100 protein-coding genes and 12 tRNA genes (1 of these 112 running past the window's edge) are annotated in these 115,343 nt (G+C 45.5%); 54 read left to right on the top strand and 58 right to left on the bottom strand.

The annotated features are described in order from the left end of the window. Nucleotides 1-568 carry the 5' portion of an NAD(+) kinase gene (gene nadK / locus AACR11_RS02595; protein ID WP_005447653.1) on the bottom strand. Its footprint begins 317 nt before the window's first position, so 568 of the gene's 885 nt are visible here — the first part of the coding sequence; its start codon is at nucleotides 566-568; its stop codon lies beyond the left edge, outside the window. 145 nt (nucleotides 569-713) lie between these two features. Here nadK and grpE point away from each other — a divergent pair, with 145 nt between their 5' ends. The 4 genes from grpE to dnaJ all read left to right on the top strand — a co-directional run bounded on the left by grpE (nucleotide 714) and on the right by dnaJ (nucleotide 6,575). Beyond that, a complete protein-coding gene (gene grpE / locus AACR11_RS02590; protein WP_005447652.1) occupies nucleotides 714-1,310 on the top strand; it encodes a nucleotide exchange factor GrpE in 597 nt (198 codons plus the stop codon). 421 nt (nucleotides 1,311-1,731) lie between these two features. Then, the gene (locus AACR11_RS02585) at nucleotides 1,732-3,006 is read left to right on the top strand and encodes a dicarboxylate/amino acid:cation symporter (protein ID WP_005447650.1); all 1,275 of its coding nucleotides are present in this window, start codon (nucleotides 1,732-1,734) and stop codon (nucleotides 3,004-3,006) included. A gap of 301 nt (nucleotides 3,007-3,307) precedes the next feature. Beyond that, nucleotides 3,308-5,224: a molecular chaperone DnaK gene (dnaK, locus tag AACR11_RS02580; protein ID WP_005447648.1), complete on the top strand. Its 1,917-nt coding sequence runs from the start codon at nucleotides 3,308-3,310 to the stop codon at nucleotides 5,222-5,224. Between the two features lie 202 nt (nucleotides 5,225-5,426). Then, nucleotides 5,427-6,575 (top strand): molecular chaperone DnaJ, encoded by a 1,149-nt coding sequence (gene dnaJ, locus AACR11_RS02575; RefSeq protein ID WP_005447647.1) that lies wholly within the window; start codon nucleotides 5,427-5,429, stop codon nucleotides 6,573-6,575. A gap of 132 nt (nucleotides 6,576-6,707) precedes the next feature. On the opposite strand, the gene AACR11_RS02570 is transcribed toward dnaJ, so the two are convergent. Continuing rightward, the gene (locus tag AACR11_RS02570; RefSeq protein ID WP_029789193.1) at nucleotides 6,708-7,142 is read right to left on the bottom strand and encodes a type IV pilin protein; all 435 of its coding nucleotides are present in this window, start codon (nucleotides 7,140-7,142) and stop codon (nucleotides 6,708-6,710) included. A gap of 103 nt (nucleotides 7,143-7,245) precedes the next feature. Here AACR11_RS02570 and AACR11_RS02565 point away from each other — a divergent pair, with 103 nt between their 5' ends. From AACR11_RS02565 to tadA, 6 genes are all read left to right on the top strand, one after another. After that, entirely contained in the window at nucleotides 7,246-7,761 is a 516-nt protein-coding gene (locus tag AACR11_RS02565) for a GspH/FimT family pseudopilin (RefSeq protein ID WP_026138335.1), read from the top strand. A gap of 9 nt (nucleotides 7,762-7,770) precedes the next feature. Beyond that, entirely contained in the window at nucleotides 7,771-8,397 is a 627-nt protein-coding gene (locus AACR11_RS02560) for a PilW family protein (protein WP_005447638.1), read from the top strand. Then, the gene (locus AACR11_RS02555; RefSeq protein ID WP_005447637.1) at nucleotides 8,397-9,704 is read left to right on the top strand and encodes a hypothetical protein; all 1,308 of its coding nucleotides are present in this window, start codon (nucleotides 8,397-8,399) and stop codon (nucleotides 9,702-9,704) included. The genes AACR11_RS02560 and AACR11_RS02555 overlap by 1 nt, the downstream gene beginning before the upstream one ends. Continuing rightward, nucleotides 9,694-10,104, top strand: coding sequence for a type IV pilus modification PilV family protein (locus AACR11_RS02550; protein ID WP_005447635.1), 411 nt, complete (start codon nucleotides 9,694-9,696; stop codon nucleotides 10,102-10,104). The genes AACR11_RS02555 and AACR11_RS02550 overlap by 11 nt, the downstream gene beginning before the upstream one ends. A 289-nt stretch (nucleotides 10,105-10,393) precedes the next feature. Then, nucleotides 10,394-11,953 carry an AbgT family transporter gene (locus AACR11_RS02545; protein WP_005447634.1) on the top strand — a complete coding sequence of 520 codons (1,560 nt, stop codon included), beginning with the start codon at nucleotides 10,394-10,396 and terminating at the stop codon, nucleotides 11,951-11,953. 377 nt (nucleotides 11,954-12,330) lie between these two features. Next, on the top strand, nucleotides 12,331-12,864 hold the full coding sequence (tadA, locus tag AACR11_RS02540; protein WP_005447631.1) for a tRNA adenosine(34) deaminase TadA: 534 nt from the start codon (nucleotides 12,331-12,333) through the stop codon (nucleotides 12,862-12,864). A 504-nt stretch (nucleotides 12,865-13,368) separates the two neighbouring features. Here the strand turns inward: tadA and mltF are convergent. Next, the gene (gene mltF, locus AACR11_RS02535; protein WP_029789192.1) at nucleotides 13,369-14,973 is read right to left on the bottom strand and encodes a membrane-bound lytic murein transglycosylase MltF; all 1,605 of its coding nucleotides are present in this window, start codon (nucleotides 14,971-14,973) and stop codon (nucleotides 13,369-13,371) included. A gap of 323 nt (nucleotides 14,974-15,296) precedes the next feature. Here mltF and purL point away from each other — a divergent pair, with 323 nt between their 5' ends. Continuing rightward, nucleotides 15,297-19,208: a phosphoribosylformylglycinamidine synthase gene (gene purL, locus AACR11_RS02530; RefSeq protein ID WP_029789191.1), complete on the top strand. Its 3,912-nt coding sequence runs from the start codon at nucleotides 15,297-15,299 to the stop codon at nucleotides 19,206-19,208. Between the two features lie 232 nt (nucleotides 19,209-19,440). After that, entirely contained in the window at nucleotides 19,441-19,743 is a 303-nt protein-coding gene (locus AACR11_RS02525; RefSeq protein WP_005447624.1) for a DUF3622 domain-containing protein, read from the top strand. A gap of 89 nt (nucleotides 19,744-19,832) precedes the next feature. On the opposite strand, the gene AACR11_RS02520 is transcribed toward AACR11_RS02525, so the two are convergent. The 3 genes from AACR11_RS02520 to AACR11_RS02510 form a co-directional block, all read right to left on the bottom strand. Further along, complete coding sequence (locus AACR11_RS02520) at nucleotides 19,833-20,255, bottom strand: hypothetical protein (RefSeq protein ID WP_029789190.1); 423 nt, start codon at nucleotides 20,253-20,255, stop codon at nucleotides 19,833-19,835. A 179-nt stretch (nucleotides 20,256-20,434) separates the two neighbouring features. Next, nucleotides 20,435-22,621, bottom strand: a complete 2,187-nt coding sequence (locus AACR11_RS02515) for a TonB-dependent receptor domain-containing protein (RefSeq protein ID WP_005447620.1) — start codon at nucleotides 22,619-22,621, stop codon at nucleotides 20,435-20,437. Between the two features lie 240 nt (nucleotides 22,622-22,861). Next, nucleotides 22,862-23,932: a succinylglutamate desuccinylase/aspartoacylase family protein gene (locus AACR11_RS02510; RefSeq protein ID WP_005447618.1), complete on the bottom strand. Its 1,071-nt coding sequence runs from the start codon at nucleotides 23,930-23,932 to the stop codon at nucleotides 22,862-22,864. A gap of 330 nt (nucleotides 23,933-24,262) precedes the next feature. Here AACR11_RS02510 and AACR11_RS02505 point away from each other — a divergent pair, with 330 nt between their 5' ends. Further along, nucleotides 24,263-24,802 carry a DUF3332 domain-containing protein gene (locus AACR11_RS02505; protein WP_005447616.1) on the top strand — a complete coding sequence of 180 codons (540 nt, stop codon included), beginning with the start codon at nucleotides 24,263-24,265 and terminating at the stop codon, nucleotides 24,800-24,802. Between the two features lie 98 nt (nucleotides 24,803-24,900). Here the strand turns inward: AACR11_RS02505 and AACR11_RS02500 are convergent, their stop codons facing one another. Beyond that, nucleotides 24,901-26,373, bottom strand: coding sequence for an aminoacyl-histidine dipeptidase (locus tag AACR11_RS02500; RefSeq protein WP_009697714.1), 1,473 nt, complete (start codon nucleotides 26,371-26,373; stop codon nucleotides 24,901-24,903). 1,033 nt (nucleotides 26,374-27,406) lie between these two features. On the opposite strand from AACR11_RS02500, the gene AACR11_RS02495 reads away from it, so the two are divergent. The 14 genes from AACR11_RS02495 (at nucleotide 27,407) to pgpA (ending at nucleotide 40,227) form a co-directional block, all read left to right on the top strand. After that, nucleotides 27,407-28,696, top strand: coding sequence for an NCS2 family permease (locus tag AACR11_RS02495; RefSeq protein WP_005447607.1), 1,290 nt, complete (start codon nucleotides 27,407-27,409; stop codon nucleotides 28,694-28,696). A 342-nt stretch (nucleotides 28,697-29,038) separates the two neighbouring features. Continuing rightward, complete coding sequence (tet(34), locus tag AACR11_RS02490; protein WP_005447605.1) at nucleotides 29,039-29,503, top strand: oxytetracycline resistance phosphoribosyltransferase domain-containing protein Tet(34); 465 nt, start codon at nucleotides 29,039-29,041, stop codon at nucleotides 29,501-29,503. Between the two features lie 90 nt (nucleotides 29,504-29,593). Further along, the gene (gene frsA / locus AACR11_RS02485; RefSeq protein WP_009697716.1) at nucleotides 29,594-30,841 is read left to right on the top strand and encodes an esterase FrsA; all 1,248 of its coding nucleotides are present in this window, start codon (nucleotides 29,594-29,596) and stop codon (nucleotides 30,839-30,841) included. A 118-nt stretch (nucleotides 30,842-30,959) separates the two neighbouring features. Further along, nucleotides 30,960-31,349, top strand: a complete 390-nt coding sequence (gene crl, locus AACR11_RS02480; protein ID WP_009697717.1) for a sigma factor-binding protein Crl — start codon at nucleotides 30,960-30,962, stop codon at nucleotides 31,347-31,349. A 122-nt stretch (nucleotides 31,350-31,471) separates the two neighbouring features. Beyond that, entirely contained in the window at nucleotides 31,472-32,611 is a 1,140-nt protein-coding gene (gene proB, locus AACR11_RS02475; protein WP_005447599.1) for a glutamate 5-kinase, read from the top strand. 17 nt (nucleotides 32,612-32,628) lie between these two features. Further along, nucleotides 32,629-33,879, top strand: coding sequence for a glutamate-5-semialdehyde dehydrogenase (locus tag AACR11_RS02470; RefSeq protein ID WP_029789189.1), 1,251 nt, complete (start codon nucleotides 32,629-32,631; stop codon nucleotides 33,877-33,879). Between the two features lie 127 nt (nucleotides 33,880-34,006). Next, the gene (nrdR, locus tag AACR11_RS02465; protein WP_005424846.1) at nucleotides 34,007-34,456 is read left to right on the top strand and encodes a transcriptional regulator NrdR; all 450 of its coding nucleotides are present in this window, start codon (nucleotides 34,007-34,009) and stop codon (nucleotides 34,454-34,456) included. 7 nt (nucleotides 34,457-34,463) lie between these two features. Continuing rightward, on the top strand, nucleotides 34,464-35,588 hold the full coding sequence (gene ribD / locus AACR11_RS02460; protein WP_029789188.1) for a bifunctional diaminohydroxyphosphoribosylaminopyrimidine deaminase/5-amino-6-(5-phosphoribosylamino)uracil reductase RibD: 1,125 nt from the start codon (nucleotides 34,464-34,466) through the stop codon (nucleotides 35,586-35,588). A gap of 11 nt (nucleotides 35,589-35,599) precedes the next feature. Next, nucleotides 35,600-36,253: a riboflavin synthase gene (locus AACR11_RS02455; RefSeq protein WP_029789187.1), complete on the top strand. Its 654-nt coding sequence runs from the start codon at nucleotides 35,600-35,602 to the stop codon at nucleotides 36,251-36,253. A gap of 152 nt (nucleotides 36,254-36,405) precedes the next feature. Beyond that, complete coding sequence (gene ribBA / locus AACR11_RS02450; RefSeq protein ID WP_005447594.1) at nucleotides 36,406-37,515, top strand: bifunctional 3,4-dihydroxy-2-butanone-4-phosphate synthase/GTP cyclohydrolase II; 1,110 nt, start codon at nucleotides 36,406-36,408, stop codon at nucleotides 37,513-37,515. A 169-nt stretch (nucleotides 37,516-37,684) separates the two neighbouring features. Beyond that, nucleotides 37,685-38,155 carry a 6,7-dimethyl-8-ribityllumazine synthase gene (gene ribH / locus AACR11_RS02445; protein WP_005440184.1) on the top strand — a complete coding sequence of 157 codons (471 nt, stop codon included), beginning with the start codon at nucleotides 37,685-37,687 and terminating at the stop codon, nucleotides 38,153-38,155. Next, a complete protein-coding gene (gene nusB / locus AACR11_RS02440) occupies nucleotides 38,155-38,622 on the top strand; it encodes a transcription antitermination factor NusB (RefSeq protein WP_005440182.1) in 468 nt (155 codons plus the stop codon). The genes ribH and nusB overlap by 1 nt, the downstream gene beginning before the upstream one ends. Before the next feature lie 78 nt (nucleotides 38,623-38,700). Next, nucleotides 38,701-39,666 carry a thiamine-phosphate kinase gene (thiL, locus tag AACR11_RS02435; protein ID WP_005447592.1) on the top strand — a complete coding sequence of 322 codons (966 nt, stop codon included), beginning with the start codon at nucleotides 38,701-38,703 and terminating at the stop codon, nucleotides 39,664-39,666. Between the two features lie 57 nt (nucleotides 39,667-39,723). Continuing rightward, nucleotides 39,724-40,227, top strand: coding sequence for a phosphatidylglycerophosphatase A (gene pgpA, locus AACR11_RS02430; protein ID WP_009697721.1), 504 nt, complete (start codon nucleotides 39,724-39,726; stop codon nucleotides 40,225-40,227). A gap of 82 nt (nucleotides 40,228-40,309) precedes the next feature. Here the strand turns inward: pgpA and dxs are convergent, their stop codons facing one another. From dxs to xseB, 3 genes are read right to left on the bottom strand one after another with little or no spacing between them, the layout of a single operon-like run. After that, complete coding sequence (gene dxs, locus AACR11_RS02425; protein WP_029789186.1) at nucleotides 40,310-42,175, bottom strand: 1-deoxy-D-xylulose-5-phosphate synthase; 1,866 nt, start codon at nucleotides 42,173-42,175, stop codon at nucleotides 40,310-40,312. A 19-nt stretch (nucleotides 42,176-42,194) separates the two neighbouring features. Beyond that, a complete protein-coding gene (gene ispA / locus AACR11_RS02420) occupies nucleotides 42,195-43,079 on the bottom strand; it encodes a (2E,6E)-farnesyl diphosphate synthase (protein ID WP_005447589.1) in 885 nt (294 codons plus the stop codon). Nucleotides 43,080-43,100: 21 nt separating this feature from the next. Further along, nucleotides 43,101-43,343, bottom strand: coding sequence for an exodeoxyribonuclease VII small subunit (gene xseB / locus AACR11_RS02415; RefSeq protein WP_005427560.1), 243 nt, complete (start codon nucleotides 43,341-43,343; stop codon nucleotides 43,101-43,103). A gap of 265 nt (nucleotides 43,344-43,608) precedes the next feature. Between xseB and pomA the strand changes: the two genes are divergently transcribed. The 7 genes from pomA to rlmM all read left to right on the top strand — a co-directional run bounded on the left by pomA (nucleotide 43,609) and on the right by rlmM (nucleotide 50,499). Continuing rightward, a complete protein-coding gene (gene pomA / locus AACR11_RS02410; RefSeq protein ID WP_079325522.1) occupies nucleotides 43,609-44,370 on the top strand; it encodes a flagellar motor protein PomA in 762 nt (253 codons plus the stop codon). A gap of 15 nt (nucleotides 44,371-44,385) precedes the next feature. Beyond that, complete coding sequence (locus AACR11_RS02405) at nucleotides 44,386-45,330, top strand: flagellar motor protein MotB (RefSeq protein ID WP_005447588.1); 945 nt, start codon at nucleotides 44,386-44,388, stop codon at nucleotides 45,328-45,330. Between the two features lie 198 nt (nucleotides 45,331-45,528). Next, on the top strand, nucleotides 45,529-46,977 hold the full coding sequence (gene thiI, locus AACR11_RS02400; protein ID WP_029789185.1) for a tRNA uracil 4-sulfurtransferase ThiI: 1,449 nt from the start codon (nucleotides 45,529-45,531) through the stop codon (nucleotides 46,975-46,977). 521 nt (nucleotides 46,978-47,498) lie between these two features. Then, on the top strand, nucleotides 47,499-48,419 hold the full coding sequence (locus AACR11_RS02395) for a transcriptional regulator GcvA (protein ID WP_009697724.1): 921 nt from the start codon (nucleotides 47,499-47,501) through the stop codon (nucleotides 48,417-48,419). Then, nucleotides 48,400-49,023, top strand: coding sequence for an alpha/beta fold hydrolase (locus tag AACR11_RS02390; protein ID WP_029789184.1), 624 nt, complete (start codon nucleotides 48,400-48,402; stop codon nucleotides 49,021-49,023). The genes AACR11_RS02395 and AACR11_RS02390 overlap by 20 nt, the downstream gene beginning before the upstream one ends. Beyond that, complete coding sequence (locus AACR11_RS02385) at nucleotides 49,013-49,411, top strand: DUF423 domain-containing protein (protein WP_005447577.1); 399 nt, start codon at nucleotides 49,013-49,015, stop codon at nucleotides 49,409-49,411. The genes AACR11_RS02390 and AACR11_RS02385 overlap by 11 nt, the downstream gene beginning before the upstream one ends. After that, nucleotides 49,408-50,499: a 23S rRNA (cytidine(2498)-2'-O)-methyltransferase RlmM gene (gene rlmM, locus AACR11_RS02380; RefSeq protein ID WP_005447575.1), complete on the top strand. Its 1,092-nt coding sequence runs from the start codon at nucleotides 49,408-49,410 to the stop codon at nucleotides 50,497-50,499. Before AACR11_RS02385 ends, rlmM begins: the two co-directional genes overlap by 4 nt. An 87-nt stretch (nucleotides 50,500-50,586) precedes the next feature. Here rlmM and AACR11_RS02375 read toward each other — a convergent pair whose 3' ends face one another. From AACR11_RS02375 to queF, 6 genes are all read right to left on the bottom strand, one after another. Beyond that, complete coding sequence (locus AACR11_RS02375) at nucleotides 50,587-51,339, bottom strand: DNA/RNA non-specific endonuclease (RefSeq protein WP_009697728.1); 753 nt, start codon at nucleotides 51,337-51,339, stop codon at nucleotides 50,587-50,589. Nucleotides 51,340-51,532: 193 nt separating this feature from the next. Then, entirely contained in the window at nucleotides 51,533-52,315 is a 783-nt protein-coding gene (gene xni, locus AACR11_RS02370) for a flap endonuclease Xni (RefSeq protein ID WP_005447572.1), read from the bottom strand. A 58-nt stretch (nucleotides 52,316-52,373) separates the two neighbouring features. Continuing rightward, nucleotides 52,374-53,750, bottom strand: a complete 1,377-nt coding sequence (gene ppnN, locus AACR11_RS02365; protein ID WP_005447570.1) for a nucleotide 5'-monophosphate nucleosidase PpnN — start codon at nucleotides 53,748-53,750, stop codon at nucleotides 52,374-52,376. Nucleotides 53,751-53,967: 217 nt separating this feature from the next. Beyond that, on the bottom strand, nucleotides 53,968-55,533 hold the full coding sequence (locus AACR11_RS02360; protein WP_005447568.1) for a GGDEF domain-containing protein: 1,566 nt from the start codon (nucleotides 55,531-55,533) through the stop codon (nucleotides 53,968-53,970). A 98-nt stretch (nucleotides 55,534-55,631) separates the two neighbouring features. After that, nucleotides 55,632-57,914 carry a tetratricopeptide repeat protein gene (locus AACR11_RS02355; protein ID WP_017188442.1) on the bottom strand — a complete coding sequence of 761 codons (2,283 nt, stop codon included), beginning with the start codon at nucleotides 57,912-57,914 and terminating at the stop codon, nucleotides 55,632-55,634. A gap of 148 nt (nucleotides 57,915-58,062) precedes the next feature. Continuing rightward, complete coding sequence (gene queF, locus AACR11_RS02350; RefSeq protein ID WP_029789183.1) at nucleotides 58,063-58,908, bottom strand: NADPH-dependent 7-cyano-7-deazaguanine reductase QueF; 846 nt, start codon at nucleotides 58,906-58,908, stop codon at nucleotides 58,063-58,065. 107 nt (nucleotides 58,909-59,015) lie between these two features. Between queF and syd the strand changes: the two genes are divergently transcribed. The 4 genes from syd to AACR11_RS02330 all read left to right on the top strand — a co-directional run bounded on the left by syd (nucleotide 59,016) and on the right by AACR11_RS02330 (nucleotide 64,135). Further along, nucleotides 59,016-59,561, top strand: a complete 546-nt coding sequence (gene syd, locus AACR11_RS02345; RefSeq protein WP_005447560.1) for a SecY-interacting protein — start codon at nucleotides 59,016-59,018, stop codon at nucleotides 59,559-59,561. Nucleotides 59,562-59,563: 2 nt separating this feature from the next. Next, nucleotides 59,564-60,340 carry a Zn-ribbon-containing protein gene (locus tag AACR11_RS02340; RefSeq protein ID WP_005447555.1) on the top strand — a complete coding sequence of 259 codons (777 nt, stop codon included), beginning with the start codon at nucleotides 59,564-59,566 and terminating at the stop codon, nucleotides 60,338-60,340. Nucleotides 60,341-60,658: 318 nt separating this feature from the next. Further along, the gene (locus tag AACR11_RS02335) at nucleotides 60,659-62,854 is read left to right on the top strand and encodes a bifunctional metallophosphatase/5'-nucleotidase (RefSeq protein WP_079325520.1); all 2,196 of its coding nucleotides are present in this window, start codon (nucleotides 60,659-60,661) and stop codon (nucleotides 62,852-62,854) included. 90 nt (nucleotides 62,855-62,944) lie between these two features. Then, nucleotides 62,945-64,135, top strand: a complete 1,191-nt coding sequence (locus AACR11_RS02330; protein ID WP_029789181.1) for a YibE/F family protein — start codon at nucleotides 62,945-62,947, stop codon at nucleotides 64,133-64,135. Nucleotides 64,136-64,222: 87 nt separating this feature from the next. On the opposite strand, the gene AACR11_RS02325 is transcribed toward AACR11_RS02330, so the two are convergent. The 3 genes from AACR11_RS02325 to metN are packed head-to-tail and all read right to left on the bottom strand — an operon-like array spanning nucleotide 64,223 to nucleotide 66,766. Next, nucleotides 64,223-65,032, bottom strand: coding sequence for a MetQ/NlpA family lipoprotein (locus AACR11_RS02325; protein ID WP_005447551.1), 810 nt, complete (start codon nucleotides 65,030-65,032; stop codon nucleotides 64,223-64,225). 32 nt (nucleotides 65,033-65,064) lie between these two features. Further along, a complete protein-coding gene (locus tag AACR11_RS02320) occupies nucleotides 65,065-65,742 on the bottom strand; it encodes a methionine ABC transporter permease (RefSeq protein WP_005432672.1) in 678 nt (225 codons plus the stop codon). Continuing rightward, complete coding sequence (gene metN / locus AACR11_RS02315) at nucleotides 65,732-66,766, bottom strand: methionine ABC transporter ATP-binding protein MetN (protein WP_029789180.1); 1,035 nt, start codon at nucleotides 66,764-66,766, stop codon at nucleotides 65,732-65,734. The genes AACR11_RS02320 and metN overlap by 11 nt, the downstream gene beginning before the upstream one ends. A gap of 343 nt (nucleotides 66,767-67,109) precedes the next feature. Here metN and gmhB point away from each other — a divergent pair, with 343 nt between their 5' ends. From gmhB to treC, 4 genes are all read left to right on the top strand, one after another. Continuing rightward, nucleotides 67,110-67,661 carry a D-glycero-beta-D-manno-heptose 1,7-bisphosphate 7-phosphatase gene (gene gmhB / locus AACR11_RS02310; RefSeq protein ID WP_029789179.1) on the top strand — a complete coding sequence of 184 codons (552 nt, stop codon included), beginning with the start codon at nucleotides 67,110-67,112 and terminating at the stop codon, nucleotides 67,659-67,661. Nucleotides 67,662-67,735: 74 nt separating this feature from the next. Beyond that, entirely contained in the window at nucleotides 67,736-68,683 is a 948-nt protein-coding gene (gene treR / locus AACR11_RS02305) for a trehalose operon repressor TreR (protein ID WP_029789177.1), read from the top strand. 175 nt (nucleotides 68,684-68,858) lie between these two features. Continuing rightward, nucleotides 68,859-70,283, top strand: a complete 1,425-nt coding sequence (gene treB / locus AACR11_RS02300) for a PTS trehalose transporter subunit IIBC (protein ID WP_005440120.1) — start codon at nucleotides 68,859-68,861, stop codon at nucleotides 70,281-70,283. Between the two features lie 93 nt (nucleotides 70,284-70,376). Further along, nucleotides 70,377-72,062 carry an alpha,alpha-phosphotrehalase gene (gene treC, locus AACR11_RS02295; protein ID WP_005447545.1) on the top strand — a complete coding sequence of 562 codons (1,686 nt, stop codon included), beginning with the start codon at nucleotides 70,377-70,379 and terminating at the stop codon, nucleotides 72,060-72,062. Between the two features lie 98 nt (nucleotides 72,063-72,160). Here the strand turns inward: treC and AACR11_RS02290 are convergent, their stop codons facing one another. The 3 genes from AACR11_RS02290 to AACR11_RS02280 form a co-directional block, all read right to left on the bottom strand. After that, a complete protein-coding gene (locus AACR11_RS02290; RefSeq protein WP_029789176.1) occupies nucleotides 72,161-73,060 on the bottom strand; it encodes a hypothetical protein in 900 nt (299 codons plus the stop codon). A 131-nt stretch (nucleotides 73,061-73,191) separates the two neighbouring features. Continuing rightward, nucleotides 73,192-74,718 (bottom strand): winged helix-turn-helix domain-containing protein, encoded by a 1,527-nt coding sequence (locus AACR11_RS02285; protein WP_029789175.1) that lies wholly within the window; start codon nucleotides 74,716-74,718, stop codon nucleotides 73,192-73,194. Between the two features lie 90 nt (nucleotides 74,719-74,808). Then, nucleotides 74,809-75,411 carry a YitT family protein gene (locus AACR11_RS02280; protein WP_005447540.1) on the bottom strand — a complete coding sequence of 201 codons (603 nt, stop codon included), beginning with the start codon at nucleotides 75,409-75,411 and terminating at the stop codon, nucleotides 74,809-74,811. A gap of 347 nt (nucleotides 75,412-75,758) precedes the next feature. Here AACR11_RS02280 and glyA point away from each other — a divergent pair, with 347 nt between their 5' ends. Further along, nucleotides 75,759-77,009: a serine hydroxymethyltransferase gene (gene glyA, locus AACR11_RS02275; protein ID WP_005440106.1), complete on the top strand. Its 1,251-nt coding sequence runs from the start codon at nucleotides 75,759-75,761 to the stop codon at nucleotides 77,007-77,009. Nucleotides 77,010-77,771: 762 nt separating this feature from the next. Here glyA and lipA read toward each other — a convergent pair. From lipA to leuS, 12 genes are all read right to left on the bottom strand, one after another. After that, the gene (gene lipA / locus AACR11_RS02270) at nucleotides 77,772-78,737 is read right to left on the bottom strand and encodes a lipoyl synthase (RefSeq protein WP_005447535.1); all 966 of its coding nucleotides are present in this window, start codon (nucleotides 78,735-78,737) and stop codon (nucleotides 77,772-77,774) included. Beyond that, complete coding sequence (gene lipB / locus AACR11_RS02265) at nucleotides 78,734-79,396, bottom strand: lipoyl(octanoyl) transferase LipB (protein ID WP_029789173.1); 663 nt, start codon at nucleotides 79,394-79,396, stop codon at nucleotides 78,734-78,736. The genes lipA and lipB overlap by 4 nt, the downstream gene beginning before the upstream one ends. A 176-nt stretch (nucleotides 79,397-79,572) precedes the next feature. Then, nucleotides 79,573-79,851, bottom strand: coding sequence for a DUF493 family protein YbeD (ybeD, locus tag AACR11_RS02260; protein ID WP_005384135.1), 279 nt, complete (start codon nucleotides 79,849-79,851; stop codon nucleotides 79,573-79,575). 126 nt (nucleotides 79,852-79,977) lie between these two features. Further along, on the bottom strand, nucleotides 79,978-81,156 hold the full coding sequence (locus AACR11_RS02255) for a serine hydrolase (protein WP_005447533.1): 1,179 nt from the start codon (nucleotides 81,154-81,156) through the stop codon (nucleotides 79,978-79,980). Nucleotides 81,157-81,248: 92 nt separating this feature from the next. After that, on the bottom strand, nucleotides 81,249-82,052 hold the full coding sequence (locus AACR11_RS02250; protein ID WP_009697737.1) for a septal ring lytic transglycosylase RlpA family protein: 804 nt from the start codon (nucleotides 82,050-82,052) through the stop codon (nucleotides 81,249-81,251). Between the two features lie 3 nt (nucleotides 82,053-82,055). After that, complete coding sequence (gene rodA / locus AACR11_RS02245; protein ID WP_005447521.1) at nucleotides 82,056-83,177, bottom strand: rod shape-determining protein RodA; 1,122 nt, start codon at nucleotides 83,175-83,177, stop codon at nucleotides 82,056-82,058. Continuing rightward, a complete protein-coding gene (gene mrdA, locus AACR11_RS02240; RefSeq protein ID WP_005447519.1) occupies nucleotides 83,177-85,102 on the bottom strand; it encodes a penicillin-binding protein 2 in 1,926 nt (641 codons plus the stop codon). Before mrdA ends, rodA begins: the two co-directional genes overlap by 1 nt. 29 nt (nucleotides 85,103-85,131) lie before the next feature. Continuing rightward, nucleotides 85,132-85,602 carry a 23S rRNA (pseudouridine(1915)-N(3))-methyltransferase RlmH gene (gene rlmH / locus AACR11_RS02235; RefSeq protein WP_029789172.1) on the bottom strand — a complete coding sequence of 157 codons (471 nt, stop codon included), beginning with the start codon at nucleotides 85,600-85,602 and terminating at the stop codon, nucleotides 85,132-85,134. A gap of 4 nt (nucleotides 85,603-85,606) precedes the next feature. Next, nucleotides 85,607-85,924, bottom strand: a complete 318-nt coding sequence (rsfS, locus tag AACR11_RS02230) for a ribosome silencing factor (RefSeq protein WP_009697738.1) — start codon at nucleotides 85,922-85,924, stop codon at nucleotides 85,607-85,609. A gap of 90 nt (nucleotides 85,925-86,014) precedes the next feature. Beyond that, a complete protein-coding gene (gene holA / locus AACR11_RS02225) occupies nucleotides 86,015-87,034 on the bottom strand; it encodes a DNA polymerase III subunit delta (protein WP_005447513.1) in 1,020 nt (339 codons plus the stop codon). Nucleotides 87,035-87,039: 5 nt separating this feature from the next. Beyond that, nucleotides 87,040-87,597 (bottom strand): LPS-assembly lipoprotein LptE, encoded by a 558-nt coding sequence (locus AACR11_RS02220; protein ID WP_009697740.1) that lies wholly within the window; start codon nucleotides 87,595-87,597, stop codon nucleotides 87,040-87,042. A gap of 171 nt (nucleotides 87,598-87,768) precedes the next feature. Continuing rightward, nucleotides 87,769-90,342 carry a leucine--tRNA ligase gene (leuS, locus tag AACR11_RS02215; protein WP_029789171.1) on the bottom strand — a complete coding sequence of 858 codons (2,574 nt, stop codon included), beginning with the start codon at nucleotides 90,340-90,342 and terminating at the stop codon, nucleotides 87,769-87,771. 155 nt (nucleotides 90,343-90,497) lie between these two features. Between leuS and AACR11_RS02210 the strand changes: the two genes are divergently transcribed. Then, complete coding sequence (locus AACR11_RS02210; protein ID WP_005447499.1) at nucleotides 90,498-90,968, top strand: zinc ribbon-containing protein; 471 nt, start codon at nucleotides 90,498-90,500, stop codon at nucleotides 90,966-90,968. A gap of 50 nt (nucleotides 90,969-91,018) precedes the next feature. Here the strand turns inward: AACR11_RS02210 and lnt are convergent, their stop codons facing one another. The 5 genes from lnt to miaB all read right to left on the bottom strand — a co-directional run bounded on the left by lnt (nucleotide 91,019) and on the right by miaB (nucleotide 96,645). Then, nucleotides 91,019-92,539, bottom strand: coding sequence for an apolipoprotein N-acyltransferase (gene lnt / locus AACR11_RS02205; protein ID WP_029789170.1), 1,521 nt, complete (start codon nucleotides 92,537-92,539; stop codon nucleotides 91,019-91,021). Between the two features lie 37 nt (nucleotides 92,540-92,576). Further along, complete coding sequence (corC, locus tag AACR11_RS02200; RefSeq protein WP_005425551.1) at nucleotides 92,577-93,476, bottom strand: CNNM family magnesium/cobalt transport protein CorC; 900 nt, start codon at nucleotides 93,474-93,476, stop codon at nucleotides 92,577-92,579. Between the two features lie 106 nt (nucleotides 93,477-93,582). After that, the gene (gene ybeY, locus AACR11_RS02195) at nucleotides 93,583-94,047 is read right to left on the bottom strand and encodes an rRNA maturation RNase YbeY (RefSeq protein WP_029789169.1); all 465 of its coding nucleotides are present in this window, start codon (nucleotides 94,045-94,047) and stop codon (nucleotides 93,583-93,585) included. Between the two features lie 2 nt (nucleotides 94,048-94,049). Next, nucleotides 94,050-95,147: a PhoH family protein gene (locus AACR11_RS02190; RefSeq protein ID WP_005447495.1), complete on the bottom strand. Its 1,098-nt coding sequence runs from the start codon at nucleotides 95,145-95,147 to the stop codon at nucleotides 94,050-94,052. A 73-nt stretch (nucleotides 95,148-95,220) separates the two neighbouring features. After that, complete coding sequence (gene miaB / locus AACR11_RS02185) at nucleotides 95,221-96,645, bottom strand: tRNA (N6-isopentenyl adenosine(37)-C2)-methylthiotransferase MiaB (RefSeq protein ID WP_005438595.1); 1,425 nt, start codon at nucleotides 96,643-96,645, stop codon at nucleotides 95,221-95,223. Between the two features lie 258 nt (nucleotides 96,646-96,903). Between miaB and AACR11_RS02180 the strand changes: the two genes are divergently transcribed. Further along, on the top strand, nucleotides 96,904-98,079 hold the full coding sequence (locus tag AACR11_RS02180) for a 2-octaprenyl-3-methyl-6-methoxy-1,4-benzoquinol hydroxylase (RefSeq protein WP_029789168.1): 1,176 nt from the start codon (nucleotides 96,904-96,906) through the stop codon (nucleotides 98,077-98,079). A 160-nt stretch (nucleotides 98,080-98,239) separates the two neighbouring features. Here AACR11_RS02180 and AACR11_RS02175 read toward each other — a convergent pair. From AACR11_RS02175 to lolB, 16 genes are all read right to left on the bottom strand, one after another. Next, nucleotides 98,240-98,324: transfer RNA gene (locus AACR11_RS02175), tRNA-Leu, on the bottom strand. Nucleotides 98,325-98,378: 54 nt separating this feature from the next. Beyond that, a tRNA-Gln gene (locus tag AACR11_RS02170) sits at nucleotides 98,379-98,453 on the bottom strand. A gap of 46 nt (nucleotides 98,454-98,499) precedes the next feature. Further along, a tRNA-Leu gene (locus AACR11_RS02165) sits at nucleotides 98,500-98,584 on the bottom strand. A 21-nt stretch (nucleotides 98,585-98,605) separates the two neighbouring features. After that, nucleotides 98,606-98,690, bottom strand: a tRNA-Leu gene (locus tag AACR11_RS02160). An 18-nt stretch (nucleotides 98,691-98,708) separates the two neighbouring features. Then, nucleotides 98,709-98,785, bottom strand: a tRNA-Met gene (locus tag AACR11_RS02155). A 95-nt stretch (nucleotides 98,786-98,880) separates the two neighbouring features. Continuing rightward, nucleotides 98,881-98,965 (bottom strand) — tRNA-Leu (locus AACR11_RS02150). Nucleotides 98,966-99,018: 53 nt separating this feature from the next. Next, nucleotides 99,019-99,093 (bottom strand) — tRNA-Gln (locus tag AACR11_RS02145). Nucleotides 99,094-99,124: 31 nt separating this feature from the next. Continuing rightward, nucleotides 99,125-99,209, bottom strand: a tRNA-Leu gene (locus AACR11_RS02140). 150 nt (nucleotides 99,210-99,359) lie between these two features. Continuing rightward, a tRNA-Met gene (locus tag AACR11_RS02135) sits at nucleotides 99,360-99,436 on the bottom strand. A gap of 79 nt (nucleotides 99,437-99,515) precedes the next feature. Beyond that, nucleotides 99,516-99,590 (bottom strand) — tRNA-Gln (locus AACR11_RS02130). 111 nt (nucleotides 99,591-99,701) lie between these two features. Next, a tRNA-Met gene (locus AACR11_RS02125) sits at nucleotides 99,702-99,778 on the bottom strand. A 285-nt stretch (nucleotides 99,779-100,063) separates the two neighbouring features. After that, nucleotides 100,064-101,155 carry a redox-regulated ATPase YchF gene (ychF, locus tag AACR11_RS02120; protein WP_005449255.1) on the bottom strand — a complete coding sequence of 364 codons (1,092 nt, stop codon included), beginning with the start codon at nucleotides 101,153-101,155 and terminating at the stop codon, nucleotides 100,064-100,066. A gap of 10 nt (nucleotides 101,156-101,165) precedes the next feature. Then, entirely contained in the window at nucleotides 101,166-101,756 is a 591-nt protein-coding gene (gene pth, locus AACR11_RS02115) for an aminoacyl-tRNA hydrolase (protein WP_005438598.1), read from the bottom strand. A gap of 151 nt (nucleotides 101,757-101,907) precedes the next feature. Continuing rightward, the gene (locus AACR11_RS02110) at nucleotides 101,908-102,852 is read right to left on the bottom strand and encodes a ribose-phosphate pyrophosphokinase (RefSeq protein ID WP_005449254.1); all 945 of its coding nucleotides are present in this window, start codon (nucleotides 102,850-102,852) and stop codon (nucleotides 101,908-101,910) included. Nucleotides 102,853-102,879: 27 nt separating this feature from the next. After that, nucleotides 102,880-103,752: a 4-(cytidine 5'-diphospho)-2-C-methyl-D-erythritol kinase gene (gene ispE / locus AACR11_RS02105; protein ID WP_029789167.1), complete on the bottom strand. Its 873-nt coding sequence runs from the start codon at nucleotides 103,750-103,752 to the stop codon at nucleotides 102,880-102,882. Next, nucleotides 103,749-104,387, bottom strand: a complete 639-nt coding sequence (lolB, locus tag AACR11_RS02100; protein ID WP_029789166.1) for a lipoprotein insertase outer membrane protein LolB — start codon at nucleotides 104,385-104,387, stop codon at nucleotides 103,749-103,751. The genes ispE and lolB overlap by 4 nt, the downstream gene beginning before the upstream one ends. Nucleotides 104,388-104,521: 134 nt before the next feature. On the opposite strand from lolB, the gene hemA reads away from it, so the two are divergent. From hemA to ybaK, 8 genes are all read left to right on the top strand, one after another. Continuing rightward, entirely contained in the window at nucleotides 104,522-105,778 is a 1,257-nt protein-coding gene (hemA, locus tag AACR11_RS02095) for a glutamyl-tRNA reductase (protein ID WP_005449251.1), read from the top strand. A 29-nt stretch (nucleotides 105,779-105,807) separates the two neighbouring features. After that, nucleotides 105,808-106,896 (top strand): peptide chain release factor 1, encoded by a 1,089-nt coding sequence (gene prfA, locus AACR11_RS02090; RefSeq protein ID WP_005449249.1) that lies wholly within the window; start codon nucleotides 105,808-105,810, stop codon nucleotides 106,894-106,896. 3 nt (nucleotides 106,897-106,899) lie between these two features. After that, nucleotides 106,900-107,757, top strand: a complete 858-nt coding sequence (gene prmC, locus AACR11_RS02085) for a peptide chain release factor N(5)-glutamine methyltransferase (RefSeq protein ID WP_029789165.1) — start codon at nucleotides 106,900-106,902, stop codon at nucleotides 107,755-107,757. 40 nt (nucleotides 107,758-107,797) lie between these two features. After that, on the top strand, nucleotides 107,798-108,181 hold the full coding sequence (locus tag AACR11_RS02080) for a SirB2 family protein (protein ID WP_005449241.1): 384 nt from the start codon (nucleotides 107,798-107,800) through the stop codon (nucleotides 108,179-108,181). A gap of 5 nt (nucleotides 108,182-108,186) precedes the next feature. Next, complete coding sequence (locus AACR11_RS02075) at nucleotides 108,187-108,996, top strand: SirB1 family protein (protein ID WP_005449240.1); 810 nt, start codon at nucleotides 108,187-108,189, stop codon at nucleotides 108,994-108,996. 54 nt (nucleotides 108,997-109,050) lie between these two features. Further along, the gene (gene kdsA / locus AACR11_RS02070) at nucleotides 109,051-109,902 is read left to right on the top strand and encodes a 3-deoxy-8-phosphooctulonate synthase (protein WP_005449239.1); all 852 of its coding nucleotides are present in this window, start codon (nucleotides 109,051-109,053) and stop codon (nucleotides 109,900-109,902) included. Nucleotides 109,903-110,305: 403 nt separating this feature from the next. Beyond that, nucleotides 110,306-111,967 (top strand): bifunctional UDP-sugar hydrolase/5'-nucleotidase UshA, encoded by a 1,662-nt coding sequence (ushA, locus tag AACR11_RS02065; protein ID WP_009696822.1) that lies wholly within the window; start codon nucleotides 110,306-110,308, stop codon nucleotides 111,965-111,967. 91 nt (nucleotides 111,968-112,058) lie between these two features. Continuing rightward, nucleotides 112,059-112,532 carry a Cys-tRNA(Pro) deacylase gene (gene ybaK, locus AACR11_RS02060; protein WP_005449237.1) on the top strand — a complete coding sequence of 158 codons (474 nt, stop codon included), beginning with the start codon at nucleotides 112,059-112,061 and terminating at the stop codon, nucleotides 112,530-112,532. Between the two features lie 64 nt (nucleotides 112,533-112,596). On the opposite strand, the gene rluF is transcribed toward ybaK, so the two are convergent. From rluF to AACR11_RS02045, 3 genes are all read right to left on the bottom strand, one after another. Continuing rightward, on the bottom strand, nucleotides 112,597-113,685 hold the full coding sequence (gene rluF, locus AACR11_RS02055) for a 23S rRNA pseudouridine(2604) synthase RluF (RefSeq protein WP_029789164.1): 1,089 nt from the start codon (nucleotides 113,683-113,685) through the stop codon (nucleotides 112,597-112,599). 105 nt (nucleotides 113,686-113,790) lie between these two features. Continuing rightward, nucleotides 113,791-114,372, bottom strand: coding sequence for a DNA endonuclease SmrA (gene smrA, locus AACR11_RS02050; RefSeq protein WP_029789163.1), 582 nt, complete (start codon nucleotides 114,370-114,372; stop codon nucleotides 113,791-113,793). 133 nt (nucleotides 114,373-114,505) lie between these two features. Next, a complete protein-coding gene (locus AACR11_RS02045; protein ID WP_005382236.1) occupies nucleotides 114,506-114,646 on the bottom strand; it encodes a DUF3149 domain-containing protein in 141 nt (46 codons plus the stop codon). 260 nt (nucleotides 114,647-114,906) lie between these two features. On the opposite strand from AACR11_RS02045, the gene AACR11_RS02040 reads away from it, so the two are divergent. Then, nucleotides 114,907-114,983, top strand: a tRNA-Pro gene (locus tag AACR11_RS02040). Nucleotides 114,984-115,343 lie beyond the last annotated feature (360 nt).

Below are 115,343 nucleotides of genomic sequence, written 5' to 3'. Positions count from 1 at the left end.
CCGTAGAGCCTGTTGGAGTAGAGACAATCAAACCATCGGCACGCAGCGAAAACGCAAAGCTGTCATCAATATAAACTTCAAACTCAATCATGTGCGCCACTTGTCCTGGGTGGAGCACGGCTTCGTTTAATGCCGCGTTATGGCTCTTGATTTGACCGTGACGATGGATCTCTGCTTCCAATAAGAAACGCTCTTCTTCTATATATTCGCCTTTTAATACGGCTTTTAATGCTTCTTTGAAATCGTCGGGGTTTAGATCCGTCAGGAACCCCAAGTTACCTCGGTTGACACCAATCACAGCAACATCGAAACGAGATAGAATACGAGCAGCACCCAGCATGTTGCCATCACCGCCAACTACGATAGCGAGATCTGCGTTTTTACCTAGCTCTACGAGGCTAGCAAACTGGCTTTGCGGGATTTCGTCTAAAATTGCAGCAAGGCGATCATCGATAAATACTTGGTAACCTTCGGATGTCAGCCATTCGTATAACTCTCTATGAGTTTGAATTGCCTGCTGATCTCGTGGTTTTCCGATAATCGCGATCACGTTACATGGGTTTTTCATAGCATTTCCGCATTAAAGAGGCTTGAATCAGGAATCTTCATCCCCATAATAATGGCAAGTTACCTAAATATGCGAATTTTTATGTGGTTAAAGCCCACAAAACGTGAGTGGCTTTAAGGACATTAAGTTGAATTCTGGAGATATCATGAGCAACGAAGAAAACAAAGTTACAGAAGAAGAGCTTGATCAAATCATCGAAGAAGCTGAGAAAGTAGAAGCCGCAGCGCAAGAAGCTGAAGCAGAACTTGAAGAAATTGGTGATGAGAAAGACGCTAAGATTGCTCAACTAGAAGCAGCACTACTGTCTAGCGAAACAAAAGTGAAAGACCAGCAAGATGCGGTTCTTCGCTCTAAAGCTGAAGTAGAAAACATGCGTCGTCGTACTGAGCAAGAAATCGATAAAGCTCGTAAGTACGCTCTGAACAAATTCGCTGAAGAACTACTTCCAGTTATCGATAACCTTGAGCGTGCAATCCAAGCTGCAGATGCAGAGCACGAAGTGGTTAAGCCAATTCTTGAAGGTGTTGAGCTGACACACAAGACGTTTGTAGATGCAGTATCGAAATTTGGTTTGAAAGAGATCAACCCAGAAGGTGAAGCATTCAACCCTGAATTCCACCAAGCTATGTCTATTCAAGAAAGCCCAGATCACGAATCAAACACAGTTATGTTTGTGATGCAAAAAGGCTATGAGCTAAACGGTCGAGTTGTTCGTCCTGCAATGGTTATGGTTGCTAAGTAATCAAATAACTCATTGATATAAATATATTAAAACGCCTGCTATTCAATAGCGGGCGTTTTTGTTTCAAACATCTCTATCAACATATTCATCTCTCTGAATATGTGCGCAAAATGAAATTTGATCCCCTTCAAATTTTTTCTTATTGGTAAAAAATTTTCCAATAAGGGATATCCTTTCTTTATCTTGCTTACTTATGGAATGGGTGTGTCTATAAGTACCTGTTATCACTCGCAATCAAAATTTAATTCTGAATATGAATGTAGAACTAGTGGTTTACTTCTAATGTCATTTATTAACAATCCTGTAAAGAAAGTCTTTATTTTGTAACTGTGGTGTGTATTATTCGCGAGGTCTGCCGTAAAAACCAGCAGATGTAACTATAAAAGCATAAATAGCAAACACAACATTTTGGAGATTTATGATGGATAAATCGCTTTCTAGCAAGATTTTTATCGGCTTGTTTGCGGGTCTTCTGATCGGTACTGCAATTCAGTATCTTTTTAGTGGCGTTGCTCTCTTTGATACATATTTACTTGGCGCAGCGGAAGGCGCTGGTGGTATGTTCGTATCATTGATTAAGCTGTTAGTAGTACCTCTTGTTTACGTATCTATCGTATGCGGTATCGTGGACCTAAAAGACATCACGGCTTTTGGTCGTCTTGGTGGTAAAACCTTTGCTCTATACATTATCAACACCATCATCGCGATTACTGCGGCACTGACTGTTGGTCTTATTTTCCAACCGGGTGCTGATGCAAATCTGGCAGGCACGATTTCAGAAACTGTTAACTTAACAACAACTGAAACACCTGACATTTTCTCGTTGGTTGTAAACATCGTTCCAAGCAACCCTGTACAAGCGTTTGCAAATGGCGACATGTTACAAATCATCTTTATGGCAATTTTGACAGGTCTTGCTATTCAAGCTTTGGATTCTCGAGGCGGTCCGGCAATTCGTACGTTTAAAATGGCGAACGAAATCATGATGAAGCTGGTTGGTTTAGTAATGAGCCTTGCACCTTACGGTGTATTTGCTCTGATGATTCAACTAGGTGCAACACTGGATGCAAACACGCTGATGTCTGTTGCTGGCTACGTAGCACTTGTTGTTGCAATGCTAGTGTTCTGGATTTTCTTCTTCTACCCAATGGCGGTAGGTATTGCGACGGGCACTTCTCCAAAAGCGTTCCTACGTGCAACTCGAGAGCAGATCCTATTCTCACTATCAACTGCAAGTTCAAACGCAACTATCCCGGTAACAATGCGCACGCTAACTGAGAAGCTTAAGGTTTCTAAGTCGGTTGCTGGTTTCGGTGTACCGCTGGGCGCAACAATGAACATGTCTGGTGTTTCTATCTATATCGCACTAGCAACTATGTTTGTCGCAAACGCGTTTGGTCAGCCAATCAATACTGCTGATATCTTTACTCTTGGTCTAACTATCTTGCTACTTTCTATCGGTGCTGGTGGTGTTCCGGGCGGCGGCGTAGTGATGGTAGGTGTTCTATTACACCAACTAGGTCTTCCACCAGAAGGTTTAGCAATCATTGCAGCTGTAGACCGTATCAATGATATGTTCTGTACTTCATCTAACGTAGTTGGTGATACAGCAGTAAACACTATTGTTGCGAAGTCTGAAGGCGAGATTGGTAAAGAAGAAGTCGTAGACGCAGAGCCTGCACAAGCAAGCGCATAATTTGCAATACACTCTTAGTTGAAAAGCGAGGCTATATGCCTCGCTTTTTCTTTTATAGAAACGAGAATCGAGATTGAAGAGTCGAAGGGGCTGAGTTGCGCTCGTCTCTCGCCTTTTGCGCAACTTTTTTTTGTTTTTTTTTCACTCTCTCCCTTGAAAAGCCATTTGCAGCCCTTATCTATTGGGCATAAGAGAAGCAAACAACATTACTTTAGTTTGTGAGCAAGGGTTGAAACCCGATTCTAAGTCCCCACATAGGGGATATAGCAAAACAAAATAGAATTTATTCGGAGATAGCCTGATGGGTAAAATCATTGGTATTGACTTAGGTACTACTAACTCATGTGTTGCTGTACTAGACGGCGACAAACCACGTGTAATTGAAAACGCAGAGGGTGAACGTACTACTGCATCGGTTATTGCTTACACTGACGGTGAGACGCTAGTAGGTCAACCAGCGAAACGTCAAGCAGTAACTAACCCAACTAACACGCTATTTGCAATCAAGCGTCTAATTGGTCGTCGTTTTGAAGACGAAGAAGTTCAGCGTGACATCGAAATCATGCCTTACAAAATCGTTAAGGCTGACAACGGTGATGCATGGGTAGAAGCAAAAGGCCAGAAAATGGCGGCTCCTCAAGTATCTGCTGAAGTTCTTAAGAAAATGAAGAAAACTGCTGAAGACTTCCTAGGTGAGGAAGTAACTGGCGCAGTTATCACAGTTCCTGCTTACTTTAACGATGCTCAACGTCAAGCTACTAAAGACGCTGGTCGTATTGCAGGTCTAGAAGTTAAACGTATTATCAACGAACCAACAGCGGCTGCTCTAGCATACGGTCTAGACAAGTCTGGTGGCGACCGCACTATCGCGGTATACGACCTTGGTGGTGGTACATTCGATATCTCTATCATCGAAATCGATGAAGTTGAAGGTGAGAAAACATTCGAAGTTCTAGCAACTAACGGTGACACTCACCTTGGTGGTGAAGACTTTGATAACCGTCTAATCAACTACCTAGTAGACGAGTTCAACAAAGAGCAAGGCATCAACCTTAAGAACGATCCACTAGCAATGCAACGTGTTAAAGAAGCAGCAGAAAAAGCGAAAATCGAGCTTTCTTCTACTTCTCAAACTGACGTAAACCTACCTTACGTTACTGCTGATGCAACTGGTCCTAAGCACATGAACATCAAAGTGACTCGTGCGAAACTAGAATCTCTAGTTGAAGACCTAGTACAACGTTCTCTTGAGCCACTAAAAGTTGCTCTAGCTGACGCTGACCTATCAGTAAACGACATCACTGACGTAATCCTAGTTGGTGGTCAGACTCGTATGCCTATGGTTCAAGCGAAGGTTGCTGAGTTCTTCGGTAAAGAAGCTCGCCGCGATGTAAACCCTGATGAAGCAGTAGCAATGGGTGCTGCAGTTCAAGGTGGTGTACTTGCGGGTGAAGTTAAAGACGTACTTCTACTAGACGTTACTCCACTGTCTCTAGGTATCGAGACAATGGGCGGCGTAATGACTAAGCTAGTTGAGAAAAACACGACTATCCCAACTAAAGCGAACCAAGTTTTCTCTACAGCAGAAGACAACCAGAGCGCGGTAACTATCCACGTTCTTCAAGGTGAGCGTAAGCAAGCGTCTTTCAACAAATCTCTAGGTCAATTCAACCTAGAAGGTATCCAAGCTGCACCACGTGGTATGCCACAAATCGAAGTTACTTTCGACCTAGATGCGGATGGTATCCTACACGTTTCAGCGAAAGACAAGCAGACTGGTAAAGAGCAGAAGATCACTATCCAAGCTTCTGGCGGTCTAAGCGATGACGACATCGAGAAAATGGTTCAAGAAGCAGAAGCTAACAAAGAAGCGGACAAAAAGTTCGAAGAGCTAGCAACTGCACGTAACCAAGCTGACCAAATGATTCACGGTACTCGTAAGCAAGTAGAAGAAGCTGGTGAAGCCCTACCTGCAGAAGAGAAAGAGAAGATTGAAGCAGCTATCTCTGAGCTAGAAACTGCACGTAAAGGTGATGACAAAGAAGCGATCGACGCTAAAGTTCAAGCGCTAATGACTGCAGCTCAAAAGCTAATGGAAATCGCTCAACAACAAGCTCAAGCGCAACAAGCACAAGGTGCTGACGCTGGTGCACAACAGTCTCAAGAAGACGATGTTGTTGATGCTGAGTTCGAAGAAGTTAAAGACGACAAGAAATAATATTTCTTAACTAGGCGGCTTATGGTCGCCTAGAGTCGATAAGACTTTTGTGTGCGGGCGTTTGGGGTAACTCTTACGCCCGTCTGTTTGTCCAAGCTGTCTTTCTAGTTAAGTATTTTGCAATAAGTGCACTTACCTAGAACGATACAAACACCAAGCGGTAAATCATGCCGTTTGCAGTAATTAATTGGTGACGAAGAACATGTCAAAACGTGATTTTTACGAAGTATTAGGCGTAAGCCGTGATGCCTCTGAGCGCGATATCAAAAAGGCGTACAAGCGTCTAGCAATGAAATACCACCCAGACCGTAACCAGGGTGATGAATCTGCTGCGGATAAGTTTAAAGAAGTAAAAGAAGCGTACGAAATTCTCACTGACCCTCAAAAGAAAGCGGCGTACGATCAGTATGGTCATGCTGCTTTTGAACAAGGCGGTGGCGGCTTCGGCGGCGGCGGTTTTGGTGGCGGTGGTGCTGATTTCGGCGACATCTTTGGTGACGTTTTTGGTGATATCTTTGGCGGCGGTCGTCGTGGCGGTGGTCAGCAACGTGCGCAACGTGGCGCAGACCTACGTTACAACATGGAACTGTCGCTAGAAGAAGCTGTTCGTGGCGTATCGAAAGAAATCGAAGTACCAACGCTTGTTCATTGTGATACCTGTGACGGTAGCGGTGCGAAGAAAGGTTCTTCAGCTGAGACTTGTGGAACCTGTCATGGTCACGGTCAAGTTCAAATGCGCCAAGGTTTCTTTGCTGTGCAGCAAACCTGTCCTACCTGTCATGGTAAAGGTAAGATCATCAAAGACCCATGTAACGAATGTCATGGTCAAGGTCGCAAACAGAAAACTAAGACACTTAACGTTAAGATCCCAGCAGGTGTTGATACTGGCGATCGCATTCGTCTATCTGGCGAAGGCGAAGCTGGAGAAATGGGTGCACCAGCAGGTGACCTATACGTACAAGTTCACGTGAAAGAGCACCATATCTTCGAACGTGAAGGCAACAACTTGTATTGTGAAGTGCCAGTTAGCTTTGCTATGGCTGCTCTAGGTGGTGAAGTTGAAGTTCCGACACTAGATGGTCGTGTGAACCTTAAAGTACCAACAGAAACGCAAACAGGACGTATGTTCCGTATGCGCGGTAAAGGGGTGAAAGGCGTTCGTGGTGGCGGTGTTGGTGACCTAATCGTTAAGCTTGTAGTAGAGACTCCAGTTAACTTGAGCGCTCGTCAGAAAGAATTACTTAAAGAGTTTGATGAATCTTGTGGTGGCGATGCTGCAACTAAGCACAAACCAAAATCTGAAGGCTTCTTCAACGGCGTGAAGAAGTTCTTTGATGACCTAACAAGCTAATTGCTGGTTAGTTGAATCCAAGAAAAAGCCTGCTGTGATGCAGGCTTTTTTGTATCTGCTTTCTTTTTATTTAAAGTGACTTTATGGCATCGAACTTGTCGTCTAAGTTGTCTTTATCTATTCTCGAAAGGGCTAATCCCAACATGCACTCGGTGACTCTATGTTGGTGGATGTTAGGGTTATTTTATTTACCCCACTAGGGAAACAGCTATCGCCGTTTTGCCCTAAATCGGCTTTTGCCGTTGCTTCGATAACATAAGCTGCGCTGGATGTGCTTGCGATATTAAATGAAAAGCGATTTGAATCGGAGTCGCAGATCGTACAAGTCCCGCCAGAGATGATACTACTCCAATCGTACCCACCGTTGTAAGAGGTTTCTAGCTCCAGCTGTATGCGACTGATATCGCTTAGAGCAACGGTGCGGTGTGCCGTAATGGTGTGGTTGGTATATGACGGATAAGCGATAGCCGCGATGATTCCAATAATCACAACTGCTATCAGTATTTCGATCAATGTCATCCCTCTAAATCGTTTGTTGTATCCGTTACAACCAGAAATTCGAATCATGACGAGTAGTTTCCTTTTCACTTTTCCGCCTATTTTTCTCAGGTGATAGCATCTGCGCAAGATGAATTACGGTCCTCTTGCCGTTTGCATAGGAATTTGGGAAATGCCTCGCGGGTTTACATTATTGGAGCTTCTGATCACTATCGCCGTGCTGAGTGTTTTGCTCACGGCTGCTGCTCCTTCTTTCCAAAATGTTTTTGAAACCAACAAAATGCAGCGCTTAGCGAATGAACTGCATGGCTTTGTTATTCAAGGTAAGTCAGAAGCGGTATTGCGCCGAGAGAGGCTTTGGGCACACCTGATCATGTCTGGAGGTTCATCCAGTGATGGTAATTGGCGCATTGAGCTCACAGATAATAGCTCCGAGGGAGTCGGTACGGTTTTATTCTCGTTTTCAGGCGCGCCTTACAAGGGCATTGTGGTTACTCCGAGCTACGCTTCAGACCAAATCAGTTTTGATGACGTCCATGGTCGCCCTTCTTCAGGCAACATTCGCTTTTACCCGGTCGGAGAGTCTTCTAAAGCCTTAAAACTTATCTCTCACACTTTGTCTGCGCGTGTCCGGGTATGCAGCGACAACAACAATACCGAGTTCTTCGGCTATTCAACCTGTTCTTGAGGAATGAATATGTATAAGCAGAAAGGCGCGAGCCTCGTCGAGTTTATGATTGCATCCTCTTTAGGGCTGATTGCTCTAGCTATTGTTGGATCGCTTTACATCAGTGGACAAAAAGTGGCGATGGAGCGTTCCAAAGAGCTGATGTTACTGCAAAACACGGGCAGCGTATTAGCGATGTTAAGAAACGATATCCAACGAGCTGGCTTTAATGAAAGTGGCAGTGATTCAGTCAAAATTTCAGGTGCGACCGATACGATTTACACTCTTGATACTCCGGGGATGGGGTTGATTGCATACGCCTATCAAGTTGGGACTTCAGGTGCAGCACCACTTTATAAAAATGTTGTATATGAGCAGCGGATTAATACGCCCGAGTCTTTGTTTGTCTGTGAGAAAAAACAAACGACGATATGGAACGTCAGTCAAGTTATTGCGCTTTCTGGTACCGGTACATGCAATACGCTTTTTGATAAGAGAGCGATTCATATTAACCGCTTTGATCTTGCCGCTCGCACGCTGAAAAACACAGATGCTGAAAGCGCGGTAGTCACCATTACCTTAGGAACGGAATTAGTTGGCGCAACAAGTGTTCAAACAGAGCAGTCGTTTACCGTGAAGCAGAGGAACTGGCAGTAATGAGAAATCAACAGGGAGCCGCAGCATTATTAGTTGTGAGCGTGTTGCTGGTTGCGGCATTAATGATGTCACTGGGAAGCTACAAGTCCCTTTTCTATCAAATCAAACGTGCCAACAATCAAATTGAATCCAGACAAGAGCATTGGCGTGCAGAAGGCGGGTTAGAGTGTGTTTACAGCAAAACCAAACTAAATAAAGAATTGCCAACTAATGTCAATGACTGCATCACAGCGATGGGTCTTGATGCACTTACATTTTCCTCAGGTCCTTCAAGTCTCGTAACTTCAACGATTGGTCATCGGGAAACGAAAAAGACCATCAAGTTGCCTTCAAGTAGCGGGGCGGGGGCGATCAAATCTAAATCTGATCTGGTTATTAATGGTTCCTATACGAGCTCTCCAGATCCGAGTAAAAGTCTCGGTAGTAATTTGTGGGAGTGCACCTCCGTTCTTTATTACAACTTTTTCTACGCTACCAGTGTAAGTACTTTTCACCCTTATCAACTATCCGACAAACCTTATTCAAGTTTCCCTGATAGTCCTGCTGGACAGGAACAAAAATGTGCATCTACACACTACAGTTGGGGCACAAGTGTTGCGGCATCTAAGAGCGATTATCGCCAGTCTTCGGACATGGACCCATTTAAAGATGTCTTTGATGTCCCGCGTAGTGAATGGTTCGATGTGATGTCTGATAGCTCTTTGTTTGGATATGTACCTTTGTCGTTGAATGGTATGACATTGGACTCTGAAGCGGATCTTCCTTCTCCGGTATTCAATGATACTTGCGCGGAGGGGATAGTTAGCAATATCGAAAATGGAAAAGATCTCATTTGGGTTTACGGTGGTTGTGAAATAAACACGGCAGATTTCACGAGTATAAAGAACGCAATAGATAACAGCCTAGGGGGCAATGGAATAATCCTAGTTGTTCAAGACGGTATTTTTTCTACGATAGGGACACAGAATTTTAAAGGTATGCTTTACCATTTTATTTCTCCACTGTATGTCGACCCGACAACCGGGGCTACATTAGATTTTACCGACTGGGCAGCTTCCGCGAATGACCCTGCATTGGATGGCGTTATCGCGGCTTTAGATGCAACGGTGCCTATGGAAAAGACAAAGATTGGCTATTTTCAGCACGGAGCGTTTAACCCATTAGGAGGTTTTGTCATGGACGCGCCTGGAACATTTGCACTCTTCAATGCGGCTTTATCCTTCCAATACAATCGTGATGTGATTGACGAACCTTGGAAGAAGCTAAAGAAAGTATATTGGCAAAAGGGGTCTTGGAATGATCTCTAGACAACAAGGCTTTAGTTTAATTGAGGTGCTGATTTCTTTTCTTTTATTGGGCATTGGGGCGCTCGGACTCACTAAACTACAAATTTACATGGAACGTGAATCGGATTATGCGATTCATAGTATCGAGGCGTTGAGACTGGCTGAAAATCAACTTGAGTGGTTCCGCTCTCGTGGTGCTTCTGAGGCGATGTCTACCATTACGCCTGCCAATTTTGCTTCGATTGCAACCGGATCTTCTGCTAGTGGATCTTATGTTGTTGAGTGGGAAGTTCCAGCAGCTACGGTTTCAGGATCGCTTAAGACCATTACTATCAAATCGAGTTGGGTTGACCGAATGGGGGAAACGCAATCAGTTGAATTGAAAACTATGATTTCGCGTCATAGTGAATTCGAAAAGTGATGGATTAGGTATTCCTCTTATAATTACTTTTATCGTTAATATTGACGCTTTTTATTGCTAAATTGCGTGGTTAATGGGTGGTTTTACAACTGTTAATGCGAATGGTGTGCTACTGTTTTTTTTATGTTTAATTGATATGGCGTTTTTGCAAAATATGTCTCCAAATATGGAAAAAAACATAGAACCTTGTGCTTTCTGAGGCGCTATTTACTAGAATGCTCTGTTGAAAATAGGCCGTTATAATTATTCAAATAGGCCATGGCACCAACATCATTCATATGGAGTTACGATGAGTAACCAAGCAGTAAATAAGGCACCGTCACCGAAGCCGAGCGGGATGGATCGCTTCCTGAACTTTATCGAACGAGCAGGTAACAAAATTCCTGATCCAGCGATTCTGTTCTTCTGGGCACTAATCATTACTTGGGCTGCGTCTGCACTTTTGTCGAATGTTTCTTTCGACCTTCTAAATCCTCGAACTGGCGAAGCTCTCACAATCACTAACCTTCTAACAGGCGAAGCACTAGCAAGTTTCCTTGCTAACATGGTGACAACGTTCACTGGCTTTGCACCACTTGGTATCGTTCTTGTAGCGATGTTGGGTGTAGGTGTTGCCGATTCTTCTGGCTTCATCACCACTGGTCTTAAGAAGATGCTGAACTTCACGCCAGCTAAACTTCTTACTCCAATGCTCATTCTTGTAGCAATCGTATCGCACACTGCGGCGGATGCGGGCTACGTTCTAGTTATTCCTCTTGGTGGTATCATCTTCCACGCGGCAGGTCGTCACCCTCTTGCGGGTATCGCGGCAGCGTTTGCAGGTGTATCGGGTGGTTTCTCTGCAAACTTCATCCCTTCAGGTATCGATCCTCTATTGGCTGGTTTCACGCAAACAGCTGCGCAGGTTCTAGATCCTGAGTACGTGGTTAACCCTCTAGCGAACATCTTCTTTACTGGTCTATCTTCAGTAATTATTGTGGCTATCGGTTGGTACGTAACTGAGAAAATCATCGAACCACGCCTAAAGAACACACCAATCGACGAAGACGCAGAGAAAGCACCAGATCTAGGTTCTTTCACTGAGCTTGAGTCTAAAGCGTTCCGTTACGCTGGTTGGGCAATGATGGCGGGTATCGCTCTTCTTGTTGTGGCGCTTATTCCAGAAAACTCTGCACTGCGTTCACCTGAGGGTGAGATCACTGCGTTCTCTGCGCCAATCATGAAGTCTATCGTTCCGTTGATCTTCATCCTGTTTATCATTCCGGGTTACGTTTACGGTCGCGTTTCAGGCACGTTCAAGACAAGTAACGACATCATCAAAGCTATGGCGGATACTATGTCTACTATGGGCGCATACATCGTAATGTCGTTCTTCTGTGCACAGTTCCTATCAGCATTCGCGCAATCAAACATCGGTACGATGCTAGCGCTTTACGGTGCAGAAGGTCTGAAAGCAATGAACCTACCTGGTGAAGCTACTATCATCGGTATGATTCTTCTAACAGCTTCTGTAAACCTTCTAATCGGTTCTGCATCGGCGAAATGGGCTCTTATCGGTCCAATCCTAGTTCCTATGCTAATGGCTGTGGGTATCTCTCCTGAGCTATCTCAGGCGGCTTACCGCGTAGGTGACTCTGTATCGAACATCATTTCACCTCTGATGGTATTCTTCCCTCTAGTCGTGGTTTACTGTCAACGTTACGTGAAGTCGACAGGTATCGGTACGCTAGCATCGCTAATGATGCCATTCTCGATTGCAATGCTAATCGGCTGGTCAGTATTCCTAGTGGTTTACTGGATGCTAGGCATTCCTCTAGGTATCCAAGCGCCATACACTTACACAATGTAAATACCGTCATATTTGGCGCTGTAGCGTTGTTAACTGCGCAAGTTCACCCTAATCACATAGAGCCTCTATGCTCATAGGGCTGAACTTGCTTGTTGCCTAGCTACAACACCAACTATTTAGGTATTGGTAATTCGAAAGCGCTGGTCGAGAGACTGGCGCTTTTTTGTTTTGGGAGTCGGAACGGACTTTGCCCTTCGGGATACAAAATAAAGAGATCCCCAACTCGCTCGTACCTCGCTCTTGAGGATGACGATCAAACTGCTTTGAATCACGGTATTTGCACCCTAACAGGCAAAATCATCCCGCTTCCACTTCCCCTCTTTGAAGGTTAAAATCCACTTTCAATCACGATCTATCCCAAATTCCGGAGCTTCCTTTTGTCAGATTCTCAGTTTTCTCCTCAAGACGAACTATTTATGCGCCGTGCGATGGAACTTGCCGAGCAAGCCGAAGCTGAAGGGGAAGTGCCAGTTGGCGCTGTGTTGGTAAAAGATGGAGAGGTTATTGCGGAAGGTTGGAACCGTTCTATTTGTGCTCACGATGCAACCGCACACGCCGAGATCCAGACATTACGAAAAGCAGGAGAAGCACTAGGTAACTATCGACTGCTTGATACGACTTTGTATGTCACGTTAGAGCCTTGTCCTATGTGTGCTGGTGCGTTGCTACATAGCCGAGTAAAGCGAGTGGTTTACGGTGCGCCTGATTTAAAAGCAGGGGCAGCAGGGACGGTATTGAATTTGTTCGAAAGCCAAGCGGCATACCATTACGCAACAGTAGAAAATGGATTGCTAGAAGAGGAGTGCCGTGCTCAGTTGCAAGCGTTCTTTAAGCGTCGTCGTAAAGAAATTAAAGCCAAAAAACAAGCGCAGAAAGCGTTAGATAATGAGCAGGATACAAAGGGCGAATAAATTCAGGTGAGTAAATTAAGGTTCGCGGCAATAATTCATCTCTTTAGCAAACACCTACTCGGAAGTAGATGTTTGCTTCAAGTTCTCAGTGATTCACTAGGTGAACGAAAACACGATTACGTGCACTGACTTTCTTTTTCATACACGTAAGCTTGCGCTTACGGCGGTTAGCAGCCACTGTCTTATTCAAACGTTTTGACTGCACTCTGCGTTTTCTCATAATCAGAACCTCTTGCAGACAACGAACACACTCTCCGACACTCGCATAGCAAAGCGTCCGATTCATTATCAATTGATGACATTCTGGTGATGCACACTTCCGATGAAGGTGACATCGAGTGAGGAGAGGTGACCAAAAGAACTTACTTTTCTGCGCGCTTCGTATTGGTATGGCACCAAATAGCAACGCAAACTAGATAAGCTCGAAAGACCGGATTCTAGATAACTTTTTTTGTTGACTCAACAAAAAAATAGCGAGCTGTGAGCTCGCTATTTTCGAAAGGTTTATTCCGCCCCTGAAACAGGAATAGGTTCGGTTTTCGTCTCTGGTTTTTGCACTTCATTTGGTGTTGTGCTTTTAGCCCCTGAAACTTGCTCAGCCAAGGTTTCAACCGCCCCAGAAACCAATAGGTTTGGATCGAGTGGCGGAATGACCTGAAGATCTTCCGTATCTTCGTCAATGGCTGGTTTCTGACTGACATGACCAATGATCGATTGATAGTAACGGCGGATGTTTTCTACGTAGTTACGTGCTTCATCACCACGGGCATAACCGTAACGGGTTTGGCTGTAATAACGTTTCTGACGCAACAATGGTAGACGCTCTTTTACATCTGCCCATGCGTTTGGATCGCCGCCTTGCGCTTTAGTTAGGCGTCGTGCGTCCATCATATGACCATAGCCAACGTTGTAAGATGCCAACGCAAACCAAATCTTTTCGTGTTCATTAATGGAATCTGGTACACGAGCGACAATACGACGCAGGTATTCCACACCACCTCGAACAGACTGTTCTGGGTCAAGTCGGTCCGTTACTCCAACGCTCTTCGCAGTAGGCAATGTAAGCATCATCATTCCACGTACACCCGTCGGTGATTTTGCTTTTGGTTTCCAGTGGGACTCTTGGTAAGCCAATGCGGCGATCAAGCGCCAATCAAACTCTTCGCTGTATTTTTGGAATAGTGGTGCCCACTTAGGCAGGCTGTTGTCTAGCGCTCGGATAAAGGCGCGAGTATCGACATAATCAAATGCTTCAATATGACCGATGTACTTTTCTTCTAGTGTCGCCAACTCGCCTGACTGCTGGATATTGCCAAAGAATTCAATCAGCATCGCGTATAAGCTTTCATCTTCAGAGCGGCGAGTAAACCAAGAGACGGGTTGGTCTTCTGTTAGCTCAAAAGCAAGTGCAAGATCTGGGTATAAACGTTGAGCTAAAGACAATTCGACCGAGTCAGTTACAGTAAAACGCAGTTCACCCGTCGATACGTGTTTTAGCAAATCGCGAGTGTCTGCATCGCCAACAATCTCGAATTGAAGCTCTGGATATTCTTTTTGTAGTAACGTTAGTGTCGGAACAAATTGTGATTGTTCAACGATCTGTAGCGTTTCTGCACCTGCATTGGCATTTTCATCGACAGCCTTTTCATCTTTTGATTGTTGATACTTGATGAGCTGATCAATGTCGCGAGGACGAAGTTGTCCTTTCTTATATACCACCTGTTGGCTTACGTAGTAGTAGGCAGGTCCCGGACGGAAACGTTGCACCGCTTGCGAAGTTTGATTCAAACCTGTCGCAATGATGTCGATATCGCCTTTTTTGAGGGCAGGGAATAACTCGGCTTGACGGAAAGCAGGTTTGATTTCCAACTTCACGCCTAGTTGTTCTGCAAATTTACGTGCCAGTTCGTAATCCAAGCCAGCAGGACCGTCTGGACCAATGTAGTAGGAGAGTTGGTTATTTAGCGTGCCAACACGTAGGACACCACGCTCTTGGATTTGCTCGAATTCACTTTTAGGTTCCGACTCAATCTGACAGGCAGAAAGTAAAAGCACAGAAGCGAAAAGTAGGGCGCTGCGCTTGAGTCGGTTGAACTGACTTATTTGCATTAATTCGGTACGTCTCGATAAATTTCTAGTTGCCTTTATATCAAAGCGCGCTGGTGGGGCAAAGTGAATCAGACAGATAGAGTGCGACATTGTGTGATTTATCGACATTTTAGTCGTAATTCAAATTTGGCAAAAAAAATGACGCAAACGGTTGCTTTTGGTGTTACATCACAAAAACAATTGCTATATAATGCGCTCGCAACGAAGAGGTGGCATCGGCATAGGTTTGAAAAACCTTCGGGAATAGCTTCGAAGAAAACAGTATAACCCACTGAATTTATTCCAATATCACCTTAATCACTTGCAATAAGAGACCTAAGCACATGAGAATTTTGCGTGGCTCCCCAGCTCTTTCTGAGTTTCGTGTTAATAAACTACTGGAACTATGTCGTGAACAAGATCTGCCTGTCACTGGCATTTACGCAGAGTTTATGCACTTTGCGGATCTAAAGTCTGACCTTGATGACCAAGAGTTGGAAAAACTGGAAAAATTGCTGACTTACGGTCCAACGATCGAAGAGCATGAGCCAGAAGGTCTTTTACTTCTTGTGACTCCTCGCCCGGGCACTATTTCGCCTTGGTCTTCTAAATCTACAGACATCGCCATCAACTGTGGTCTAGACAAAGTAAAACGTCTTGAGCGCGGCACAGCATACTACGTAGAAACAGCGACACCTCTTAACGATGCTCAAATTGCAGATGTAAAAGCGCTCATCCATGATCGCATGATGGAAGTTACTTTTACTGACTTCGACGACGCAAGCGCATTATTCCAAGCTGCAGAACCTGCACCAGTGGCAGACGTTGACCTATTAAACGGCGGTCGTGCTGCACTTGAAAACGCAAACGTTACCCTAGGTCTTGCACTTGCAGATGATGAAATAGAATACCTTTACGATGCGTTCGTAAATAAGCTTGAACGTAACCCGACTGATATTGAGCTAATGATGTTTGCACAAGCGAACTCAGAGCACTGTCGTCACAAGATCTTCAATGCAGATTGGACTATCGACGGTGTTAAGCAAGAGAAGTCTCTGTTCAAGATGATCAAAAACACGTTTGAAACCACACCAGAAAACGTACTGTCTGCGTACAAAGATAACGCAGCAGTTATGGTGGGTTCAGATGTAGGTCGTTTCTTCCCGAACCCAGAAACTCGCCAGTACGGTTACAGCCAAGAGAAAGCGCACATCCTAATGAAGGTGGAAACGCACAACCACCCGACAGCGATCTCTCCATGGCCGGGCGCTTCTACTGGTTCAGGCGGTGAGATCCGTGATGAAGGCGCGACTGGTATCGGTGGTAAGCCAAAAGCAGGTCTTGTTGGCTTCACTACTTCTAACCTACGTATTCCTGGTTTTGAGCAGCCATGGGAAACAGATTTCGGTAAGCCGGGTCGTATCGTTAACGCTTTAGATATCATGCTAGAAGGTCCACTCGGTGGCGCGGCGTTCAACAACGAATTTGGTCGTCCAAACCTACTTGGCTACTTCCGTACTTACGAAGAGAAAGTTAACTCTCACGCAGGTGAAGAGGTTCGTGGTTACCACAAGCCAATCATGATTGCTGGTGGTATGGGTAACATCCGTGACGAGCACGTTCAGAAGAAAGAGATCCCCGTAGGTGCAAGCCTAATCGTACTTGGTGGTCCTGCAATGAACATCGGTCTTGGCGGTGGTGCTGCTTCTTCAATGGCATCTGGTCAATCAGCAGAAGACTTAGATTTCGCTTCAGTACAGCGTGAAAACCCAGAGATGGAGCGTCGCTGTCAGGAAGTGATCGACCGTTGTTGGCAACTTGGTGATGCTAACCCAATCGCATTCATCCACGATGTGGGTGCGGGCGGTATCTCTAACGCACTTCCAGAGCTTGTCGACGATGGCGAACGTGGTGGTATTTTCCAACTGCGTGACGTACCAAATGACGAACCAGGCATGAGCCCACTTGAGATCTGGTGTAACGAATCTCAAGAGCGTTACGTAATGGCGGTTGCGCCAGAGAACATGGAAGTATTCGATGCAATCTGTAAGCGTGAGCGCGCACCATACGCAGTAGTAGGCATCGCAACTGAAGAGCGTGAGCTTAAACTTGAAGATTCACACTTCGAGAACACGCCAATTGACATGCCAATGGATGTGCTTCTTGGTAAGACGCCTAAGATGCACCGTGATGCGAAAACGCTAAAAGCAAACAACCCGGCGGTTAACCGTGACGGCATCGAGCTGAACGAAGCCGTGGATCGCGTTCTACGCCTTCCAACGGTTGCAGAAAAAACATTCCTAATCACTATCGGTGACCGCACGGTAACAGGTCTTGTCGCGCGTGACCAAATGGTTGGTCCGTGGCAGGTTCCAGTAGCAAACTGCGCGGTAACTGCAGCAAGTTACGACACTTACCACGGTGAAGCAATGTCGATGGGTGAGCGTACACCAGTTGCTCTATTAGACTTTGGTGCATCGGCTCGTCTAGCGGTTGGTGAAGCAATCACAAACATCGCTGCGACAAACATTGGTGATATCAAACATATTAAACTGTCTGCAAACTGGATGTCTCCAGCCGGTCACCCGGGTGAAGATGCAGGTCTTTACGAAGCGGTGAAAGCTGTGGGTGAAGAGCTATGTCCTGCACTTGGTCTGACTATCCCTGTGGGTAAAGACTCAATGTCGATGAAGACCAAGTGGGAAGAGAACGGCGAACAGAAAGAAGTAACCTCTCCGCTATCTCTCATCATCACTGCGTTTGCTCGTGTTGAAGATGTTCGTAAGACAATCACACCGCAATTGCGCACAGATAAAGGTGACACGTCACTGGTTCTTATCGACCTAGGTAACGGGCAAAACCGCCTAGGCGCAACAGCACTTGCGCAGGTTTACAAGCAGCTTGGTGATAAGCCAGCAGATGTAAATAACGCAGCACAACTGAAAGGTTTCTACGAAGGAGTTCAAACTCTAGTAGCAAACGATCAAGTAGTGGCTTACCACGATAAAGGCGATGGCGGTCTATTTGTAACGCTTGCAGAGATGGCATTCGCTGGTCACTGTGGTGTTAAAGCAGACATCGCCGACCTAGGTGAAGATGTACTAGCAGCACTATTCAACGAAGAGTTGGGTGCAGTGCTTCAGGTTAAAAACGATGACCTAGACGCTGTACTTTCAACGCTAGCAGCGAACGGTCTTGAAGCATGTTCTCACGTAATCGGCTCAGTCGAAGCGTCTGATGAGCTAGTGATTACTTCTGGTGACACAGTGGTTCTTGAGCGTAACCGTACTGAACTGCGTACTATCTGGGCTGAGACGACGCATAAGATGCAAGGTCTACGTGATAACCCAGCATGTGCTGACCAAGAGCATGAAGCGAAGAAAGACAACTCTGATCCAGGTCTAAACGTTAAGCTAAGCTTCGACGTAAACGAAGACATCGCAGCGCCTTACATCGCGGGTTCTATGGTAAATACCGGTGCGAAGCCTAAGATGGCTATTCTGCGTGAGCAGGGCGTTAACTCTCATGTAGAAATGGCAGCAGCGTTTGATCGTGCAGGTTTCGAAGCGACTGATATTCACATGAGCGACATCCTAACAGGTCAAGCGGCTCTGGATGAGTACCACGGTCTAGTGGCTTGTGGTGGCTTCTCTTACGGTGACGTACTTGGTGCGGGTGAAGGTTGGGCTAAGTCTATTTTGTTCAATGCACAAGCTCGTGAACAGTTCCAAAGCTTCTTTAATCGTGACAACACATTTTCTCTAGGTGTGTGTAACGGCTGTCAGATGTTATCGAACCTGAAAGAGCTAATCCCAGGTGCAGACCTATGGCCACGCTTTGTTCGTAATGAATCTGAGCGTTTTGAAGCGCGCTTTAGCTTAGTTGAAGTTCAGAAGTCTGATTCTGTATTCTTTGACGGCATGGCGGGTTCTCGTATGCCTATCGCAGTTTCTCACGGTGAAGGTCGTGTAGAAGTACGTGATGCTGACCATCTAGCAGCGATTGAAGCATCAGGTACCGTTGCGGTTCGTTACGTGGACAACCACGGTAATCCAACGCAGCAATACCCGAATAACCCGAACGGCTCGCCAAACGCTATTACGGGTCTAACGACTCAAGATGGTCGTGTCACAATCATGATGCCGCACCCTGAGCGTGTGTTCCGCACAGTAGCGAACTCATGGGCTCCAGAAGGTTGGGGCGAGAATGGTGCTTGGATGCGTATGTTCCAAAACGCACGTAAGAACATCGGCTAATTACGGCGTAGTCCAAGGTTAACGAAAAGAATAAAGCGCTGGTTGAAAGACTGGCGCTTTTTTATTTAAGGGAATCGAGAACGTCTCCCGTCTCCCTTAAAAAACTTGCAGCGTTTCGGTAACTTTTATGCTCTAATACCGCGCTTACCAAGGGATGGTGTTAAACAGCTCAGCTTAGATGGAGTTATCAAGTTGACCGAATCCCTGATTAATCCCTTAGGAAATGAAAGAAATGTCTAAAAATCCAAAATTTGCTATCCGCGTAACTGAAAAACGTAACGGCTGGAGCGCAGAGATCACTCGTCAAGTGACATCTCGTAAGACAGTAGTATCAAAACGTGAAACTGGTTTTGACAGCGAAGAGAAAGCACAAGCTTGGGCTGAGCAAGAACTAGCGGGTTTTGTTCAAAACCAAGTTGTTCGTAACGAGCGTAAAGCAGCACAGCGTCAAGAGCGTGAAGCTGAGCAACTAGCGGCGAAAGTTCGCAAAGAAGAAGCTCGCAAAGCGCGTGAAGTAGAAGCTGACGAAGAGTAATCTCAGCCTACTAGATGGCTTATCTGTGCCGTCGATTATGAATTAAAAAATGCCCTGAGATCATCTCGGGGCATTTTTGTTTGTGTCGTTTAAAAGCAGTCCGAAGATACCGAAAAGCTCACCGAACCTTCTGCAGGGGCTGCAAATTGTTTATTACCAGCAAGCAATTGAGGATTATTCGAATAGGTTCGATACTTGTGGCTGTTTTTGGGAGTATGTACGGGCGGCAAATCGATGTTATGCAAGCCGTCAGAAAGATCTTTGGCTTCCCCATAATCATAATCTCTCGCTTCCGTTATCTCTCCTTTTGTGTATTGGCAATGATCGGGTTTGCCATCTTCTTTCCACGTTAAACCATCTGTTTGAGCATCAAGATCTAAGTTGTCTGTCACAGTGGCAGCGTAATGATCTTCTAATTGCTGGCGCTTACTGTGTTCTTCCAAATATTGAGAGATATTGTCTTGTGAAATACTCGCTGCATGCGGAGAGGCTAGGGCAGCGACAAATAACATTTGTTTCCATGTCAGCGTTTTTCTTCGAAGGCTCATAAGTCTCGTATGTAAAATGAGGGTGATAGACCCAAGTCACTCTGGCTGAATCAAGCATTTTGAGGTTACTTGGATATAAACGAAAACTCGGAGCCATTCATAGCCCCGAGCTGGTTGAAGACCAATACAGATAATGTGATTAATTAGTACTGGTAAGTCAGTTTAAGTTTAACTTCACGACCCGGTGAAGGCACGCCGTTAGATAGGTAGGCTTCATAGTAACGGTCAGTCAGGTTTTTCACGACCGCTCCAACGCTCAAGCCTTTGACTTGTTGCACATCCCAAACGACATACGCATTTTGCAGCGTATATTGCTCACTAGGCGATTTTACTTTCAGGTTGTTACCCTCTGCCTTCGTTTTGGTTTGTGCATCGTACCAACGTACTTCCCAACCTGAGCGTAGACCTGGGAGCCATTCGTAACCGAAGCCTAGGTTGATGTTCAATGGTGGTACATCTGGATGATCGTCATCAGAACCAGTGGAGTCAGATAGACTACCTTTGTTTTTACCACGTACGTAACTCGCTGAAAAATCAGTATAGAAATCTGAAATACGGTACTGTGAAATCAACTCAAAACCGTAGTTTTTGAACCCATCTAAGTTCGTATTCCAGCTTTGGTTTTCTGTACTGTTTTTATCTAGATTTGCGCCTGTTCGGATATCGACCGTGTCATTTACGTCGTTGTAAAACACGGTAAACTCCGTTGCAAGGTTGTCACGGTCACTGACGAGACCTTCGGTTAAATTGATCACGCTCGCTTGGTATGCATGAATACGCGAAACATCCAGATCTCTTGCTGTTGCTGTCGCCGTAGCGCGGGCATATTGTACAGAGTAGATGTTATCAACCGTTGGCGCTTTTAATGCGTATGCGTAAGAGAAATTCAAACGCGTATTATTAGTGGCATCAAAATCGATATCGAGACGCGGACTAAAGCCTTTGTGGCTCGTCTCACTGTAGTCATGTCCAGCCGCCGGGTCGTTGTAGTCTGGCGCTGCATTGCCTTTACCTTCGCTGGTGATGTATTCATAACGCAAAGATGGCGTGATGGTTAGACGATCGGTCGCTTGGTAATGGTCTGCTACATAAGCGGCGTAAATCGTCTGTATACCCGATGGTTCGTAATAAGGCGTGTACCAGCCGTAGTTCTTTGCTTCTTTTTTGGCATACGATTTATTGAAGACCAGTGAATCGCGATCAGTTTTTTGGTACTGAAGACCAGTGACTAGTGCGTGATCTCCAATTTGTGCTTGGTTGAAGACATCAACGTAATCGCGTTCGTAACTTAGCCAAGACTCGTGACCGTAGCTGCCGACAGAGACGAACATTTTTTCGAATGCAACATCAGGGCGTACCCAGTGGCGATCGTTTTCAGAGCGTGCCATTTTGATGTTGAAATCAATGTAAGGATTGGAAGGCATGTAATGGTAAGAGAGCGTCGTCGTATTATCGGTGTATTTGTTGTCGACCGTGTACGCGTATTTCGCCTTCTCCAATGAGCCATATTTTTTGATGTTGTAGTCGGAAATATTCGGCATTTTTCCACGACGATTCGCCCAAGGTTTGCGGCCTTCGTCTTTGTAGCGCGTATGACTGATTTCGAACTCGTGGTCGTCATTTTCATAGCCGACTTTCACCAGCATGTTTTCTTGCTCGTAACCCGAGTAATCCAACGTTTCACCGCCGCCAACTTGGATGTCATCTGAATCTTTTACCGAGCCATTGGCTAAGAAGTAGAAGCCGGCGTCGTTCTTGCCGTATAAGGACAAGGTGTATGAGTTTTCATCACCATTATTGTTATAGCCAGTGGAGACACGAGCACCAAAGTTACGATCGCCATCGAGGAGATCATCGACACTTTTCGTTTTGATACGGATGGAGCCACCAAATTTACCATTCAATGCGCGATAGTCGTGCGCGCCTTTGATGATCTCTGCCTCGCCAATTAAGAACGGGTCAAAGAAGAAGGTTCCGTAACGGTATTGTTGGAAGCCGATAGGTGCGCCATCAACAAATACAGCGATGTCACTTGGGTCATCAAAACCGCGGATATTGATACGTTCCCCCCCAGAGCGAGCACCACCATCTAATGTTGCTCCTGGCACGGAGTCGATCATATCTGCAAAATTGGAATACTGCTGTTCCTCGATAAGAGACCAATCAATGGTCGTTTGAGCAGGTTCTGCAACAGTGATTGGTTTCGCGTAATGCACACCAATGACTTCAAGCTCTTCATCTGAGCCTTCTGCTGCATAGGAAGCAAGGGAGTTGAGCACTGCGAGCGAAACAAGGCTTACCTTGAAGCCATGAGTGGATAAACGTTTCATATTCGTCATTTATAGTAATTTGATTAGGCGAGGATTATATGAATGCTGCACAAATTAATAAATGATAATGAGATTAATTATCAATGGTGTTTTTTTGAATGCCTGTAAAGTTTTATATCCACCAAATGACGGTAAAACAGATTTTGATAGGGATTAAGATATGTAGGGAAGTGAATGTGTCTATCTTTTCGCCACAAAAAAGCCCAGATGAATTTCTGGGCTTTCAGTTTATGCAAAAACTTATTGCTGAGTTTCTAGCGGAATTTGCCCTGTCGTGACTTGATCAACATCGAACTCTGTTAGCTCTTCAATATAGCTTTCTACGGTTTGTTCAACGACATCATCGTCTTGTTTGAAGTAAGCAATGTGGAAGATTGCATCACCTTCGTTAACGAGAGGCAGTGTTTGCTGACCGATCACGATACCGCCTTTTGGTGCAACCAGTTCAAGTTCGTCGTGACCAAGCGGCGAGCTGATGTATGCGAGTGTTTCACCTTCTTCAACTTTGTCACCTAGGTTCACGACAGTACGCAGAATACCGTTACCTGATGCACGTACCCAACTGGTGGATTTTGCGATAATTGGTTCTGGTAGCTTTTTGCGGCTTGCGCGAAGCATGCCGATGGCTTGCATGACGCGCTGCACGCCAAGTACACCTGCGCTGATAGATAGAGGGTCAAAGCGCAGAGCTTCACCAGCTTCATAAGTTAGCACTGGGATATCGCATTTTTCAGCTTCACTACGCAAAGAGCCATCACGCAGTGCCGAGTCTACGATCACTGGTGTGGCAAACGCTTTTGCGATTCGCAGTGTTTCTGGATTACTCAGGTTCGCACGGATCTGCGGTAGGTTAGTACGGTGAATCGCACCCGTATGAAGATCCAAGATGTAATCACAGCGTTTGGCGATATTGTTAAAGAACCCATGCGCCATGCGAGATGCCAATGCACCTTTTTCGCTTCCTGGGAAGCAACGGTTTAGGTCGCGGCGGTCCGGTAGGTAGCGTGACTTATGAATAAAACCAAATACGTTCACAATAGGAACCGCAATCACGGTGCCTTTCAGCTTTTGCGGATCCAGTTGGTTGATCATCTGACGAACGATTTCTACGCCATTAAGCTCATCACCATGGATCGCCGCATTCACCATTAGCACGGGACCTTCTTGTTTACCATGGATGATTTCCACAGGAATAGAAAGTGGTGAGTGCGTGTAAAGCTGTGCTGCTTCAAATTCGGTTTCTAGTCGTTGTCCTGGTTGTACTTGATGCCCGAGTAGCTCAAATACTTTGCTTTTTTTACTTCTGGCCATAAACCATCTCTGTCAAATACGTTAGCAACAATGTAACAACTGGTTCAAAATCACACTAATCATTCTTCTTTAGGTGACGAAAAATAATTTTTATTGAAAAGATTAAAGTTTCACCAGATGTATGAGTTGTGTAAGCACATTGGGTTAATTTCTGTGTTTATTGAGTGGCTGTACGCTGTGTTTTAAAGTAGCACATTCATCGAATAAATAAGGCTGTGTTAAATTTAATACTCATATTTTTTTGAAGAAAAACTGACTTTTACCTATGGTTTTAATCCGCTAATATCCCCGCCGAATTTTTGACCTAATACTATTTAACTAGAGGTTTTGATGAAAAAGGCGTTCGCTAAAATTGGCGCATTGACTGCAGTCGCAGTTTCTCTTTCTGGCTGTGTGGGCAGTAATGCAGTGACAGGTTACGTAATGGGCTTTAACCTAAAAGCAGTAGATAACCGTTACGCTCGTGGTGGTCTAAACATGCTTTTGGCGCCTGTTTATGGTGTTGCTGTTGCAGCGGATTACATCGTATTCAACTCTCTAGAATTCTGGACTGGTAAAAACCCACTAAACGGTAAGCCACACATCTTTGATACCAAGATGGATACTTACATCGACGTGAACCACCAGTTAGACAAATCTCTAACGACTGCACCGATCGGTCCTCTAACGCACAACCGTGTTATCGAGCAAGGTCAAATGCAACAGATCGACGAGAACACCGTTCAGATGGACATTACATACAACAACGGTGACAAAGCGACACTAATGGGCGTTCGTGAAGGTGACTTCGTTACTTACTACATCGATGGTGAAGTGGTTGCTAAAACTTCTATGGATGAGCTAGCGGCATACGCGCAAACTCGCGCATAGTTTGCGATACTCTTGTTATAAAGAGTCTGTAATAAAAAGCTCACAATAAAAAAAGGGTGCCGAGGCACCCTTTTGTGTTTTTCGCGTATTGGTTTGAATTACGCTTTTTCAGGAATGGCTTCAAGAAGCGCAACCATTTGGTCCCAGAACAGTTGAACGGTATCGATCTTCACTTTCTCATCTGGAGAATGAGGGAACTTGATGGTTGGACCGAAAGAAACCATATCCATGTTCGGGTAAGGTTCTTTGAACAGACCACATTCAAGACCTGCGTGGATAACCATGATGTTTGGCTTGTGACCGTAGATGCCTTCGTACATATCACGGAAAATTGCCATGATCTCTGAATCAGCATCTGGTTTCCAGCCTGGGTAAGCGCCAGAGAATTCAATTTGAGCACCAGCCAGTTCAGCGACAGATTGAAGCATACCTTCAACTTGGCTACGACCTGAGTCGATCAGGGAACGAATTAGGCATAGAACGGTTACTTTGTTCTCTTCTGTTGTGATAACACCAACGTTAAGTGATGTTTCAACCACGCCTTCAACTTCATCACTCATACGCATTACACCGTTTGGACAAGCGTTCAATGCTGCGATGAAACGTTGTTGGTCTGCAATCGCAAACACTTGTGCATCTGTTGCAACTTCTTCGTTGAAAGTCACGATGTCTGTTTCAATTTTACCAAGCTCTGTTTTTAGTAACTCAGTGTAGTAGTTGAACAGTTCCGCTAGTTTATCTTGATTTTCTGCCGGTAGTGCTACAGTTACAAAAGCTTCACGAGGAATCGCGTTACGTAAACTACCGCCACGGAATTCAACCAGGCGAAGATCCAACTCTTGCGCGTGACCAGCGAGGAAGCGACCAATCAGTTTGTTTGCGTTACCGCGACCTGTATGGATGTCACAGCCAGAGTGACCGCCTTTTAGACCTTTCAGTGTTAGTTGACGAGTAATAAAGCCCGCTGGAATTGCGTCACGAGTAATATCGAAGGTCATTGCGCCATCGATACCTCCTGCACAACCCATGTACACTTCGCCTTCTTGTTCTGAGTCTGTATTTAGAAGGATATCGCCTTCCAACCAGCCAGCTTCAAGACCAAATGCACCTGTCATGCCTGCTTCTTCATCAATAGTCAGTAAAACTTCAATAGGACCGTGCTTGATCTCTTTAGAAGCAAGTACAGCAAGACAAGAAGCCATGCCGATGCCGTTATCTGCACCTAGCGTTGTGCCCTTTGCTGTTACCCATTCACCATCGATGTATGGCTGAATTGGATCTTGAGTGAAGTCGTGATCAGTGTCTTCGTTCTTTTGTGGCACCATGTCGATGTGTGCTTGAAGCACTACACCTTTTTTGTTTTCCATACCTGGTGTCGCAGGTTTTTTAATGAACACGTTGCCAGTTGGATCGCGGCGTACGTCAAAACCTTGCTCTGTTGCCCAAGTAACAATGTACTGTGCTAGAGCTTCTTCATGTTTTGAAGGGTGAGGGATTGAACAAATCTTATCGAAAAACTGCCAAAGTGGAGCAGGTGATAAGGTACTGATTTCAGAATGGAATTCAGACACGGAAGACTCCTTTTGATGTGCTTTGCCAAATTTAAACCGTAAATTTAATGAGTGTTTAGCAGTAAATGCTAATCGGTATTGGCTTGGAATTGCCCTCAGCATACCACCAGAAAAGCGGTTCTAGTAGTTGTGGTGAAAAGGATTTGCCCTAGAACTGTCACAGATTATGAACACAACGTAATACACCAATGCAACGAGCTTAGTATGTTCTGAAAGTTTGTTTAATTTTTAATTTACTAAACTGTAATTTAATTACAGCTAATTCTTGATGGAGGTCAATTTATTAAGTTTTTGTGATTCTGGTCACTAAAATGCTTGTAATTAAATTTCTGGGTGGTATATTTGTAACCAGCTTCTGAGAGAAGAATGAAATGCTCAAAGGATGAGTCCGTTTATCGCCTCCAAGGAACTGAGAAATCAACCAAATTAACAGTATTAATTGATTTAGAAGGTGATATTTATGAAAGGTTTACCAAGTGCAATGTTCTGGAACAGCAAATCTGTTTACACCGGTAACTTTGTATACCCAACAAGCTTTGGTTACTAATTGAAGCCAACGCATGTGACTCGAACAAGTTTGTTCACCCCTATAAATTGGAATTTTTTTTCAGTGCATAGTGCTGACATGATTCACCGCCACTCAAATTGAGTGGCGTTTTTTTATCTTCTGATCCCAATCTCGCCTATTTTATCGCCACCAAGCTTCAATTCTCCGATTGCTTATCTCACTTGTTTCATTTTCTGACCAATTCTTTGGGTATTTAGCGTCCAAAACGATGACTTTGCGTTTGAAAGTTTAATACATTGCTCAGTTTATACACATACGTTTGTTTTCAGTACAAGTTCGTTAGTTATTGTTTATTAAGACCTAAATTTATTTGCTGTTTAAAACGCTAGCGAATGGGTTTCATACCCCAAGAAAAAAATCCCTTTAGAGTGAAAATTCTATCTGGAATTTGTTATTTGATAACTTTATAATTCGAGCCAATCGATTACGCAACCGTTTACTTTTTACCTTTTACAGGATTCGATCATGCTCGAAAGGCTCTTTAAACTTAGTGAAAATGGCACCAATGTGCGCACTGAGATCATCGCAGGTGTTACTACCTTCCTAACTATGGCTTACATCATCTTTGTAAACCCAGCTATCCTTGCAGATACAGGTATGGATCGTGGTGCCGTGTTCGTTGCGACGTGTCTTGCTGCCGCTATTGGCTGTTTCATCATGGGCTTAGTAGCAAACTACCCAATCGCTCAGGCTCCAGGTATGGGGCTAAACGCGTTCTTTACCTATTCCGTTGTGTTGGGCATGGGTTACACATGGCAAGTCGCGCTAGCAGCAGTATTTGTTTCCGGTCTGCTATTTATCGTCTTGAGTGTGTTTAAGATTCGCGAATGGATCATCAATTCGATTCCACTTTCTCTTCGTACTGGTATCTCAGCAGGTATCGGTCTGTTCCTTGCTTTCATCGCACTGAAAAACGCAGGTATTGTTGTAGATAACCCAGCAACGCTAGTTTCAATGGGTAATATCACTTCTCTACCATCTGTACTTGCAGCGATTGGCTTCTTCATGACGATTGCATTGGTTCACCGTGGTGTGAAAGGTGCGGTTATGATCGCAATCCTAGGCGTAACAATTCTTGGTCTGATCTTTGGTGACGTTCAGTGGGGCGGCATCATGTCAACACCACCAAGCATCGCGCCAACCTTCATGCAGCTAGACTTCTCTGGCTTGTTCGAAGTAGGTATGATCTCTGTAGTATTTGCTTTCCTATTCGTTGACTTGTTCGACACTGCAGGCACGCTAGTTGGTGTTTCGCAAAAAGCGGGTTTGACTGACGAAAACGGCAACATTCCACGCCTAAATAAAGCGCTACTTGCAGACTCAACAGCAACATCTGTCGGTGCTCTACTAGGTACATCAAACACGACGTCATACATTGAGAGCGTTTCTGGTGTAGCCGCTGGTGGTCGTACAGGTCTAACCGCTGTGGTTGTTGGCGTATTGTTCCTTCTTGCTCTATTGTTCTCGCCACTAGCGGGAATGATTCCAGCTTACGCAACGTCTGGTGCACTATTTTACGTGGCTATCTTGATGCTTTCTGGTCTTGTTGGCATCGACTGGCGTGACCTAACAGAAGCGGCTCCTGTTGTCGTAACGTGTTTGGTTATGCCTTTGACTTTCTCTATTGCAGAAGGTATCACGCTTGGTTTCATTGCTTACGCTGCGATCAAACTGTTCAGTGGTAAAGGACGTGAAGTCTCAATGAGTGTATGGGTTATGTCCGCTATCTTCATTGCGAAGTACATCCTAGGCTAACTCTGACGATTAAAAGAAAAGCCAGTGTGGGCACACGTTCACACTGGCTTTTTGTTTGTGGGCTTTTGCTGGAGGGGAATTTCTCCTTGTTTATGGAGCATTTCTTCTCAAATTCATTCCCTTCTTTATTTTGCCGTGTTCACTGAATTCGATTTTTCTGCGTAATAGACGGAGAATTTTGATATCAGCGTTGGTATTAATCATGGGTTTCGGTAGAATAATCGTTTGCGTAGCTTGAAACCCCCATTTCCTCTGGTGTGGGAAATCTAGATTGATGAGTCCATTTCAGCGCCATCAGCTAGGTCACGGGGATGCATATTTTGAAATTATTAGGTTATTACAATGAGTAAAAAATTCATTATCACTTGGGATGCGATGCAGTCTTACTGCCGTGAACTGGCTGAGAAACAAATGCCAGCTGAGCAATGGAAAGGTATTTGGGCGGTAAGCCGTGGTGGCTTGGTTCCTGGTGCTATCTTGGCTCGTGAGCTAGGTATTCGCTACGTAGATACAATTTGTATCTCAAGCTACGACCACGATCATCAACGTGACATGACAGTGCTTAAAGCGCCAGAAGGTGACGGTGAAGGTTACCTAATCATTGAAGACCTAGTAGATAGCGGTGATACAGCGCGTAAACTTCGTGAAATGTACCCGAAAGCAAAACTGATTGCTGTATGTGCTAAGCCTTCTGGTAAAGAGCTACTTGATGACTACGTAGTAGACATCGCACAAGACACTTGGATCGAGCAACCTTGGGATATGTCTATCCAGTACGCTGAGCCAGTAAATCGCAAGCAAAAATAAGTTTGCACTAAGAATATTGAGAAATGCCCCTTTATAGGGGCATTTTTTTTATTATTATTACGCTATTGCAACCAGCCTAGAGTTCTTCCTATGTCAGAAGACGTCAGTAAAAACCTCTCCGAAACTTTGTTTGTCAAACACAAACAAGCGAAAGAAACCTCTGCACTTACTCAATACATGCCGACCAGCCAAAAGATTCTTGATGAGCGAGAAGAGCATGAAGATCGTGCTTGGTATCGTCATTTGAGACGTCTTCAATGGGCGTGGCAGGGCTTATCTCCTATCGAAATGGAAGGGGTACTTTCTAAAATCGCGTCATCGAATCATTCTCGTACCGAAGATAAATGGCTTGATACGGTCATGGGTTACCACGGTGGTAACTGGACGTTTGAGTGGATTAAGTTAGGCATGGAGCATCAACGCCGCGCGAATGAAATGAAGGGGGAGGAAGCGGCTGATGAGCTGTTTACGGCTTCATTGTGTTTTAGCATTGCAGGCTATCCACATTTAAAGAATGATAACTTAGCCATTCAAGCACAGGTATTGGCGAACAAAGCGTATTCAGAAGGCTCAGAAAAAACTAAATACGTGATCAAGCAGATCGAAGTGCCTTACCAAAAACGCAAGATCATCGCGAACCTACATCTTCCTCGCACAGATAAACAATTACCAGTTGTAATGGTCAGTGCTGGTTTGGACAGCTTGCAAACGGATATGTGGCGCTTGTTCAGAAACCACTTAGCTCCAAAAGACATTGCGATGGTGACTATTGATATGCCGTCAGTCGGTCATAGTTCACATTGGCCGCTGACTGAAAACTCCAGTTGCCTTCATCAAGCGGTTTTGAATGAACTGTATTCTCTACCTTGGGTTGATCACCACAAGGTTGGATTGATTGGCTTCCGCTTTGGCGGTAATGCCATGATTCGTCTTTCGTTTGTTGAGCAAGAAAAGATCAAAGCTTGTGTGGCTTTGGGAGCGCCAGTGCATGATCTGTTTACGTCACCTAAAAAGTTGCAGCAAATGCCGAAGATGTACCTTGACCTATTAGCGTCTCGCCTTGGTAAGAGTGCTGTTGACATCAATAGCATGGCCGGACAGATGATGGCATGGTCACTCAAGGTACAAGGTTTCCTAAGTAGCCGTAAAACTAAGGTGCCAATTTTAGCATTGAGTCTTGAAGGGGACCCAGTTTCACCTCATAGTGATAACCAGTTGGTAGCACTGTTTAGCCAGTACGGACAAGCCAAGAAAATCAGTTCCAAGACAATTACAAAAGGTTATGAGCAATCCCTCGATTTAGCCATAAAGTGGTTGGAGGACGAATTATTAAGATGACAAATCTCCTAATTTAGTTAAGAGTGATATATGTGAGCAAAAAATAAGCTCATGATAATTAAAAATAATAATCATTCTTGGATAGCTAAATATCCTTACTATGGAAACGGAGATTCTTATGTCAGAGACGACACAAGGGCCGACTCACTTTCGCTTGATGTCAAAGTTGAAGGCGGTAGGTCCGTACCTGCGCGAACCACAATCACAAGAAGGGCACTACTATTTTGACTGTCTATCTGTCTGTGTAGACGACAAAAAGTCACCTGAGAAACGTGAATTTTGGGGCTGGTGGATGGACTTGGAGTCCATCGAAGGTGGCTTTACGGCAAAATACCATATTGGTAAATACAACAAAGAAGGGGAATGGACCTCAGAACCATTACCAAATAAGGTAGTAGAGGAAGTGTACTTGACACAAAGTACCTTCCATCAAAAGCTTATTGATACAGTGGCTGAGCATTTCAAACTGGAAGTGGAATATCACACCGAATCGTTTGATTTCGCCTAATTTGGCTGTTTTCTTCCCTGATAAGACAAAAAGGTGCGTTTTCGCACCTTTTCTGCTTGTTAAATCCCCATTTGATTGCTAAAACATCCACTCTTTATTTGTTTTTCATTTCAGAAGACATCATGACAACGAATCAACAGAATGCAGTTGTTTCACAACCACAGACCGTCGTTGTGAAACTGGGTACAAGTGTGCTGACAGGCGGCACTTTGGCGTTAGACCGTGCTCATATGGTAGAGCTGGCTCGTCAATGTGCTGAGCTTAAAAAACAAGGCCATTCAGTAGTAATGGTTTCGTCTGGTGCGATTGCAGCAGGCCGTGAGCATCTTGGATACCCCGCACTGCCCAACGCGATGGCGAGCAAACAGTTGCTTGCAGCCGTGGGTCAGAGCCGTCTGATTCAAACATGGGAGTCTTTGTTTGGTATTTACGGTATCAAAATTGGTCAGATGCTACTGACTCGCGCTGATTTGGACGATCGTGAACGTTTCCTTAACGCACGTGATACCATTAATGCGTTGGTTGCGAATGACATTATCCCTATCGTTAATGAAAACGATGCTGTCGCTACAAATGAAATCAAAGTAGGTGATAACGATAACTTGTCTGCTTTGGTGGGGATTTTGTGTGGTGCAGACAAATTGCTGCTCCTGACTGATCAAAAAGGTTTGTTTACCGCAGACCCACGTAAAGATCCGAATGCTGAGCTGATCAAAGAAGTGAAAACTATCGATGATACTTTGCGTAAAATTGCAGGTGGTAGTGGCACAACGCTAGGTACGGGCGGCATGGCAACCAAACTTCAAGCGGCAGACATAGCTCGCCGTGCAGGTATTGAAGTTATTATCGCCGCTGGTAGCGCACCAAATGTTATCTTTGACTCATTGAGTTCAGAGCCACAAGGCACACGTTTCCTACCGTGTTCTGAAGCACTAGAAAACCGTAAGCGTTGGATCTTAGCCGGTCCTGCGGCGTCTGGTGACATCATTATTGATGACGGTGCCGTTAACGCGGTTGTAGGTAAGGGCAGTAGTCTGCTTGCGAAAGGCGTTATTAAAGTAAGTGGTGATTTTGCTCGTGGCGAAGTCGCCCGCGTGACAAACTCCCACGGTAAACTGGTTGCTCGTGGTATCAGTGCCTACTCAAGTGAAGACCTAGCGAAAATTGCAGGTAAGCACAGTAAAGATATCATCTCTATTTTGGGTCATGACTACGGCTCAGAAGTGATTCATCGCGATGATCTTGTCGTCATTCAAGAATAGAAATTGAGGGAAGCAAAGTGGATTTAACGAATATGGGTAAAGCTGCCAAAGATGCAGCTTTCGAATTGGCGACAGCGTCAACCGCACAAAAGAACCAAGCACTAGCCATTATCGCCGATGAGCTAGAAGCAAATGCAGCAACTATTTTGGCTGCAAACGCAAAAGATATTGAGTTAGGTCGCGAAGCGGGTCTAACGGATGCATTACTTGACCGCCTTTTACTGAATGAAGAGCGCTTAACGGGTATTGCTAACGATGTTCGTAATGTGATCAGCCTTAACGATCCTGTGGGCAGTGAAATTGACAGCAAAGTGCTAGAAAACGGCATGTCTCTGTCTCGTCGTCGCGTGCCACTTGGTGTAGTTGGTGTGATTTACGAAGCGCGTCCGAATGTAACCATCGATATTGCTGCTTTGTGTCTAAAAACAGGTAATGCAAGCATCCTACGTGGTGGTAAAGAGACATTTTTCTCTAATATGGAGCTGGTGAAGGTTATCCAATCGGCACTTGCGAAAGCAAACTTGCCAGCGGCTTCTGTTCAATACATCGAAAAACCGGATCGTGAGTTGGTTTCTCAATTACTTAAGCTAGACGACTACGTCGATATGATCATTCCACGTGGTGGCGCTGGTCTACACAAAATGTGTAAAGAGAACAGCACCATTCCAGTGATCATTGGTGGTTTTGGTATTAGCCACATTTTTGTTGATGAATCAGCAGAGCTAGAGAAATCACTCAATGTTGTTGAAAACTCAAAAGTTCAACGTCCGTCCGCATGTAACTCGCTAGATACTTTGCTGGTTCACGAGAATATCGCTGCGCAGTTCCTGCCAATGATCGTAGAGCGCATGAACGAAAACGTAACTTTTGTCGCAGAGCCAAAAGCAAAAGCACTGATGGCACAAGCGAAACAAATTCGTGATGCGGGTGAAGGTGATTTTGATACGGAATGGCTAAGTTACACGCTAGGTATAAAAGTGGTTGCTGATGTGAAAGAAGCGATTGATCACATGCGCGTTCACAACGCGAGCCACTCAGATGCGATCATGACAAACAGCCTACAAAACTCAGAATTGTTCATTAACTCTGTCGGTTCTGCGGCGGTTTACGTAAATGCCGCAACACGTTTTACTGACGGTGCTCAGTTTGGTTTAGGTGCCGAAGTTGCGGTATCAACTCAGAAACTGCATGCTCGTGGTCCTATGGGTTTGGAAGAACTGACCAGCTACAAATGGGTTGGTAAAGCGAACTACTTAGCACGCAGTTAACAGAAACCGTTTGATATTGATTGAAAAAGGGGCAGCGATGCCCCTTTTTGTTTTCTCTAACATAGCAATTCCGCTACACTAGTCTTGCTTTTGGGACGAACCCAATTGCAAGCTATTTGGAGGTGATATGCATTGTCCTTTTTGTTCTGAGAACGACACAAAAGTAATTGATTCACGCTTGGTTGCTGATGGGCATCAAGTGCGTCGTCGTCGTCAATGCCTTGCGTGCAGTGAACGTTTTACAACGTTTGAGACCGCAGAGTTGGTGATGCCGAAAGTGATTAAATCTAACGGTAACCGTGAACCATTTGATGAAGATAAAATGGTTGGTGGTATTCAACGTGCCTTAGAAAAACGTCCAGTTAGTGCTGACTCTATTGAGCTAGCCATCAGCATGATAAAGTCCCAACTGCGTGCAACTGGTGAACGTGAAGTACCAAGTGAAATGATTGGTAATTTGGTTATGGATCAATTGAAAGAGCTGGATAAAGTCGCTTATATCCGCTTTGCATCAGTTTATCGTAGCTTTGAAGACATCCGTGAATTCGGCGAAGAAATTGCTCGCCTAGAAGACTGATTGAATCATGGCTCAACAATCTCTCTCTTCAGAATTTACCTCTCAAGATTTCGAAATGATGTCGCGTGCGCTCAAGTTAGCGAAGCGCGGCATTTATACAACGGCACCTAACCCGAATGTAGGCTGCGTTATTGTCCGTGACGGTGAGATTGTTGGCGAAGGTCATCACCATCGTGCGGGGGAACCTCATGCTGAAGTTCACGCGATGCGTATGGCTGGTAATAAAGCTGAAGGCGCAACGGCATATGTGACACTGGAACCTTGCTCTCATTATGGTCGTACGCCACCTTGTGCAGAGGGGCTAATCAAAGCCAAAGTCGCACGTGTTGTTTGTGCAATGGAAGATCCAAACCCGAAAGTTGCAGGACGCGGTTTTCAAATGCTGCGCGATGCGGGGGTAGACGTTCAAGTTGGCTTATTAGAAAGCGATGCGATCGAGCTGAACAAAGGGTTTATCAAGTTCATGCAAACTGGCATGCCTTATGTTCAGTTGAAAATGGCAGCCAGCCTCGATGGGCAAAGTGCACTCAATAATGGTCAGAGTCAATGGATCACCTCCCCAAAGGCTCGCCAAGATGTACAGCGTTATCGAGCGTTGAGTGGCGCTATTCTCTCGACCAGTAAGACAGTCATTGATGACAATGCATCGCTGAACGTGCGTTGGGATGACCTGCCATGCAGTGTGCAAGCTCAATATCCTCAAGATGAAGTTCGTCAGCCTCCTCGTGTGATTTTCGATCGCCAGTCTCAACTTAGCGATGATCTAAAACTATTCAATACTGACGGTGAGCGTATTATTGTTAGTCACGACGGCGATATTGCGCCTGAGCTGACGGAAAATGGTCAAATTGACTTAACGGCGACATTAAAAGCTGTAGCGAGCGAATATCATATTAATCACTTGTGGGTTGAAGCTGGCGCTACATTCGCGAGTTCATTAATCAAAGCTAACCTTGTAGATGAACTGATTGTTTATCTTGCTCCTAAATTAATGGGCAGCGATGGGCGAGGTTTGATTGGTGCTCTTGGGCTAACCGATATGGCACAAGTTATCGATTTAACTATTACCGACGTTCGAATGGTAGGGGTGGATATTCGTATTACCGCAACCGTCAAACGCAACCAAAGCTAGAAAGAAGCATTATGTTTACAGGAATTGTAGAAGCAGTTGGCAAACTAACTGCAATCACGCCAAAAGGCGAAGACATTACCGTTACGGTCGAAGTTGGCAAGTTGGATATGTCTGACGTTAAGTTGGGGGACAGTATCGCAACGAATGGTGTGTGCTTGACGGTCGTCGACTTCGGTAGCAACTATTACAGTGCTGACTTATCACTGGAAACGCTGAATAAAACAGGTTTTGCCGCTTACCAAGTTGGCGATAAAGTGAACCTGGAAAAGGCCATGTTACCAACGACACGTTTTGGTGGGCACATTGTGTCTGGTCACGTCGATGGCGTGGGCGTGATTGTTGAGCGCAACCAAGTTGGTCGAGCGATTGAATTCTGGGTAGAAATGCCTGCTGAAATCAGTAAGTACGTCGCAGAAAAAGGCTCGATCACAGTGGATGGAATTAGTCTGACCGTCAATGACCTACGTAAAAATGGTTTTAAATTGACGATTGTTCCTCACACCAGTGAAGAGACCACGATTGATCAGTTCCAGGTGGGTCGCAAAGTGAACCTAGAAGTGGATGTACTGGCTCGCTACATGGAACGCTTGCTACAAGGTCAAAAAGAAGAATCGCAAGAGTCACGTATTACCATGGACTTCTTGCAGCAAAATGGTTTTGCGTAGGCGAAACCGACAATAATCACAGAACGTTATCAGGTTAATTGACTTAATAAGGGTTGGCTGCAAACTGCGCTAAAGCCAGTAGACATGGCTAACCGAAACGTTAAACGTATTGCTGCTGCAATAATAAATTTATGAATAACGGGAAACAGAATATGCCTATCAGCACGCCTCAAGAAATTATTGATGACATTCGCGCGGGCAAAATGGTCATCCTGATGGATGATGAAGACCGCGAGAATGAAGGTGATTTGATCATGGCTGCCGAGCACATTACGCCGGAAGCAATCAACTTTATGGCTACGCATGGTCGTGGCTTGATCTGTCTAACCATGACAAAAGCACGTTGTGAAAGCCTTGGTTTACCGCCAATGGTGCAAGACAACAATGCGCAATACACCACGAACTTTACCGTTTCTATTGAAGCGGCTGAAGGTGTTACGACAGGTATCTCTGCCGCAGACCGTGCTCGCACTGTACAAGCTGCCGTTGCGCCAAATGCGAAAGCAGCTGATTTAGTTCAACCTGGTCATATCTTCCCTCTAGCAGCACAAGATGGTGGCGTTCTAACTCGCGCTGGTCATACAGAAGCAGGCTGCGATTTGGCTCGCCTTGCAGGTCTAGAGCCAGCATCGGTTATCGTTGAGATCCTAAACGACGACGGCACGATGGCACGTCGTCCTGATCTTGAAGTATTTGCTGAAAAGCACGGCTTAAAGCTAGGTACTATTGCGGACTTGATTGAATACCGCAATAACACCGAAACAACGATTGAACGTGTTGCTGAGTGTGCATTGCCAACAGAGTTCGGTGAGTTCACGCTTGTGACTTACAAAGACACGATTGATAACCAAGTGCACTACGCAATGTGTAAGGGCGACCTTGCTTCTGAAGCGCCATTGGTCCGCGTTCATTTACAAGATGTATTTACCGATGTCCTTCGAAGTGACCGCAACGCAGAGCGTAGCTGGACACTTGAGAAAGCAATGAAGCGCATTGGCGAAGAAGGTGGTGTTCTGGTTGTACTTGGCAACGAAGAGTCAACCGATCTGCTTATTCACCGAGTGAAAATGTTTGAAGCACAAGACAAAGGCGAAGCACCAACGCTTGCTAAGAAGCAAGGTACGTCACGCCGAGTGGGTGTCGGCTCTCAAATCCTTGCTGATCTGGGCATTCACGATATGCGCCTGCTTTCTTCAACCAACAAGAAGTACCACGCACTCGGCGGTTTTGGTCTGAATGTGGTTGAGTACGTCTGCGAATAATAACTGACCAGCGAGTTCCTAGTCTTACACGCACTTATCGTCGCTAAGGCGAGGAACTCGTGATTCGTCCCCAATTTCCATTAGATATTGCTCACAAAATTGTGATAGAATCCGGCGATTCTCACTTGATGAACAATTTTCACTTATAAATAGAGTTAAAGGAAAGCTTATGAAAGTGATCGAGGGTGGCTTCCCAGCGCCAAATGCAAAAATTGCTATCGTTATTTCTCGTTTCAACAGTTTTATTAACGAAAGCCTACTATCTGGTGCGATCGATACACTAAAGCGTCACGGACAAGTAAGCGAAGACAACATCACTGTTGTTCGTTGCCCAGGTGCCGTAGAACTACCTCTAGTAGCTCAACGTGTTGCTAAAACTGGTAAGTACGATGCAATCGTATCTCTAGGTACAGTAATTCGTGGCGGTACACCGCACTTTGACTATGTTTGTAGTGAGTGTAACAAGGGTCTTGCACAAGTTTCTCTGGAGTACAGTCTTCCAGTAGCATTTGGTGTATTGACTGTTGATACTATCGATCAAGCGATTGAACGCGCAGGAACCAAGGCTGGTAATAAAGGTGCAGAGGCTGCACTAAGCGCACTTGAAATGATTAATGTACTATCTGAAATTGATTCCTAATGGGGGCCAGTGTGAAACCAGCCGCACGTCGTAACGCACGTCAATTCGCTCTACAAGCGATCTATTCATGGCAAATTACTAAAGATAATGTTGCCACGATCGAAGAACAGTTTTTGTCTGGCGACAAATACGATGAAGAAGAACTTCACGCATCTGAGCCTGCACTTGCTGCTCCAGAAACAGACGTAGCTTACTTCCGTGAACTACTAAGCGGTGTTGTACTTAGCCACTCTGAGCTAGATAGCAAAATCCGTCCATACGTGTCTCGTCCAATGCAGGACCTAGACATGATGGAACTTGCTCTTCTTCGTCTTGCTATGTACGAGATGACTCGTCGCGAAGATGTTCCTTACAAAGTGGTAATCAACGAAGCGATTGAACTTGCAAAAGTATTCGCGGCAGAAGACAGCCACAAATTTGTGAATGGTGTGCTAGATAAAGCGGCGCCACACGTACGTAAGAAATAACGATTTCTTCATTAAAAAGGTCAGCAGATGCTGACCTTTTTTGTATCAAAAGCTTTTCCATCAAAAAGTAAGTGAATAATGTCTGGTGAATTCAATCTGATCGATAAGTACTTTGTTGGACGTCAAAGCCAACGCAAAGACGTACACCTAGCGGCGGGTGACGACTGTGCGTTAGTGAAAGCGCCAGATAACGTACAAATTGCCATTAGTACTGATACGTTAGTGGCTGGAACCCATTTTCTTGCGGATGCAAACCCTGCTTGGGTCGCACATAAGGCGTTGGCATCAAATATTAGTGATCTCGCGGCAATGGGTGCAACGCCGGCGTGGGTGAGCTTTGCATTGACGATGCCTAAGCCTGATGAAGCTTGGCTCGCTCCTTTTTGTGATGCATTTTTTGAGCTGGCGGATTATTTTGGTATTCAACTTATTGGTGGTGATACCACAAAAGGTCCACTGAGCCTGACGCTCACCGTGCAAGGGTTTGTACCAGAAGGGAAAGCATTGACTCGCTCTGGGGCGAAAGTCGGGGACTGGGTTTATGTCACGGGCAACCTTGGAGATGCCAAAGCCGGTCTGGATGTGATTCTGGATGATTCACTGCGCTCACGTATTGCTGCGCAGGAACTTGAGACAGCGCATTATCTTAGCTCACCTCGTGTTTTGGCTGGTCAAGCGCTTGTTGGGTTGGCTTCGGCTGCGATTGATATCTCTGATGGTTTAATCTCTGATATCAAACACATCCTCAAACGTTCTGATGTTGGTGTGAGCTTAGATGTTTCCCAATTGCCAATTTCTTCAGAACTGGTTCAGTTTTTAGATGATAAGGTCATCGCACAGCAGTATGCTCTATCAAGTGGCGAAGAATACGAACTGTGCTTTACTGTGCCAGAGCAAAACCGTGGCTCATTACAAAGCGCTTTGTCTCATATCGGATGTAAAGTCACGTGTATTGGTCAGATTCGACCAAAAGGTACCTTCGAGCTGCATGATAACAATCAACCGCTTGATTGGGATCTGAGTGGCTTTGACCACTTTAAATGATATGAGCTAGGCTCTAGCCTAAGATTGAAACCAAACTTGCAGTATAGGTTTAAGGAAATGACCAACCCTCTCTCTCTGATTTCATTAAAGAACCCGTGGCATTTATTAGCGACAGGTTTTGGTAGCGGTTTATCACCTGTAGTGCCAGGCACTATGGGCACACTGGCATCTGTACCATTATTTCTATTGTTAGCCCAATTGCCTTTTCCACTATACGTGGTCGCCGTACTTATCTCTTGTGTGATTGGCATTAAGATCTGCCAAGTGACATCAGACGACATGGGCGTTCATGACCATGGCTCAATCGTGTGGGATGAATTTGCGGGCTTTTGGATCACCATGAGCTTAGTGCCTGCACTGAATATTCCTTTAACAGAATGGAAATGGTTACTTACTGGTTTTATCTTGTTCCGCTTCTTTGACATGGTAAAACCGTGGCCTATCGGTTGGTTAGATAAACGTGTTCATGGCGGCTTAGGTATCATGATTGATGATATCGTGGCGGGCATTATGGCGGGTATCGCACTGTTTTTTGTGGCGAAATACGCAGGTTGGATGTAGTACCTGACCATCGACAAATAAACAAAAGGGATGCCAGAGCATCCCTTTTTTGTGTTTACGCGATTTTATTGCTTTACGCTATTTACTTGGCTAGGTAATCGTTGATTGATTTCTCGATGCCTTTTGCGTCTAAACCAAGTTCTTCGTGCAGCTCGTCTTGCGTACCTTGAGGTATAAAGCGATCTGGCAAGCCAAGATTTAGTACTGGCTTGATGATCTTATCTTGCATCATAAACTCAATTACACCTGCACCAGCGCCACCTGCAATCGCATTCTCTTCTAGTGTGACCAGAACATCATGCTCAGCGGCGAGCTGACGGATCAAGGCTTCATCAAGAGGCTTAACAAAGCGCATATCAGCAACTGTTGCGTTGAGGTTTTCAGCCGCCTCCAGTGCGTTACCTAAGAAGGTACCGAAGCTAAGAATTGCCACTTTCTCGCCTTTACGCACGATACGACCTTTACCGATTTCAAGTGCAGTGAAGTCTTTTTCGATTTCAGTGCCCATACCGCTACCGCGTGGGTAACGAACCGCGCTTGGACCTGTGTGTTTGTGGCCTGTGTACAGCATCTGACGACATTCGTTTTCGTCACTTGGTGCCATGATTACCATGTTCGGGATACAACGCATAAAGCTGAGATCGAACGCACCTTGGTGAGTTTGACCATCTGCGCCAACCAGACCTGCACGGTCGATAGCGAACATCACTGGCAAATCCATGATCGCAACGTCGTGGATCAGTTGATCATAACCACGCTGTAGGAAGGTAGAGTAGATTGCTACGATCGGGTGATCGCCCGCAATTGCCATACCTGTTGCAAGTGTCACGGCATGCTGCTCTGCGATCGCTACGTCAAAGTACTGCTCAGGGTACTCTTTTGAGAAGCGAACCATACCAGAGCCTTCACGCATTGCTGGTGTAATCGCCATCAGCTTAGGATCTTGCGCTGCCATGTCACATAGGAAATCACCAAAGATCTTAGAGAAGGTTGGCTTGCCGTCACTGCTCTTCGGCAAACTGTTATGTGATGGGTCGAACTTTGGTACACCGTGGTAGCCGATAGGATCTTTTTCTGCTGGCTCATAACCTTTACCTTTCTTGGTCATGATGTGCAGGAATTGTGGACCTTTCAACTCACGCATGTTTTTCAATGTCTTGACGAGCTCGTTGACATCGTGACCATCGATAGGACCGATGTAGTTGAAGCCAAGCTCTTCGAATAACGTGCCAGGAACGACCATGCCTTTTAGGTGTTCTTCTGTACGACGCACCAACTCTTTGATCGGTGGGACGCCGGACAGCACTTTCTTGCCGCCTTCACGGATAGAAGTGTACAAGCTGCCAGAAAGGACTTTCGCAAGGTGATTGTTCAACGCGCCTACGTTCTCTGAAATCGACATTTCGTTGTCGTTTAGAATCACTAGCATGTCAGGGTGAACGTCACCAGCGTGGTTCATTGCTTCAAAAGCCATACCAGCCGTAATGGCACCATCACCGATTACGCTGACCACTTTACGACCTTGACCTTCTTTTTCTGCGCTAATGGCCATACCGAGACCAGCACTGATAGAAGTCGATGAGTGGCCAACAGATAAAGTGTCGTACTCGCTCTCTTCGCGCCAAGGGAATGGGTGAAGCCCGCCTTTTTGACGGATAGTCGGCATTTGGTCACGACGACCTGTCAGAATCTTATGTGGGTAAGCCTGATGACCCACATCCCAGATTAACTGGTCAACAGGTGTGTTATATACATAGTGCAGAGCGACCGTTAGCTCTACTGTGCCTAAGCCAGACGCTAAATGTCCGCTAGACTGACTCACTGAATTTAGCAGATACGTGCGTAGTTCATCGCACAATGTCGGCAATGTTTCTTTCGGAAGAAGACGCAACTCCTCCGGTGTATTTGCTAACGCCAGTGTCGGGTATTTTGAAATATCAAGAGTCATATAAATGCGCGCTTATAGTTTAGTTCTTGCGCTCGATGACATATCGGGCGAACTCTTCGAGTAACTGAGTATTGTATGGGATTGCTTCCAATGCTTGAAGTGCTTCCTGTAACAGAGTGTGAGCTTTCTCCATTGCTCCCTCCAAACCCAGTAGAGATGGATAAGTGCTCTTGTTCAGCTCTTGGTCTGAGCCTTGAGGCTTACCCAGTGTTTCTGTGTCACTAATGATATCAAGAATATCGTCTTGAACCTGAAACGCCAGACCGATCGCTTTTGAGTAGCGTTCTAGGTGTGGCAATACTTCCAGGCCTTTTTCGCCTGCGGCTAACGCACCAAGTTTGACCGCACAGTTAATCAGTGCACCAGTTTTATTGCGATGAATTTCTTCTAAATCTGCGAGAGAAACTCGACGATTCTCTGCACCTAAATCTAACGCTTGACCAAGGCACATGCCACTTGCACCAGAAGCTTGCGCTAGTGCTTGTACCATCTTTATACGCTGGCTTTCCGCGTTCGGATTCAGTTTACCTTCAGCAAGAATCGTGAATGCCAATGTTTGTAGAGCATCACCAGTCAAGATTGCTGTGGCTTCATCAAACTTAATGTGGCAAGTCGGTTGACCGCGACGCAGCGCATCGTCGTCCATTGCAGGTAGATCATCGTGAATCAGAGAGTAGGCGTGAATACACTCAATAGCAGACGCTGGCGTGTCGAGATCTTCTGGCTTACAACCCAGCATTTGACCAGTGATGTAAACAAGGAAAGGACGAACACGTTTGCCGCCTAGCAGCAGACCATATTTCATCGCTTGAATCAGCGGCTGTTCTTGGTGAGGCAATTGCTCAAGCCACAGATTGAGTTGTTGGTTGTTTCGTTGTTGATAAGACGTCAATGTCTCTTGCATCACATTGCTCACTACTGATTATTATTCTGACTCAGGGTTGAAGTCACTCAGTGGTGCTTCATCATCTTCGCTAAGAAGAATGCTTACGCGCTGTTCGGCGTCGCTCAGTTTTGTTTGACCAGCACGAGCCAGTGCAATGCCACGTTCAAATTTACGTAGGGCATCATCAAGGGCAAGATCGCCATTCTCTAATTGATCAACTAAGCTATCTAGCTCTTCAATTGTTGCTTCGAAGGTCATATTTTCTGGTTTCTTGACCGCCATCTTTTATCTGCCTTAATAGAGCCTCTAATAGAATGCACGCAAGTTACCTTAGCCTACTAAGTTGGTCAAATTTAACCTTATATAATTGTCACAAAATTAGCGTTAGACAGGTCTGATAAGACGATATTGATCATAGACTTCGGAGCTAAACGATCTTTTTGTGACGTATTGACCAAGATTTTTCTAAAAAAACTGTTCTAGTTGTCGATACAAGTAATAATTCGCCTGACTAGGCAATATTTAAGTATAGCGAGAGGAGTGCTTTGTGGATTTAGCAACCCTAATAGGTTTGATCGGTGGTTTTGCATTCGTCATCATGGCGATGGTGCTAGGCGGCAGCATCGGTATGTTCGTAGACGTTACCTCAATCCTAATCGTAGTTGGTGGCTCTGCATTTGTTGTGTTGATGAAGTTCACCATGGGGCAGTTCTTCGGTGCGACAAAGATCGCAGGTAAAGCGTTCATGTTTAAAGCCGATGAGCCAGAAGATCTGATCGCTAAGATTGTTGAAATGGCAGACGCGGCACGTAAAGGTGGTTTCCTCGCTCTTGAAGAGATGGAAATCAACAACAGCTTTATGCAGAAAGGCATCGATTTACTGGTTGATGGACATGATGCCGACGTTGTACGTGCGGCACTACAGAAAGACATTGCACTTACCGATGAGCGCCATACGCAAGGTACAGGCGTGTTTCGTGCATTTGGTGACGTAGCCCCTGCGATGGGGATGATCGGTACACTGGTTGGTCTGGTAGCCATGCTTTCAAACATGGATGACCCAAAAGCGATCGGTCCTGCGATGGCGGTAGCGCTTTTGACCACACTATACGGTGCGGTGCTTTCTAACATGGTGTTTTTCCCAATTGCAGACAAGCTTTCATTACGTCGCGATCAAGAAACGTTAAACCGTCGTTTGATTATGGATGGTGTTTTGGCGATCCAAGATGGTCAAAACCCTCGTGTTATCGATAATTACTTGAAGAACTACCTCAACGAGGGTAAACGCGCTCTCGAGATAGACGAGTAATCCGGAGGTCATCTGATGGATGAAGATAACAAATGTGATTGTCCGCCACCCGGTCTCCCGCTGTGGATGGGGACATTCGCTGACTTGATGTCACTGCTGATGTGTTTCTTCGTACTGCTGCTTTCGTTTTCGGAAATGGACGTATTGAAGTTCAAACAAATTGCGGGCTCGATGAAGTTCGCTTTTGGTGTACAAAACCAACTTGAAGTGAAGGACATCCCAAAAGGTACCAGCATCATCGCTCAGGAATTTCGACCGGGTCGCCCTGAGCCGACGCCAATTGATGTCATCATGCAGCAAACCATGGACATCACTCAGCAGACGTTGGAATTCCATGAAGGGGAATCTGACCGAGCAGGTGGTACTAAACGTGACCAAGGTAAGCTGACGGGGGGGCAATCACCAGAAACTTCAACGCAAAACAATCAATCGGCAGAAGCAGACATGCAACAACAGCAGTCTGAACAAACGTCGCAAGAGATGGAAACCTTGATGGAAAGCATCAAGAAAGCGTTGGAGCGAGAGATTGAGCAAGGCGCGATTGAAGTAGAAAACCTCGGTCAGCAAATTGTGATTCGAATGCGAGAGAAAGGCGCATTCCCTGAAGGATCGGCGTTCTTACAGCCGAAATTCAGACCACTAGTACGCCAGATTGCCGAACTGGTGAAAGACGTACCGGGTATTGTTCGAGTGTCTGGACATACGGACAACCAACCGCTGGATTCTGAGCTGTATCGTTCTAACTGGGACTTGTCTTCGCAACGAGCTGTATCGGTTGCCCAAGAGATGGAGAAAGTAAGAGGCTTCTCGCACCAACGCTTACGAGTGCGAGGCATGGCTGATACTGAGCCATTAGCGCCAAACGATTCTGATGCAAACCGCGCACTTAACCGCCGTGTTGAAATCAGCATCATGCAAGGTGAACCACTTTACAGTGAAGAAGTGCCCGTAATTCAATAAGCGGATATTTGTTCTTATACTAAAAGCGAGCGTTAGCTCGCTTTTTTTGTCATTCCATTTCGCTTAGGTGTATAATCTTGCGCCTTTGAAGTGAGCTCAGGCTACCTTTTATGACCAAAACGCACTTTTGCTGCGTATGAAGCATCGAGGTGGAGTATCACTCATTGTTGATTGCGAAACTAACCTGCGAACTAGACTATGAAATTTATTGTAAAGCCCCATCCAGAAATTTTTGTAAAAAGTGAATCTGTGCGTAAGCGCTTCACAAAGATTTTAGAGTGCAACATTCGTAACATCGTTAAGAGCCGTACGGAGTCTGTCGCGGTATTCAACCGTCGTGATCACATTGAAGTGACCTCTGAGAGTGACGAGTTCCACGCTGAAGTTTTAGAAATCCTGACGCACACGCCAGGTATTCACCATATTCTTGAAGTAAAACAAACTGAATTCAAAGACTTGCACGATATCTACGAGCAAGTGTTGGAGCTAAGCGGTTCACTGATCGAAGGCAAGACTTTCGTAGTGCGTGCTAAGCGTCGTGGTAAACACGAATTTACTTCTATTGAGTTAGAGCGTTACGTAGGTGGCGGTCTTAACCAAGCGGTAGAAAGCGCTCGAGTTAAGCTAAGTAAGCCAGACGTAACGATCAACGTTGAAGTGACTAACGACAAGCTAAACCAAGTGTTGGCACGTCACAAAGGTCTAGGTGGTTTCCCTCTAGGTACACAAGAAGACGTACTAAGCCTGATCTCGGGTGGTTTCGACTCTGGTGTTTCTAGCTACCTACATATCAAACGTGGCTCAAAAGTACATTACTGTTTCTTTAACCTAGGTGGTCCAGCACATGAAATCGGCGTTAAGCAGGTTTCTCACTACCTATGGAACAAATACGGTTCTTCAGCAAAAGTACGTTTCATCTCAGTTGATTTCGAGCCTGTAGTTGCAGAAATCCTAGAGAAAGTTGATGACGGCCAAATGGGCGTGATCCTGAAGCGTATGTTCATGCGTGCGGCAGGTATGATTGCTCAGAAGATGAAGATCGAAGCATTGGTAACAGGTGAAGCACTGGGTCAGGTATCGAGCCAGACGCTAACTAACCTACGCCATATCGATAACGTAACAGATACTCTGATTCTGCGTCCGCTGATCAACTGGGATAAAGAAGACATCATCAACCTAGCGCGTGAAATCGGCACAGAAGACTTTGCGAAGACGATGCCAGAATACTGTGGTGTTATCTCTAAGAAGCCAACTGTTAAAGCGGTGAAAGGTAAGCTAGAAGCAGAAGAAGAGAAATTCGACTTCAGCATCCTTGAGCAAGTGGTTCAAGAAGCTCGTATGATGGACATCCGTGATATCGCAAAAGAGTCACAGGAAGCAGCACCAGAAGTTGAGCAAGTACAAGCAGTAGAAGAACACGCAATCGTATTGGATATCCGTAGCCCTGAAGAGGAAGACGATAACCCACTAGAAATCGATGGTGTTGATGTTAAACATATTCCATTCTACAAACTGGGTACTCAGTTTGGTGATCTAGACCAAGCTAAGACATACCTACTGTACTGTGACCGTGGTGTGATGAGCCGTCTGCAAGCACTTTACTTGCAAGAGCAAGGTTTCAACAACGTGAAGGTTTACCGCCCATAATCGCGTTGTAATGCTGACAATCACAAAAGCGCAAATTGAGAAATCAGTTTGCGCTTTTTTCGTTTTAGCACGCGCAAAATTTTCCCTAATGAAGTGATAAGATTGAGCTCAATCGCACGCTTCGGGATTTGTATTGATATAACGATAATTAATCCGAAATCAGGATGAAAAGGTGATGTTGATACCAATTTCTGAAGAAGAGGGACAGTGGGATTTTTTAGATAAAAAAACACCGCCTAATAAGGCGGTGCAAGAAATTTGACAGACAGGTCAAAATAAATACAGGAAGTATCTGTTTTGTCACAGGGAGTGTGGACAAAACATATGGTAGAAATCTACCTAACTCGAAATACGAGTTTGCAAACACAACATCGCAACAACGAAGCCAATTGATTCACAAAAGGAATCAAGCCGTTCAGGCTCGTGTTGCGGGATGAAATATAGAATTTATCTGGCTGTTCGGCAACGGACATTTTATAATGTTTCAGATAAAAAAAACTAATCCTACTTGAGGTCCCATAATGTCTCGCAGATTGCCTCCGTTGAATTCACTTCGCGTTTTTGAAGCGGCTGCTCGCCATCTCAGTTTTACCCGTGCTGCTGAAGAGTTGTTTGTTACTCAAGCGGCAGTGAGCCACCAAATTAAAGCGTTAGAAGAGTTCTTATCTTTGAAACTTTTCCGTCGTCGCAACCGCTCTTTGTTGCTAACGGAAGAGGGGCAAAGTTACTTTCTAGACATCAAAGATATCTTCACTTCGATTTCAGAAGCGACCGATAAGGTATTGGAACGTAGTGAAAAAGGTGCGTTGACCATCAGTTTGCCACCAAGTTTTGCAATCCAATGGCTGGTACCTCGCTTGGCGGATTTTAATGCCCAAGAACCGGACATCGATGTGCGTATTAAAGCGGTTGATATGGACGAAGGTTCACTGACTGATGATGTTGATGTAGCTATCTATTATGGTCGTGGTAACTGGCCTGGTTTGCGTGCCGATAAACTCTACCAAGAGTTTTTGATCCCACTTTGTTCACCTTCGTTACTTTTAGGTAACAAACCATTAGAATCTCTAAGTGACCTAAAATTACACACCTTGTTACATGATACCTCTCGTAAAGATTGGAAGCAGTTCGCTCGCCAGCAGAATATCGAAGGCATCAATGTGAACCATGGTCCTATTTTCAGCCACTCGACCATGGTGCTTCAAGCTGCTGCGCACGGGCAAGGTGTCGCTCTAGGTAACAACGTGCTAGCCAAACCTGAAATGGAAGCGGGACGCTTAATCGCGCCATTTGATGAGGTATTGGTGTCGAAGAATGCCTTCTATGTGGTGTGTCACGAACAGCAAGCGGATATGGGACGTATCGCGACGTTTAGGGACTGGATGCTAGCAACTGCAAGAAAAGAACAAGAGGAAGTATTGGATGAGCCATTGGATAGCTGAGGGACCTGAAAACGGACCGCTGTTTATTTTTGCTCACGGCGCAGGGGCAGGCATGGAACACGATTTCATGACTGCCGTCGCCAAAGGATTAGTTGAGCAGGGTATACGCGTGGTGCGTTTTAATTTCCCTTACATGGTTAAGCGAGCGGAAGATGGCAAGAAGCGTCCGCCAGATCGTGCGCCAAAACTTCTTGAAGCTTATGAAGAAGTGATCGCTCACTTTACTTCTCAACCTATTGTGATTGGCGGTAAGTCGATGGGTGGGCGTATGTCGAGCTTACTCGCCAATAATGCGCTGGTGGCGGGTGTTGCCTGTTTAGGTTTCCCTTTTCATCCTCCCGGTAAACCAGAGAAATACAAAGGCGAGCATTTAGCGAGTATCGAAAAGCCAACTTTAATTCTGCAAGGTGAGCGCGATACATTCGGCAAGCGCGAAGAGTTCGAAGGCTTTGCATTATCAGAGCAGGTCACAGTGAGCTTTCTGCCAGACGGTGATCACAGCTTTAAGCCACGCAAGAGCTCTGGCTATACAGAGGCAGGTAACATTGCTTCAACAGTGGAGCAGTTAGCGACATTTATTAAAGAGGTGTCCTGTGAAAAGTAAGTGGTTACTCTCATTTACTGGTCTTTCTGGCTTAACATCAGTGGCGCTAGGTGCATTTGCTGCACATGGTTTGAAAGCAAAGTTATCGCCTTATTTACTGGGCGTCTTTGAAACCGGCGTTTTGTATCAGTTCATCCATACTTTGGCTATCGCATTTTGTGCGATTTTGCTGTTGCTCAATTTGGGACAAAAAGCACAAAAGTATTTTTTCATCGCGGCGATTTGCTTTATCATCGGCATCTTTTGTTTTAGCGGCAGTCTTTACGCGCTGGCGCTGACGGGCATTAAGTGGTTTGGACCAATTACTCCTATGGGAGGATTCTTGTTCATGATCGGTTGGTGTCTGTTCTTTTTTGCTGCGTTTAATATCAAAGAGGTCTCCAAGTGAAACAACTAATGCTCTATTGCCGTTCTGGCTTTGAGAAAGAGTGTGCTGGTGAAATTCAGGACAAAGCAACACAATTGGAAGTGTATGGCTTCCCTCGTGTGAAGAAAAACTCAGGTTATGTTGTCTTCGAATGTTACCAAGATGGAGACGCAGATAAGCTAGCAAAAGGCTTAGACTTTAGCGCACTGATTTTTGCACGTCAGATGTTTGCTGTGGCTGCCGAGTTTGAAGCGCTACCAAGCGATGACCGTATCAGCCCAATTCTTGCTGAATTGTCAGAAATCGAAGCATTCCCACGTTGTGGCGATCTGCGTATTGAAACTCCCGATACTAACGAAGCGAAAGAGTTATTGAAGTTTTGCCGCAAGTTCACGGTACCAATGCGTCAGGCGATGCGTGGTAAAGGTCTGATGTGGAACAAAGACAACGCGAAGAAGCCAGTACTGCATATTTGCTTTGTGGCTCCGGGTCATTGTTACGTGGGTTACTCATACCCAGGCAACAACTCGCAGTTCTTCATGGGTATTCCTCGCCTTAAGTTCCCTTCAGATGCACCAAGCCGCTCTACGCTGAAATTAGAAGAAGCATTCCACGTCTTCATTCCGCGTGAGGAATGGGATGAGCGTTTGGCTCCAGGCATGTGGGGTGTCGACCTAGGTGCTTGTCCGGGCGGTTGGACTTACCAATTGGTGAAACGTTCGATGTTTGTTCACTGTGTGGATAACGGCATGATGGCGGATAGCCTAATGGAAACGGGTCAAATTAAACACCACATGGTAGATGGCTTTAAATTTGAACCAGACCGTAAGAACGTTACTTGGATTGTATGTGACATGGTTGAGAAGCCAGCACGCGTTGCGCACCTTATGGGGCAATGGTTGCTAAAAGGTTGGGCGAAAGAAGCGATTTTCAACCTTAAGCTTCCAATGAAAGGTCGTTACGATGAAGTGCTGCAAGATCTTGAAAACCTAAAAATGTTTCTGATTGAGAACAAGGTGAAATTCAAGCTGCAAGCGAAGCACCTATACCATGACCGCGAAGAGATCACGATTCACATTCAATGTCTGTCTAATATCTCACCACACTAAGCTATCGTTTCTATGTGGTTGAACATTTTCAAAAAAGCGCCTAATGCAGGCGCTTTTTTATTGCGGTTTAAGAACCATGACCATTACTTAGTTGCTGGTAGGCCACATCTCTTCCCATTTTACTGATTCCATGTTGTCTTCGATGCTATCTGGCGTTTGAGCAAAAAAGTCTAATCCAGTTTGACGTTCAACTTCGTCAATAGTGGTAATAAAGTTGGCTAACTCTGAGCTTGAAACATCACGATGCGGGACAATGAACGCAATGGCTTCATCAAAGCTTGGATCAAGAATGACTTTGTAAAACGCGCTCGGGATCACCACACCATTACCGATTGTTCCTTCGTTGCCTTGGTAAATCGGTCCAGTCACCACATAAAGTTCGTTGTATTCATTGGCGAGATCACGAACATGTTCTTCTAGAACGCGCCAACCAACTCGGTTAAACCCCGGAAGTTGAGGCGACATGTTGCTCATCAAAAAGCTTTGCTTCATTGACTCTCGGGTGAAGTCCATTGTCGCTGATGGCGCAAGGTGTCCTCTGTCGTAACCAGAGCCTTTGTAGTCTGCTAGGGTAGAGCGCGCGTAATCCGGCATTTCAGTGTCTTCTTTGAAGGAGTTACTGCGTTTGTTGGTGATATTCACGCTTTCCGCGGTAATGTGGTAAGCAACCCAGTCTGCGTTTTTGGTGTCGTAGTTGTACCCAACCGCATAGCCGTCTCGGCAGAGGAACTGATCGCTGTTGGTTGAAGGCATACCTTTATCAAGGTGTTGACCGCAAGTTTCAGCAAGAGTAGGGAAGGATAGGAGCGTGACTAAAGATACTAAGATGATGTTTTTCATTATTTTTCTCCGTTATTGGGAGATTTGAAAATAATGAAATTACTCACTAAGACTGTGAATTAGCTTATAAACTAATCAGTATCTTGTAGGTTAATGATGAGGTAAATATCATTGCTGTGAATGTAAAGGGTTACACAACAGATTTTATAAACGTGTTGTCTAACCCAAAACTAGCAGCGTAAAAGAGATGCACTTACTCGGCTTTATTTGGTCCGGTAAAGCGAATGTCTTGCAGGTTAAAGCCGAGCTCTATGTCGCATTTCAACGCTGCTACTCGTTTGCATAGACGTGCAGATTCAATGTGTTCATCCAGCTTCTTACGATATTTCGGTACCAGCTCTTCACTTGCGTATGCCGCTTCAATGTCCTCAAACTGAGTGAGAATTTCCTTAGCGGCTTTTGGACCAACACCGGGTACACCCGGTACTTGGCTTGAGCTAATCCCTGTTAAACCCCAGTAGTCGGCAAGCTGAGTGGGTTTCACGCCAAACTCTTTTTCGATAAACGGCTCATCCAACCAACGATGTTGGAAGTAGTCTCGGATTTGCAAAGTTGGGGACAACAATTGGCAATAACCTTTGTCGGTGGAGACGATGGTGACTTTCTCTCCGTGACTTGCGACTTTAGTGGCGAGGGTTGCAACTAAGTCATCCGCTTCATCACCTTCAGATAGCAGTGAGTCGATGCCTTGCTCCCACCACGCTTGTTGAATTGCGTCTAAACCTTGCATCAGGGGCTCTGGCATAGGTTTGCGGTTTTGTTTGTAGTCTGGAAGGATTTCCGCGCGCCAACCTCGGTCTTGCTCGTGGTGATCGAATACCGCGATGATGTGCGTAGGTTGCGCCTCAGATAGGATGCGAGTCAGCGTTCTGCCTGTCGTTGTGATGGTTCTTGCTATGTCAGTTGGATCGGGTTGTGCTGAGTGCACGCGGCGGATCAGGTTTAGGGCATCAATGATAACAAGATGAATAGACATAATGACTTAGCAATAAAAAAGGGGCGGAATGCCCCTAGTGTAACGAAAGCTGAGTTATCTATCGACCACCATTTTCTCGATGGGCAATACGGTAGCATGGTTCATACGCAGTGCCACCCGGCAGTTTCATGCGGTGCTGCTCTACGAAGTCTTTCAACAGCTTGTCGAGTTTTTTCATCAAGACTGGATCGCCATTGATGGTAAACGGACCTTTGCGTTCGATTTCTCGAATCCCTTCCGCTTTAACGTTACCAGCAACAATACCTGAGAAGGCTTGGCGCAGACTTGCAGCCAGAACTTGAGGTTGTTGGTTCAAATGCAGATCTAGGCTTGCCATCGCATCATGAGTTGGTTCAAACGGAAGTTGGAACTCTGGCTCAATTTTTAGCGACCAGTTAAAGCTATACGCATCGCCTTTTTCTTTACGATGCTGACGAACCTCGTCCATTGAGCGTTTCATAATACGAGCAACTTCTGCTGGATCATCAATCACGATTTGGTAGTGCTTCTGACCTTCTTCGCCCAATGTATCGGCAATAAAGGCATCGATTGAGCGGAAGTAGGCTTCACTCTCTTTAGGGCCTGTAAGTACGATAGGCATTGGTTGGTCGGCATTTTCGGGGTGCATCATGATACCCAAGATGTACAGCAACTCTTCGGCGGTACCCGGACCACCAGGGAAGATAACGATGCCGTGCGCCATGCGAACAAAGGCTTCGAGACGTTTCTCGATGTCTGGCATGATCACCAACTCGTTCACGATTGGGTTTGGTGGCTCAGCCGCAATGATTGAAGGCTCTGTCAAACCAAGGTAACGCTGCTCGGTATAACGTTGTTTGGCGTGACCAATCGCTGCGCCTTTCATTGGACCTTCCATCGCACCAGGACCACAGCCCGTACAGATGTTCAGTTCACGTAGACCCAACTCGTTACCCACTTCGCGAGTGTATTGGTACTCTGTCGCGTTGATTGAGTGACCACCCCAACAAACCACAAGGTTCGGCTCAATGCCGGGCGTCAACGTACCAGCATTACGCAAGATGCCAAATACGAGGTTGGTGATGTGCGTGGCATTGGTGAGGTTAAGACGTTGGTTGTCCGCCAAATGCATGTTTACGTACACGATGTCACGTAAAACAGAGAATAAGTGCTCTTGAATGCCCTTGATGATCTCTCCGTCAACGAACGCATGTTCTGGCGGGTTGGCAAGCTCAAGCTTGATGCCGCGTTCGCGTCGAACTACGTTCACATCAAACGATAGGTATTTATCTAACAGCTCTTTTGAGTTGTCGGTATGGCTACCAGAGTTGAGGACCGCGAGCGTACAATTGCGATAGAGCTGGTAAAGCTCACTTGATGCGGTTTTCTTAAGACGTTCAACTTCCAGTTGTGATAGCAAATCCATGCTACCTGCGGGGCTTATATGGGTAATCATAAGGCCTCCTTGCTAGTGCTTTCTTTGAGGGAAGAAACCAACTCACCTACTTAGCTTATACGTGTCGTTCTACTCAGTGGTTGGCAGACTTTGTTTATAGCGTTTAAACAGCTTAGCAGACTGGAAGAGGAGAAACGTGATAACTCGTTGAAAATTTGAGGCAATATGACAAAACAGCACGTAAAAAGTGTTCGTTTGATTGTTTTTTGAACGCTTTTTAGTTCCAGTTGACTTGGTTGTTACCACGCTGTTTGGCGTCTTTTAGCATGTTACCAAGACGGTCGAGGACGTATTCTGGGTTGTCTGCTTCTTTAAACGATGTAGAAACCGCAGTTAAGGTGATCATGATGTTTTGTTCACGGAACTTGAATGGTAATTTGCTGATGTCACGTTGAATGTTTTTCATCAATTCAAGCGTGTATTCTTCTGATTGTTCCGGGATCAGCAAGATGAACTCTTCACCACCAAAACGCGCTACGGTTTCCGTATCTGCAATCCGCTTGTTCATCGTGCGGGCAATGATTTTTAGCGCCTTGTCACCAGCTGTGTAACCGTAGCTATCATTAACCGCTTTGAAGTTATCCACGTCAAACAGCACCACGCGCAAGTTTTGCTGTGAGCGAATCCAACGACGATATTCGAGCTCTAAACGATCGTTAAAAGCCGTGCGATTGTAGACCTTTGTAAGAGGATCAAGCAGCATACGCTGAGCTTGGTCTTCCAAGCGGCGACGGTAATCTTGTGTCGTTTCGAACACTGCTTCCAATTGATTTTTGCTGTAGCTTAGGCGTTCTTGAAGTGCTTGCTCACGCTCTTCTGTCATTCTCAAGCGCTCAGTCAGTGATGCCATTTTTGCCAGCAGTGGCGAAACTTCGCCTTTTAACTCGTCTAAGTCTTGAGCTTGCTCAAGAGACTCTTGGCTGCGTTCAACCAAAGTGGTCATCTCAGCGTTCAGCTCTTGACGATGCTCAAAGTAAGTTTGGTGCTGGTCAACATTCTGATGAACGGTTTTGAGATTGCTAGACAGTGACGTGTTTAACTGTTCTAGGAACTGTTCTGATGATTTACGCTCGTACTTGGTCGCTTCCACGACCAGTTTTAATGTGTGTAGCGTTAATTCAATCAGAGATTCAGCATTGACACCTAAAAGTAACTTAGCGCGAATATCCAACAGTTGATCGCCAGACTCACCTTCAAAATCGAGTTCCGTGATGGTGTGTTGTAGATCGCTTGCAAGGCATTCCAGTTGTGACTTATCAGGACCGTGTTCTAGCTCGCCTAGGTTAAGGCGTGAATTAGAGGTGATTATCTTGAGTGCGCGCTCGTAGATGCTCAGTAGCTTAGTGGCTTGATCGACTTTCTTACCAGCATGGACTTCCGAGAAGCTCATCAGGTTACGCAATTCACGTTTTAACTGCGCAGGCAAGCCGGTGATACGTTGAAGCGTTTCACCACTGTGTTTGATTTGTTCGTCGAGATAACCGTTTTGTTTTTCCATCGTCTTAGACTGCTGTTTGAGCATTCTTTCTAGCACTGCTAAGCGAGGGATCAGCGTACTTACATCTTTATGATGTTCAAGCTCTTGCTGAATTTCGCGCAGGTAGTTGGATACTTGAGAGTTTGAACCCTGACAAGCAGAAGACAATGATGCCACAACTCGCTTAAGAACTTGCTGCTCACGTTGAAATTTGAGCGAAGTATCACGATGAGTCAGCCTGAGTTGGTCAAGTTGACAACTCAGCTGATGAAGCTGCGACTGAATATCGGATTCCAAGATTCCCATGAAGTGACTACGGTTAAGTCCATGTACTACTGACGATTATTTGATAATAACAAAAAACTTTATAGCGTCATCACTGATCACGCTCAACCGTTGTTTAATTATCCGTTTTTTAATATTTTTTTGATGTCGTCCTCATTCTTGTACGAAGAATGAATCTTTATTAGCCCTTGATTGATGGCATGTTGGCAAGCTGTCCTTATGTCACCAGTTGCAAAGCTCGCAGCAGGTGCATTATCAATGGCCTTTAAGAATACCCAATGACTGTGCTTATCTTTCAAACTAACTTCACGTGCTATGTGTGTCGCAAGCAACAGTAGATCGAGCAGTTCTTCATCGTTAATCGCGGTGTAAGCACGCGGTAAGAATGGGTAATCACTGATGCCCATACGAATGATGCGATTGACGTTGTGCTGTGCTGCGAACTCGTCCACCCAGCCTTGGAATTTATCAAAGGTGGCTTCTGCGGAGGCATCGCGATCGGCATTTGGCTCAATGTACAACAAGTTTGCATCTGAGAAATGGTACAAACGTGTTGGCTTCTGAATGCGTTCTGCTAGGAACTCACCAAATGCACGTTCTAACTCTAAGCCAGCTTTGTAACCATGTTGAACGTACATGCTGCGCAAGAATGGCAAATCGATCATCACAAAGCGTAAGCGGTCATTCAACGGCTCGTGGATAAGTTCACCCATTTGCCATTGTTCGAATGTGTCGCTCGACTTCTTCAATGAACGCGATAGCTTGACGTTGAGCATGCGTAAGTTACGCAGGCGTGAGCGAGAGTGAGTGAACAGATCATTACGCAGCTTTTCAATCTCAGCTGTTTGACGTTGGTTGATAACACCACGACGCATGATGAATAAGAACATCACCAAAACGGTAATAAACAGTGCGAACGAGATCTTTTGGAATTTACGATGCTCCATTTCAACTTGAGCTAGCTTGTCTGCCTGACCTACATAGTGGATGCTTTGCTCAGCAAACTCTTTTTGTTGGCGGAAGGCATCTTCACTGATTTGGTTAAGCTGCTTTTGCTCTAGGCGCACTAGGCTGATGTATTTTTTGTACGCTTGAAGGGATAACTGGTATTCGCCAGCTTGCTCATACCCCAAACCCAGTAAGCGATAGCTTTGCTGTTTAATGAAGCCCGTATCTTCTGGTGCTTTCTCTATCAGGTCTAGCGCTCTCTTGGCATTGACGATCACATCTTTACTGTCATTTTGATGGTATGCCAGACCTGATTTAAGCAGTGCAGCTTTGGCTTCTAGCTGAGGTAAATCAGCGTATTCCAATAAGTCTTTGGAACGGTCTAGGTACTGCTCTGCTAACGCATAGTTGTAAAGCTGAAGGTAAGTGGCAGCTAGGCTCAAACGTATTTTAATGATGCGGTTGATATTCTTACTGGTGCTGTCGTGATCAAGTACATTGAAGTAATGCACCAGCGCGAGGTTGAACTTACCTTGGTAGAAGTAGATATCGCCCATCTGTTCTAGCACGTCAGCCAAAATTGGGGAGCTTGGGTAACTGTCGTAAAAGTCCGCCGCCTGAGAGAGGTATTCAATTGCTTTGTCGTAAACGCGGCGCTCTTGGAATAGTCGAGCTAATAGACGGTTAACCTTTGCTAGTCTGGCTCCACTGTCGCTCTCGATAGATTGCCAGTAACCGTAAAGCAGTTCTGAAAGCGCAAGGTTGTATTTCTTGTTGTTGAGGTAAAATTCGCCTACCGCTGTGTGGTAGTCAATCAGAGTCAGATCTGAGCGATTGTCTTCCAACATGGTTTTAGCTTTAGCATACAAACGCTCAGCGTTTACGGAGTCACCGCTGTTTGCTGCGAGCAAGGCACGTTGCATCACTAAGCGGTAACGAACGCTGTCGGTACGCTGTAAAACCGGATTTGCTTCTTCAATCTGCTTTTCGATCTGGTCGAGTTTTTGTTCTGCTGCGGCGTAGTTTTTGTCGTACATCCAAATCATTTGGTTGCGCATCAGTTGCACATCCAGATTCATGTACGGCAATTGGTATTCTTTGGCTAGACGTTCTGCTTCATCAAGGTTGTTGATGGCAGAGCGAATGTTGCCCATTGCATAATCGGCTTGTGCAATGATTTTGTGCGCCTCAATCGTGCTGCTCGGGGTGCGGATACTGCGGTCGGTCTCTTCACGAGACATCGCGGAAGGGCTGCCATTCTCTTGGCGTTCAATCAGCTCGCGTTGCAAAAGGTAGTTTTTGGCCGCTTGTTTTGCTTGTGAAGGTTCGATCTCAGCCAATTGCTGAGCTTCATTGAGCAAAGCGGAAGATAAAATGGTCGCGTGAAGTGGCTGTGCTAACAATAAGCAAAGAAAGCCAATCAGCCTTAATAGACGCGAACTGTCCCAAAACATCCTTTTCGTTCCCTCGAACTGTGTCGTTTTTGAATAAACAATATTAGAGAAAAACGCCCAGCAATCCAACAGATAGCTGGGCGTTTTTGAGTATTTAAGCAATGAGTGTTGAGTATTTAGCTCATTCGCTTTTGATTAAGTACTCAGATTATTGACGAGCCATGCGATTATTGTGCGCTGGCTTGTCTTGTTCCGTTGAGCGGTAAGGGTTGATATCCAAACCACCACGACGCGTGTAACGTGCGAATACGGTTAGTTTCGTTGGTTGGCAGTACTTCATCAAGTCAGTGAAGATACGTTCAACACATTGCTCGTGGAACTCATTGTGTTCACGGAATGAAACTAAGTAGCGAAGCAGCTTCTCACGATCAAGCTTAGCGCCTTGGTAGCGAATTTCTACGCTGCCCCAATCTGGCTGGTTGGTGATCAAACAGTTTGATTTTAGTAAATGGCTGTGAAGTACTTCTTCCACTTGCTCGTTACCTGCAGCGCCGTCTAGAAGCGCGGCATCGAAGTCGTAGCTAGTGATTTCGATGTCTTGATCGTCAATGCATTCACCTTCCATCGTGACAATAAGTTGGTTGGTGTAGTGACTAACTGGATTCACTTCCACAAGTACTTTCTCGCCAGCGCATGCTGATAAATCTTGCGCTAAACGCTCAGTGACTTCTTCCCAAGTAGCAAAACGCGTTTGGTTGTAGCTGTTTAGGTACAACTTGAACGACTTTGACTCAATTAAGTTTGCGCTGGTTGCTGGGATGTAGACTTCGCCAACGGCAACTTGAGGCAAGCCTTTACTGTTTAGCCAAGATAGCTCGTACAGCGTCCAAATATCGTGACCCATAAACGGTAGGCTGTCGCCAAGTTCAAGGTCATCACGGTTTAGGCTGCGAGGTACAGGTTGCAGCAAGCTTGCGTCGTATTGATTTGCGTACTCGGTCTTTTTACCCAGAGTTAGGCCAGCAAGCTCTTTAGCGTCAGAATATTTGCTCATACTTTGTGGTCATTTTCGATTAGAATGGCGAGAATTTTACTGAATCCGCTGATTAATTGCCATCCGGCAGACACCGCGACCTGATAAAAACTAACCAGGAGACCTTCATGACCCAAACCGTTACTCAGGCTCTACAGGACTTTAGCCTGCGCTACCAACAAGCTTGGCAAGACGAGCATAACGAACTGCCACGCAGTGAAGAGCTTGCTGATCTTGTTTCTCCATGTGTAGAAGAGAAACGCGACGGGGCCGTGTTGTGGAAAGCATTCCCACGTGAAGAAATGGCGGATTTCACTAACGTTGAGAACGCAATTGAGCTGACGCTGCATGAAGACATCAAAACCTTTTACGGTTCTCAGTACAGCGCTGATATGGACGCAACTTGGCAAGGTAACGAACTGACGTTGCTGCAAGTATGGAGTGATGATGACTTTACTCGTCTGCAAGAAAATATTCTTGGTCATCTAGTCACTCAGCGCCGTCTAAAATTAAAGCCGACGGTATTTATCGCAGCGACAGATGCAGAGTTGGATGTTATTTCTATCTGTAACTTAACCGGTAATGTGATTCTTGAGCGCTTAGGCTCAGACAAACGCGACGTACTGGCTGAGACGCTCACCGAGTTTCTAAGCAAACTAGAGGCTGCAGTGTAAGCATGTACGTTGTTGAGTTGCAGTTTGAGTGTTTTGATAACACTACCGTAAGCGCGGTTGATAAAGCGATTAATGGTCTGATGGACGCATTGCGCTACAACGGTCAGGTGCTTGGTCGTGAGTTTCCTATCGTGATGGGGGATGGCGAGTTTTATGTTCGCGTGGTTTGCCCAGAGCAAGACAGTTTGCACCCTCGTTACCATTCTGATTTCGTCAAAGTGTGCATGAATCGTTTGTCGGAAGCCTCGTTGCTTGCGCCGAAAATGCGCATGTTGGGTCGTGATTTGAACTCAGAAGAAGCGGCGGAAGAAGAGACACCTAGCTGGCAAGTGCTGTACACCACGTACGTTCATACTTGTTCTCCACTGCGCAGCGGCGAGACACTGTTACCAATTCCACTTTACCGTAATGGTGCTACGTTGAATGGTGACCACAAAGCGGTGGTGAAATGGCAAACCGAATGGCAAGCGTGTGATGAAATCCAAATGGCAGGTGGCTGTCGTGCTGAACACGCTGCGCTGCATGAAATTTGCGACGCTGACAGTGTGCTGTTCCGTCGAGGTTGGGATTTGCGTGGTCGTATTGAATACATCACCAAGATCCCGACTTATTACTACCAATACCGAGTTGGTGGTGAGTCACTGGAAGCGGAAAAAGCGCGCAAGTGTCCCAAATGTGGTGGTGACTGGTTGCTAGACGAACCGCTACACGACATCTTCTACTTTAAGTGTGACGATTGCCGAATTGTCTCCAATATCTCTTGGGACCACATCAAGTAGTCTATTTTTAAAAAGCTGGCGTCTATGCCAGCTTTTTTCTATCGCTATAAATGAATCAGGGTTGATTGGTAAAATTTTCTATTATTTATTTTATCAATACATTGATTCGAAAAGCATTTTCATTGACCATTCCTCTCATCCCCTTGATTGTGATCTTTGTTCATGTTCAAAGAAAAATGTAACTTAGTTGCATGGTTTATAAGCATTGAAACGTTTGCTTCTCAAAAATTTCAAATAATATCCATATCCTTTTTGAGGTTTTGGGAAGAGGGCCCCTTCCGAAAATATATATAAAAAAATAATCTGGAAGGAATTGAGATGACTTTATTTAAACGAAGCCTAATCTGTATTGCAGTTGTCGGCTTGATGGCTGGTTGTAACGATGATGAAACCAAATACGTAGAGGTACCATCAGATTACAGTCCAGTGGTCGCAGAGGGTAAAACGCTAACTAACACACCTGACGTCGTCGTCAAAGGTGAAGCAACGCAAGCTGACGAAGTCACTATTGCTATCGCGGCGACATCGGATTTACATGGTCGCTTGTTTGGTTTTGACTATGCGCTAAATGCCGTAGACGATGACGCTGGTATTACCCGCATCGCAACCTTGCTTGCTGACCAAAAAGCGGCACATCCAAATATGATCCTGATTGATATCGGTGATACGGTTCAGGGCAACTCCGCGCAGTTATTCAACGATGACCCAACTCACCCTGTGGTTGAGAGTATGAACTCTCTTGGCTTTGATGTTTGGGTACCAGGCAACCATGAATTTAACTTTGAGCGTTCGTTTGTCGATCGCAACCTCGATCATTTTAATGGTGCGGTCCTGTCTTCTAACATCAAGTGGGAAAGTAACGATGTGAACTACATTCGCGCGTTCCAAATGTTTGAAGTGGAAGGCGTGAAAGTGGCGATCGTTGGTCTAACGCCATCGAACGTGCCGAACTGGGAAGCCTCAGCTCCGGATCACTTCAAAGGTTTGAAGTTTGAGAACGAATTGGACGCAACCAAAGAAGCGGTTGATCAACTGGTGTCTAACTACAATCCAGATGTGATCGTGGGTGCGCTTCACCTTGGTCGCCAAGAAGACGGTGGTGTGGGCGTTTATGAAATTGCGTCTGCAATGGCGGATAAATTCGACGTTATTCTAGCGGGTCACGAACACGCGAACTACATCGAACAAGTGAATGCGGACGGCACAGTTACACCAATCAGCAAATCAACATCAGAAATCGGCGGCGAAAATACGTTGATTGAAGATAAAGCCAAGTCTGGCGAATACACTCAAGATAACCGCGCACAAAGCGTGAAAATCATTGAACCAGGTAAGTGGGGTGCTTACCTTGCCAAAGCTGAGATTCAACTGAAGAAAGTCGATGGTAAGTGGACTATGGAAGACACCACGTTAACCAACATCGGCACGAAGAAGGTCAAAGAAGAGCAGGCTCTACAAGCGAAATTCCAATACGTGCATGATATTTCGGTTGAAGACGCGACGCGCGAGCTTGGTCGTGTAACGGGCAACTTCACACCAAGCGCATCAGGCTTCCCAGATGAAGCGACCGCGACGGATTACAACTACACCGCAGAGCGTCTGTACTCGACGATTCACCTTGCGAAAGTGGTTGATACACCATTGATGGATGTGATTAACCAAATCCAAATGCAGCAAATCGAAGCGGCGATGGGTAAAGGTAACGGTGCGATAGTCTCTGCAGCATCTCTGTTCTCTGATCAATCTAACTTAATAGACAACGAAGTGTACACCAAAGGTAAGTCGACTAACTTGTATAAATACGACAACACTTTGCTTGGTGTGGAGATGACAGGTGCCAACCTAAAACGCTTCATCGAATGGTCTTACTCTTACTTCAACCAATACCAACCGGGTGATATTACCGTTTCGTTCAAGAAAGGCGCTCCTGCTTACCTATACGACCAATTTGATGGTGATATCGAATTTACTGTGGATCTGAGTAAGCCGTCTCTTGAGTTGGATGAAAACAATACAGTGACGAATGAAGGCAGCCGCGTCAACATCACTAGCATTGGCGGTGAACAGTTCGATCCTAATGCAACTTACAAAGTGGCAATGAACAGCTACCGCTTTGGTTCGCAAATCCAGAAGTTTGGTTGGGCGAGCAAAGATGACGTGTTCTACGACTCAGTGAATGAGCCGGTATACGCAATCCGCGATATGTTGACGGCTTATGTTGAGAAGAACAAAGGCATCAACGTGGCAGATTTTAATGGCAACGTTGGTAACTGGTCGTTCACGCAATACCTGCCAAGTGGTGAAATTACGACACTAAGAGAAGGTAAAGGCAAGGCGCTGTGGGATCAATTGAAGAACATGGAAATCTGTGTCTCGATTGATTTGGAAAACCCGAAATACCCTGCAATTGTTAAGTCTGTGAACATCAATGATTCGTCTAGCTACTTTGTTAACCCTAACAAAGACGCGGCGACGCTTGATGAGAAAGTCGCAGGTTGTAACCCAACTCATTAATCCTGCATATGGGCGCGGTAATCTTTACCGCGCCTAATTTTACTCACCAGAGGCAAAGCCCGTTTAGTGAGTGATGTAGAAGAGTGCTTCATGATCAAAAGAATCTATAACCGATGGGGTTTCACCCTACTGATTACCCTTATCTCCACGCTTATCTTTCAGTTTTCTTCTTCGTGGAGTGAAGATTTCCGTCCCAAATCTCGTCAACAACAAGAGTTTGTTGAAGCGACTGTCACGCGTTCGATCTCAAACCATGTTGCGCCAGATCCGCTTGTGCCGGATGTGATGACTGGTAAGCAAGTCTTCATGGCAAAAATCCTTGAGGGAGAGAGCGAAGGTTTAGAGGTGGAAGTCACCAATCCTCTTAGTCGCCAGCACAATGTGTACGTTGGTGAAGGCGATACTTTCATTATGATGATCCGCGAAACCACCAATGGTACCGTTTATTGGGCGTATAACCACAAACGCTCAGACGCGATTTACCTGATGCTTGTGCTGTTCTGTGCGCTGCTACTGAGCTTTGGCAAGAAAGAGGGCATCAATTCTATGGTCGCGCTCTATTTTACCGCGGCATTGATTGTTGGCGTGTTGGTGCCAAGTATTTTCGCTGGCTGGAATCCGATGCTGGTTAGTATTTTGCTGATGGTGGTGATCATCGTGGTCAGCTTTATTCTCGTCTCTGGCTATAACCGCAAGAGTTTATGTGCCATGGGCGGCACATTATTGGGTGTGATCGCCGCGGGTGTAATGGCGCAGTGGTTCGGTGAAATGGCGCACTTGTCGGGCATTTACCTCGACAAGGGCGAAGACGTGATTTACCTAACGTCGGTAAAGATGGGCATCCGTTGGTTGATGTTCGTGACGATTGTCGTTGCTGCACTTGGCGCTGTTATGGACGTTGCGATTTCGATTGCATCGGCGTATGCGGAGCTGCAACAAACCGACCCGAAACTCAAACCAAAGCAGTTGGTTAGAGCGTCGATGAACATTGGTCGAGACATCATGGGCACCATGACTAACACCTTGATTTTGGCGTTTGCTGGTGGCTCATTGACGACTATCATGATGGTGTGGGGTCTTAACATGCCAGCGAGCCAGTTTATGAATATGCCGCTGGTGGGACTTGCAGTGGTGAATGCGTTAGCGGGCAGTGTAGGCATTGTGCTTACTATCCCGTTTACTGCGTTTTTAGCGCCTTATATCTTCAAACATCCTCAAGTGGATACGCAGCCAGAACAGGAGCAAAAGAAGGTTGATCAAGACGAAGTTCAGCTGTTTTAGCGATATAAAACCGCAATGAAAACAAATGCAAAAAGGGCGCTCCGATGAGCGCCCTTTTTAAGTTTCAAGTGTTGTAGAAAGAGGGGATTACCAACCTTTCACTACGCCACCTTTGAAGATGTCTTTCGCTGCTTCGTAAACTTCATCTGTTTGGTATGCTTTCACGAAGTTTTGTACGTTAGCTGCTTGAACGTTGTCTTCACGAGCAACGATAAGGTTTACGTATGGAGACTCTTTGTCTTCTACGAAGATACCGTCACGCTCAGGTGTTAGGTCAATTGAACTTGCGTAAGTTGTGTTGATGATAGAAACCGCAACGTCATCAAGAGAACGTGGAAGCTGTGCTGCGTCTAGTTCAACGATAGTGATGTTTTTCGGGTTACCTACGATGTCACGTACTGTTGCCAGTAAACCAACGCCATCGCGCAGTTCGATCAGACCTTGTTGCTCAAGAAGTAGAAGAGAACGACCTAGGTTAGTTGGATCGTTTGGAACCGCGATGCGAGCACCATCTTCGATTTCATCCACTGATTTCACTTGCTTAGAGTAACCAGCGATAGGGTATACGAAAGAGTTGCCTGCCGTTACTAGCTTGTAGCCACGATCTTTTACTTGCTGATCTAGGTATGGCTTGTGTTGGAACGCGTTTGCGTCGATTGAGCCATCATCTAGTGCTGCGTTTGGTGTTACGTAATCGGTAAAGGTAACCAACTCAACATCCAGGTTATATTTCTCTTTAGCAACTTTTGCTGCAACTTCCGCAACTTGAGCTTCAGCACCTGCCATTACGCCAACTTTTACTTTATTCACGTCGACTTCTTTGTCACCACAACCAGCAAGAACCAGTGCAGAAGCGGCAGTTGCAACAGTCAAAAGACTCTTAAGGCTAAATTTCATCTTTATCTCCTTATAATTGGTATTTTCAATTCTTATCTGTGGTCTACACGGCGTACGATTGCATCACCGATAGACTGAATAATTTGTACTAGAACAATCAGCATCACGACCGTTACTGCCATGATGACTACGTCGTAACGGTGGAAGCCATAACGGATAGCTACGTCACCAAGACCGCCGCCGCCTACCGTACCCGCCATTGCTGAGTAGCTTACAAGTGTTACTAGGGTAATCGTTACTGAGTTAACAATAGTCGGCATTGCTTCAGGAAGCAGAACTTTTGTGATGATTTGTGTTGGTGTTGCGCCCATAGATTGTGCAGCCTCAACCAAACCTGATGGTACTTCCAGCAGTGCACCTTCAATGAGACGCGCCACAAATGGGATTGCACCGATAGTCAAAGGAACAATCGCTGCTGTTGTACCGATAAAGGTGCCAACCAACAGTTTGGTTACTGGAATAATCGCAACCATCAGCACTAGGAAAGGAACCGAGCGACCAATGTTAACGATGGCGCCAAGCACGCGATTAAGTTTAGTGTTCTCCAGCAAGCCACCTTTTTTAGTGGTGTGCAAAATTACGCCTAGTGGAATACCAACAGCAAAACCAACGATGCCAGCAACCGCAACCATGTATAGGGTTTCCCATGTTGCGCCCAAAAGTAGGTTGCTGTTTAGGCTCAGCCATTCAGAAATCGTATTAAAGGACATAGCCAAGTACCTCTACTTTCACGTTGTGCTCACGCAGGAATTCAATCGCTGCGTTATCGTCTTCTTCACTACCAAACAGCTCTGCGACCATCATGCCGAACTTCACGCCGCCAGCGTAATCCAGATCAGAGCTTAGAATGCTTACGTCGATGTTGTACTTACGAGCGATCTGCGTCATTAGAGGGGCATCCACGGTTGCGCCAGTAAATTCTAAGCGAACCAATGGGTAGCTGTTTTCTACGCGCGTGGTTTGTAAGCGAGCTTGGTAATCTTCTGGGATAGAAAGATCCAAAGTAGAGCGAATGAACTCGTGCGCCAGTGCAGTCTTCGGATGCGCGAAGATTTCACCAACGGTACCTTTTTCCACTAGCTCACCATCACCGATGATCGCCACTTCGTGACAGATGCTCTTAACAACTTCCATTTCGTGAGTGATCAGTAGAATGGTGATTTCTAGCTTGCGGTTGATTTCTTTTAGTAGTTCTAAGATGGACTGAGTCGTTGCTGGATCCAGTGCACTGGTTGCTTCGTCACACAGCAAAACGCTAGGGTCTGATGCCAGTGCACGTGCAATCGCTACGCGTTGCTTTTGACCACCACTTAGGTTTGCAGGGTAGCTTTCATGCTTGTCTGAAAGACCAACGAGTTTAAGTAGCTCAGTCACTTTTGTTGTGATTTGCGCTTTGTCTTTGCCTGCTAGCTCAAGAGGGAGTGCGACATTGTCGAAAACGGTGCGAGACGACAGCAGGTTAAAGTGTTGGAAGATCATCCCGATGTTACGGCGAGTTTCTCCCAATTGCTTTTTGCTTAATTTGGTTAGATCAACGCCATCTACGATGATGGAACCCGATGTCGGGGCTTCCAGCATGTTCACACAGCGGATTAGGGTACTTTTACCCGCGCCCGATGAGCCAATAACACCGAAGATGGTGCCCTTCGCGATATCTAGATTAATGTCCTTAAGGGCAAGAATTTCCTTACTGCCTTGGTAGAACACTTTATTGACGTTTTTTATTTCTATCATGTTTCAACCTGCACAGAGATACTGGGAACTTCGCTGTTAAAAACGGCTTTTAACAGGAGTAAATTTTGAACTCTATCTCAATTCTCAGTTGATGCTATGGGTTAAGTAGTATTAAGTCAATAGATATTTTTACGTCTAGACGTCTAAATGTATGGATGTTCTGTTGGGAAAGGAAAACAGAGAATGTTTGGCGGAAGGGCATATATAAGAGGGATACTCAAGATTTACCGATTCTCGGGCGACAAATCAACTGTTTTGTCGCCCACTCGCACCAATTAGATAGTGTGAGTACTTATAAGGTATGTAATAATCTGATAAAACCGAGTAAATAGAGAAATACGTTTTGGCAAAACCTGCTGTTTTTATCGACCGTGACGGCGTGATCAACGTTGACCACGGCTACGTTCATGACGAACATGATTTTGAGTACATTGACGGTGTCTTTGAAGCGACAAAAGCGCTGAAAGATAAAGGCTACCTGCTGGTGCTTGTGACCAATCAATCTGGCATTGCACGTGGTAAATTCAGCGAAGACCGTTTCTTGTCTCTGACTCAATGGATGGACTGGAACTTCGCTGATAATGGCGTTGAGTTCGACGGCATCTACTACTGCCCGCATCATCCGGAGCATGGCATTGGCGAGTACAAGCAAGATTGTGATTGTCGTAAGCCAAAACCAGGTATGTTTATTTCTGCGCGTGACTTCTTGAAGATCGACATGGAGAAATCTGTGATGATCGGCGACAAAGCCGAAGACATGATGGCAGCAGAAGCGGCAGGCGTTGGCACTAAGGTTTTGGTTCGCACTGGTAAGCCAGTAACAGAACAAGGCGAAGCGATTGCAACGGTAGTATTAGATAGCATTGCAGACGTACCTGCGTACCTAAACAAGTAATCTTCATTACTGACTGAGATAAGGGAAGCCGCTGCTTCCCTTTTGTTTGATTCCTTCTTTTAGTCTGAACACTTATGAGCAAAAAACTCACCATTCTTGATATCGCGAAACTGGCTGGCGTGGGCAAGTCGACGGTTAGTCGTGTGCTTACCAATGATCCCAAGGTAAAACCGCAAACGCGTGAGAAGGTAGAGCAAATCATTCGTGAATCAGGTTATGTGCCCTCAAAATCGGCTCAGTCGATGCGTGGCGGCAGCCAAAAGGTGATCGGTGTGATCATCTCTCGTCTGGATTCGCCATCAGAGAACCGCGCCGTTGGTACCATGCTCAACGCTTTGTACTCGGCAGGGTATGACGTGGTGATCATGGAGAGCCAGTTCGATCGCGATAAAACCAATGAACATTTGGATGTGCTCAAACGTCGCAATGTCGATGGCGTGATCGTGTTTGGTTTTACTGGGTGTGATGAACAAGCTTTGGCGGATTGGGGCAATCGCATTGTCGTGATCGCGATGGACACACAAATGGTTTCCTCGATCAACTACGACAACCAAGGCGTTATCGATATGGCGCTCTCCCACCTGGAACAACAATCTATTTCTCGTATTGCCTACATTGGTGTTGATCCAGAAGACCGTACCACGGGTCTCGCTCGCCTAAATGCTTACCAAGCTTGGTGTGAGAAAAAGCGCATCGAACCATGTTTTAAAACTGGCAAGCTTAGCCACGAAAGTGCGTATCAGCTGGTGGATCACGTTCTTCAATCCGATACACAAGCCATTGTTTGTGCCAGTGATACCATCGCTCTAGGTGTGATTAAACGTCTGCAAGAAGTGGGACGTGAAGATGTGGTGGTTACCGGTGTGGGTGGTAACGAATTGCTTTCTTTTCTCTTCCCGAATGTCTTTAGCGTGGATCCAGGCTACTCTCATGCTGGTGAAAAAGCCGCTAACATGCTGATTAATCAATTAAATGGTGATGAGTCTGTGGTGCATTTTACCCAGCAGCCTATCCGTCATTAATCCTTCTTTCGATGATCTGCTCTAAAATTATACTGTGATCATTCTCAATTAATGGGACTGTTCCCATTTTGTTTTTGAATGCGAAATGGCACTATTAAAACTATCAAGTGGGAATGTTCCCATTATAAAAATAAAACGATGAATTGAATGTATCCAATACAGGGTGGACAAAGTTATGAGTAAGATTGCGCGTCAAGATGTACAGCGTCTTATTGAGCTGGTCGGGGGATCGGACAATATTGCCAGTGTAAGCCACTGCTTAACTCGCTTGCGTTTCGTGTTGAATGACACTGACAAAGCCGATACAAAACAGTTAGATGCACTGCCTATGGTGAAGGGCTGCTTTACCAATGCCGGTCAATTTCAGGTCGTTATCGGCACTGAAGTTGATGAGGTTTACAAAGTACTGATCGAGCTTAGCGGCAAAAGTGAATCGAGCAAAGATGAATCTAAGAACGCTGCTCGTCAAAACATGAACATCGTTGAGCGTGGTATTTCCCACCTTGCTGAAATCTTTGTACCACTGCTACCAGCGATCATTACCGGTGGTTTGATTCTTGGTTTCCGTAACGTGATTGGCGACATCAAGATGTTTGATGGTCAAACGCTAACGGAAATCAGTCAGTTTTGGGCAACGGTACACTCTTTCCTATGGCTAATTGGTGAGGCGATCTTCTTCTTCCTACCGGTTGGCGTGTGTTGGTCGACAGTGAAAAAGCTTGGCGGTACTCCGATTCTGGGTATCACATTGGGCGTGACTCTGGTTTCGCCACAGTTAATGAACGCCTATTTAATTGGTAAGCAAGTGCCTGAAGTATGGGACTTTGGCTTATTCGCCATCGAGAAAGTGGGCTATCAAGCGCAAGTGATTCCAGCGATGCTTGCTGGTATGGCTCTGGCGTTTATTGAAACCAACTTAAAACGCATCATTCCTTCTTACCTCTACCTAGTGGTCGTGCCGTTTGTCTCTATCATCGTGTCTGTGATTCTTGCGCACTCTATCATTGGTCCATTTGGTCGTATGTTGGGTGACGGCGTTGCTTTCGCAGCAAAAGCAGCCATGACGGGTGACTTCGCAATGATTGGCTCAACCATCTTCGGTTTCCTATATGCGCCATTGGTAATTACCGGTATTCACCACACCACCAACGCGGTTGATCTTCAACTGATGCAAGAGCTAGGTGGCACGCCAATTTGGCCTTTGATTGCACTTTCAAATATTGCTCAAGCGTCTGCAGTAGTCGGCATCATTATCATCAGTAAAAAACACGGTGAGCGTGATATCTCGGTGCCTGCGGCTATCTCTGCTTACCTTGGTGTGACTGAGCCAGCGATGTACGGCATCAACTTGAAATACAAATTCCCAATGCTGAGCGCGATGATCGGTAGTGCGATTGCCGCTGCTATCTGTGGTAGTGCAGGTGTGATGGCGAACGGCATCGGTGTGGGCGGTTTGCCGGGCATCTTGTCTATCCAACCGCAGTTCTGGGGCGTATTTGCTCTGGCGATGTTGGTGGCGATTGTCGTCCCAGTCGCGCTGACGCTTGTGTTGTATAAGCGCGCACAGATGAAAGGCGAGTTAGAAACCGCTAACGCGTAATTCAAACTGAGGCAGTGATTTGGCTGCCTCGTTTATCTCCTCTATTTTTTTAAGATTTTTAAGTTTCCGTTTAATGGTAAGTGAGCGTTAGAAATGGCAATGACCAAGCATGATGAGAGCTGGTGGAAAACCGCAACCATCTACCAAATTTACCCAAAAAGCTTTTGTGACAGTGGAAGTAAAGGCACGGGCGATATTAAAGGGATCATTTCTAAGCTGGATTATCTAAAACACCTTGGTGTGGATGCGATTTGGCTGACGCCGGTTTATCAATCACCAATGATCGACAACGGTTATGACATTTCCGATTACTATGCGATCAACCCAGATTTCGGCACCATGCAAGATTTCGATACCCTGTTGGCTGAGGCTCACCAGCTGGGTATTCGAATCATCATGGATATCGTGGTGAATCATACTTCGACAGAACACAAGTGGTTCCAATCGGCATTGGGTGATAAAAACAGCCCATACCGTGATTACTACATCTGGAAAGATCCGGTTGATGGCGCAGAGCCAAACAACTGGCAATCTAAGTTTGGTGGCAACGCTTGGGCGTTGGATGAAAAAACGGGTCAGTACTATTTGCACCTTTTTGCTAAAGAGCAAGCGGACCTAAACTGGGAAAACCCGGTAGTGCGTGAAGAAGTCAAAGAAGTCATTGGCTTCTGGGCAGAGAAAGGTGTGGATGGTTTTCGTCTAGATGTCATCAACTTGATTTCCAAGCAACAAGATTTTCCAAGTGATGATATTGGTGATGGTCGCCGTTTCTACACTGACGGCCCTCGCGTACATGAATATCTTCAAGAGATCAGCGAAGCTGTGTTCCAAAAGTACGGTAGCGTGACGGTGGGTGAAATGTCTTCCACCACGCTAGAGCATTGTCAGCAGTATTCAGCGCAAGATGGCAAAGAGCTATCAATGGTGTTCAACTTCCACCACCTAAAAGTTGATTACCCAAATGGTGATAAGTGGACGAAAGCGCCGTTTGATTTCATCCAACTGAAACAGATCTTCAACCATTGGCAAACTGGTTTAAATGGCAAAGGGTGGGGTGCGCTATTTTGGTGTAACCACGACCAACCACGCGTTGTGAGCCGATTAGGTAACGACGAACAATACCGTGTTGAATCTGCCAAAATGCTTGCGGCATCGGTACACATGATGCAAGGCACACCTTATGTTTATCAAGGTGAAGAGATCGGCATGACCAACCCGGGCTACACCGAAATCAGCCAATATCGCGATGTTGAAAGCACGAACATGTACGAAATCATGGTTAATCGCGATGGTGTATCTCACGACGATATGATGGCGATTTTAGCGCAGAAGTCGCGTGATAATTCACGTACCCCAATGCAATGGAACAGCGCGAAACATGCGGGTTTTACTGAAGGCACGCCGTGGCTAGAGGTGGCTCAGAACTATTCTGCAATCAACGCGGAAGCGGCGATTGCTGATTTGAACTCAGTGTTCTACTTCTACAAGCGCTTGATTGAACTGCGTAAACAGGTTCCGGTGATCACTGATGGCCGTTACGAGGACCTGTTGCCTGAGCACAAACGTATTTTTGCTTACGCACGTCAGAACGATAAGCAAACGCTACTATGTATCAACAACTACTACGGTGAAGAAGTGGAGTGCGTACTACCAGATCGTTTTGATATGAGTAAAGCCAAGAACCTGCTTTCCAACTATCAAAATGCGACCAGCGCGATTGCTTCTAGTCATCAGGTATTGCGTCCTTACGAAACTCGCATCTTGCTGATTGAAGAGTAAAAATTAAGCTTCCCCTAAGGATTTCGGTCCTAAACAAAAGGCTTTGGAGTGCTCCCCAAAGCCTTTGCTTTTTATCTAAATAAGATTTGATGGCTGAATTAAGCTTTTTCGATCTTATTCAAAGTTACTTTCGTTTCTCTCACTTGAATCTGTTCACTCTTTAGCAGTTCTACTTGCTCAATGAATCCTAGAGTTGGGTTAAACCAGCGTTCAGCAGAACTCTCAAACTCTTTTGAATCGATCAATTCCATACCGTCACATACAAGGTTATAAGTATTTTTCTCGGTTAGGTATGCCGCTTCAACCGATTTACCGGAGACATTAAACGTCTTACGGGCACCTGTTTCCCCAACTTGTTGGCTCCAAGTGGTTTTACACTGAGCGTTATCAGCTAACGCGTTTACCCAAGGATTATCATCAAAGGAATCAAGCATGCGTTTCACTTGCTCTCCTGACAAATCTACGATTACAGATACAAGATGTTTGCTGATATCAATGTTTGGATCCTTCTCTTTCACCGTTGCCCCCTCTAACCGAAATAGAGGACTGCTGTTCATCATCATGACGTTGGATAGAGAGTCAATGAGATAAAGGTCGGTAACTTCATGCAGCGCACCGTCAATACCAGCGAAGTAAATGGTATTACCTTCTTGCTCGCTACTGTCTAGGTAGAACTGTGTAATGCCGTTGTTTTCCAGAAGTTGGATAACGGGAATAAAAGGGTCATCTTGCTGGGTGTCGCGTAGTCGGTCGATGAGCTTTTGAACAGCCATTGGCTCAAAGCTTATCGTTATAGGTTCGCCCTGTTGACCGTCAGCAGAAGTGACGTAGTGAAGCGTTGTACTTGCTTCAGGTTTGAAAGATGAGTTTTGGATTGGGTAGTCGAAGCTTGATTGTGGACCTTTGCTTTCGCTTGTAGAACCAGAAGAAGAACCGCCCCCTCCACAGCCGTAAAGTGCGATCGTAGCTGCTGCGAGAAGCGTCATTTTTTTAAGCATGAGTTTACATTCCTAATTTTAGAAGGCTGATAAATCGAGCCGTTATTTGAATGTCGCCATGCTAAGTTTTGAGTGAGAAAAAGGGCAAAAAACAAAAACTAATAGAGTTAAATGAAAGCTTAATTTTATATTTAGGTCTTTGTTTTTTCTGGGTTAATGTCTTCTTCGATATTGGTGCAGTATTCTTCAATTAATGCCTTCCAGCGCATCACAATTTCCTTTTCTTTAATACTGACACGCAACTTCTTCCAAGGCTGTAAGCAGGTTTCTTTCGATTCCGGCTGAGACAAACGACTGAATAACTCTTCAGAAGGCATAACACGTAAAAGAGCTACGAGCGATTCCATGTAATTTAAGCGGAACTGATCAAGCTTATTTTGCTTGTAGGCAATATGAGATACAAAAGTGTAAATCAGGGCATTCTGAATTAATGAGTCTCCCGCCGGTGTCGTCAATAAGGTTTTCGCCTTTTCAAGATTGCCGAGTTTGTAATTGAGGATACCCATCCATAAGTTCAGCTCATCAGGTAAGGCATCGAACTCGGACTGTACTTGATAAAGAAACCCTTCGAGTTTGGTTTGATTTTGTTCGTACAACGCGAGATGGCGAGCTATCGTGATGGCAGTAAACTCATCCATGTTTTTAATACCATCCATTGAGAATTGCTCATCCAGTAGCATTTTCTTGTGTGCATCGGTTAACTGCCAATTGCTCTGAGAAGGTGCAGGTAAATTAAAGTATTGAGCGATATCTGCATGCATACGAAAGATATCTGATTGTAGATGGCTGATACGGAGCTCGTATTGATTACGAAACGCCAATTTTCCCGTCGCTGGGTAAATTAGGTTCATTTGTGCTTTGAGTCCCCCTTCTGTGGAATCATCTTTTAGCTCAATGTTGAGCTGATAATCGCTGGTTTGCATGTTTCGTGCGCCAGGGAAATAAGGGGTCTCATTAATTGGGTCGAGAAAGTAGCTCGGCGCATCTTGGTTGGCGATATCGGTATAAGGATACTCGACTTGTTGCTGCAACAAGATCGCTTTCACTAGAGTTCGGTACTCACGAGCAGTGGTGCCTATAGCATCAACACGGTTCAGCAATAACTCTACTTTAGGGATCAAGAGTTGGTTTCGAGTTTGCTGAGTTGAAATGCCTTGCTGCTGCCACAGCGTCACCCCAAGCCCAATACTCATTAGCGCAAGTGCGGCGCATAAGCCATAAACAAGTTTGAATTTGTGAGACGCAGGGGCAGGGTTGCTCTTAGCTGGCTCTTTGGTTTGCTGAGCCTTCTGGGCAGGAGGTAGCAATTGAATATTGGCTGGATTAAGGAAGTAGCCTTTACGTGGGTAGGTGAGCAACAATTTGGCTGCATCGTGCTCCGGCAAGTGTTCTTGAAGCAAAGCTCTGAGTGTACTGATTCGGTTGGTTAGGACATTCTTTGAAATGAACTTACTTTGCCAAATGGTCTCGATGATGGTTTCAGCAGAGAGTGGGTGTCCAACACTGGTGAGTAACAGTTCCAGTAACTCGACGGTACGCGGTTCAAGATCGATACTGACTGCTTGTTTATGCAGAGTTTGAGTCTCTGGATTGTAGATAAGCTCGCCAATAGCAATCTGACTTTTGGTTTGTTTGGCTTGTTGTAGAAAGTCTCGCATACCATCATGAGTGATTAGTGAATGGCGAGATATTATATAGTCATTGGAGCGCAAAATCTTATAAATTGCGCTCCAATCATCATGGAAAGGCTATGAACCGTAGCTCACCGAATAGCGATGCGGTTTATGGTTCATCGCAAGCACGAGGTTCAGTGCGAAGGCTCCAAGTATCGACAACCCAATAACCCAAGGTGTGACGAAGAAGAAAGACGCAAACAAGATACATGCGTCAATTGCCATCTGGGATTTACCTACAGAAATACCGAACTTATCTTGGATGAATAAGCACAATACGTTAAAGCCGCCCAAGCTTGAACGATGACGGAATAGGATCAACATACCCAAGCCCATCAGCAAGCCACCCGCTACCGCGCAGTAAATTTCGTTGATTGATTCCAATGAAATCAGTAAATACAGGTGATCAGCAAAGATAGAAACCAAAGCGCCAGAAATTGCACTGTTAATGGCAAAGTGACGACCGAAGCGTTTCCATGCGAGCAAGTAAAAAGGACAGTTGGCTAAAAAGTAAAGCACACCAAACGTAAAAGGTGTAAATTGGCTAATAAGCAGAGCCAATCCGGTTGTGCCTCCGGTTAAGAGGTTCGCGGATTGGAGAAAGAAAACGCCTTGAGCTACCAAAAAGGTACCTGTAAGAATTGCCATCCAGTCTTCTTTTCTTGAGTGTTTTTCCATCTAATATGCAGTCGTTTGTGATAATTCGGGCGTGCATAGTAGTAAAAAGATGATCTTTTCGGTAGCTAGAGGGTAAAATTTGCGGTAAACCTATGTAATTGTTGTTTTACAGGGTGTAAAGCACAAAATTGACAGTCAGGGAATCATGGTTAAACGATTGCAACATCGTCATGATATTTCTTGCTTGTCACCATGAAAAAACTGCATGAGAAAAATTGTAAATTTCTCTTTATGACCTAGATCAAATTATGTAGAATGCGCGCCATTAGGTCGACGAAAACGTTTGCGTTAGGTCGTTATTCAGTTTTTTTGCAACTTTCAGTACCAATCTGAGTCAGGAGATACAGATGCTTAAGCGTGATATGAACATCGCAGATTACGATGCGGAACTGTTCGCAGCTATCCAGGAAGAGACTCTTCGCCAGGAAGAACACATTGAACTTATCGCTTCTGAAAACTACACAAGTCCACGTGTAATGGAAGCTCAAGGTTCTCAGCTAACGAACAAATACGCTGAAGGCTACCCAGGCAAGCGTTACTACGGCGGTTGTGAGTACGTAGATAAAGCTGAAGCACTAGCAATCGATCGTGCATGCCAACTATTTGGTTGTGAGTACGCGAACGTACAGCCTCACTCAGGTTCTCAAGCAAACAGCGCAGTTTACATGGCGCTTCTAAACCCAGGCGACACAGTTCTAGGTATGAGCCTAGCACACGGTGGTCACCTAACTCACGGTTCACCAGTAAACTTCTCTGGTAAGCACTACAACGTTATTCCTTACGGTATTGACGAAGCAGGTCAAATCAACTACGACGAGATGGAACAGCTAGCACTTGAGCACAAGCCTAAGATGATCATCGGTGGTTTTTCTGCTTACTCGCAAATCGTTGATTGGAAACGCATGCGTGAAATCGCAGACAAAGTTGATGCTTACCTATTCGTAGACATGGCGCACGTTGCTGGTCTAATCGCAGCAGGCGAGTACCCAACACCAGTTCCACACGCTCACGTAGTAACAACGACTACACACAAAACGCTAGCGGGTCCTCGTGGTGGTCTTATCCTTTCTAACGAAGGTGAAGAGCTGTACAAGAAGCTGAACTCAGCAGTATTCCCTGGCGGTCAAGGTGGTCCTCTAATGCACGTTATCGCTGGTAAAGCTGTAGCGTTCAAAGAAGCGATGGAGCCTGAATTCAAAGCTTACCAAGCTAACGTAGTGAAAAACGCGAAAGCAATGGTTGGTCAATTCCAAGAGCGTGGCTACAAGATCGTTTCTAACGGTACTGAGAACCACCTATTCCTAGTTGACCTAATCGACAAAGACATTACAGGTAAAGATGCAGATGCAGCACTAGGTGCAGCAAACATCACAGTAAACAAGAACTCGGTTCCAAACGACCCACGCAGCCCATTCGTAACGTCTGGTATCCGTGTTGGTACGCCAGCAATTACTCGCCGCGGCTTCACTGAAGATGACGCGAAAGAGCTAGCAAACTGGATGTGTGACGTTCTAGATAACATCGGCAACGAGGAAGTTATCGAAGCGACGAAGCAGAAAGTTCTAGAGATCTGCAAGCGTCTACCAGTTTACGCATAGTTCTCTGTGTAAATTCGCTTTCTTTGCAAAGTAGTACAGGCTGACTCGTTCTACTTCTGCGATTCAGTGTGATAATTTGATTGATGAAAGGTCCTCGTTTGAGGACCTTTTTGTTTTTCTAGCGTATGGAAACATCAGCTTAGAGAGAGTGTTGAAACAAGATTCCTGATATCGCCTAGGCTCTTCGGAATGACGTGCTTTGGTCTCTGAGAGACAGGTTGCTATGTGGAAGCTTGGGAGTATTTGCGTGGAAAACGAAAGAGGTTATTAGGTTCTGGATATACTTTTGATTTGCTCAAGAGCCCAACGTTGTCATTCCCTACAAGCGAGGAACGAGCGGGATAGGGAATCTCTAATTATCGTTGTTACTTAGAGAGTGTTGAAATGAGATTCCTGATATCGCCTAGGCTCTTCGGAATGACGTGCTTTGGTTTCTGAGAAACAAGTTGTTATGTGGAGGCTTGGGAGTATTTGAGTGGAAAACGAAAAAGGTTATTAGACTCTGAATATACTTTTGATTTACTCAAGAGCCCAACGTCGTCATTCCCTACAAGTGAGGAACGAGCGGGATAGGGAATTTCTAATTATCGTTGTTACTTAGAGAGTGTTGAAACAAGATTCCTGATATCTCGTAGGTTCTTCGAAATAGCGAGTTTGGTTTTAACCAGTAGGGTTATTGTTCGAACGACGATGCTTTATGTTCTATGGAGACAAAAAAGGTTGGCACAGAGCCAACCTTTTCTTATCAAAACAAGCGAGAGCTTATTTCACTTCAATACCTTGAGCCTGCATATCAGCATGGTAAGAAGAGCGAACAAATGGACCACACGCCGCGTGGGTGAAGCCAAGTTCTAGTGCAATCTCTTTTAGCTCATCAAACTCTGAAGGTGGAACGTAACGTTCTACTGGCAAGTGGTGACGGCTTGGTGCTAGGTACTGACCAAGTGTCAGCATAGTTACGCCATGTGCACGAAGATCTTTTAGTACTTCGACGATCTCTTCTTTGGTTTCACCAAGACCCATCATTAGACCTGATTTCGTCGGTACATTTGGATGCTGCTCTTTGAATTTTTGCAGCAATTGCAGTGACCACTTGTAGTTTGCGCCTGGGCGAGCTTTACGGTACAGACGAGGGGCGGTTTCTAGGTTGTGGTTGAAGACATCTGGCGGGTTGTCTTTCATAAGATCAAGTGCCACGTCCATACGACCACGGAAGTCAGGAACCAGAGTTTCAATCTTGATGTGCGGGTTTAGTTCGCGAATTTCACGGTTACAGTTAGCAAAATGCTCTGCACCACCATCACGCAAATCATCACGGTCAACAGAAGTGATTACAACGTACTTCAGTTTCATGTCTGCGATGGTTTTCGCAAGTTTCTTTGGTTCTTCAGCTTCAACAGCAAGCGGACGACCATGGGCAACGTCACAGAAAGGACAACGGCGAGTACAGATCGCACCAAGGATCATGAAAGTTGCCGTACCGTGGTTAAAACACTCAGCTAGGTTAGGGCAAGACGCTTCTTCACATACAGAGTGAAGGTTGTTCTTACGCATTGCTGATTTGATGTCTTGAATACGTTGGCTGTCGGCTGGTAGCTTGATCTTCATCCAATCAGGCTTACGTAGCACTTCTTTCTGCTCTGTTGGCATGTTCTTTACGGGAATCAATGCCATCTTGTCGGCGTCGCGGTATTTAACGCCTTTTTCCATCTGGATTGGTTTGCTCATGCTTTGTTACCTTGAGAAGGTGCTTCTGTGCTGAAATCTACTTGCTCGTAATCAAGCAAAGTAACGAGTTCTTGTATTAATTGTTTTTCCACGGCTTCGATGTCTTCAGGGCCGCCAACTTGGCTGACTTGAACCATCTCCATTCCTTCGTAGCCACATGGGTTAATACGTAAAAAAGGACCTAAGTCCATATTGACGTTCAACGCTAGGCCGTGAAATGAGCATCCTTTTCGAATGCGAAGTCCGAGAGAACATATTTTTTTACCGCCGACATAAACGCCAGGGGCATCAGGTCGTGCAGCAGAATCGATATTGTATGCCTTAAGAGTGTTAATAACGAGGTTCTCGATGTGCGTAACGAGATCTCGCACTCCTAATTTTTTGCGACGTAGGTTGATCAAGAAGTACGCGACTAATTGACCCGGACCATGATAAGTCACCTGACCGCCACGATCGCTTTGAACAACAGGAATATCTCCGGTATTAATCAGGTGCTCGGCTTTACCTGCCTGACCTTGAGTGAATACTGGGTTATGTTCTACCAACCAAACTTCATCAGGCGTGTCGTCTGTGCGTTGGTCAGTAAACTCATGCATCGCCTTCCATACAGGCTCATAATTTTGGCGTCCAAGTCGTTTCACAACAAGTTGGTGTTGCATGGGAATTCCTGTCGATAATATATAAAGTTTTTGGATTATAAACCGGATGACCCTGATGCTCTACAGCTGAGTAACAGATTTTTAACTGAAAGTTCGAGTGGTTTGTATTATCTGTATGATAAATAAAAAGAAAGCAGCCGAAGCTGCTTTCAAAAAAAATTTAATTTATCAAAAAATCATAGAACCATGCGTACGATGTCGATTTCACCCAGTTCTTTGTATAGGGTTTCAACCTGCTCGATAGACGTTGCAGTGATGTTGATAGACACCGAGTGGTAGTTGCCCTTAGCACTTGGTTTTACTGTTGGGCTGTAGTCACCTGGAGCATGGCGCTGGATAACTTCTAGAACTAGCTCTGGAAGCTCAGGCTTTGCATGACCCATTACCTTGTAAGTAAATGAACAAGGGAACTCAAGCAGGTCTTTCAATTTTGCATCAGAGTTGATGGTTAGCATATCGGTAACTCCAGTTGGTATTCGTTGCGGTGCGAAATAGTACAGTCAAATTAGGGTGAACTCAAGATTAACAAAGCCGCCCTAGTTGGCGGCTTTGTAGACTTGTTTGTTGGTCAGAAGCGACTGTTAGAAGAAGCTCTTAAACAACAACACGATGTAGTCCCACATGCGGCTAAATAGGCTGCCTTGGTCTACTGTTTCCAGTGCCATTAGTGGGTACTCAGCAATATCTTCACCATCAATTTGATAGTATAGCTTACCAACTACATCACCTTTCTTAATTGGGGCTTCAAGTTCTTTTTCAAGTACGAAGCTTGCTTTTAGGTTCTTTGCTTCGCCGCGAGGTAGGGTTACGTAGGTATCTTGGTCAAGACCCAGAGCAATGGTGTCTTTGTTACCCATCCAGATTTTTTCTTCTACGAAAGTTTCACCCGCTTTATGAGGTGCCACTGTTTCGAAGAAACGGAAACCGTAGCTCAGAAGCTTTTTACTTTCTGATTTACGTGCATTCGCATCTTTTGTTCCCATCACAACCGCAACTAGGCGCATTTGACCTTCTGTTGCAGAGCTTACTAGGCTATAACCAGCATTGCTTGTGTGACCCGTTTTGATACCGTCAACATTCATGCTCTTATCCCACAGTAGACCGTTACGGTTGTACTGAGTGATGCCGTTGTAAGTGAATTTCTTTTGAGAGTAAATACGGTACTCGTCTGGTACGTCACGGATCAGTGCTTTACCAAGCAGTGCCATATCGTAAGGTGTTGAGTATAGGTTAGGGTTGTCTAGACCGTGAACGTTCGCAAAGTGCGTGTTCGTCATACCGATCGTATCCGCCCAAGCATTCATCAGATCAACGAATGCATCTTCTGAACCAGCAATGTGTTCAGCCATTGCCACACACGCATCGTTACCAGATTGGATGATGATGCCACGGTTCAGGTCTTTTACTTTTACCGTCGTGCCAACTTCAATGAACATTTTTGAAGAGTCAGGGAAGTTTTTCGCCCAAGCATTCTTACTGATGGTTACATCATCGTCTTCTGAAATATTACCACGCGCTAGCTCTTGGCCAATTACGTAGCTGGTCATCATTTTTGTCAGACTAGCAGGAGACAATTTTGTGTTCATCTCTTTCTCAGCCAGAACTTTACCTGAGTTGTAATCCATAAGTACGTAGCCTTTGGCTGCGATTTGAGGAGCATCTGGGACAACAACTGGTGAAGCAAAAGCAGATTGAGCGATGGTTGCTGATAGTGCAACCGAAGAAACGAGAATAGATTTCACAAACTTATTTTTATTCATGGTAATTCAAATTTTTTGGTTAACTGTCGACATCTTAACAGAATCCCCACTTATGTAAGAGGGGCTCTGCATAGAAAATCATGACACCAAGGTCATTTGCCAGTTTTGTGTTTTTTAATAAATGCGGACGAATAGCCGAGCAACTTTACTTTATCCAGTGTGGCTTGCGTCAGAGAATAGTCAGTATATGGGCCTAACAACAAGCGATACGAACCTTCCGTGGACTCCAAGAAAGTTTCCGTATCCAGCTTTTGACCAAGCTCTTGGCCTAAAGTTCGCGCTCGATCTTCATATTTTGAAGAAGCAACCTGAATGACGTACTTAGGATGGGCCGCTAACGACTTTTCATCGGTCGGTTTATCCACCATAATGACTTCGATCTCTACGTTCGCCGTCCCAGTTTTCACTACGTCAAGCTTGTAAGCTGCCGCGTAGCTCAAATCAATGATGCGACCCTCATGGAAAGGACCTCGGTCGTTAACTCGCACAACCGTGGATTTACCATTGTCGGTATTGGTGACTTTCACGTAGCTCGGTAATGGCAGCGTTTTGTGCGCAGCAGTCATCGAGTACATGTCGTAAATCTCGCCATTCGAAGTTAAATGACCTTGGAATTTCTTGCCGTACCAAGAGGCACGACCTTTTTCCGTAAAGCCTTTTGCATCACGAACGATTTTGTAGTCTGAACCTCGAAGGTTGTAATCGCTGTTACCACCTAAGCTGTATGGTTCGTATTTTGGGTGCGCATCCTCAATGTGCTCGACTGATAATGGCTTTTCTGGAGCTACATCAGATTCAAGTTCATAACGTCCTTCCTGCGTTTTTTGATCGGTGGATGAACAACCCGCCAAAATCAAAGCAGAAAAAACTAAGGAATATAAAGCGCGTTTTTGCATGGTCTAGGTCGCCTTAGAGAATGCTTTTCGGTGTGTATGGATCGACATAAGAATGCCAAAACCAGCCATCAGTGTCACCATTGAAGTACCACCATAACTGATCAACGGTAAAGGTACGCCTACTACAGGTAGGATGCCACTTACCATGCCGATATTTACAAAAATATACACGAAGAAGCTGAGTACAATACTGCCCGCCATCATTCGACCAAACGCTGTTTGTGCTTGGCTTGCGAGGTAGAGACCTCGACCGATAATAAATAGGTAGATGGCTAATAGGCAAAGGAAGCCAATCATACCCCATTCCTCAGCGATTACTGCAAAGATAAAGTCAGTGTGTCGCTCTGGAAGAAATTCTAATTGAGATTGTGTACCTTGCAGCCAACCTTTGCCTGAAATACCACCAGAGCCGATTGCAATCTTACTTTGGATAATGTGATAGCCGGCACCAAGAGGGTCTGACTCTGGATTAAATAGAGTGCGCACACGTACCTTTTGGTATTCGCGCATCAGGAAGAACCACAAAATAGGAATAAAACCACCCAGAGCAATGGCGGCAGCGGCAATGATTTTCCAACTAATACCCGCAAGGAAGATAACGAAAATACCAGAAGCGGCGATCAGAATTGAAGTACCAAGGTCAGGCTGTTTTGCAATAAGAATGGTTGGTAGACAAACCATGATTAGTGCAACAATGAGCGTTTTGAACGTCGGAGGAAGTGGTTGACGACCGATGTAGCGCGCCACCATTAAAGGTACGGCAAGCTTAAGGAGCTCTGAGGGCTGGAAACGAACAAAACCAAGATTGAGCCAGCGTTGGGCGCCTTTGGAGGCTTCACCAAAGAAGAGCACGCCAAACAACAGAATAACGCCACCAACAAACATTAATGGAGCAAGGCTCTCATAGGTTCTGGGCGAGATCTGTGCCAATACGATCATGACAACCAGTGACAGCACCATGCGCATTGCTTGACGATCCATCATCGCCAAACTTTGACCACTGGCACTGTACATGATGACAAGACCAAAGCCCATCAACGCAAAGATGCCGAGTAACAACGGCAAGTCGATATGGAAGCGTTCAAACAGAGCACGGTTTTTGCCTGTAGAGGGATCCATTTTCATCACTGCGCTACCTCTTTCTTCGCATTGTTTTGTTCTTCATCTGACTCGATTTTTTCAGGACCAAGGATGACACGGTCGAAGATCTTTCTCACAACAGGCGCGCCGTTACTCGAACCACCACCTGCGTTTTCCAGTACCACTGATACGACGACTTTTGGATCATCGAATGGCGCAAAACCGGTAAACAACGCGTGGTCACGTAAGTGTTCTGCGACTTCATCTGCGTTGTACTCTTCGTCTTCTGCAAGACCAAATACCTGAGCGGTCCCTGACTTACCACCAGTTTGGTAATCCATATTATAGAAAGAGCGACGAGCAGTACCTTTTGGACCGTGGTTAACCAAACGCATGCCTTCCTTCGCCATATTCCAGTATTTGTCTGGCACATTTTGGATAGGAGGGTAGGTTTCGTATTCAGAGCTTTCTTGCTCCTCAAAGTCGCCACCGTTGTCGATGGTTGCTTTTAGCAAGTGAGGTGCTGTTACAGCGCCTTCGTTAACCAATACTGAGGTCGCTTTCGCTATCTGCATTGGTGTTGCTGTCCAGTAACCTTGCCCAATACCAACAGGGATAGTGTCGCCCTTGTACCAAGGTGTTTTATGACGAGCCATTTTCCATTCACGAGTTGGCATGTTTGCCTTACTTTCTTCGTAAATGTCGATGCCCGTATAATCGCCAAAACCAAACATCATCATCCAATTCGATAGGCGATCAATGCCCATGTCGTAGGCAATTTGGTAGAAGAAGGTATCGACGGATTCTTCAATTGATTTGATGATGTCGACGCGACCATGACCCCAACGTAGCCAGTCACGGAATGGACGAGTATCTGAATTTGGAATTCGCCAGTAACCAGGATCGTTTCGGGTGGTTTTCGGTGTCACAACACCTTCTTCCAGAGCCGCTACAGCAATGAAGGGTTTGATGGTTGAAGCTGGTGGGTAAATGCCAAGCGTTGTGCGGTTCACCAATGGACGGTTTTTATCGTTTAATAGTGCTCGGTATGCTTTACCTGAGATCCCGTGTACGAACGCATTTGGATCGTAGCTTGGGCTAGAAACCATAGCCAATACACCATTGTCTCGAGGGTCGAGCACTACCGCGCTACCACGACGTCCATCTAATAACTGATGCACATAGAGCTGTAGGTTGATATCGAGGTTTAAGACGATGTCTTTACCTGGCACAGGTGGAACGTATTTCAAAGTACGAATGACACGTCCGCGGCTGTTTACTTCCACTTCTTGGTAACCCGCCGTACCGTGCAATAGGTCCTCGTAGTACTTCTCGATACCTAACTTACCGATGTCACGAGTTGCTTGGTAGTTGGCGTCTTTTTCTTCGCGCACTAAGCGCTGCATGTCGCGGTCGTTAATACGAGAAACATAGCCAATCACATGGGTCAGTACTTCGCTGAATGGGTAGTAACGCTTTAGCGTAGCGCTAATCTCAACGCCCGGGAAACGGTATTGATTGACAGAGAAAACAGCAACTTGGTTTTCATCCAATTGAGTCAACAACGGAACTGACTTGAAGCGACGAGTACGCTTACGCTCACGTTGGAAGCGTTCGATTTGCTCTGGTGTGATTTCAAGGATGGTTTGTAGCTCTTTGATGGTGCCGTCAATGTCTTTGATTTTTTCTGGGGTCAGTTCCAGGTTAAAGACGGGGCGGTTTTCAGCGAGCAGAACACCATTGCGGTCGTAGATCAAACCACGGTTTGGTGCAATAGGAACCACTTTAATGCGATTGTCATTAGAACGGGTTTTATAGTCTTGGAACTGGTTTACCTGAATGTTGTACATGTTGGCAACCAGCAAGCCCATCAAAATTACGATACCTATAAATGCAACAATAGCGCGACTAGAAAATAGACGCGCTTCTGCTTGGTAATCTCGAATTTGACTGCGGCGTTTACGAATCATTAACGCTTGTCTCTACAGCTAAGTAGCGATTATTCGCGGTGGTAAGGGTGGTTAGCAGTAATGCTCCACGCTCGGTATAAACTCTCTGCCATCACGATACGCACAAGTGGGTGTGGTAGTGTCAGTGCTGACAGTGACCAACTTTGATCTGCTGCGACTTTACAAGCTGGCGCTAAGCCTTCAGGACCACCGATTAGGATCGACACGTCACGACCATCTAGTTTCCATGCTTCTAGCTGTTCTGCTAGCTGTGGGGTATCCCACTTTTTCCCTGGAATATCGAGAGTGACGATACGCGCACCTTTAGGTACCGCAGCCAACATCGCTTCGCCTTCTTTTTGTAAGATGCGTGCGATGTCTGCATTTTTGCCACGTTTACCCGCAGGGATTTCAACCAACTCAAGTGGCATATCATGTGGGAAGCGACGACGGTATTCTTGAAAACCTTCTTCGACCCATTTTGGCATTTTGGTGCCAACGGCAATTAGTTGAATTTTCAAAAGATTAACCCCAGAGTTTTTCTAGTTGGTATAGCTCGCGATGCTCTTCTTGCATCACATGAAGCATTGCGTCGCCCATGTCTAGGACAACCCATTCACCTTCATTTTCGCCTTCCATACCTAGTGGCTCTAGACCAGCTTTCTTCACTTCAGATGCGACGTGATCAGCGATAGATGAAACGTGACGCTTCGACGTGCCAGTACAAATGATCATGTAATCTGTCACGCTTGATTTGCCTTCTACATTCAGAATAACAATCTCTTCCGCTTTCATGTCGTCGGCTTTATCGGCTAAAAAGTCTTTAAGTTCTTCGCGAAGCACTCGGTTTTCCTCGGTATTTTCTTTTTTGTCTGTGGGCGTTTTAATCTCGTTGAGTTAAAACTGGTCGCGCACTATATCACGCTTTGAAAGCTAAATTGCCAGCTTAATATCAGGAGAGCAGGTTTCTAGGCTCAATTGATGGATAGTTGGCCACACAGATTCATCGTATTGGGTTTTGGCTTTTATCTCAGCATGTGTGAGCAAGGATAAAAGGGCACAAATTCTTGAGGCTGACAGGCGAGTCAGCGCTGCATTATAGAATGGGCGTTTATTTTGCCACACTCGATGCTTTTCAAACACCTGACTCATGCCCATTTGGGTAAGGTCTCGATGCATGTTAAGTAATTGGTTGAACTCTTTCTGTACACTACGGATAAGGATGACTGTCTCTGTGCCTTCGGCTTCAAGCTGGCGCAAAATGCGTTGTGCTCGGTTGGCTTTCCCAGCAAGGAGAGCGTCAATCCAATGGAAAGTCGTAAAGTGGTTGTGTCGGCTCAAGGCTTCTTCAAGACGCACAACCGTCAGTTCGCCATCTGGGTAGAGTAAAGCGAGCTTCTCTAAGCTTTGTGAGAGCGCGAACAAGTTCCCTTCATGCCACTGTGCCAACATTTGCAGTGATTGCTGATCTGCTTTTAGCCCTAATGTGCGGCAACGAGCCTGTACGAACATCGGCAAACGTTGCAGATCTGGTGTTTGGCAGCTTACCCAATCACCTTTTGCACTCAGCGCTTTAAACCATTTTGCGTTTTCTTGGGCTTTTGTCAGTTTACTGCCCACGATCACCAGCATAATGTCGTCGTGTAGCATTTCACATAGGGTTTGCAGTTCTTTACTAACTGTTGTCGTTACGCCGCTTTCTGGTAGCTCAAGTTCAATTAGTTGGCGACTGGAAAATAGGCTTAGTGCTTGGAAACAATCATATACTTGGTTCCAATCTAAACTAGCGTCAACCGCGAAACGGTGTCTTTCTTCAAAACCTTGCTGGTGCGCCATTGTTTGGATCGCTTGGCGACTTTCTTGAATCAGCAGAGGTTCATTACCAAAAATCAGGTAAACCTGTTTGATGTGTTTCGCTAGATGGTCAGCCAGCTTGTCGGCAAAAATTCGCATTCTGATTAAGAGTTAGTGTTCGTAGAGTTAGTCTTCATCACATCAGGGGTAGGTTGACCTTGTTCGTATTCCGCACGAACTCGACCTAGCTGACGCATCATTTGACTCGCCGCTTGTTGACGCATTTCGTCTTCGATAACGTCACGTTCTACCGACTTCGCCAATGCTGTTAATGGGTTATCAAGGTAGTTGCGGTTTACGGTTGTTTTGAAGTCTTTTGCACCGAAGCCAGGAATGGTCACACGGTATTTCACTACATAAGTAAGTTCTTTCTCTGCCGCACGACTGTTTTGGTACAGCGATAGTGTACGTTCGTCGATAGTCGCTTCGATCAGGTGCAGATTTGGTGTACTTGAAGATGGTTGTACTAAATCTACTTTGTTCAATTCAAGTTGAGCGCGAATATAACGCGTCAATGGGCTGTATTCATCGTAGCTAGTGAAAGACATGGTATGCAGTTCTTCCGGAACCGAGTATTCGCCACGAAGGTGGAAACCACAGGCAGAAAGAAGCCCCGCTAATACCAATACCACTGGTAGTTTAATCAAAGAGAAAAAGCGCATTGATTGTATTCATCCTAAATTGAAGGGGTTATTTACCTTAAACCACTCAGCATGAATGGCTTGAGGTAAATAAACAGGGTAGCGAACTACCCTGTTTAATGACTCTTTACAGGCGAATAAGTTCGCTCTGCTTTGAGTTATTGCTATCTACGTATCGTTTGTCGTGAAAGACTAGTTAGCAACGATGTTCAACAGTTTACCTGGTACGTAAATTACTTTACGGATTGTTAGACCATCTGTGAACTTAGTAACGTTTTCGTCATTTAGACCAAGCTCTTCAACTTGTTCTTTCGTTGCGTCAGCCGCTACAGTCAGTTTCGCACGCAGTTTACCGTTAACTTGAACAACGATAGTCTTCTCGTCTTCAACAAGTGCTTTCTCGTCGAACGTTGGCCATACAGCATTGTCGATGTCTGCTTCACCTAGCGCAGCCCATAGTTCGTATGAGATGTGCGGAGTGATTGGGTAAAGCATTGCAACAACAGCTTTTAGAGCCTCATCAAGGATTGCACGATCTTGCGCAGATTCTTGAGGCGCTTTCGCTAGCTTGTTCATCAGTTCCATGATTGCAGCGATTGCTGTGTTGAACGTTTGACGACGAGCAATATCATCAGTCACTTTCGCGATAGTTTTGTGAACGTCACGACGAAGAGCTTTTTGGTCACCAGAAAGTGCTGCTGCATCTACTGCTTCTGCTGCACCTTTTGATGTGTGTTCGTTTACTAGTTTCCAAACACGTTTCAGGAAGCGGTTAGCACCTTCTACGCCAGACTCTTGCCACTCAAGTGTCATGTCTGCTGGAGACGCGAACATCATGAATAGACGTACTGTGTCTGCGCCGTACTTGTCTACCATCTCTTGAGGGTCAATACCGTTGTTCTTAGACTTAGACATTTTGATCATGCCTGAGTGTTCAACGTTGCGACCTTCGTTATCCGTTGCAGAAGTGATGCGACCTTTACCGTCACGTTCAACTTTAACGTCAGTTGGTGCAACCCACTCTTTACCGCCTTTCTCGTTCTCGAAGTAGAACGCGTCCGCTAGTACCATGCCTTGACACAGTAGTTGCTTGAACGGCTCGTCAGACGTTACGTAGCCTGCATCACGCAGCAGTTTGTGGAAGAAGCGAGAGTACAGTAGGTGCATACAAGCGTGCTCGATACCACCGATGTACTGGTCTACTGGTAGCCAGTAGTTTGCTTTTTCTGGATCTAGGATGTCATCAGCTTGTGGTGAACAGTAACGAGCGTAGTACCAAGAAGACTCCATGAACGTATCGAATGTATCTGTCTCACGTAGAGCAGGTTCGCCGTTAAAGGTTGTCTTTGCCCACTCTTTGTCTGCTTTAATTGGGCTAGTAACGCCATCCATTACTACGTCTTCTGGAAGAATAACAGGTAGCTGGTCAGCGGGTACTGGGTGAACTTCACCGTCTTCAGTGGTTACCATTGGGATTGGTGCACCCCAGTAACGTTGGCGAGATACACCCCAGTCACGTAGACGGAAGTTAACAGTCTTAGTGCCTTTGCCTTCTGCTTCTAGCTTCGCTGCAATTGCATCGAATGCCGCTTGGAATTCTAGACCGTCGAATTCACCTGAATCGAACAGCACACCTTTCTCAGTGTATGCCGCTTCAGAGATGTCTAGCTCGCTGCCATCAACCGGCTTGATAACAGGCACGATGTCTAGACCGTACTTAGTTGCGAACTCGAAGTCACGTTGGTCGTGTGCAGGTACTGCCATTACAGCGCCTGTACCGTAGTCCATCAGTACGAAGTTTGCTACGTAAACAGGAACTTCACGACCGTTCAATGGGTGAATAGCAGTAAGGCCAGTCGCCATACCTTTCTTCTCCATTGTCGCCAGTTCAGCTTCTGCTACTTTGGTGTTCTTACACTCTTCGATGAACGCAGCAAGTTCTGGGTTGTTCTCAGCCGCGATAGTCGCTAGAGGGTGACCTGCAGCGATACCAACGTAAGTGACGCCCATTAGTGTGTCTGGACGTGTTGTGTAAACTTCTAGGTATTGTTGACCCTTCACTTCAAACTTGAGCTCAACACCTTCAGAACGGCCGATCCAGTTGCGCTGCATGGTTTTCACCATTTCTGGCCAACCTTCAAGTTTGTCTAGATCGTCCAGCAACTCTTGAGCGTATTCTGTGATCTTGATGAACCACTGAGGAATTTCTTTTTGCTCTACTGGAGTGTCACAACGCCAGCAGCAGCCATCTTCAACCTGCTCGTTCGCAAGAACAGTTTGGTCGTTTGGACACCAGTTAACAGAAGAAGTCTTTTTGTAAACCAGACCTTTCTCGTAAAGCTTAGTGAAGAACTCTTGTTCCCAACGGTAGTACTCAGGTGTACATGTTGCGAATTCACGGTTCCAATCGTAACCAAAGCCAAGAAGCTTAAGTTGGTTCTTCATGTATTCGATGTTTTCGTAAGTCCATGGTGCAGGTGCAGTGTTGTTTTTCACTGCTGCGTTTTCTGCAGGTAGACCAAATGCATCCCAACCGATTGGTTGCATTACGTTTTTGCCTTGTAGGCGTTGGAAACGAGATACTACGTCACCGATGGTGTAGTTGCGCACGTGACCCATGTGCAGTCGACCACTTGGGTATGGGAACATGGATAGACAGTAGAATTTTTCTTTATTTGGGTCTTCACTTACAACAAAGGTCTTGTTGTCATCCCAGTGCTTTTGAACTTTCTGTTCAAGGTCTTGTGGATTGTATTGTTCTTGCATCGATGGTATCCGGTTATCTTGGAATTTGTGAGTTCGGTTAGAACAGACTTAAATAGATCGTCATAGAATACCTAAAGCTAGGGATCACAACAATAGCCAATCTGTACCCATACGCCTTGAAGTGGTGCTTGGTAGTAGAAAGATGGAGGTCAGTTATGCCTAAACGTAAAGCAGGTTATGAGGAAATGCTCGAGGATGTGATTGAAACCTTGAAGCACAGTCCGGATGAAGTTAACAAAGTATTCGAAACGTCGGGCAAAGTGGTGGATGCTGCCAACGACATGACCAAAGACGAACTCTCACTGATATCAGCTTATGTCAAAGCCGATTTAAAAGAGTTTTCTGATAGCTATGAAGAAGGTAAGAGTGGACCCTTCTATCTGACAATTGCCGATTCCGTTTGGCAAGGTTTGCTCGAAATTACAGACCGAACCAAAGTGGAGTGGGTTGAACTGTTTGATGATTTAGAACATCAAGGTCTTTATGAGGCGGGCGAGGTGATCGGACTTGGCACATTGGTCTGCGATGAATGTGGTCATAAGACGACATATAACCATCCAACTGTGATCATTCCATGCATTAAGTGCAATCATACTGGCTTTAGTCGTCAGTCTCTCAAGCCATAAGAACAGCATTAACAAACGTAAAAAAAGAGGCCTAAGAGCCTCTTTTTCACTTATGACTTTTTCTTCCTTGATAACCACCAAGCCAACATTAAACTTAATCCAGCCCAAATATACAGAGGCCAAGTGCCGACGATGCGATACGGAGTTTGACCATCGGTAGGAACAAGTTCTGCGCGAAGCACTGCGGTTTCAAATTGAGGGATTTGTTCAATCACCTTACCTTTATGGTCGGTCACTGCGGTTACGCCATTGTTGGTCGAACGAATAAGTGGCTTACCCAGCTCTAGAGCACGCATTCGAGCGATTTCCATGTGCTGTAATGGACCAATTGAATGACCGAACCAAGCGTCGTTAGAAAGCGTTAGAATGAAATCAGTATCGTCAGTCACGTTCTGACGAACTTGTTCGCTAAAGATGATTTCATAACACAGTGCAGGATCCATGTGCTTTCCATTCGCCACGATGTTTGGCTGAATGAAATCGCCACGGCTGAAGGAAGACATTGGCAAGTTGAAGAATGGTGCAAGTGGGCGCAATACGTCTTCAAACGGCACGAACTCACCAAACGGAAGTAAGTGGTGCTTGTGGTAGCGCTTGTCCATATCAAAGCTGTAATCACCGTATGGATTTACACCCAGCGATAAAATGCTGTTGTAGAATTGACCGTCTTTTCCTTGGTTTACCACACCCGTAATAATGGCGCTGTTGTTCATTTTCGCCGCAGTATCGATGTTTCTCAAGAACGACGGGACTTCAATTTCAAATGCAGGAATGGCAGCCTCTGGCCATACGATGATGTCAGCATCCCAGTTCTCACGAGTGAGGTCTGCGTATTTCATGATGGTTGGCCAGCGTTGGCTCGGTAGCCATTTTAGGTTCTGGTCAACGTTACCTTGGATTAGCGCTACTTTGGTTGTGTCTTCAATGCGAGGAGTTACCCAATCGTATTGGCGAATACCAAAGCCTGCACTTAACAGTACCGCAGGGATGATGATCATTAACCATTGCTTGTGAATCCAAGCATACGCCAATGCACCAGCACTGATCATGATGAACAGTGTTAGTAGTTCTACACCACCGATGGGTGCAAAGCTGGCAAATGGTGCGTCAATTTGACTATAGCCAAGCCATAGCCAAGGGAAACCTGTCATAACCCAGCCACGTAGCCAGTCGGTTACTAGCCATAACGCAGGAGCAGCAAGCAATGCTTTGTTTAGGGTAAATTCAGGGAAAAACTTGTTAGTGAGCCACGCAAATAAACCAGTGTATATGGATAGGTAGGCGATTAACAAGCCCATGAGGAATAGGTTTGCAATCAGCGGCATGCCGCCAAAGCCTGCAATGCTAACGTAAACCCAGCTTACTCCTGTCGCAAATTGCCCTAAACCCCATGAATAACCGATCCAAAGCGCACGCCTAGGTGATTGGTCTGCAAGAAGAATAAGTAGGATAGCAGGGCTAAGTATGGCAAGCGGCCATAGCTGATAAGGAGCAAATGCTAGGGTAGTGGAGGCGCCAACAAAAGCGGCCACTAAGGGCCGCTTGAGGCGATGAAAGAGTACATTCATCATTTTATTTTTCTGATATTCCCGATGTTAGGGTATCGCGTTACTCTTGAGTGGCTTCAACCAGCTTTTCTTCGTCTGGAATCGTCACTTGAAGTTGAATGACACGACGGTTGTCGGCTGCCGTTACTTTGAAGCTGTATGCTTCAATATCCACGACTTCGCCACGCGATGGTAGGTGACCAAAAGCAGTCATTACCATGCCGCCAACGGTATCCACTTCTTCATCACTGAAGTTGGTACCGAATGTCTCATTAAACTCTTCAATGGTTGTCAGAGCTCTGACAGCAAACGTATGTTTGCTCAGCTTACGGATATCGGTTTCTTCATCATCATCGAACTCATCTTCAATATCCCCTACGATTTCTTCAAGGATATCTTCGATAGTTACAAGACCAGAAACACCGCCGAATTCATCGACAACAATCGCCATGTGATAACGTTCTTCACGGAATTCTTTTAGCAGGCGGTCTACACGTTTACTTTCCGGTACTACGACTGCTGGTCGAATCACTTCTTCGATATCAAATGGGTTACTGCCTGAGCCCAAGTATTTGAGTAAGTCCTTCGCTAGTAGAATGCCTTCCACATGGTCTTTATCTTCGCTGATCACAGGGTAGCGAGAGTGTTGAGCATCAGTGATCAGTGCGATCAAAGTATCAAGATCGTCTGTGCGCTCAACAGTAACCATTTGCGAACGCGGGATCATGATGTCACGCACGCGCATTTCGGAGATTTCCATTACACCTTCAAGCATGTCGCGGGTGTCGTGGTCAATCAGGTCATTGATTTCAGAGTCGCGGATCACATCCACAAGCTCTTGGCGGTCTTTTGGTTCGCCTTGAAATAGTTGACCTAGACGTTCAAAGAAGGACTTTCTACTCGGACCTTCTGCCTTTTCTTTCTTGCCTTCATTAGAAGAGGGAGAATTATCTTCGTTCATTGTTTCTCAATTAAGTAACGCTATCAGATGTGTGATAGCTCACATAGAAAGACGAGTACGAGATGGTTATCTGGGTAGTTCGCCTTTCCCTGTCGAGCAACCAAAGCTACTCTTTTTCAGCAATATATGGGTCTTCATAACCCATACCTTGCATGATTTCTGTCTCGAGGGATTCCATCTCTTCAGCTTCATCATCCTCGATATGGTCATAACCTAGCAGATGCAAGCTGCCATGTACAACCATATGCGCCCAATGTGCTAGTAGAGGCTTGTTCTGCTCTACTGCCTCTTTTTCAACGACTTGGCGACAGATAATCAAATCGCCCAGTAGGTCTATTTCCATACCCGGTGGTACTTCGAATGGGAAAGATAGCACGTTGGTCGGCTTGTCTTTACCACGGTATTCGTGGTTTAGCTCGTGACTTTCTTGCTCGTCGACAATACGAATCGTCAGTTCCGCTTGTGGTTGGAAAAGAGGAATGGTCTTATCTAGCCACAATTGGAAATCTTGCTCAGAAGGTAAGCCTTCTTCATTTTCGACTGCCAGTTGCAAATCAAGTTCAATTGCCATGGTTATTCCTTAGTCGCCGCGACTTGTGCGCTCAGTTCTGCTTTTGCTGCTTCTAGCAGTTTGGCATCACGTTCTTCACGACGGCGTTTTTCAAACTCTTTACGCTCTTTCTGGTCTTGCGCTTCCCACTTCTCATAAGCGTTAACGATGCGAGCAACCACTGGGTGGCGCACTACGTCGTCAGCTTGGAAGAAGTTAAAGCTGATGTCGTCAACTTCGCTCAGTACTTCAATTGCATGACGAAGACCCGATTTCGCGCCGCGAGGTAAGTCAATCTGTGTGACGTCACCAGTGATAACTGCACGAGAGTTGAAGCCGATACGCGTTAGGAACATCTTCATCTGCTCGACGGTGGTGTTTTGGCTTTCATCAAGAATGATGAAGGCGTCGTTTAGAGTACGACCACGCATGTAAGCAAGAGGTGCTACCTCAATCACGTTACGTTCAATCAGCTTTTCTACGCGCTCAAAGCCCAGCATTTCAAATAGGGCATCGTAGAGAGGGCGTAGATATGGGTCGACTTTCTGGCTCAAATCACCAGGTAGGAAGCCCAGTTTCTCGCCCGCTTCAACTGCAGGTCGAGTAAGTAGAATACGACGGATCTCTTGGCGCTCTAGTGCGTCAACGGCTGCTGCAACCGCTAGGTAAGTTTTACCTGTACCTGCAGGACCGATACCGAAAGTGATATCGTGCGTCACCATGTTCATCAGGTATTGACCCTGATTTGGTGTACGAGGCTTGATCACGCCTTTCTTGGTTTTTACGAAGACTTCTTTACCGTGTTCGAAATGTGACTCGGTGTTTTGCTCCAGTACACCTGATTCTTTGATTGCCAGATGGATCTGCTCTGGTTCGATATCAGGCGTTTCGCCGCGGACAGGAGCGGTGTCTACGTAAAGGGTTTTCAGGATATCCAGCGCAGCAGCTGCGGTATGAGGTTTACCGACAATGGTGAAAAGGTCGCTACGGTGGTTAATTTCAACGCCTAGACGACGTTCTAAATGCTTGATGTTGTCATCGAATGGACCGCACAGGCTTGCTAGTCGGCGGTTGTCTGAAGGTTCTAGATTGATTTCTAGCGTTACGATTTTATTGCTCAATGTTGCCTCTCATTTTATGCCATTTAACGAGAGCCTGATAACGACCAGGCTCTCAATGGCTATTTGTACGAGCTTATGGCGTAAAAGTAGCTACACCTAGCTCATCTTCGCGACGCGTTTTCGCCATCATTTGCGTTGGTGAAATCACGCTACGAAGGTCCATGTCTTTTTCAGTACGTACTAGCTCACCACGTAGCGAGTTAGCAAATACATCCGTAATCTTCACGTCAACGAATTGACCAATTAGGTCTGCGCTACCTTCAAAGTTTACTACACGGTTGTTTTCTGTACGAGCGCGTAGCTCCATTAGGTTCTTCTTAGAAGGACCTTCAACCAGAACGCGTTGCTCAGTGCCTAGCATTAGACGAGAGTAGCGCATTGCTTGTGCATTTACGGTTTGTTGTAGCTCGTATAGACGCTCTTTCTTCACTTGCTCTGATAGGTCACAAGGGTAGTCTGCCGCTGGCGTACCTGGACGTGGAGAGAAGATGAAGCTGAAGCTCATGTCAAAGTCTACGTCTTTGATTAGCTTCATTGTGTCTTGGAAATCTTTGTCTGTTTCACCAGGGAAACCAACGATAAAGTCTGAACTGATTTGGATATCAGGACGTGCTTTACGCAGTTTACGGATAATCGACTTGTACTCAATCCCAGTGTGAGGACGTTTCATCATAGTCAGCACTCGGTCACTACCACTTTGTACCGGTAGGTGAAGGAAGCTTACTAGCTCAGGTGTGTCTTCGTATACTGCGATGATGTCATCAGTAAACTCTAATGGGTGGCTTGTTGTAAAGCGGATACGATCAATACCATCGATAGACGCAACCAAACGAAGCAGTTCTGCAAATGAACAGATTTCGCCGTCGTGCATAGGACCACGGTACGCGTTTACGTTTTGACCCAGTAGGTTTACTTCACGTACGCCTTGATCTGCTAGCTGTGCGATTTCGAACAGTACGTCATCCATTGGACGGCTTACTTCTTCGCCACGAGTGTACGGTACTACACAGTAAGTACAGTACTTAGAACAGCCTTCCATAATAGAAACGAATGCTGTTGCACCTTCAGCACGAGGCTCTGGTAGACGGTCAAACTTTTCGATTTCTGGGAATGAAATGTCCATTACTGGTGCTTCATCCGATTGAGATTGTTTAATCATCTCAGGAAGACGGTGAAGAGTTTGTGGACCAAAAATTACGTCAACGTATGGAGCACGCTGACGGATGTGATCACCTTCTTGAGTTGCTACACAACCACCTACGCCGATAACTACGCCTGGTTTTTTATCTTTTAGTGTCTTCCAACGACCAAGCTGGTGGAAAACTTTCTCTTGCGCTTTTTCACGGATCGAACAGGTGTTAAGTAGAAGTACGTCTGCTTCCTCTGGCTCTTCGGTCAGCTCATAGCCGTTTGCAGCATTAAGCAGGTCGGCCATTTTTGATGAATCGTATTCGTTCATCTGGCAGCCCCAGGTTTTAATTAGCAGTTTCTTACTCATCTCACTTTCGCTCGTTCAGTTGTACTTAAATCGGAGAGCTATTGCTCAAATTATAGCCGCCATCTCGGCGGTAAGCGGCGTATTGTACTGCTTTAAAAAGCACCTGACTAGTGATCTGACGAATTCTCTGCAAACCCTGATGAAATCTAGTTTTTTGCCCTATATACAGCAAGGTTTTTTGTTAAACAATTTTGTAAAAATAGCCATGGAACGTACAATTAAAAAACGCCAATTAATCAATATGATGAAGAGCAAAAAATGAACAAGTATGACATCGCCGTAATCGGTGGCGGCATGGTCGGGGCAGCGGTGGCTGTTGGGTTTGCCAAGCAAGGCAGAAGCGTTGTAATGGTAGAAGGCGCAGAGCCAAAGGCGTTTGAGGCTTCTCAAGCGTTGGATATTCGCGTTTCCGCGATTTCTCATCAGTCGGTGAAGCTACTTGATTCATTAGGTGCATGGTCCGCGATTGAAAGCATGCGTGTGTGCCCTTATCGTCGTTTGGAAACGTGGGAACATCCTGAGTGCCGTACTCGTTTTCACTCTGATGAACTGTCATTGGAGCAGTTAGGATACATTGTTGAAAACCGCCTAATCCAACTGGGGCTTTGGCAAACTTTCGCACAATACGACAACTTAACGGTGATGTGCCCAGAGCGATTGAAAGATATTCAATTTGCCGAAGTAAACTGTGTAAAGCTAGAAAGCGGCGAGCAGTTTGAAGCTAATTGGGTGATTGGTGCCGATGGCGCGAACTCAAAAGTTCGTCAATTGGCGGGTATTGGTGTAACCGCATGGGATTACCGTCAACACTGTATGTTGATCAACGTAAAAACCGAACTTCCTCAACAAGACATCACTTGGCAGCAATTTACTCCCTCAGGTCCACGTTCGTTCTTGCCGTTATGCTCACTAGCTGAGGATGGTAAAGAAGTCGGGCAGGGGTCGCTGGTGTGGTATGACTCGCCAAAACGCATTAAACAATTGTGTGCGATGACGAAACCTCAGTTAAAAGAGGAGATCCTACGTCATTTCCCTGCTGAGTTAGGCGATATTGAAGTTTTACAATTTGGCTCATTCCCACTAACTCGTCGCCATGCCCAAAGCTATTCAAACAAGAATTGCGTGTTAGTGGGGGATTCTGCTCATACAATCAACCCACTTGCTGGGCAAGGTGTGAATCTCGGCTTCAAAGATGTTGATGTTCTGCTTTCGGTTACCAATCAGCAAGAGCAACTTAATGATGCTTTGCTCGCCAAGTATGAGCGCGCCCGTCGACCAGATAACTTATTAATGCAAACGGGCATGGATGTGTTCTACAAAGGCTTTAGTAATGATTTAGGTCCATTGAAGTTCGCTCGTAATGCAGCATTGAAGCTGGCGGAAAACTCAGGACCGATCAAAGCGCAAGTATTGAAGTATGCGCTAGGTATGTAAAAGACTTCTGATCACATAGAAAGCGGTCGATAGGAAAGCAATAGATAGAAAAAAAGCGAGCCATGAGCTCGCTTTTTTAATTCGATAAATCAGAGATCTACCGAGTCCAGAATCAGAAAAAAGAAAAAACCCAGCAAACTAATGCTGGGTTTCTTAAGAATGGTGCGGAAGGAGAGACTTGAACTCTCACACCTTGCGGCGCCAGAACCTAAATCTGGTGCGTCTACCAATTCCGCCACTTCCGCAACTTATTCTGTAGTTATCAAGGTAATTGGTAAAACCTCAACAACGTTGTGTAATGGCAGGGCTACCTGGATTCGAACCAGGGAATGGCGGCATCAAAAGCCGCTGCCTTACCGCTTGGCGATAGCCCTACTAGTCTTAGCCTTTCAACTAAGTGCTTTCCGATAAAGGAAAGTATGGTGCGGAAAGAGAGACTTGAACTCTCACACCTTGCGGCGCCAGAACCTAAATCTGGTGCGTCTACCAATTCCGCCATTTCCGCAAAGTATAGATTATTTTTAGATGGTGCGGAAGGAGAGACTTGAACTCTCACACCTTGCGGCGCCAGAACCTAAATCTGGTGCGTCTACCAATTCCGCCACTTCCGCATCTAAAATCTATATTAATGGTGGCTACGACGGGATTCGAACCTGTGACCCCATCATTATGAGTGATGTGCTCTAACCAGCTGAGCTACGTAGCCATTCTATATTCTTTAATCAAGTGCGGCATCAAAAGCCGCTGCCTTACCGCTTGGCGATAGACCTGCAGGCAATAGTCAAAAGACTATTCAATATATGGTGCGGAAAGAGAGACTTGAACTCTCACACCTTGCGGCGCCAGAACCTAAATCTGGTGCGTCTACCAATTCCGCCACTTCCGCAACTTGATCTGTAGTTATTGATGTAATTGGTAAAACATCAATAGCATTGAATATGGCAGGTCTACCTGGATTCGAACCAGGGAATGGCGGCATCAAAAGCCGCTGCCTTACCGCTTGGCGATAGACCTACGGGCGATAGTCCTAAGACATATCAAATAATGGTGCGGAAGGAGAGACTTGAACTCTCACACCTTGCGGCGCCAGAACCTAAATCTGGTGCGTCTACCAATTCCGCCACTTCCGCATAATTACTGAGTAAACTCAATAATCAAAATAGNCCAGAACCTAAATCTGGTGCGTCTACCAATTCCGCCACTTCCGCATCTTGAACTCTATAAGCTATCAGTTAATTGGTAAAAACTAACAACTAAATTTTGTCTTTCAAAAGAAAGAATGGTGGCTACGACGGGATTCGAACCTGTGACCCCATCATTATGAGTGATGTGCTCTAACCAGCTGAGCTACGTAGCCATCTTTTTGAGCGAGACAATATAAACCTTCACGCTCTAAGTGACAACCCTTTTTGTCAAAGGAATCCCACTTTAAATAATGGCAGGTCTACCTGGATTCGAACCAGGGAATGGCGGCATCAAAAGCCGCTGCCTTACCGCTTGGCGATAGACCTGCAGACAGTAGTCGTAAAACTACTCAAAACAGAACCTAAATCTGGTGCGTCTACCAATTCCGCCACTTCCGCATCTATTCCTAATTGCTCTTAAAAAAGAACCTTTAGGAATGGTGGCTACGACGGGATTCGAACCTGTGACCCCATCATTATGAGTGATGTGCTCTAACCAGCTGAGCTACGTAGCCAAAACCATGTTTTCTCGTTCTCGTCGCTAAGTTGCCTTGTCGTCGGGAACGGCGCGCATTATGCGAAGTTGAGTGAGATCCGTCAACAGTTTTTTTCAATAAATCCTGCAAAATCCATCGTTCGCTTCCTTTTTAAACAAAGAGGCGCGTTTATGATCTAAAACTGGAAATAAAATGGCTTGCATTAAGGGACTTAATTTCTTGTTGTTTTAGAAAGGTATAAAAAAAGCCAGCGCTATGGCCGGCTTTTTATGTAAATGAAGTGTTTAGAATTCATTCACTTAATTATACGTTGAAGCGGAAGTGTACAACATCACCATCTTTAACGATGTATTCTTTACCTTCTAGACGCCATTTACCTGCGTCTTTCGCGCCGCTTTCACCGTTGAATTGGATGAAATCGTCGTAACCAACAACTTCAGCACGGATAAAGCCTTTTTCGAAGTCTGTGTGGATCTTCGCTGCCGCTTTTGGTGCCGTAGCGCCAACAGGGATAGTCCATGCACGAACTTCTTTCACGCCAGCTGTGAAGTAAGTTTGTAGGTTCAGTAGTTCGTAACCTGCGCGGATAACGCGGTTTAGACCTGGTTCTTCGATACCTAGGTCTGCTAGGAACTCTTCACGCTCGTCGTCTTCTAGTTCAGCCATTTCTGATTCGATAGCTGCACATACAGGAACAACAACGTTGTTTTCTTTCGCTGCAAACTCACGTACTGCATCTAGGTATGCGTTGTCTTCAAAACCATCTTCGTTCACGTTAGCGATGTACATTGTTGGTTTTAGCGTTAGGAAGTTTAGGTAGCCAATTGCTGCTAGCTCTTCTTTTGCAAGATCAACAGTACGCGCCATGCCACCTTCTGTTAGTACAGGAAGCAGTTTTTCTAGAACCGTCAGTTCGAATTTCGCGTCCTTGTCACCGCCTTTTGCTTTCTTAGCGTTACGCTGGATAGCGCGTTCACAAGAATCAAGGTCAGCCATTGCTAGTTCAAGGTTGATAACTTCAATATCTTCGATTGGAGATACTTTACCTGCAACGTGAACGATGTTGTCGTTTTCGAAACAACGTACAACGTGGCCGATTGCGTCAGTTTCACGGATGTTCGCTAGGAATTTGTTACCTAGACCTTCACCACGAGATGCGCCCGCAACTAGACCAGCGATGTCTACGAATTCCATTGTGGTAGGTAGAACTTTCTGTGGGTTAACGATCTTTGCTAGAGCATCTAGACGTAGATCTGGCACAGGAACCACACCAGTGTTTGGTTCAATGGTACAGAACGGGAAGTTTGCTGCTTCAATACCCGCTTTAGTTAGTGCGTTAAACAGAGTTGATTTACCAACGTTAGGTAGACCAACGATGCCACATTTAAAACCCATGATAGTAACCTTATTCAGCTTTGAACGTGTGGAGGCGATTTTGTGCTTTTGATAGACCATCCTTAATTAGGATATCTAGACAGCGCACTGATTCGTCAGCTGCGGCGTCTAGTAGCTCTTGCTCTTTCGCTGGAGCTTTGCCTAGTACAAAACCCGCCACTTTATCTTTGTGTCCCGGATGGCCAATGCCGATACGAAGACGATAAAAATCTTTGTTATTGCCCAGTTTGCTAATGGTGTCACGCAGACCATTGTGACCACCGTGACCACCACCTTTCTTAAACTTAGCGACACCTGGCGGTAAGTCTAGCTCGTCATGAGCAACCATGATCTCTTCTGGCTTAATTTGGTAAAACTTCGCAAGTGCTGCGATTGCTTTGCCAGAGAGGTTCATGAAAGTGGTTGGGATTAGCAAACGGAGATCCTGGCCATTGACCATAATGCGTCCTGTTAGGCCAAAGAATTTTGGTTCATTCTTCAGGGTAACGTTGTGAACGCGTGCTAATTCTTCTACAACCCAAGCACCCGCATTGTGGCGAGTTTTGGCGTATTCTGGTCCCGGATTAGCAAGACCAACAAGAAGTTTGATTGGTTGAGTCAAGGTTAGGATCTCTCTGGAATCTCAAAAAGCGCAGTATGATAGCACAGAATTCTCGCAGTGGGCGACCAAGGGATTTTCTGCCTATCGATACAAATAAAAAAACACCCCAAAGAGGGGTGCTTTTGAAATCAGTTTAACTGAAATGTTCGTATTAGTTGAACATTGCAGAGATTGACTCTTCGTTGCTGATACGACGAATCGCTTCAGCTAGCATGCGAGATAGGCTTAGTGTGGTTACTTTGCCAGTTGCAGCCATCTCTTTAGATAGAGAGATAGAGTCAGTCACGATAACTTGGTCAAGAACAGAGTTCTTAATGTTGTCCGCAGCGTTACCAGAGAATACAGCGTGAGTTGCGTAAGCGAATACACGCTTAGCACCGCGCTCTTTTAGCGCTTCAGCTGCTTTACATAGAGTGCCACCTGTATCGATCATGTCATCAACGATCACACAGTCACGACCTTCAACGTCACCGATTAGGTTCATTACTTCAGAAACGTTTGCACGTGGACGACGCTTATCAACGATAGCGATGTCGATGTCGCCTAGCGCTTTTGCAGTTGCACGAGCACGAACAACGCCACCTAGATCAGGAGAAACCACTACTGGGTTTTCTAGACCACGAGATTGCATGTCTTCTAGAAGTACTGGTGTACCGAAGATGTTATCAACTGGTACATCGAAGAAGCCTTGAATTTGCTCAGCGTGTAGGTCGATAGTTAGAACGCGGTCTACGCCAACGTTAGATAGGAAATCAGCAACAACTTTTGCAGTGATTGGCACACGCGCAGAACGTACACGACGGTCTTGGCGAGCGTAGCCGAAGTAAGGAATTACTGCAGTGATACGACCTGCTGAAGCACGGCGCATTGCATCAATCATAACAACCAATTCCATTAGGTTGTCGTTAGTCGGTGCACAAGTGGATTGAATGATGAAAACATCACTACCACGAACGTTTTCATTGATTTGAACTGCAACTTCGCCATCAGAAAAGCGAGAAACAGATGCATCACCAAGAGAGATGTAAAGACGATCAGCAATACGTTGGGCTAGTTCAGGTGTTGCGTTACCAGCAAATAGCTTCATATCAGGCACGGTGGAAACCTCGGGTTTGCGTCCAGTTTAAATAGGTCGGTGTGAGGCTGATTGGTATTCAGCCAAAGTCTCTTTTAGTGGCGAAATATTTCGCCCTTGAGCGACAAATGCCGAGACTTTATCAGAGAGTTGTGCAAGGATAGTTTCTGCTTCGGATTTGCTCGAAAATTCAGCAAAAACGCAAGATCCTGTCCCCGTCAATCTTGACGGCGCGTATTGTAGCAGCCATGAAAGTTGCTTATCAACCTCTGGGTAGAGCATTCGTACAATTTTTTCGCAATCGTTTACGCTTGGCGTGTTCAAAAGCGTTTCTAAATCGCGTTTTGGCGTGTTTCGAGTCAAATCCGGATGTCCGAATATGTCGGCGGTTGCAATAGAAACATTTGGACGAACAACTAAATACCATTTCTCATCTGGATGAGCAGGAGAAAGTTTCTCACCAACGCCTTCAGCAAATGCGGCAAAACCACGCACAAATACAGGCACATCTGCACCAAGTGCAAGACCAATTTCGGCTAATTCATCATCACTAAGATGGGTTTGCCATAGGTAATTGAGCGCAACCAAAGTAGTTGCTGCGTTGGATGAGCCGCCGCCAATGCCACCGCCCATAGGTAAGATCTTATGAAGATCGATATGTGCCCCATAAGAGCATTTCGCATAACGTTGAAGTGTGGTCGCCGCTTTCCAGATCAAATTGTCTTGCAGAGGAACACCTTCGATCTCTGGCGAAATCGTGATCTCACCTGAATCGTTCGCTTGAATGGTTAGTTCATCGCCGTGATCGACGAACTGGAATAGAGTTTGTAACTCGTGGTAACCGTTTTCGGTCCGACCATTGATATAAAGAAAGAGATTCAATTTCGCTGGTGATGGCCAACGGGTTGAAAGATCGATCATTGGGTGATGTTCCATTTTGTGATCACTAAATTAATTTTTACGTCAGACGTACTTAGTTTTAGCTTGTTTGGGAGAGGTAACGTCTGGTTATGCCACTCAATATCACCGTAACGCTGGTAAGCAATATTCCAGTCGTTCAAACCGATCTGTTTGTCCAGTGCTTGGAGAGTATTGGTCGGTGATAGTTGGAAAGAGTCGGCATCTGTTGGTAAGCCAAGTAGCCAATCAGGTAAATGGTCAACTGGCATCATTAAGCCGGTTAATCGGTAAATCAGTTGGTTAGCATCACGAGCGGAGAGTACTTGGTCATCATAGGTTTCGACGGTTGCGCCTTGTGGCGTAATAGTGAGCTTTAATGCGGTTTGACCAAGTAAGGTCGTTAAGCGTAACTGGCTTAATGACGAAGAGTGCTTCCAGAAGAAATTCAGGCTTTGTCTTTGATCGGGACCAATGTAGCCAAGTTTACCTGTGGCTTGAAAATTTTTAATGGTTTCAAGTCGCTGCTCGTGTGCCTGCCACTCTACGCTGGTGACACTTTCAGGAACAGAACTACAACCTGCGAGAACAATGCTCAACATGAGCAAGATGAGAAAGGAGCGTAAGGTCATGTTTGATGGCTTATTAATCAGTTTCATCGGTAATCGCTCACAACTATAGCATTGAAAAGCCGAGTGAAGGAAAACAAATCCGGCTTACCCTTTCAATAAATGCGTGCTTACAGTAAAATTCTGAACCTATTTTATAACCGATCTCAGAGATACCACGTTAGATGTCCTTGCTTGCTATTGGAATCAATCACAATACAGCGTCTGTTGACTTGCGAGAGAAAGTGGCGTTCGGACCCGATAAATTGGGACCAGCACTTGAGCAACTCAGAGACCATGAAGCCGTCAATGGCAGTGTGATTGTTTCTACCTGTAACCGTACCGAAGTGTACTGCGACGTGAAGCAAGGAGCGCGAAATAAGCTTATCGACTGGTTAGCCCAGTTCCATCAAGTTAGTCAAGAAGACTTGATGCCGAGCCTTTATGTCCATGAAGAGCAAGCGGCGATTAAGCACTTGATGCGTGTTTCTTGCGGCCTTGATTCACTGGTACTAGGTGAGCCTCAGATTTTGGGTCAGGTAAAACAAGCGTTTTCTGATTCCCGAGATCATCAGGCGGTGGATGCGTCGATTGATAAGTTGTTCCAAAAGACTTTCTCAGTCGCAAAACGTGTTCGAACAGAAACTGATATTGGTGGTAACGCCGTGTCGGTGGCTTATGCTGCCTGTACATTGGCGAAACACATCTTTGAATCACTGTCTGACTCAACGGTACTGTTGGTTGGTGCAGGTGAAACCATCGAATTGGTGGCAAAACACTTAGCGTCGAACGGCTGTACTAAGATGATTGTTGCAAACCGAACTCGAGAGCGAGCTCTTGGTCTAGCAGAACAATTTGGAGCAGAAGTGATCAGCTTGAATGAAATTCCTGACCATTTACCAAGAGCAGACATCGTCATCAGCTCAACTGCGAGTCCTCTACCTATCATTGGTAAAGGTATGGTTGAGACCGCGTTGAAGAAACGTCGTCATCAACCGATGTTATTGGTCGATATCGCAGTACCTCGCGATGTGGAAGCTCAGGTTGGGGAATTGAGTGACGCTTACTTGTACTCGGTGGATGACTTACAGTCGATCATTGATAGCAACATCGAACAACGTAAAGTAGAAGCCATTCAAGCAGAAGCGATCGTTAGCGAAGAAAGCGCGGCATTTATGACGTGGCTGCGTTCACTTCAAGCAGTGGATAGCATTCGTGATTATCGCAAATCGGCCAACGAAATTCGTGAAGACTTACTAAGTAAAAGCCTACAATCATTGGCAACCGGTGCAGACCCAGAGAAAGTGCTGCGCGAACTTAGTAATAAACTCACCAACAAACTGATTCACGCTCCAACTCGCGCGCTGCAAAGTGCAGCAGAGCAGGGCGAACCAGCAAAATTAACGGTTATCCGCCAGACCCTTGGTTTGGATGATCTGTAACTCACGCTTTTTATTAAGAAAACGACACTATGAAAGCCTCTATTCTGACTAAGCTAGAAACGCTAGTAGAACGTTACGAAGAAGTTCAACATCTTCTTGGTGATCCTGATGTAATTGGAAACCAGGATAAATTCCGCGCTCTATCAAAAGAGTACTCTCAGCTAGAAGAAGTTACTAAGTGCTTCCAAGCGTATCAACAAGCGCAAGACGATCTTGTCGCTGCTGAAGATATGGCGAACGAAGACGACGAAGAAATGCGTGAAATGGCGCAGGAAGAAATCAAAGAAGCAAAAGAAACGATTGAGCGTCTAACTGATGAGCTACAAATTCTTCTTCTTCCAAAAGATCCAAACGATGACCGTAACTGTTTCCTAGAAATCCGTGCAGGTGCGGGTGGTGACGAAGCAGGTATCTTCGCTGGTGACCTGTTCCGTATGTACAGCAAATACGCAGAAAAGCGTGGTTGGCGTATCGAGGTGATGTCTTCAAACGAAGCTGAACACGGTGGTTACAAAGAGATGATCGCGAAAGTGAGCGGTGACGGCGCATACGGCGTGCTGAAGTTTGAGTCAGGCGGTCACCGTGTACAACGTGTACCAGCGACCGAATCTCAAGGTCGTGTTCATACTTCTGCGTGTACCGTAGCGGTTATGGCGGAAATCCCAGAAGCGGATCTGCCAGAAATCAAGGCAGCAGACCTAAAAATCGATACATTCCGTGCATCTGGCGCGGGTGGTCAGCACGTTAACACCACGGATTCTGCAATCCGTATTACCCACTTACCAACTGGTACAGTAGTAGAGTGTCAAGACGAGCGTTCACAGCATAAGAACAAAGCAAAAGCGATGGCAGTACTTGCTGCTCGCATCGTTCAAGCAGAAGAAGAACGTCGTGCAGCAGAAGTTTCTGATACACGTCGTAACCTATTAGGTTCTGGTGACCGTAGTGACCGTATCCGTACTTACAACTACCCACAAGGTCGAGTTTCTGACCACCGCATCAACCTAACCATCTACCGTTTGAACGAAGTGATGGAAGGTGACCTGCAAAGTTTGATTGATCCTGTGGTTCAAGAGCACCAAGCAGACCAACTTGCGGCGCTCGCAGAGAACAACTAATCGATGAGCCAAGTTCAATCTATTGAGCAAGCGCTGAAAAGTGCGACGGCAAGATTGACTGAAGGCGGCAAAGAGTCGCCTTCTCTCGATGCAGCCGTACTTCTTTGCCATGTCCTTGGCAAACCAAGAACCTATCTTCTGACTTGGCCTGAAAAAGCATTGGACCCCGAGCAACAAGCTCAGTTTGATGCGTTATTGACTCGTCGTATCACGGGTGAGCCTGTGGCTTACATTATCGGTGAACGCGAGTTTTGGTCTTTACCTCTTAAAGTCTCTCCATCCACATTAATTCCAAGACCGGACACGGAACGTTTGGTTGAAGTTGCATTGGATAAAACTTACGAGCAGACAGGACCAATCCTTGATTTAGGCACTGGCACTGGGGCGATTGCATTGGCATTGGCGTCTGAGTTACCCAAGCGCCAAGTGATGGGGGTTGACCTTAAACATGAAGCGAAAAAGCTCGCAGAGTACAACGCATCGCAGTTAAACATCAAAAATGTGACGTTTGATCAAGGTAGTTGGTTCGAACCTATTGCCAGTGGAACAAAGTTTGCTTTAATTGTCTCCAACCCACCGTATATCGACGAAAAAGATCCACATCTCGCGCAAGGTGATGTGCGTTTTGAGCCAAAATCGGCACTCGTTGCGGATGAGAATGGCTTGGCGGATATTCGCCATATCTCTGATCTTGCTCGTCAATATTTGGAAGAAGATGGGTGGCTCGCGTTTGAACATGGTTATGACCAAGGCGAAGCTGTTCGTGAGATCATGACTCATTTTGGTTTTGAACAAGTAGTCACGGAAAAAGACTACGGCGGTAACGACCGAGTGACACTTGGTTGTTACAAGCCTTCATAATAACGAGCAAGTCAGCAGTAACTTATAAAAGAGAAATGAAATGTACGTAGCTCTAAAACACATTCACTTAGTAACGATCGCATTGAGTGCGACGCTACTATCGATCCGATTCGTATTGTTGATGATGGATTCTCCAAAGCGCAACAACCGATTCCTAAAAGTTTTCCCACATATTGTTGATACCGCGTTACTCCTTTCCGGTATTGGTTTGATCATGGTGACAGGCTTTATTCCATTTACGGATGCAGCGCCTTGGTTAACCAACAAGATCACTTGTGTGCTTGCGTACATTGCTCTTGGTTTCTTTGCTTTAAAGATGGCAAAGAACAAGCTGCTGAGAATTTTCGCCTTCTTTGGTGCTCTAGGCTGGCTAGTGATGGCCGCTAATATTGCCGTATCTAAAAATCCAAACTTATTTGGGTAATCTTCATGCTTGAGTTTTTTGACGAAGATTTTGACAACATGGCGTTGGTGGAAGGCGCGTTAGAACTGAACCACTCCATCAATCCAGACACTAATGTGCATTGGGCAAAGCAAGAATTAGAACGTCTTTATAAAGAAGCGGAAGCTATTCTGGTTCACGAGACGGACGAAGAACAACGTTTTGATTCGTTTCTCCGTTTGTTCTTTTATGAATGGGGCTTTAAAGGCGACGATCAAGAGTACTTTATCTCTGACAATAGCTTCATTGATAAAGTGTTGGAGCGTAAAAAAGGCATTCCCGTTAGTTTGGGGGCGGTCCTACTCTACTTGGGGAACCGACTTGGTTTTCCGATGAAAGGCGTGACCTTTCCGACGCAATTTTTGATCAAAGTAGATTGGATGCACAAAACGCCGGACTACATTAATCCATTTAACGGTGAATACGTTGGTGAGAAAATCCTTCAAGCTTGGCTGATTGGTCAAGAAGGTCCACTTGCAACCTTGAAGCCTGAGCACTTTGAAGAAGCGGATAACCCAACAGTAATAGGTCGTTGGTTGGCATTAATTAAAAGTGCGATGTTGCGTGAAGAGCGTTATACGTTAGCACTACGGTGCACCAACCTTGCGCTGACTTTCGTACCGGACGACCCATACGAGATTCGTGACCGAGGCTTTATCTTCCAACAATTGGAGTGCCATCAGGTAGCAGTTTCAGATTTTCAGTACTTTATTGACCAATGCCCAGACGATCCGGCATCAGAGCTACTAAAATCACAAGTTAACGCGATGAGCGAAAAGCACGTTACGCTTCACTAAATTTTATCGGCATGCTGAAAGCGGCGTGTCGAAGACAGACAAAAGAGAATCAAAATGGAACAGAAAATCGTTAATATTGGCGACATTCAGGTTGCTAACGACAAGCCATTCACCCTATTTGCAGGTATGAACGTTCTTGAGTCTCGTGATCTTGCTATGCAGATCTGTGAGCACTACGTAAAAGTAACCGACAAACTTGGCATCCCATACGTGTTCAAGGCATCGTTCGATAAAGCAAACCGCAGTTCTGTTCATTCATACCGTGGTCCTGGTCTGGAAGAAGGCATGAAAATCTTCCAAGAGCTGAAAGACACGTTTGGCGTGAAGATCATCACTGATGTTCACACTGAGGAACAAGCTCAACCTGTCGCTGATGTGGTTGATGTTATCCAACTTCCTGCATTCCTAGCTCGTCAAACTGACCTTGTAGAAGCAATGGCGAAAACAGGCGCGGTGATCAACGTTAAAAAACCTCAGTTCATGAGCCCTGGTCAAGTAGGTAACATCGTTGAGAAGTTTGCTGAGTGTGGTAACGAAAACATCATTTTATGTGAGCGCGGCTCTTGCCATGGTTACGACAACCTAGTGGTTGATATGCTTGGTTTTGGTGTCATGAAGAACGCATCAAAAGGCAGCCCAATCATTTTTGACGTAACGCACTCGCTACAAATGCGCGATCCGTCGGGCGCGGCATCTGGTGGTCGTCGTGAGCAAACCGTTGAACTTGCGAAAGCGGGTCTAGCAACAGGCATCGCAGGTCTGTTTATTGAAGCGCACCCGAACCCAGATCAAGCTCGCTGTGATGGTCCGTCTGCACTGCCTCTAGATAAACTTGAGCCATTCCTAGCGCAAATGAAGTCACTAGATGACCTAATTAAGAGCTTCGACAGCATCGATATCAAATAATCAGTTTACTGAATGTTTGTGGGAAATGGTCAGCCAATGTGCTGACCATTTTTGTATTGGCATATTCATTCTGCCAAATTATTCTTTTCTCGCTTCTCGCTTCTCGCTTCTCGCTTCTCGCTTCTCGCTTCTCGCTTACCAATTGCATTGAAATGCCTGCCAATGTCACAGCAAAACGATTGCCTGTGAATGGGTCTATAATCTGTTGAAACGTAGCGTCAGAGTTGCAGTTGTTAAAATAGTCATTAGTGATCCATGCATCATAATTATGAAATCAATATGTTAGCGTGCAATTCTTCCTATAAACTACGTCAAGTTTTAGCGCTCTTAATTATATGGACGGAGCTCCTTTAAAGGGTTAAGAGCGTCTGCAGTGGACCCCAGACGATAAAAAGGTAAAACAATGAAGCAACGCCTGATTGTAAAAACCGCTTTGAGCGCGGCGATTCTGGCAACTCTTGCCGGATGCGCAACGCAACCAGCACATGAATGGAATGAAGATACAACATACAAACTGACTGTACTGCACACGAACGACCACCACGGTCGCTTCTGGCAAAACAAATACGGTGAGTATGGTATGGCAGCTCGCAAGACATTGATCGACGAGCTACGTACAGAAATTCAAGCAGAGGGTGGCAGCGTTCTTCTACTGTCAGGCGGCGATATCAATACAGGTGTTCCTGAATCAGATCTGCAAGATGCGGAACCAGATTTCAAAGGTATGAGCAAAATTGGTTACGACGCGATGGCGTTGGGTAACCATGAGTTCGATAACCCACTTGACGTGCTATTCAAGCAGCAAGAGTGGGCTAACTTCCCAATGCTGTCTGCGAACATTTACGATAAGGAAACCGGTGAGCGCTTGTTCCAACCTTACGCAATGTTCAATAAGCAAGGCATCAAGATTGCCGTGATCGGTCTAACGACAGAAGACACAGCAAAACTAGGTAACCCAGAGTACATTGGTCAAGTTGACTTCCGTGATCCGAAAGAAGAAGCGAAGAAGCTGATCGCTGAGCTAAAAGAAACTGAGAAGCCAGACCTTATCTTTGCAGTGACACATATGGGTCACTACGAAAACGGCAACCGTGGTGTGAACGCTCCGGGTGATGTTGCGTTGGCTCGCTACCTAAATGAAGGTGATTTGGACATGATTGTGGGTGGTCACTCACAAGAGCCTGTATGTATGGAAGGTCCAAACGTTATTAAGAAGAACTTCAAGCCGGGTGAAGAGTGTAAACCAGATGAGCAAAACGGCACTTACATCGTACAAGCGTACGAGTGGGGTAAGTACGTTGGTCGAGCTGATTACGAATTCCGCAACGGCGAATTGTCTATGGTGAGCTACGATCTGATCCCTGTGAACCTGAAGAAGAAGATCAAAGTTGATGGTAAATCTCAACGCGTGCTTATCCAAGATGAGATCGCGCAAGATGAAGCTATGCTTGATTTCCTACGTCCTTACCAAGAAAAAGGTCAAGGCAAGCTAAACGTTAAGATTGCAGAATCCAATGGCAAACTGGAAGGTGATCGCAATGTGGTACGTTTCCAACAAACGAACCTTGGTCGTCTGATCGCAACAGCACACATGGAGCGTGCGAAAGCAGACTTCGCTGTAATGAACTCAGGTGGTGTTCGTGATTCAATTGAAGCGGGTGACATCACGTACAAAGATGTGCTGACCGTTCAACCATTTGGCAACATGGTTTCTTACGTAGATATGTCTGGTAAAGAAGTACTAGACTACCTAAATGTTGTTGCAACGAAACCTGTTGATTCTGGCGCTTACGCTCAGTTCGCTGGTATTTCAATGACTGTTGAGAATGGCAAAGTAGCAAATGTATTTATCGGTGGCAAACAGCTTCGACTTGATGGTGAGTACCGCTTTACTGTACCAAGTTACAACGCTTCAGGCGGTGACGGCTACCCGAAAGTTAACACTCACCCAGGTTACGTAAATACAGGCTTTACGGATGCTGAAGTACTGAAAGAGTACCTAGAGTCACACAGCCCAATTGACGTAAACGAATACGCGCCTTCAGGTGAGATGGTTTACAAGTAAAAAGCGATTGACTCAAAGTCGCTGATACCATTAACTTAAAGCGCTGCTCCTCACTAGGGGCAGCGTTTTTTGTTTTATAAGGAGAATCTTGATGACTCCGGCCATTAATCTTGCGAAAAAGAAAAAAGTTTCACACACCATTCACCAATATGAGCATGATCCAAGAGCAGACAGCTACGGATTAGAAGCAGCAGAAGTATTGGGACAAGATCCAAAGAAAGTATTTAAGACTTTGCTGTTTTGCTTAAACGGCGAGCCTAAGAACCTTGCCGTTGCGATCATTCCTGTCGATCAAAAATTGAACCTAAAATTGGCTGCGAAAGCTGCGAAAGGTAAGAAAGCGGACATGGCAGATCCTGAAATCGCTCAAAAGACCACAGGTTATGTTGTGGGTGGAATCAGCCCATTGGGGCAGAAGAAAGCGCTGCCTACTTTTCTGCATGAAAGTGCAACACAGCAAGAGACGATCTGTGTGAGCGCAGGTAAGCGTGGTTTAGAAATTGAATTGGCACCCAAAGATTTGTTGAGTCTAACACGTGGTCAATTTGCTCCTCTTTGTCTGTAAATACATGACCAATAAAAAGGACGCTGATGAGCGTCCTTTTTTGATCTTGTGATGGAGCGAATGGTTACTTCTTCAGGCTCAACGTGCCGCCTGTGCGTTTCGTTGGTTTGCTTGGCTTCGCTGCATTTGGATTCATGTAATGCTGCTTAGGCTTGCTCGGTGATTGAGGTTTATTGCGTTCACCTTGTGGTTTCGCTTTGTAGTGCTCTTTTGCAGGGCGTGCATTCTCATCATCACGTTGGCGACGTTTTTGCTGACCTTTTTTAGAATTTGGCGCATGTCGGAATTCATCCGCGTTGTTACCACGGAAGGTACGTGTTTTTTGGTTACGGCGTGCCGTTGAACCTTGATTTTCTTCGCGGCTATCAAATAGTTTGGCATCGGTCGCTTTACGAATGTTACGACCTTTAGAATCTGTCTTTGACGCTTCCTCTGTGCCCACTGAACCTTCACACATTGCTAGGATCTCTGCCACTTCATCGTCACTCAGGTAACGCCATTTACCATTTGGAATGCCATCAAGTGAGATGTTCATGATACGTACGCGACGCAGTTTAAATACTTCGTAGCCGAGCGCTTCACACATACGACGGATTTGACGGTTCAAACCTTGCGTTAACACGATGCGGAAAGAGAATTTGGTTTCTTTTGTTACCTGACAAGGTAGCGTGACTGTATCGAGGATTTTCACACCGCTCGACATCTGTTTTAGGAATTCGCCAGTAATAGGCTTATCAACACGTACCACGTATTCTTTTTCGTGGTTGTTACCTGCACGCAGAATCTTATTTACGATATCGCCATCGTTAGTCAGAAAGATCAAACCATCTGAGGGCTTATCCAGACGACCGATAGGGAAGATACGCTTTTTATGACCGATGAAATCAACGATGTTGCCCGGGATGTCGCGTTCAGTTGTACAGGTGATGCCCGTTGGTTTGTTCAACGCGATATAAATCGGTTTTTCTTTTGCTGCAACAGGGTTGCCATCGACACAAACGTCATCGCCTGGGAGTACTTTTGTTCCCATTTCTGGTTGTTGACCATTAATGGTGACACGACCTTGCTCGATAAGACGGTCGGCTTCACGACGTGAGCAGAAGCCCGTTTCGCTGATGTATTTGTTTAAGCGTTTTGCGTTGTCTTGTGACATGTTGATCTCCTAACGTTTCACAACGGCGGTTAATAAAGGTTGTCTTTCCGCAGTTAATTGCAGCAAGACAAGATAAGGTCGGGCATTCTAGCACCGAGATTCGAGTTAGCCTAAACGTTTTTGATGACGTTCACGCGTCTCCATTTTCTTTTCAGCACTCTTTCTTAATAGAACGTAAACGGCGCCGCTGCCACCGTGGAATCGTTGTGCACTATGCACGCATTGCACTTCACGGATCTGTTGTAACCAACTGCTGACGAAACTTTTCATTAATGCTGGTGGATTAGAGCGCTCGCCACGACCATGTACGATCACGACGGTACGGATATCCATCTCAATACATTGCTTGAGGAATTTGACTACTTCGTCACGTGCTTCTTTCAGTGTCTTACGGTGCAGATCAAGTCGAGCTTGAATTGGGTATTTACCAAGGCGTAGTTTGCGGTATACACCATCTTGTACACCATCCCGTTTGAACTCGATAAAGTCATCGGGTTTGAGTATTTCTGCATGGTCAATCGACAGGTACTCTGGGTCGTCTTCAGTAAGCCAAATTGCGGCTTCGCGTTTCGCCATCTGAGCGTCCGTCACTTGGTGCACTTTTTTGTGCTCTGCAGTATCGTGGTCGATAGGCTTTACGTCGCCCATCATCTGTTGAAACAGATCAAAATCGTCGTCTTGAGACATAACGGCAATCTCATAAAGAACAGGGTAGGAATAGTAAGATTATATCAATGAGTAGTGCATTGAGATCAAATAAAAAACCGGAGCAGGCAAGTAACCAACTCCGGTGCAAAGCGTTTCTAGAGCTAAGCGAGATCTAGTGAGGAGATTTGTCGTTCATAATCTTGTAAATGAAGAAACCGCCGTAAAACAACATCAGACCAATTGCCCCAAAGATTACTATCATTGACGATAGTCCCACCGCATTACCAAATAGGAGATCAAGCCAAAAGTCCATACGTTTCCTCCAAGATATTTCCGACATGGACAACGTTAATGGGTGGTGTTTTTTTGCACACTGATCTGGATCAATTATGTTGCCAAGGTTAATAAACTGTGTTTTATTGTGGGTTCTTAGTCACATTTCACGTGCTAGTGTTCAGTAAATCGTCAAACGAATTAAGACATTACGTTTTTTTGTAAAAAGCGCTTGCGTCTAACTAAAGAATCCGTAATATACGCATCCGTTGACGGGGACAAGTCCTCAGTTAAACATATCGGTGAATAGCGCAGCTTGGTAGCGCATCTGGTTTGGGACCAGAGGGTCGGGGGTTCGAATCCCTCTTCACCGACCATTTTCAGAAAGCCTGCTCAATGAGCAGGCTTTCGTCGTTTCAGCGGTCGCAAATTTGGCTTTGATAGTAGTGAACCAAATGGGGTTCGCCTGAAGTTAGAATATGGCTCTTCACCGACCGTATTAGAGAAAGCCGTAGCAGAAATGCTACGGCTTTTTTGCGTTTTACGGCTTTTTGAATCGAGAACGCTACGCTCCGAGAGGCGGGAGCGTTTCGCTTTTGGAATCGAGAGGTACTCGTTGAGAGTATAGGAAAAGGTATTTTTATTAATGAGGTGTTGACGGAACTTGTTCCTAGAAAAGCAAAATAAAGTCGAATCCCGAATCCCGAATCCCGAATCCCGAATCCCGAATCCCGAAT

The sequence above is a fragment of the Vibrio sp. L85 genome (assembly GCF_963871815.1).
Taxonomy (GTDB): Bacteria; Pseudomonadota; Gammaproteobacteria; order Enterobacterales; family Vibrionaceae; genus Vibrio; species Vibrio harveyi.
This window is presented reverse-complemented; position numbering and strand designations above follow the sequence as displayed.

Bases quoted from the DNA above. Each gene is read 5' to 3' on its own strand.
- AACR11_RS02550 (WP_005447635.1), top strand. From the start codon at position 9,694: ATGATCTCTAGACAACAAGGCTTTAGTTTAATTGAGGTGCTGATTTCT.
- frsA (WP_009697716.1), top strand. From the start codon at position 29,594: ATGTCAGAAGACGTCAGTAAAAACCTCTCCGAAACTTTGTTTGTCAAA.
- AACR11_RS02330 (WP_029789181.1), top strand. From the start codon at position 62,945: ATGATCAAAAGAATCTATAACCGATGGGGTTTCACCCTACTGATTACC.
- AACR11_RS02250 (WP_009697737.1), bottom strand. From the start codon at position 82,052: ATGCAAAAACGCGCTTTATATTCCTTAGTTTTTTCTGCTTTGATTTTG.
- AACR11_RS02510 (WP_005447618.1), bottom strand. From the start codon at position 23,932: ATGGCCAGAAGTAAAAAAAGCAAAGTATTTGAGCTACTCGGGCATCAA.
- AACR11_RS02395 (WP_009697724.1), top strand. From the start codon at position 47,499: ATGTCTCGCAGATTGCCTCCGTTGAATTCACTTCGCGTTTTTGAAGCG.
- dnaJ (WP_005447647.1), top strand. From the start codon at position 5,427: ATGTCAAAACGTGATTTTTACGAAGTATTAGGCGTAAGCCGTGATGCC.
- xseB (WP_005427560.1), bottom strand. From the start codon at position 43,343: ATGGCGGTCAAGAAACCAGAAAATATGACCTTCGAAGCAACAATTGAA.
- AACR11_RS02515 (WP_005447620.1), bottom strand. From the start codon at position 22,621: ATGAAACGTTTATCCACTCATGGCTTCAAGGTAAGCCTTGTTTCGCTC.
- AACR11_RS02280 (WP_005447540.1), bottom strand. From the start codon at position 75,411: ATGGAAAAACACTCAAGAAAAGAAGACTGGATGGCAATTCTTACAGGT.
- corC (WP_005425551.1), bottom strand. From the start codon at position 93,476: ATGAACGAAGATAATTCTCCCTCTTCTAATGAAGGCAAGAAAGAAAAG.
- lipA (WP_005447535.1), bottom strand. From the start codon at position 78,737: ATGAGCAAACCAATCCAGATGGAAAAAGGCGTTAAATACCGCGACGCC.
- crl (WP_009697717.1), top strand. From the start codon at position 30,960: ATGTCAGAGACGACACAAGGGCCGACTCACTTTCGCTTGATGTCAAAG.
- AACR11_RS02455 (WP_029789187.1), top strand. From the start codon at position 35,600: ATGTTTACAGGAATTGTAGAAGCAGTTGGCAAACTAACTGCAATCACG.
- smrA (WP_029789163.1), bottom strand. From the start codon at position 114,372: ATGTCTCAAGACGACGATTTTGATCTGTTTCAACAGATGATGGGCGAC.
- ribBA (WP_005447594.1), top strand. From the start codon at position 36,406: ATGCCTATCAGCACGCCTCAAGAAATTATTGATGACATTCGCGCGGGC.
- xni (WP_005447572.1), bottom strand. From the start codon at position 52,315: ATGTCTATTCATCTTGTTATCATTGATGCCCTAAACCTGATCCGCCGC.
- leuS (WP_029789171.1), bottom strand. From the start codon at position 90,342: ATGCAAGAACAATACAATCCACAAGACCTTGAACAGAAAGTTCAAAAG.
- mrdA (WP_005447519.1), bottom strand. From the start codon at position 85,102: ATGATTCGTAAACGCCGCAGTCAAATTCGAGATTACCAAGCAGAAGCG.
- kdsA (WP_005449239.1), top strand. From the start codon at position 109,051: ATGGAACAGAAAATCGTTAATATTGGCGACATTCAGGTTGCTAACGAC.
- treC (WP_005447545.1), top strand. From the start codon at position 70,377: ATGGCAATGACCAAGCATGATGAGAGCTGGTGGAAAACCGCAACCATC.
- queF (WP_029789183.1), bottom strand. From the start codon at position 58,908: ATGAGCAAATATTCTGACGCTAAAGAGCTTGCTGGCCTAACTCTGGGT.
- treB (WP_005440120.1), top strand. From the start codon at position 68,859: ATGAGTAAGATTGCGCGTCAAGATGTACAGCGTCTTATTGAGCTGGTC.
- dnaK (WP_005447648.1), top strand. From the start codon at position 3,308: ATGGGTAAAATCATTGGTATTGACTTAGGTACTACTAACTCATGTGTT.
- AACR11_RS02585 (WP_005447650.1), top strand. From the start codon at position 1,732: ATGGATAAATCGCTTTCTAGCAAGATTTTTATCGGCTTGTTTGCGGGT.
- metN (WP_029789180.1), bottom strand. From the start codon at position 66,766: ATGATAGAAATAAAAAACGTCAATAAAGTGTTCTACCAAGGCAGTAAG.
- lnt (WP_029789170.1), bottom strand. From the start codon at position 92,539: ATGATGAATGTACTCTTTCATCGCCTCAAGCGGCCCTTAGTGGCCGCT.
- prmC (WP_029789165.1), top strand. From the start codon at position 106,900: ATGAGCCAAGTTCAATCTATTGAGCAAGCGCTGAAAAGTGCGACGGCA.
- grpE (WP_005447652.1), top strand. From the start codon at position 714: ATGAGCAACGAAGAAAACAAAGTTACAGAAGAAGAGCTTGATCAAATC.
- AACR11_RS02405 (WP_005447588.1), top strand. From the start codon at position 44,386: ATGGATGAAGATAACAAATGTGATTGTCCGCCACCCGGTCTCCCGCTG.
- AACR11_RS02335 (WP_079325520.1), top strand. From the start codon at position 60,659: ATGACTTTATTTAAACGAAGCCTAATCTGTATTGCAGTTGTCGGCTTG.
- AACR11_RS02495 (WP_005447607.1), top strand. From the start codon at position 27,407: ATGCTCGAAAGGCTCTTTAAACTTAGTGAAAATGGCACCAATGTGCGC.
- AACR11_RS02180 (WP_029789168.1), top strand. From the start codon at position 96,904: ATGAACAAGTATGACATCGCCGTAATCGGTGGCGGCATGGTCGGGGCA.
- thiL (WP_005447592.1), top strand. From the start codon at position 38,701: ATGTCTGGTGAATTCAATCTGATCGATAAGTACTTTGTTGGACGTCAA.
- ispE (WP_029789167.1), bottom strand. From the start codon at position 103,752: ATGATCGATCTTTCAACCCGTTGGCCATCACCAGCGAAATTGAATCTC.
- hemA (WP_005449251.1), top strand. From the start codon at position 104,522: ATGTCCTTGCTTGCTATTGGAATCAATCACAATACAGCGTCTGTTGAC.
- treR (WP_029789177.1), top strand. From the start codon at position 67,736: ATGAGCAAAAAACTCACCATTCTTGATATCGCGAAACTGGCTGGCGTG.
- mltF (WP_029789192.1), bottom strand. From the start codon at position 14,973: ATGCAAATAAGTCAGTTCAACCGACTCAAGCGCAGCGCCCTACTTTTC.
- AACR11_RS02075 (WP_005449240.1), top strand. From the start codon at position 108,187: ATGCTTGAGTTTTTTGACGAAGATTTTGACAACATGGCGTTGGTGGAA.
- AACR11_RS02375 (WP_009697728.1), bottom strand. From the start codon at position 51,339: ATGAAAAACATCATCTTAGTATCTTTAGTCACGCTCCTATCCTTCCCT.
- ushA (WP_009696822.1), top strand. From the start codon at position 110,306: ATGAAGCAACGCCTGATTGTAAAAACCGCTTTGAGCGCGGCGATTCTG.
- AACR11_RS02290 (WP_029789176.1), bottom strand. From the start codon at position 73,060: ATGCTTAAAAAAATGACGCTTCTCGCAGCAGCTACGATCGCACTTTAC.
- AACR11_RS02520 (WP_029789190.1), bottom strand. From the start codon at position 20,255: ATGTTATTTGTCGCTGCCCTAGCCTCTCCGCATGCAGCGAGTATTTCA.
- AACR11_RS02210 (WP_005447499.1), top strand. From the start codon at position 90,498: ATGCCTAAACGTAAAGCAGGTTATGAGGAAATGCTCGAGGATGTGATT.
- holA (WP_005447513.1), bottom strand. From the start codon at position 87,034: ATGCGAATTTTTGCCGACAAGCTGGCTGACCATCTAGCGAAACACATC.
- AACR11_RS02285 (WP_029789175.1), bottom strand. From the start codon at position 74,718: ATGCGAGACTTTCTACAACAAGCCAAACAAACCAAAAGTCAGATTGCT.
- ribD (WP_029789188.1), top strand. From the start codon at position 34,464: ATGGCTCAACAATCTCTCTCTTCAGAATTTACCTCTCAAGATTTCGAA.
- AACR11_RS02340 (WP_005447555.1), top strand. From the start codon at position 59,564: ATGTACGTTGTTGAGTTGCAGTTTGAGTGTTTTGATAACACTACCGTA.
- AACR11_RS02355 (WP_017188442.1), bottom strand. From the start codon at position 57,914: ATGTTTTGGGACAGTTCGCGTCTATTAAGGCTGATTGGCTTTCTTTGC.
- AACR11_RS02570 (WP_029789193.1), bottom strand. From the start codon at position 7,142: ATGATTCGAATTTCTGGTTGTAACGGATACAACAAACGATTTAGAGGG.
- AACR11_RS02525 (WP_005447624.1), top strand. From the start codon at position 19,441: ATGTCTAAAAATCCAAAATTTGCTATCCGCGTAACTGAAAAACGTAAC.
- prfA (WP_005449249.1), top strand. From the start codon at position 105,808: ATGAAAGCCTCTATTCTGACTAAGCTAGAAACGCTAGTAGAACGTTAC.
- ybeD (WP_005384135.1), bottom strand. From the start codon at position 79,851: ATGCTAACCATCAACTCTGATGCAAAATTGAAAGACCTGCTTGAGTTC.
- lipB (WP_029789173.1), bottom strand. From the start codon at position 79,396: ATGCAACACCAACTTGTTGTGAAACGACTTGGACGCCAAAATTATGAG.
- AACR11_RS02325 (WP_005447551.1), bottom strand. From the start codon at position 65,032: ATGAAATTTAGCCTTAAGAGTCTTTTGACTGTTGCAACTGCCGCTTCT.
- syd (WP_005447560.1), top strand. From the start codon at position 59,016: ATGACCCAAACCGTTACTCAGGCTCTACAGGACTTTAGCCTGCGCTAC.
- AACR11_RS02045 (WP_005382236.1), bottom strand. From the start codon at position 114,646: ATGGACTTTTGGCTTGATCTCCTATTTGGTAATGCGGTGGGACTATCG.
- ychF (WP_005449255.1), bottom strand. From the start codon at position 101,155: ATGGGTTTTAAATGTGGCATCGTTGGTCTACCTAACGTTGGTAAATCA.
- AACR11_RS02505 (WP_005447616.1), top strand. From the start codon at position 24,263: ATGAAAAAGGCGTTCGCTAAAATTGGCGCATTGACTGCAGTCGCAGTT.
- AACR11_RS02560 (WP_005447638.1), top strand. From the start codon at position 7,771: ATGTATAAGCAGAAAGGCGCGAGCCTCGTCGAGTTTATGATTGCATCC.
- rluF (WP_029789164.1), bottom strand. From the start codon at position 113,685: ATGTCACAAGACAACGCAAAACGCTTAAACAAATACATCAGCGAAACG.
- thiI (WP_029789185.1), top strand. From the start codon at position 45,529: ATGAAATTTATTGTAAAGCCCCATCCAGAAATTTTTGTAAAAAGTGAA.
- miaB (WP_005438595.1), bottom strand. From the start codon at position 96,645: ATGAGTAAGAAACTGCTAATTAAAACCTGGGGCTGCCAGATGAACGAA.
- pgpA (WP_009697721.1), top strand. From the start codon at position 39,724: ATGACCAACCCTCTCTCTCTGATTTCATTAAAGAACCCGTGGCATTTA.
- ribH (WP_005440184.1), top strand. From the start codon at position 37,685: ATGAAAGTGATCGAGGGTGGCTTCCCAGCGCCAAATGCAAAAATTGCT.
- AACR11_RS02390 (WP_029789184.1), top strand. From the start codon at position 48,400: ATGAGCCATTGGATAGCTGAGGGACCTGAAAACGGACCGCTGTTTATT.
- ispA (WP_005447589.1), bottom strand. From the start codon at position 43,079: ATGCAAGAGACATTGACGTCTTATCAACAACGAAACAACCAACAACTC.
- AACR11_RS02555 (WP_005447637.1), top strand. From the start codon at position 8,397: ATGAGAAATCAACAGGGAGCCGCAGCATTATTAGTTGTGAGCGTGTTG.
- nrdR (WP_005424846.1), top strand. From the start codon at position 34,007: ATGCATTGTCCTTTTTGTTCTGAGAACGACACAAAAGTAATTGATTCA.
- AACR11_RS02565 (WP_026138335.1), top strand. From the start codon at position 7,246: ATGCCTCGCGGGTTTACATTATTGGAGCTTCTGATCACTATCGCCGTG.
- ybaK (WP_005449237.1), top strand. From the start codon at position 112,059: ATGACTCCGGCCATTAATCTTGCGAAAAAGAAAAAAGTTTCACACACC.
- purL (WP_029789191.1), top strand. From the start codon at position 15,297: ATGAGAATTTTGCGTGGCTCCCCAGCTCTTTCTGAGTTTCGTGTTAAT.
- dxs (WP_029789186.1), bottom strand. From the start codon at position 42,175: ATGACTCTTGATATTTCAAAATACCCGACACTGGCGTTAGCAAATACA.
- AACR11_RS02320 (WP_005432672.1), bottom strand. From the start codon at position 65,742: ATGTCCTTTAATACGATTTCTGAATGGCTGAGCCTAAACAGCAACCTA.
- ybeY (WP_029789169.1), bottom strand. From the start codon at position 94,047: ATGGCAATTGAACTTGATTTGCAACTGGCAGTCGAAAATGAAGAAGGC.
- ppnN (WP_005447570.1), bottom strand. From the start codon at position 53,750: ATGATTACCCATATAAGCCCCGCAGGTAGCATGGATTTGCTATCACAA.
- proB (WP_005447599.1), top strand. From the start codon at position 31,472: ATGACAACGAATCAACAGAATGCAGTTGTTTCACAACCACAGACCGTC.
- AACR11_RS02255 (WP_005447533.1), bottom strand. From the start codon at position 81,156: ATGAATAAAAATAAGTTTGTGAAATCTATTCTCGTTTCTTCGGTTGCA.
- AACR11_RS02080 (WP_005449241.1), top strand. From the start codon at position 107,798: ATGTACGTAGCTCTAAAACACATTCACTTAGTAACGATCGCATTGAGT.
- AACR11_RS02220 (WP_009697740.1), bottom strand. From the start codon at position 87,597: ATGCGCTTTTTCTCTTTGATTAAACTACCAGTGGTATTGGTATTAGCG.
- glyA (WP_005440106.1), top strand. From the start codon at position 75,759: ATGCTTAAGCGTGATATGAACATCGCAGATTACGATGCGGAACTGTTC.
- nusB (WP_005440182.1), top strand. From the start codon at position 38,155: ATGGGGGCCAGTGTGAAACCAGCCGCACGTCGTAACGCACGTCAATTC.
- AACR11_RS02545 (WP_005447634.1), top strand. From the start codon at position 10,394: ATGAGTAACCAAGCAGTAAATAAGGCACCGTCACCGAAGCCGAGCGGG.
- rodA (WP_005447521.1), bottom strand. From the start codon at position 83,177: ATGAAAATGGATCCCTCTACAGGCAAAAACCGTGCTCTGTTTGAACGC.
- AACR11_RS02360 (WP_005447568.1), bottom strand. From the start codon at position 55,533: ATGGGAATCTTGGAATCCGATATTCAGTCGCAGCTTCATCAGCTGAGT.
- lolB (WP_029789166.1), bottom strand. From the start codon at position 104,387: ATGAAACTGATTAATAAGCCATCAAACATGACCTTACGCTCCTTTCTC.